The organism is Streptomyces cynarae, from assembly GCF_025642135.1.
Classification (GTDB): Bacteria; Actinomycetota; Actinomycetes; order Streptomycetales; family Streptomycetaceae; genus Streptomyces; species Streptomyces cynarae.
The window spans coordinates 3259901-3374995 of the sequence record NZ_CP106793.1 but is presented as its reverse complement, the minus strand read 5'-3'; the positions used below and the strand labels follow the sequence as shown (position 1 = coordinate 3374995).

Annotated in this window: 95 protein-coding genes, 4 tRNA genes and 6 pseudogenes (2 of these 105 only partly in view); 47 read left to right on the top strand and 58 right to left on the bottom strand. The window is 71.7% G+C overall.

The features are described from left to right. A pseudogene (locus N8I84_RS15695) lies at positions 1 to 1075 on the bottom strand (MFS transporter); it reaches 322 nt to the left of the window's first position. A 160-nt stretch (positions 1076 to 1235) separates the two neighbouring features. Here N8I84_RS15695 and N8I84_RS15690 point away from each other — a divergent pair. From N8I84_RS15690 to N8I84_RS15675, 4 genes are all read left to right on the top strand, one after another. Beyond that, the gene (locus tag N8I84_RS15690) at positions 1236 to 1769 is read left to right on the top strand and encodes a winged helix-turn-helix transcriptional regulator (RefSeq protein ID WP_263230119.1); all 534 of its coding nucleotides are present in this window, start codon (positions 1236 to 1238) and stop codon (positions 1767 to 1769) included. Between the two features lie 57 nt (positions 1770 to 1826). Further along, the gene (locus tag N8I84_RS15685) at positions 1827 to 2135 is read left to right on the top strand and encodes a DUF6412 domain-containing protein (protein ID WP_263230118.1); all 309 of its coding nucleotides are present in this window, start codon (positions 1827 to 1829) and stop codon (positions 2133 to 2135) included. 166 nt (positions 2136 to 2301) lie between these two features. Next, on the top strand, positions 2302 to 3012 hold the full coding sequence (locus N8I84_RS15680; RefSeq protein WP_263234774.1) for a YidC/Oxa1 family membrane protein insertase: 711 nt from the start codon (positions 2302 to 2304) through the stop codon (positions 3010 to 3012). A 154-nt stretch (positions 3013 to 3166) separates the two neighbouring features. Further along, positions 3167 to 4024: a fumarylacetoacetate hydrolase family protein gene (locus N8I84_RS15675; protein WP_263230117.1), complete on the top strand. Its 858-nt coding sequence runs from the start codon at positions 3167 to 3169 to the stop codon at positions 4022 to 4024. A gap of 168 nt (positions 4025 to 4192) precedes the next feature. Here N8I84_RS15675 and N8I84_RS15670 read toward each other — a convergent pair whose 3' ends face one another. Together N8I84_RS15670 and N8I84_RS15665 are read right to left on the bottom strand one after the other, a co-directional pair. Further along, entirely contained in the window at positions 4193 to 4660 is a 468-nt protein-coding gene (locus N8I84_RS15670; protein ID WP_263230116.1) for a heme-degrading domain-containing protein, read from the bottom strand. Further along, positions 4657 to 5742 carry a Gfo/Idh/MocA family oxidoreductase gene (locus N8I84_RS15665; RefSeq protein WP_263230115.1) on the bottom strand — a complete coding sequence of 362 codons (1086 nt, stop codon included), beginning with the start codon at positions 5740 to 5742 and terminating at the stop codon, positions 4657 to 4659. The genes N8I84_RS15670 and N8I84_RS15665 overlap by 4 nt, the downstream gene beginning before the upstream one ends. 56 nt (positions 5743 to 5798) lie before the next feature. Between N8I84_RS15665 and N8I84_RS15660 the strand changes: the two genes are divergently transcribed. The 6 genes from N8I84_RS15660 to N8I84_RS15635 all read left to right on the top strand — a co-directional run bounded on the left by N8I84_RS15660 (position 5799) and on the right by N8I84_RS15635 (position 11893). After that, positions 5799 to 6938 carry an ROK family transcriptional regulator gene (locus N8I84_RS15660; RefSeq protein WP_390898897.1) on the top strand — a complete coding sequence of 380 codons (1140 nt, stop codon included), beginning with the start codon at positions 5799 to 5801 and terminating at the stop codon, positions 6936 to 6938. A gap of 567 nt (positions 6939 to 7505) precedes the next feature. Beyond that, complete coding sequence (locus N8I84_RS15655; RefSeq protein ID WP_263230114.1) at positions 7506 to 8414, top strand: hypothetical protein; 909 nt, start codon at positions 7506 to 7508, stop codon at positions 8412 to 8414. 81 nt (positions 8415 to 8495) lie between these two features. After that, the gene (locus tag N8I84_RS15650) at positions 8496 to 9275 is read left to right on the top strand and encodes an HAD-IIA family hydrolase (RefSeq protein ID WP_263230113.1); all 780 of its coding nucleotides are present in this window, start codon (positions 8496 to 8498) and stop codon (positions 9273 to 9275) included. Positions 9276 to 9969: 694 nt separating this feature from the next. Next, positions 9970 to 10128, top strand: coding sequence for a hypothetical protein (locus tag N8I84_RS15645; RefSeq protein ID WP_263230112.1), 159 nt, complete (start codon positions 9970 to 9972; stop codon positions 10126 to 10128). 3 nt (positions 10129 to 10131) lie between these two features. After that, complete coding sequence (locus tag N8I84_RS15640) at positions 10132 to 10797, top strand: class F sortase (protein ID WP_263230111.1); 666 nt, start codon at positions 10132 to 10134, stop codon at positions 10795 to 10797. Positions 10798 to 10852: 55 nt separating this feature from the next. Beyond that, the gene (locus N8I84_RS15635) at positions 10853 to 11893 is read left to right on the top strand and encodes a glycoside hydrolase family 6 protein (protein WP_263230110.1); all 1041 of its coding nucleotides are present in this window, start codon (positions 10853 to 10855) and stop codon (positions 11891 to 11893) included. Positions 11894 to 11992: 99 nt separating this feature from the next. Here the strand turns inward: N8I84_RS15635 and N8I84_RS15630 are convergent, their stop codons facing one another. The 3 genes from N8I84_RS15630 to N8I84_RS15620 all read right to left on the bottom strand — a co-directional run bounded on the left by N8I84_RS15630 (position 11993) and on the right by N8I84_RS15620 (position 16635). Beyond that, the gene (locus N8I84_RS15630) at positions 11993 to 13930 is read right to left on the bottom strand and encodes a radical copper oxidase GlxA (protein ID WP_263230109.1); all 1938 of its coding nucleotides are present in this window, start codon (positions 13928 to 13930) and stop codon (positions 11993 to 11995) included. Beyond that, entirely contained in the window at positions 13927 to 15879 is a 1953-nt protein-coding gene (locus N8I84_RS15625; protein WP_263230108.1) for a glycosyltransferase family 2 protein, read from the bottom strand. The genes N8I84_RS15630 and N8I84_RS15625 overlap by 4 nt, the downstream gene beginning before the upstream one ends. A 682-nt stretch (positions 15880 to 16561) precedes the next feature. Then, positions 16562 to 16635 (bottom strand) — tRNA-Lys (locus tag N8I84_RS15620). A 244-nt stretch (positions 16636 to 16879) separates the two neighbouring features. Here N8I84_RS15620 and N8I84_RS15615 point away from each other — a divergent pair. From N8I84_RS15615 to N8I84_RS15600, 4 genes are all read left to right on the top strand, one after another. Next, positions 16880 to 18142, top strand: coding sequence for a peptidoglycan-binding protein (locus N8I84_RS15615; protein ID WP_263230107.1), 1263 nt, complete (start codon positions 16880 to 16882; stop codon positions 18140 to 18142). Between the two features lie 17 nt (positions 18143 to 18159). Beyond that, positions 18160 to 19305: an SPFH domain-containing protein gene (locus N8I84_RS15610; RefSeq protein ID WP_263230106.1), complete on the top strand. Its 1146-nt coding sequence runs from the start codon at positions 18160 to 18162 to the stop codon at positions 19303 to 19305. A gap of 207 nt (positions 19306 to 19512) precedes the next feature. Then, a complete protein-coding gene (locus tag N8I84_RS15605) occupies positions 19513 to 20124 on the top strand; it encodes a lytic polysaccharide monooxygenase auxiliary activity family 9 protein (RefSeq protein ID WP_200417586.1) in 612 nt (203 codons plus the stop codon). 129 nt (positions 20125 to 20253) lie between these two features. Further along, complete coding sequence (locus N8I84_RS15600; RefSeq protein WP_263230105.1) at positions 20254 to 20703, top strand: hypothetical protein; 450 nt, start codon at positions 20254 to 20256, stop codon at positions 20701 to 20703. A 114-nt stretch (positions 20704 to 20817) separates the two neighbouring features. Here N8I84_RS15600 and N8I84_RS15595 read toward each other — a convergent pair. The 7 genes from N8I84_RS15595 to N8I84_RS15565 form a co-directional block, all read right to left on the bottom strand. Further along, positions 20818 to 20891: transfer RNA gene (locus N8I84_RS15595), tRNA-Lys, on the bottom strand. Between the two features lie 99 nt (positions 20892 to 20990). Continuing rightward, complete coding sequence (locus N8I84_RS15590) at positions 20991 to 21749, bottom strand: IclR family transcriptional regulator (protein WP_263230104.1); 759 nt, start codon at positions 21747 to 21749, stop codon at positions 20991 to 20993. Positions 21750 to 21953: 204 nt separating this feature from the next. Continuing rightward, complete coding sequence (locus N8I84_RS15585) at positions 21954 to 22730, bottom strand: amino acid ABC transporter ATP-binding protein (protein WP_200417583.1); 777 nt, start codon at positions 22728 to 22730, stop codon at positions 21954 to 21956. Positions 22731 to 22740: 10 nt separating this feature from the next. After that, positions 22741 to 23391 (bottom strand): ectoine/hydroxyectoine ABC transporter permease subunit EhuD, encoded by a 651-nt coding sequence (gene ehuD, locus N8I84_RS15580; protein WP_200417582.1) that lies wholly within the window; start codon positions 23389 to 23391, stop codon positions 22741 to 22743. Continuing rightward, positions 23388 to 24092, bottom strand: coding sequence for an ectoine/hydroxyectoine ABC transporter permease subunit EhuC (ehuC, locus tag N8I84_RS15575; RefSeq protein ID WP_263230103.1), 705 nt, complete (start codon positions 24090 to 24092; stop codon positions 23388 to 23390). The genes ehuD and ehuC overlap by 4 nt, the downstream gene beginning before the upstream one ends. Continuing rightward, entirely contained in the window at positions 24089 to 25006 is a 918-nt protein-coding gene (ehuB, locus tag N8I84_RS15570; protein ID WP_263230102.1) for an ectoine/hydroxyectoine ABC transporter substrate-binding protein EhuB, read from the bottom strand. Before ehuB ends, ehuC begins: the two co-directional genes overlap by 4 nt. 136 nt (positions 25007 to 25142) lie before the next feature. Then, entirely contained in the window at positions 25143 to 26102 is a 960-nt protein-coding gene (locus N8I84_RS15565; protein WP_263230101.1) for a D-2-hydroxyacid dehydrogenase, read from the bottom strand. Positions 26103 to 26333: 231 nt separating this feature from the next. Here N8I84_RS15565 and N8I84_RS15560 point away from each other — a divergent pair, with 231 nt between their 5' ends. After that, positions 26334 to 27062, top strand: a complete 729-nt coding sequence (locus tag N8I84_RS15560; protein ID WP_263230100.1) for a maleate cis-trans isomerase family protein — start codon at positions 26334 to 26336, stop codon at positions 27060 to 27062. A gap of 161 nt (positions 27063 to 27223) precedes the next feature. Beyond that, positions 27224 to 28309, top strand: a complete 1086-nt coding sequence (locus N8I84_RS15555; protein WP_263230099.1) for an LLM class flavin-dependent oxidoreductase — start codon at positions 27224 to 27226, stop codon at positions 28307 to 28309. Between the two features lie 119 nt (positions 28310 to 28428). Here the strand turns inward: N8I84_RS15555 and N8I84_RS15550 are convergent, their stop codons facing one another. Next, positions 28429 to 30399 (bottom strand): putative bifunctional diguanylate cyclase/phosphodiesterase, encoded by a 1971-nt coding sequence (locus N8I84_RS15550; RefSeq protein WP_263230098.1) that lies wholly within the window; start codon positions 30397 to 30399, stop codon positions 28429 to 28431. A gap of 464 nt (positions 30400 to 30863) precedes the next feature. Here N8I84_RS15550 and N8I84_RS15545 point away from each other — a divergent pair, with 464 nt between their 5' ends. Then, the gene (locus tag N8I84_RS15545; protein WP_263234772.1) at positions 30864 to 32201 is read left to right on the top strand and encodes a M6 family metalloprotease domain-containing protein; all 1338 of its coding nucleotides are present in this window, start codon (positions 30864 to 30866) and stop codon (positions 32199 to 32201) included. A gap of 538 nt (positions 32202 to 32739) precedes the next feature. Here the strand turns inward: N8I84_RS15545 and N8I84_RS15540 are convergent. From N8I84_RS15540 to N8I84_RS15510, 7 genes and pseudogenes are all read right to left on the bottom strand, one after another. Then, positions 32740 to 32813 (bottom strand) — tRNA-Lys (locus N8I84_RS15540). After that, entirely contained in the window at positions 32804 to 33412 is a 609-nt protein-coding gene (locus tag N8I84_RS15535; protein WP_263230097.1) for a bifunctional DNA primase/polymerase, read from the bottom strand. Before N8I84_RS15535 ends, N8I84_RS15540 begins: the two co-directional genes overlap by 10 nt. A gap of 142 nt (positions 33413 to 33554) precedes the next feature. Next, positions 33555 to 33920 carry a hypothetical protein gene (locus N8I84_RS15530; RefSeq protein WP_263230096.1) on the bottom strand — a complete coding sequence of 122 codons (366 nt, stop codon included), beginning with the start codon at positions 33918 to 33920 and terminating at the stop codon, positions 33555 to 33557. A gap of 119 nt (positions 33921 to 34039) precedes the next feature. Then, positions 34040 to 35392: an AAA domain-containing protein gene (locus N8I84_RS15525; protein ID WP_263230095.1), complete on the bottom strand. Its 1353-nt coding sequence runs from the start codon at positions 35390 to 35392 to the stop codon at positions 34040 to 34042. Further along, positions 35389 to 36981, bottom strand: coding sequence for a hypothetical protein (locus tag N8I84_RS15520; RefSeq protein WP_263230094.1), 1593 nt, complete (start codon positions 36979 to 36981; stop codon positions 35389 to 35391). The genes N8I84_RS15525 and N8I84_RS15520 overlap by 4 nt, the downstream gene beginning before the upstream one ends. Continuing rightward, complete coding sequence (locus N8I84_RS15515; RefSeq protein ID WP_263234771.1) at positions 36972 to 38072, bottom strand: hypothetical protein; 1101 nt, start codon at positions 38070 to 38072, stop codon at positions 36972 to 36974. The genes N8I84_RS15520 and N8I84_RS15515 overlap by 10 nt, the downstream gene beginning before the upstream one ends. Beyond that, positions 38053 to 39005 (bottom strand): annotated as a pseudogene (locus tag N8I84_RS15510) (phosphatase PAP2 family protein). Before N8I84_RS15510 ends, N8I84_RS15515 begins: the two are co-directional and overlap by 20 nt. Positions 39006 to 39198: 193 nt before the next feature. On the opposite strand from N8I84_RS15510, the gene N8I84_RS15505 reads away from it, so the two are divergent. Beyond that, on the top strand, positions 39199 to 39792 hold the full coding sequence (locus tag N8I84_RS15505) for a histidine phosphatase family protein (RefSeq protein ID WP_263230093.1): 594 nt from the start codon (positions 39199 to 39201) through the stop codon (positions 39790 to 39792). 63 nt (positions 39793 to 39855) lie between these two features. On the opposite strand, the gene N8I84_RS15500 is transcribed toward N8I84_RS15505, so the two are convergent. After that, on the bottom strand, positions 39856 to 41319 hold the full coding sequence (locus N8I84_RS15500; protein ID WP_263230092.1) for an ATP-binding protein: 1464 nt from the start codon (positions 41317 to 41319) through the stop codon (positions 39856 to 39858). Positions 41320 to 41606: 287 nt separating this feature from the next. Here N8I84_RS15500 and N8I84_RS15495 point away from each other — a divergent pair, with 287 nt between their 5' ends. Next, positions 41607 to 42053 (top strand): hypothetical protein, encoded by a 447-nt coding sequence (locus N8I84_RS15495; protein ID WP_390898896.1) that lies wholly within the window; start codon positions 41607 to 41609, stop codon positions 42051 to 42053. Between the two features lie 167 nt (positions 42054 to 42220). Further along, a complete protein-coding gene (locus N8I84_RS15490; RefSeq protein ID WP_263230091.1) occupies positions 42221 to 43087 on the top strand; it encodes a spermidine synthase in 867 nt (288 codons plus the stop codon). A gap of 220 nt (positions 43088 to 43307) precedes the next feature. On the opposite strand, the gene N8I84_RS15485 is transcribed toward N8I84_RS15490, so the two are convergent. Beyond that, positions 43308 to 43820 (bottom strand): hypothetical protein, encoded by a 513-nt coding sequence (locus tag N8I84_RS15485; RefSeq protein WP_263230090.1) that lies wholly within the window; start codon positions 43818 to 43820, stop codon positions 43308 to 43310. Positions 43821 to 43951: 131 nt separating this feature from the next. On the opposite strand from N8I84_RS15485, the gene N8I84_RS15480 reads away from it, so the two are divergent. From N8I84_RS15480 to N8I84_RS15470, 3 genes and pseudogenes are all read left to right on the top strand, one after another. Next, complete coding sequence (locus N8I84_RS15480; protein ID WP_263230089.1) at positions 43952 to 44656, top strand: response regulator transcription factor; 705 nt, start codon at positions 43952 to 43954, stop codon at positions 44654 to 44656. Next, positions 44653 to 46049 (top strand): annotated as a pseudogene (locus N8I84_RS15475) (sensor histidine kinase). The gene N8I84_RS15480 and the pseudogene N8I84_RS15475 overlap by 4 nt, the downstream one beginning before the upstream one ends. Before the next feature lie 108 nt (positions 46050 to 46157). Continuing rightward, positions 46158 to 47639 (top strand): glycoside hydrolase family 18 protein, encoded by a 1482-nt coding sequence (locus N8I84_RS15470; RefSeq protein WP_263230088.1) that lies wholly within the window; start codon positions 46158 to 46160, stop codon positions 47637 to 47639. A gap of 18 nt (positions 47640 to 47657) precedes the next feature. Here the strand turns inward: N8I84_RS15470 and N8I84_RS15465 are convergent, their stop codons facing one another. The 5 genes and pseudogenes from N8I84_RS15465 to N8I84_RS15445 form a co-directional block, all read right to left on the bottom strand. Then, entirely contained in the window at positions 47658 to 48185 is a 528-nt protein-coding gene (locus tag N8I84_RS15465) for an STM3941 family protein (RefSeq protein ID WP_263230087.1), read from the bottom strand. A gap of 131 nt (positions 48186 to 48316) precedes the next feature. Beyond that, entirely contained in the window at positions 48317 to 49750 is a 1434-nt protein-coding gene (locus tag N8I84_RS15460; protein ID WP_263230086.1) for a GH1 family beta-glucosidase, read from the bottom strand. 184 nt (positions 49751 to 49934) lie between these two features. Beyond that, positions 49935 to 50837: a carbohydrate ABC transporter permease gene (locus tag N8I84_RS15455; protein WP_263230085.1), complete on the bottom strand. Its 903-nt coding sequence runs from the start codon at positions 50835 to 50837 to the stop codon at positions 49935 to 49937. An 11-nt stretch (positions 50838 to 50848) separates the two neighbouring features. Then, a pseudogene (locus tag N8I84_RS15450) lies at positions 50849 to 51858 on the bottom strand (carbohydrate ABC transporter permease). 5 nt (positions 51859 to 51863) lie between these two features. Continuing rightward, positions 51864 to 53189: an ABC transporter substrate-binding protein gene (locus tag N8I84_RS15445; protein WP_263230084.1), complete on the bottom strand. Its 1326-nt coding sequence runs from the start codon at positions 53187 to 53189 to the stop codon at positions 51864 to 51866. A 336-nt stretch (positions 53190 to 53525) separates the two neighbouring features. Between N8I84_RS15445 and N8I84_RS15440 the strand changes: the two genes are divergently transcribed. Continuing rightward, entirely contained in the window at positions 53526 to 54581 is a 1056-nt protein-coding gene (locus N8I84_RS15440) for a LacI family DNA-binding transcriptional regulator (protein ID WP_263230083.1), read from the top strand. Between the two features lie 49 nt (positions 54582 to 54630). Here the strand turns inward: N8I84_RS15440 and N8I84_RS15435 are convergent, their stop codons facing one another. After that, positions 54631 to 55131, bottom strand: coding sequence for a GNAT family N-acetyltransferase (locus N8I84_RS15435; protein WP_263230082.1), 501 nt, complete (start codon positions 55129 to 55131; stop codon positions 54631 to 54633). Positions 55132 to 55156: 25 nt separating this feature from the next. Next, complete coding sequence (locus N8I84_RS15430; RefSeq protein WP_263230081.1) at positions 55157 to 55597, bottom strand: winged helix-turn-helix transcriptional regulator; 441 nt, start codon at positions 55595 to 55597, stop codon at positions 55157 to 55159. Between the two features lie 78 nt (positions 55598 to 55675). On the opposite strand from N8I84_RS15430, the gene N8I84_RS15425 reads away from it, so the two are divergent. The 3 genes from N8I84_RS15425 (at position 55676) to N8I84_RS15415 (ending at position 58322) form a co-directional block, all read left to right on the top strand. Next, positions 55676 to 56317, top strand: coding sequence for an NADPH-dependent F420 reductase (locus N8I84_RS15425; protein ID WP_263230080.1), 642 nt, complete (start codon positions 55676 to 55678; stop codon positions 56315 to 56317). Between the two features lie 46 nt (positions 56318 to 56363). Continuing rightward, the gene (locus N8I84_RS15420; RefSeq protein ID WP_263230079.1) at positions 56364 to 57092 is read left to right on the top strand and encodes a L,D-transpeptidase family protein; all 729 of its coding nucleotides are present in this window, start codon (positions 56364 to 56366) and stop codon (positions 57090 to 57092) included. A 96-nt stretch (positions 57093 to 57188) separates the two neighbouring features. Next, positions 57189 to 58322: a DUF4037 domain-containing protein gene (locus tag N8I84_RS15415; RefSeq protein WP_263230078.1), complete on the top strand. Its 1134-nt coding sequence runs from the start codon at positions 57189 to 57191 to the stop codon at positions 58320 to 58322. Positions 58323 to 58374: 52 nt separating this feature from the next. Here the strand turns inward: N8I84_RS15415 and N8I84_RS15410 are convergent. From N8I84_RS15410 to N8I84_RS15395, 4 genes are all read right to left on the bottom strand, one after another. Beyond that, positions 58375 to 58447 (bottom strand) — tRNA-His (locus tag N8I84_RS15410). Positions 58448 to 58575: 128 nt separating this feature from the next. After that, positions 58576 to 59178, bottom strand: coding sequence for an oligoribonuclease (orn, locus tag N8I84_RS15405; RefSeq protein WP_263230077.1), 603 nt, complete (start codon positions 59176 to 59178; stop codon positions 58576 to 58578). A 163-nt stretch (positions 59179 to 59341) separates the two neighbouring features. Next, positions 59342 to 60574 carry a helix-turn-helix domain-containing protein gene (locus N8I84_RS15400; protein ID WP_263230076.1) on the bottom strand — a complete coding sequence of 411 codons (1233 nt, stop codon included), beginning with the start codon at positions 60572 to 60574 and terminating at the stop codon, positions 59342 to 59344. 377 nt (positions 60575 to 60951) lie between these two features. After that, positions 60952 to 61272 carry a hypothetical protein gene (locus N8I84_RS15395; RefSeq protein ID WP_390899031.1) on the bottom strand — a complete coding sequence of 107 codons (321 nt, stop codon included), beginning with the start codon at positions 61270 to 61272 and terminating at the stop codon, positions 60952 to 60954. Between the two features lie 352 nt (positions 61273 to 61624). Here N8I84_RS15395 and N8I84_RS15390 point away from each other — a divergent pair, with 352 nt between their 5' ends. Beyond that, the gene (locus N8I84_RS15390; protein ID WP_103838671.1) at positions 61625 to 62152 is read left to right on the top strand and encodes a universal stress protein; all 528 of its coding nucleotides are present in this window, start codon (positions 61625 to 61627) and stop codon (positions 62150 to 62152) included. A 324-nt stretch (positions 62153 to 62476) separates the two neighbouring features. Beyond that, entirely contained in the window at positions 62477 to 63043 is a 567-nt protein-coding gene (locus tag N8I84_RS15385; protein WP_263230075.1) for a GPR1/FUN34/YaaH family transporter, read from the top strand. Between the two features lie 125 nt (positions 63044 to 63168). On the opposite strand, the gene glmS is transcribed toward N8I84_RS15385, so the two are convergent. Continuing rightward, entirely contained in the window at positions 63169 to 64986 is a 1818-nt protein-coding gene (gene glmS / locus N8I84_RS15380; RefSeq protein WP_263230074.1) for a glutamine--fructose-6-phosphate transaminase (isomerizing), read from the bottom strand. A 74-nt stretch (positions 64987 to 65060) separates the two neighbouring features. Continuing rightward, positions 65061 to 65318, bottom strand: coding sequence for a hypothetical protein (locus tag N8I84_RS15375; protein ID WP_263230073.1), 258 nt, complete (start codon positions 65316 to 65318; stop codon positions 65061 to 65063). Positions 65319 to 65483: 165 nt separating this feature from the next. Here N8I84_RS15375 and N8I84_RS15370 point away from each other — a divergent pair, with 165 nt between their 5' ends. After that, complete coding sequence (locus N8I84_RS15370; RefSeq protein ID WP_263234768.1) at positions 65484 to 67049, top strand: purple acid phosphatase family protein; 1566 nt, start codon at positions 65484 to 65486, stop codon at positions 67047 to 67049. Between the two features lie 23 nt (positions 67050 to 67072). Here N8I84_RS15370 and N8I84_RS15365 read toward each other — a convergent pair whose 3' ends face one another. Continuing rightward, the gene (locus N8I84_RS15365) at positions 67073 to 67951 is read right to left on the bottom strand and encodes a DUF4429 domain-containing protein (protein ID WP_263230072.1); all 879 of its coding nucleotides are present in this window, start codon (positions 67949 to 67951) and stop codon (positions 67073 to 67075) included. A gap of 95 nt (positions 67952 to 68046) precedes the next feature. Here N8I84_RS15365 and N8I84_RS15360 point away from each other — a divergent pair. Next, a pseudogene (locus tag N8I84_RS15360) lies at positions 68047 to 69635 on the top strand (beta-N-acetylhexosaminidase). A gap of 64 nt (positions 69636 to 69699) precedes the next feature. Here the strand turns inward: N8I84_RS15360 and N8I84_RS15355 are convergent. The 10 genes from N8I84_RS15355 to N8I84_RS15310 all read right to left on the bottom strand — a co-directional run bounded on the left by N8I84_RS15355 (position 69700) and on the right by N8I84_RS15310 (position 82842). Further along, positions 69700 to 71472, bottom strand: a complete 1773-nt coding sequence (locus N8I84_RS15355; protein ID WP_263230071.1) for an IucA/IucC family protein — start codon at positions 71470 to 71472, stop codon at positions 69700 to 69702. Beyond that, a complete protein-coding gene (locus N8I84_RS15350) occupies positions 71469 to 72011 on the bottom strand; it encodes a GNAT family N-acetyltransferase (RefSeq protein ID WP_263230069.1) in 543 nt (180 codons plus the stop codon). Before N8I84_RS15350 ends, N8I84_RS15355 begins: the two co-directional genes overlap by 4 nt. Continuing rightward, positions 72008 to 73291 carry a lysine N(6)-hydroxylase/L-ornithine N(5)-oxygenase family protein gene (locus N8I84_RS15345; RefSeq protein WP_263230067.1) on the bottom strand — a complete coding sequence of 428 codons (1284 nt, stop codon included), beginning with the start codon at positions 73289 to 73291 and terminating at the stop codon, positions 72008 to 72010. Before N8I84_RS15345 ends, N8I84_RS15350 begins: the two co-directional genes overlap by 4 nt. Beyond that, positions 73275 to 74741, bottom strand: coding sequence for a lysine decarboxylase DesA (gene desA / locus N8I84_RS15340; RefSeq protein WP_263230066.1), 1467 nt, complete (start codon positions 74739 to 74741; stop codon positions 73275 to 73277). Before desA ends, N8I84_RS15345 begins: the two co-directional genes overlap by 17 nt. Positions 74742 to 74861: 120 nt before the next feature. Beyond that, positions 74862 to 75686 (bottom strand): siderophore-interacting protein, encoded by an 825-nt coding sequence (locus N8I84_RS15335; RefSeq protein WP_263230064.1) that lies wholly within the window; start codon positions 75684 to 75686, stop codon positions 74862 to 74864. 9 nt (positions 75687 to 75695) lie between these two features. Continuing rightward, positions 75696 to 76745: an ABC transporter substrate-binding protein gene (locus N8I84_RS15330; RefSeq protein ID WP_263230063.1), complete on the bottom strand. Its 1050-nt coding sequence runs from the start codon at positions 76743 to 76745 to the stop codon at positions 75696 to 75698. Positions 76746 to 77114: 369 nt separating this feature from the next. Then, positions 77115 to 78275, bottom strand: a complete 1161-nt coding sequence (locus N8I84_RS15325; RefSeq protein WP_263230062.1) for an acyl-CoA dehydrogenase family protein — start codon at positions 78273 to 78275, stop codon at positions 77115 to 77117. Positions 78276 to 78279: 4 nt separating this feature from the next. Further along, positions 78280 to 79218: a hydroxymethylglutaryl-CoA lyase gene (locus N8I84_RS15320; RefSeq protein ID WP_263230061.1), complete on the bottom strand. Its 939-nt coding sequence runs from the start codon at positions 79216 to 79218 to the stop codon at positions 78280 to 78282. Continuing rightward, positions 79215 to 81209 (bottom strand): ATP-binding protein, encoded by a 1995-nt coding sequence (locus tag N8I84_RS15315; RefSeq protein ID WP_263230059.1) that lies wholly within the window; start codon positions 81207 to 81209, stop codon positions 79215 to 79217. Before N8I84_RS15315 ends, N8I84_RS15320 begins: the two co-directional genes overlap by 4 nt. Before the next feature lie 16 nt (positions 81210 to 81225). Next, complete coding sequence (locus N8I84_RS15310) at positions 81226 to 82842, bottom strand: carboxyl transferase domain-containing protein (RefSeq protein WP_263230058.1); 1617 nt, start codon at positions 82840 to 82842, stop codon at positions 81226 to 81228. A gap of 86 nt (positions 82843 to 82928) precedes the next feature. On the opposite strand from N8I84_RS15310, the gene N8I84_RS15305 reads away from it, so the two are divergent. The 3 genes from N8I84_RS15305 (at position 82929) to tesB (ending at position 85732) form a co-directional block, all read left to right on the top strand. Next, positions 82929 to 83537: an SACE_7040 family transcriptional regulator gene (locus tag N8I84_RS15305; RefSeq protein WP_263230057.1), complete on the top strand. Its 609-nt coding sequence runs from the start codon at positions 82929 to 82931 to the stop codon at positions 83535 to 83537. Between the two features lie 135 nt (positions 83538 to 83672). Continuing rightward, entirely contained in the window at positions 83673 to 84830 is a 1158-nt protein-coding gene (locus N8I84_RS15300; protein ID WP_263234767.1) for an acyl-CoA dehydrogenase family protein, read from the top strand. A 35-nt stretch (positions 84831 to 84865) separates the two neighbouring features. Further along, positions 84866 to 85732: an acyl-CoA thioesterase II gene (gene tesB, locus N8I84_RS15295; RefSeq protein ID WP_263230056.1), complete on the top strand. Its 867-nt coding sequence runs from the start codon at positions 84866 to 84868 to the stop codon at positions 85730 to 85732. 5 nt (positions 85733 to 85737) lie between these two features. Here tesB and N8I84_RS15290 read toward each other — a convergent pair whose 3' ends face one another. Then, a complete protein-coding gene (locus tag N8I84_RS15290) occupies positions 85738 to 86532 on the bottom strand; it encodes a phosphatase (RefSeq protein ID WP_263230055.1) in 795 nt (264 codons plus the stop codon). Between the two features lie 450 nt (positions 86533 to 86982). Next, a complete protein-coding gene (locus N8I84_RS15285; RefSeq protein ID WP_263230053.1) occupies positions 86983 to 88503 on the bottom strand; it encodes a PucR family transcriptional regulator in 1521 nt (506 codons plus the stop codon). 220 nt (positions 88504 to 88723) lie between these two features. Here N8I84_RS15285 and N8I84_RS15280 point away from each other — a divergent pair, with 220 nt between their 5' ends. The 3 genes from N8I84_RS15280 (at position 88724) to N8I84_RS15270 (ending at position 92980) form a co-directional block, all read left to right on the top strand. Then, positions 88724 to 90184 carry a sodium:solute symporter gene (locus N8I84_RS15280; protein WP_263230052.1) on the top strand — a complete coding sequence of 487 codons (1461 nt, stop codon included), beginning with the start codon at positions 88724 to 88726 and terminating at the stop codon, positions 90182 to 90184. A gap of 106 nt (positions 90185 to 90290) precedes the next feature. Beyond that, positions 90291 to 91298, top strand: coding sequence for an agmatinase (speB, locus tag N8I84_RS15275; protein ID WP_200417533.1), 1008 nt, complete (start codon positions 90291 to 90293; stop codon positions 91296 to 91298). After that, positions 91295 to 92980: a thiamine pyrophosphate-binding protein gene (locus tag N8I84_RS15270; RefSeq protein ID WP_263230050.1), complete on the top strand. Its 1686-nt coding sequence runs from the start codon at positions 91295 to 91297 to the stop codon at positions 92978 to 92980. Before speB ends, N8I84_RS15270 begins: the two co-directional genes overlap by 4 nt. Here N8I84_RS15270 and N8I84_RS15265 read toward each other — a convergent pair. Continuing rightward, entirely contained in the window at positions 92973 to 95213 is a 2241-nt protein-coding gene (locus tag N8I84_RS15265) for an ArnT family glycosyltransferase (protein WP_263230049.1), read from the bottom strand. The two genes, N8I84_RS15270 and N8I84_RS15265, sit on opposite strands and share 8 nt — an antisense overlap. Positions 95214 to 95542: 329 nt before the next feature. Here N8I84_RS15265 and N8I84_RS15260 point away from each other — a divergent pair, with 329 nt between their 5' ends. The 3 genes from N8I84_RS15260 to N8I84_RS15250 all read left to right on the top strand — a co-directional run bounded on the left by N8I84_RS15260 (position 95543) and on the right by N8I84_RS15250 (position 100828). After that, positions 95543 to 96406 (top strand): class A beta-lactamase-related serine hydrolase, encoded by an 864-nt coding sequence (locus N8I84_RS15260; protein ID WP_263234766.1) that lies wholly within the window; start codon positions 95543 to 95545, stop codon positions 96404 to 96406. Between the two features lie 150 nt (positions 96407 to 96556). After that, positions 96557 to 100294 carry an ABC transporter ATP-binding protein gene (locus N8I84_RS15255; RefSeq protein WP_263230048.1) on the top strand — a complete coding sequence of 1246 codons (3738 nt, stop codon included), beginning with the start codon at positions 96557 to 96559 and terminating at the stop codon, positions 100292 to 100294. A gap of 147 nt (positions 100295 to 100441) precedes the next feature. Next, entirely contained in the window at positions 100442 to 100828 is a 387-nt protein-coding gene (locus N8I84_RS15250; protein WP_263230047.1) for a hypothetical protein, read from the top strand. Between the two features lie 13 nt (positions 100829 to 100841). Here N8I84_RS15250 and N8I84_RS15245 read toward each other — a convergent pair whose 3' ends face one another. From N8I84_RS15245 to N8I84_RS15235, 3 genes are all read right to left on the bottom strand, one after another. After that, complete coding sequence (locus tag N8I84_RS15245) at positions 100842 to 101438, bottom strand: hypothetical protein (RefSeq protein ID WP_263230046.1); 597 nt, start codon at positions 101436 to 101438, stop codon at positions 100842 to 100844. A gap of 113 nt (positions 101439 to 101551) precedes the next feature. Beyond that, positions 101552 to 103378, bottom strand: a complete 1827-nt coding sequence (locus N8I84_RS15240) for a glycoside hydrolase family 3 protein (protein WP_263230045.1) — start codon at positions 103376 to 103378, stop codon at positions 101552 to 101554. A 316-nt stretch (positions 103379 to 103694) separates the two neighbouring features. Then, positions 103695 to 104612, bottom strand: coding sequence for a LysR family transcriptional regulator (locus tag N8I84_RS15235; protein ID WP_263230044.1), 918 nt, complete (start codon positions 104610 to 104612; stop codon positions 103695 to 103697). Positions 104613 to 104700: 88 nt separating this feature from the next. Here N8I84_RS15235 and N8I84_RS15230 point away from each other — a divergent pair, with 88 nt between their 5' ends. The 4 genes and pseudogenes from N8I84_RS15230 to N8I84_RS15215 all read left to right on the top strand — a co-directional run bounded on the left by N8I84_RS15230 (position 104701) and on the right by N8I84_RS15215 (position 107971). Further along, positions 104701 to 105639, top strand: coding sequence for an EamA family transporter (locus tag N8I84_RS15230; RefSeq protein WP_263230043.1), 939 nt, complete (start codon positions 104701 to 104703; stop codon positions 105637 to 105639). Between the two features lie 4 nt (positions 105640 to 105643). Continuing rightward, positions 105644 to 106884: pseudogene (aroA, locus tag N8I84_RS15225) on the top strand (3-phosphoshikimate 1-carboxyvinyltransferase). A gap of 14 nt (positions 106885 to 106898) precedes the next feature. Then, positions 106899 to 107546 carry a GNAT family N-acetyltransferase gene (locus N8I84_RS15220; RefSeq protein WP_263230042.1) on the top strand — a complete coding sequence of 216 codons (648 nt, stop codon included), beginning with the start codon at positions 106899 to 106901 and terminating at the stop codon, positions 107544 to 107546. Positions 107547 to 107602: 56 nt separating this feature from the next. Continuing rightward, a complete protein-coding gene (locus N8I84_RS15215) occupies positions 107603 to 107971 on the top strand; it encodes an alpha/beta hydrolase (protein ID WP_313884259.1) in 369 nt (122 codons plus the stop codon). A gap of 116 nt (positions 107972 to 108087) precedes the next feature. On the opposite strand, the gene N8I84_RS15210 is transcribed toward N8I84_RS15215, so the two are convergent. Both N8I84_RS15210 and N8I84_RS15205 read right to left on the bottom strand, forming a co-directional pair. Next, on the bottom strand, positions 108088 to 108888 hold the full coding sequence (locus N8I84_RS15210) for a sugar phosphate isomerase/epimerase family protein (protein ID WP_263230041.1): 801 nt from the start codon (positions 108886 to 108888) through the stop codon (positions 108088 to 108090). A 197-nt stretch (positions 108889 to 109085) separates the two neighbouring features. Continuing rightward, positions 109086 to 110126 carry a LacI family DNA-binding transcriptional regulator gene (locus N8I84_RS15205; protein ID WP_263230040.1) on the bottom strand — a complete coding sequence of 347 codons (1041 nt, stop codon included), beginning with the start codon at positions 110124 to 110126 and terminating at the stop codon, positions 109086 to 109088. Between the two features lie 368 nt (positions 110127 to 110494). On the opposite strand from N8I84_RS15205, the gene N8I84_RS15200 reads away from it, so the two are divergent. From N8I84_RS15200 to N8I84_RS15190, 3 genes are read left to right on the top strand one after another with little or no spacing between them, the layout of a single operon-like run. After that, complete coding sequence (locus tag N8I84_RS15200) at positions 110495 to 111646, top strand: Gfo/Idh/MocA family protein (RefSeq protein ID WP_263230039.1); 1152 nt, start codon at positions 110495 to 110497, stop codon at positions 111644 to 111646. Continuing rightward, positions 111643 to 112794: a dihydrodipicolinate synthase family protein gene (locus N8I84_RS15195; RefSeq protein WP_263230038.1), complete on the top strand. Its 1152-nt coding sequence runs from the start codon at positions 111643 to 111645 to the stop codon at positions 112792 to 112794. The genes N8I84_RS15200 and N8I84_RS15195 overlap by 4 nt, the downstream gene beginning before the upstream one ends. A 32-nt stretch (positions 112795 to 112826) precedes the next feature. Then, positions 112827 to 113627 carry a sugar phosphate isomerase/epimerase family protein gene (locus N8I84_RS15190; RefSeq protein ID WP_263234765.1) on the top strand — a complete coding sequence of 267 codons (801 nt, stop codon included), beginning with the start codon at positions 112827 to 112829 and terminating at the stop codon, positions 113625 to 113627. A gap of 47 nt (positions 113628 to 113674) precedes the next feature. Here the strand turns inward: N8I84_RS15190 and N8I84_RS42715 are convergent, their stop codons facing one another. The 3 genes from N8I84_RS42715 to N8I84_RS15175 form a co-directional block, all read right to left on the bottom strand. Next, complete coding sequence (locus tag N8I84_RS42715; protein WP_313884258.1) at positions 113675 to 113914, bottom strand: gas vesicle protein K; 240 nt, start codon at positions 113912 to 113914, stop codon at positions 113675 to 113677. Positions 113915 to 114061: 147 nt separating this feature from the next. Beyond that, complete coding sequence (locus tag N8I84_RS15180) at positions 114062 to 114328, bottom strand: gas vesicle protein (protein ID WP_263230037.1); 267 nt, start codon at positions 114326 to 114328, stop codon at positions 114062 to 114064. Beyond that, positions 114325 to 115095, bottom strand: the 3' portion of a protein-coding gene (locus N8I84_RS15175; RefSeq protein WP_263230036.1) for a GvpL/GvpF family gas vesicle protein. It continues 42 nt past the right edge of the window; only the last 771 of its 813 coding nucleotides appear in the window; its start codon lies off the right edge, out of view; its stop codon occupies positions 114325 to 114327. Before N8I84_RS15175 ends, N8I84_RS15180 begins: the two co-directional genes overlap by 4 nt.

Sequence of the window (115095 nt, the reverse complement as noted above, 5' to 3'; positions counted from 1 at the left end):
AGCGTCAGGACGGCGCCGGCGTGCAGCGCGAAACCGAGGGCCAGCTGGTGGCGCGGCGCGAAGTGGCCCGGCAGCCGCTTCACCTGGAGTGCGACCGTGAAGGACAGCCCGGACCACAGGAGGACCAGCCAGGCCGTGGCCATCGGGCTCAGGTCCAGCGTCCACTGGAGCAGCGTCGGCAGGAAGGTGAACAGGCCGATCACCGCCAGGCCGGTGAACAGACCGCCCGCCGCGGAGCCGAGGAAGCGCGGGCGGCGCAGCAGGGACAGGTCGATCATCGGGGTGCGGGTGCGGTGTTCTATCAGGGCGAAGGCCGCGATGAGGACCACGGCCGCCGCCAGCAGCAGCGCCACCGGTGTGCGCAGCCAGCCGTCCCGGCCCAGCGTCAGCGCCGCCACCAGGGAGACGAGGCCCAGGCTGAAGACCAGGGCGCCCGCCAGGTCCGGCCGCCCGCCCCGGGGCGCGCGGGACTCCGTCAGCACCCGGGCGGACAGGGCCGCGACGATCAGTGCCGCGGCGCCCAGCACCCCGTACGCGAGCCGCCAGCCGGGCAGCGCCCCCGCGATCAGCGGTCCGACCGCGATGCCGCCGCTGACGAAGGCGCCCCACACGCCGGTCGCGTGCAGCCGCCGCGCGGGGTCGGGAAGGCGTGCACGATCAGGCCGAGGCTGCTGGCCAGGAGCGCCGCGCTCGCCGCGCCCTGTGCGATCCGGGCCAGCGTGAACAGCCATGTCGAGGTCGCGAAGGCGCCGAGCACGGTGGTGATGCCGAGGGCGACCGTGCCGGCCACGAAGATCCGCCGACGGCCGTAGTCGTCGGCGAGGCTGCCGGCCACCAGGAGCAGCGCGGCGAGGCCGAGCGGGGTGCCGTTGAGCAGCCAGGCCTGCGCGGACAGCGGGGTGTGCAGGGCGGCGACGGTGGCGGGGAGCGTGACCGCGGGCGCGGTGTACGTCATCAGTGCCACGGCCGTGGCCGCGCTGGTCAGGGCGAGGGTGGCGGTCGCTCGCGGGGTCTCGTGGGCGCCGGGGGAGGTGCGGGGTGCCGTGGTCGGTTCGGTGCGTTGCAGCTGTGGCATGGCCTGCCCTTCCGGGGCGGGGTCGGATCATAAGGTTCGGTCATCGAACCTTTGGTAGGGAAGCGACGCTAGCAGCATCGGTTCAGTCATTGAACCAAGTTTGGGGAAAGTCGGTTCGATGACTGAACCCAGCGCGTCGGAAACTCGCTACAGTGAGCTCATGGCTCTCGGCAAGGACTACGCGACGCAGGAGTGCTCCATCGCCCGCGCGCTGGAGATCATCGGCGAGCGCTGGACGCTGCTCGTCGTGCGCGACGCGCTCTACGGCGTACGGCGCTACAACGACTTCCTCGTCCACCTCGGCATCCCGCGCGCCGTCCTCGCGGCCCGCCTCCAGACGCTGACCGCCGAGGGCATCCTCGAGAAGCGCCGCTACCAGGACTCCCCGCCGCGCGACGAGTACGTGCCCACCGAGCGAGGCATCGCCCTGTGGCCCACCCTGCGCGCGCTCGGCCGGTGGGGGCGCGAGCACTACTCCGAGACGCAGCTGCGCATCTTCCGGCACGCGACCTGCGGCACGGACAAGGAACTCGGGTCGTACGGCGAATGTCCCGCCTGCGGAACCATCGTGCCCGCCGGGGACGTTGAGATGCTGCCGGGGCCGGGCCTCGATCCCGACCCGGCCGATCCGGTCAGCCGGGCGCTGCTGAAGCCGAAGAGGATGCTGCGGCCGCTCGAGACCGAGCCTGTATAAAGGCGGCGAGCCTGTTTGAAAGCAGGGAGGGGCAAGCGAGTCGGGGGAGGGAAGCGGATGATCAGGAACAGGGCGCAGCTGCGCCCCGCCGCCGTGCTGCTGCTCCTGCTGCTCGAGGTCGCGCTCCTCGACACCGGCAGCCTCTACGCCGCAGTCGCCTTCGCCGCGACCGCCGCCGGTTCCGCCCTCGCCGTCTGCGCGCTGATCGCCGCCCGCAGCGTGCCCGCCGTGCCGCCGACCCGGGTGCGTACGGCGATACGTGACCGGGAGCACCGTACGGCGTTCCTGTCGCAACGGGACCCCGACGCCCCGGGCCGTACGCGACCGCGGGCACCTGGGCGCGCCCTCCCGGCGACCGCCGCGTAGGGCACGTCTTCCTCGTACGTCTTCCGTACGGCCCTTCCGTACGTTCTCCCGTACGGCCTTCCCGTACGTCTGTCCCGTACGTCCGTGACCCTGCGCGGGTCGTCATGCCGACACCATCCCGCCCCGGCACGACGAGACCCCGGAGGACTCAGCCTTGTCCGCGTTCATGTCCGTTTTCGCCCGCCTGGTCGAGCATCTCGCCGACCTGCTCCAGCCGCTGTTCCACGCCTCCGCCGCGGCCGCCGCGATCGTCCTGTTCACCGCGCTGGTACGACTCCTCGTCCACCCCCTCTCCCGCGCCGCAGCGCGTGGACAGCAGGCGCGCGCCCGGCTGCAGCCGAGGATCGCCGAGCTGAAGAAGAAGCACGCGAAGGAACCCGAGAAGTTCCAGAAGGCGGTGCTCGCCCTGCACGCCGAGGAGAAGGTCTCCCCGCTGTCCGGTCTGCTGCCGAGCCTGCTCCAGCTGCCCGCCTTCTTCCTGCTCTACCACCTGTTCTCGACCACGACGATCGGCGGCGAGACGGGCGGCCTGCTCGCCCACGCGCTGTTCGCCGCCCCGCTCGGCGGCCGGTGGGCCGACGCCCTCGCCCACGGCGGGCTGCTCGGCCCGGCCGGGCTCGTCTACCTCGGGCTGTTCGCACTCGTCGCGGCCGTCGCCACCTTCAACTACCGGCGTGCGAGGCGGACGATGGCCGAGAGCCCGGTCCAGGCGAGCGGTGGGGAGCAGGTGCCCGGGCTCGGCGCGGTCACCAAGGCCATGCCGTTCCTGTCCTTCTTCACCCTCGTCACCGTGGCGGTGGTGCCGCTGGCCGCCGCGCTGTACGTGGTCACCAGTACGACGTGGAGCGCGGTGGAGCGGACGGTGCTCTACCGCTGAGCGCGCCGGACGGTCGGCGGCGGTCCAGTCCGTGAACGGGGTATTGCGGACTGACCGCCGACCTTGGAGGATCGACCAGTCCTCCGATGGCTGTGCCCGGCCGTACCCGGCCGTGCCCTTCGGCGGCTGCCCGCGATCTAGGGAGACTGTGACCATGAAGCTGCTGCGAGTCGGTACGGCGGGGGCGGAGCGGCCCGCGCTGCTCGACGCCGAGGGAACCCTGCGGGACCTGTCCGGGCTCGTCCCGGACATCGACGGACCGCTGCTCGCCGACGACGCGGCGCTCGGTCGGATCCGCGCCGCGGCCGGGAGCGGTGAGCTGCCCGCGCTGGACCCCGCCGGGCTGCGCATCGGGCCGCCGCTCGCCCGGATCGGCAAGATCGTCTGCATCGGGCTGAACTACCACGACCACGCCCGCGAGACCGGTGCCGAGCCGCCCGCCGAGCCGGTGATCTTCTTCAAGGCGGCGGACACGGTGGTCGGGCCCGACGACACCGTGCTCGTGCCGCGCAGGTCCACCAAGACCGACTGGGAGGTCGAGCTGGCGGTCGTCATCGGGCGGACGGCCCGCTATCTGGAGTCCGATGAGGAGGCGCTGGCGCATGTCGCCGGGTACGCCGTCGCGCACGACGTCTCCGAGCGCGAGTTCCAGATCGAGCGCGGGGGGACGTGGGACAAGGGGAAGAACTGCGAGACGTTCAATCCGCTCGGGCCCTGGCTCGTGACGGCGGACGAGGTGCCGGACCCGCAGGCCCTCTCCCTGAAGCTCTGGGTCAACGGGGAGCTGAAGCAGGACGGGACCACGGCCGAGCAGATCTTCCCGGTCGCCGAAGTCGTGCGGTACGTCAGCCAGTTCATGACCCTGTACCCCGGTGACGTCATCAACACCGGTACGCCGGCGGGGGTGGCGCTGGGGCGGCCTGAGCCGAAGCCGTTCCTTCGGGCCGGGGATGTGGTCGAGCTGGAGATCGAGGGGCTCGGGCGGCAGCGGCAGGAGTTCAAGGACGCGTAGACGCTCCGCTGGGGGCTGGGGGCTGGGGGCTGGGGGCTGGGGGCTGGGGGCTGGGGGCTGGGGAACTGCGGCGGTTCGTCGACTGCGGGCCGTCGTCGGCTGGTTGCGCCCACGCGGCGGAGCCGCACATGGATGCGGCCCCGCGCCCCTGGTCAGGTCCCCCGCCCCCTAGGCTTTGAGCCTCTCCAAGGCTTCGACCACCAACCGGTGGTCCTCGACCTGCGGCAAGCCCGACACCGTCACTGTGCCGATCACCCCGGCTCCTTCCACCCTGATCGGGAAGGAGCCGCCGTGGGCCGCGTACACGTCGGGGTCGAGGCGGGAGGAGTCCTCGAACGTCGTGCCCTTGGCGCGGAAGCGTGAGCCGACCAGCAGCGACGAGCAGCCATAGCGTTCGACCACGCGGCGCTTGCGGTCGATCCAGGCGTCGTTGTCCGGGGTCGAGCCGGGCAGTGCCGCGTGGAAGAGCTGCTGGCCGCCGCGGCGGATGTCGACGGCCACCGGGGCCTGGCGGGCCCGCGCCAGCTCCACCAGCAGCGTGCCCAGCCGCCAGGCGTCGTCGTACGTGAACCGAGAGAGCGTCAGGCGGCGCTCCTGGTCCTCGAGGTCCGGGATCTCGGGGGTAACGGCGGTCACAGCTTCACCTCCACGCCCTCGCGGGCCGAGCGTCGCGCGGCTTCCAGGACGTCCAGGGTCGCGGCCGCCTCCAGGGCCGTCACCGGGTTCGGGCCGCCCTCGCGCAGGGCCTTCGCGATCGCCGCGTAGTACGCCGGGTAGTCGCCGGGCAGGGTCGGCTCGGGGCTGCCGCCGCCGGTCAGCGGGGACTCTCCGGCACCGACGCGGCCCCACAGGGACTCGGGCTCCTGTCCCCACTCCGGGCCGGGGCGCAGGCCCTCGCGCAGGGCCGCCTCCTGCGGGTCCAGGCCGTACTTGACGTATCCCGCCCGCGAGCCGAGGACCCGGAAGCGGGGGCCGAGCTGGGCCGCCGTCGCGGAGACGTACAGGTGGGAGCGGACGCCGCTGGTGTGCGTGAGCGCGATGAACGTGTCGTCGTCCGCCTCCGCGCCCGGGCGGCGGACGTCCGACTCGGCGTACACTGCGGCGGCGGGGCCGAAGAGGACCAGCGCCTGGTCGACGACATGGCTGCCGAGGTCGTACAGCAGACCTCCGATCTCTGCGGGGTCGCCGGACTCGCGCCAGCCGCCCTTGGGCTTCGGGCGCCAGCGCTCGAAACGGGACTCGAAGCGCCAGACGTCGCCCAGTTCGCCGTCGGCCAGCAGCTTGCGGAGGGTCAGGAAGTCGTTGTCCCAGCGGCGGTTCTGGAAGACCGAGAGCAGCAGGCCCCGCTCCTCGGCCAGCGCCGCCAGCCCGCGCGCCTCGGCAGCCGTGCCCGCGACCGGCTTGTCGACCACGACCGGCAGGCCCGCCTCGAGGGCGGCGGTGGCGATCGGGACGTGCGTCTTGTTCGGTGAGGCGACGACGATCAGGTCCAGTTCGCCGGCGCGCGGCCACAGCTCGTCGGTGGTGGCGGCGACACGCACGTCCGGGAACTCGGCGCGGGCCTGCTGCTGCCGCTCCGGGTTCGAGGTGACGACCGTGTCGAGGACCAGGCCCTCGGTCGCGGCGATCAGCGGGGCGTGGAAGACGGAGCCCGCGAGGCCGTAGCCGACCAGGCCCACGCGGAGGGGGGTGTCAGTACCAGGGGCTGTGCCAGTCATGCGCACCACTTTCGCAACACTGTTGCCAAAGTGCAAGCGCCGGGGACAATGGGGGCGTGAACAGGACGTACGCGGGACCGGGCGAAGACGGCAGGCACGGCGGAGGGACTGTGGCGAGCGGGGTGAACCTGCTCGCCCTGCGCAGCCACAACACGGCCTTGGTGCTGGATCTGCTGAGGGCGGCCGGGGAGCCCGGGATCAGCCGGCTCGAGCTCGCGGAGCGGACCGGGCTGACCCCGCAGGCCGTCAGCAAGATCATTGCCCGGCTGCGGGCGGACGGGCTCGTGGCGGAGGCGGGGCGCCGAGCCTCGACGGGCGGCAAGCCGCGTACGGTGCTGCGGCTGGTGCCGGGCGCCGGGTACGCCGTGGGGCTGCATCTGGACCGGGACGAGCTGCGGGCCGTGCTGTGCGACCTCACCGGAGCGGTGGTCGCGGAGCGGCGGGTACCGCTGGACCTGGGCGCGGGGGCGGAGGCCGTGGTCGAGGAGGCGGCCCGCGAGGTCGAGGGACTGGTGGGTGACGTGGCCGTGCTCGGGCTCGGGGTCGCTCTGCCCGGTCCGCTCGACCACCGGCACGGTGTGCTGCACCGGGTCACCGGGTTCCCCGAGTGGGACGGGTTTCCGTTGCGGGAGGCGCTGGCCCGGCGGCTGGCGATGCCCGTGGTCGTCGACAAGGACACCAACGCCGCCGCGCTCGGGCTCGCCATCGGTGGGGCGGCCGAGACGACGGACGCGTCGTTCGCCTATCTGCACCTCGGGACCGGACTCGGCGCCGGGCTGGTGATCGGCGGCGGCGTGCACCGGGGCGCGCGGACCGGGGCGGGGGAGTTCGGGCACCAGGTGATCCAGCTCGACGGGCCGCCGTGCGGGTGCGGGAACCGGGGCTGCCTGGAGGCGCTCTGCCTCGACGCCGTCGCGCGCGGCGACGTGCCCGAGGCGGCGCGCGTCCTCGGTGTGGGCGCCGCGAACCTGGCCGGACTGCTCGACATCGACCTGGTCCTGCTCGGCGGCCGTACCGTCGCCGCGCACCCGGAGTCCTTCCTCCGGGGAGTGGGTGCCGTCCTCGACGCACGCGCCCTGCGCGAGGGCGCGACCGCGGGCGTACCGGTGGCCATCGCTCCCGGAGGAGCGCGCGGCGTGGCGGAGGGCGCGGCCCAGCTGCTCCTCGCACCGTTGTTCGGGCGCGCGGAGGGGTGAGCCCGGGGGTTCGGCGGGGCGGTGGGGCGGTGGGGCGGTCCCGGCGTTCGGGCCGGCCGAGAGGCGAGCCCGGGTGTTCGGCCGGTGGAGGGGTGGGCCCCGGTGTTCAGGCGGGCGGTGGGGCGATTGCGGCGTTCGGGCGGGCGCAAGGGTGACTTTGGGGCTTCGGGCGGGCGCAAGGGTGACTTTGGGGCTTCGGGCGGGCGGAGGGGTGGGCCCCGGTGTTCGGGCGGGCGGTGGGGCGATTGCGGCGTTCGGGCGGGCGGAGGGGTGAGCCCGAGTGTTCGGACGGGCGGGAGGGCGACTCCAGGGCTTCGGGCGAACGGAGGGGGTAGCCCGAGCGTTCGTGCGGTGAGCCCGAGCGTTCGTGCGGTGAGCCCGGGTGTTCGTGCGGTGAGCCCGGGTGTTCGTGCGGTGAGCCCGGGGCTTCGGGGCCCTGGAAGGTCGACCCCAGGCGCCCGCCCGCAGTCCCGGCGACTGCGCTGATCGGGGGGACTTGGGCCGTCGGCTCCGGCCCGGAGGGCGTGGCGCGCCCTGGGGTCAGCTCGCCTGTCCGGTCATATCTTCATGCGACACTCTCGACCGCTGCGGCGCTCCGGAGAGCACTCCCGCCCGCTCTCGCGCCCGCCCCACAGGCCCCGCTCGCCCTGGCGGGCCGGACTGGCCCGACGGGCCCTCCGCGCCCCCCTCGCCGTGCTCCTGCCCTGCGCCCTCGCCGCCGCCATGCTGCTCCTCCAGGCACCCGCCGCAGCGCTCCCCGTCGACCCGGGGCCCACCTGCTCCGGGCGGGACCAACACACGTTCCCCCTCACCGCCCGCATCCGCGGCGGGCCCCGGACCTACGCGGCCGGCGGTGCCGCCCACACCTGGTACATCGACCTGAAGAACACCTCCTCCCAGACCTGCGGCAACATCCACCCGGTGCTCGTCCTCGTCGACACCCGCCGCGCGCTGACGGCCGCGCAGGCCGAACTGGAGTTCTTTGAGGGCGACCGCCCACACCCCGTCACCTTCGAACGCACCGACCGGCAGGAACTGGTCGGCCCCTTCGACGACGGCTTCCCCGGCTTCACCGTGGCCCCGGGCCGGACCCTCAGTGTGAAGGTGCGGCTCGCGTTCGCCTCCGGAACCCCGCAGGACGAGGTCGTCGCGACCGCCGCGATCGTGCGGCGGCACGGCGACAACGGCGACTGGGTCGGCCAGTCGGACGACTACCGGTTCTCGATCGAGGCCGACGCCCGGACGAAACCGGAACCCACGTCCGCCTCGTCCGCCCCCCGCCGCAGTCCGGCCGCCGAGGCGCTCGCCGACACCGGCCCAAGGGCGCCGCGCGGCCTCGGCACGATGGCCGGCGGACTGCTCGTGACGGCGGGCGGCCTGCTTGCCGCGAGCCTGCCCCTGCTCCTGTACCGGTGGCGCCGCCGGGCCCGCGCGCGGTACGCCATGCCCGGCGAGAAGGAGGCCGACCGGCCCTGATTACGCTGGGGCCCCGGGCGCACCGTCTTCCGGCGTCCCCGGAGTCCCCGGTTCCCCTTGCGTACGGCAGGAGATCGCAACATGGCAGAGCGCAAGCCCATCGAGTCATGGCTCACCGACATGGACGGCGTGCTCATCCACGAAGGTGTTCCGATCCCCGGTGCCGACGCCTTCCTGAAGAAGCTGCGCGAGTCCGGCAAGCCCTTCCTCGTGCTCACCAACAACTCGATCTACACCCCGCGCGACCTGCACGCCCGGCTGCGACGCATGGGTCTGGACGTGCCGGTGGACAACATCTGGACCTCGGCCCTGGCCACCGCCAAGTTCCTGGACGACCAGCGGCCCGGCGGCACCGCGTACGTCATCGGCGAGGCCGGCCTGACCACGGCGCTGCACGACATCGGCTACATCCTGACCGACCACGAGCCCGACTACGTGGTCCTCGGCGAGACCCGCACCTACTCCTTCGAGGCGATGACCAGGGCGGTCCGGCTGATCAAGGGCGGCGCCCGGTTCATCTGCACCAACCCCGACGAGACCGGCCCGTCCGCCGAGGGCCCGCTGCCCGCCACCGGAGCGGTCGCCGCACTGATCACCAAGGCGAGCGGCAAGAAGCCGTACTTCGCGGGCAAGCCGAACCCGCTGATGATGCGGACGGGCCTGAACACGATCGGGGCGCACTCCGAGACCAGCGCGATGATCGGCGACCGGATGGACACCGACGTGCTGGCCGGCATCGAGGCCGGTATGCAGACGTTCCTGGTTCTCACCGGGCTGACCGCACCCGAGGACATCGACCGCTACCCGTTCCGCCCGTCCCACGTCGTGAACTCGATCGCGGACCTCGTCGACCGGGTCTGACGCGCCGGGCGGCCCATGCCCGGCTGCCCGTGCGGAGCAGGACCAGGCCCCTCGTACGGAGTAGTCGAGGGTCCCGTCCGGATGCGTCGGAGTGCCCGTCGGGGGAGTCTCCTGGTATCGGGAGGTTCACGATGGGTTCACTACGGCTCACCCTCTGTGCGGGTGCCGTCGCCGCGGGCGCCCTCATGCCCGCGGCGTACGCGGCGGACGCACAGGGCGTCGTCCCGACCCCCGCGTTCCCCGCGCCCGGCAGCGATGTCCGGCTGGCGGTACGGGGCTGCCCCGGCACGACCGGCACCGCGGAGTCGGACGCGTTCGTGGCTCAGGCACGGCTGGTCGGGGGCGACGGCACGCTGTCCGGCGACACCCGGGTCCGCTCGGCCCTGTCGCCGGGCCGGTACCAGGTGACGGTCGACTGCGACGGCCGGGAGATCAGGGACGCGCTCACCGTGGCCGCCCGACGGCGTCCGCGCCCGACAACGCGACGCCCTCCACCGCGGTCGCGCCGGACAGCATCGCGGCGTCCGCGCCCGCCACCCGGCCTTACACCCCCACGCCGTACACGGCCATCGGTACGGCCTCCCCCGCCCCCACGACCTCGCCGTCCGCCCCCTCCCCGCTCTCCCGCCCCTCACCGCCGTCCTCCCCTTCGTCCCCCTCCTCCCCGTCCTTCCCCTCATCGCCGGTCGCGCCGGTGCACGCGGGCGGCGGCGGTACGGCGGGCGCCTCCTCCGACGACCCCCGGGTCGCCGTGCCCGGTCTGCGGCACGCGGTGATCGGGCTGGTCCTCGCGGGTGTCGCCGGCGTCGTGGTCGTCGCGCGCGGTGCCCGCCGGGGCCGTGGCACGGAGTGAGCCATGTCCGGGCATGAACGTTCCTGCGGTACCGGGCGCCTGCTGATGGGCGTCGCCTGGGTGATCCTGCTGCTCGGGCTGTGGATGTGGGGCCGTGAGGTCACCGACGTACGCCCGGGGATCTCCGCGCCGACGACCGGTGACATGGCCGCCGTCGGGCGCCCCCCGACGGCACACCTTCCGCCTGCCGCGACGCCGTTGAAGCAGGCCCTGCCGTTGCGCGTCGACATCCCCGAGTTGGACGTGCAGGCACCGGTGGTGGCGCGCGGCCTGGACGCGCAGGGCGGCGTCGAACCGCCGCCGTTCGACGAGCCCGGGGTGGTCTCGTGGTACCAGGGCGGGGTGACCCCGGGTGCCGCCGGGACCGCGCTGTTCGTCGGCCACGTCGACACCCGGAGCAAGCCCGCCGTCTTCTACCGGATCGGCGCCCTTCGGCCGGGTGCCAAGGTTCGGGTGGTCCGCGACGACGGCAAAGTCGCCGAGTTCACCGTCGAGAGCGTCGAGGTTCTCTCCCGCGACCAGTTCGACGCCCGGCAGGCGTACGGGCCGCGCGTACCGGGCCGGGCCGAGCTGCGACTGATCACCTGCGGCGGCACCTACGACAAGGCGAGCGACACGTACTCGGCCAACGTGATCGTGTCGGCGTACCTCACGAGTGGCTCACCGTGACACGGCGGGTATGTCACGATTGGTGCGGAACGCGGTACAGCCAAGGGGGAGTTGGATGTACGGGACGAGGGGTGCGGGGGCACGCGGGAGTGCGGGGGCACGCGTCGCCACGGTGGCCGCGGTGGGAGCCGCGTTACTGCTGGCCGGGTGTTCCTCCGGGGGCGGGGGCGAGGACAAGAAGGGCGGCGCGGGGGGCAGGATCACCCAGCAGCCGAAGGCGTCGGACCCGTTCTGGGTCAACCCGGACGGGAACGCGGCGCGGCAGGTCACCGAGTACGAGAAGGCCGGGAGGTCGAGCGAGGCGGACCAGATCAGGAAGATCGCCGAGCAGCCGACGGGGGAGTGGATCGGCCCGGAGAACCCGGAGGCGGAGGCGCGGGGCTTCACCGAGGCCGCCGAGAAGGCGGACCGTACGGCGATCCTGGTCCTCTACAACATCCCGCACCGCGACTGCGGCCAGTTCTCGCAGGGCGGCGCGGCCGACGGAAACGCCTACCGGGCGTGGATCGACGGCGTGGCCCGGGGCATCGGGGACCGGCACACGACGGTGATCCTCGAGCCGGACGCCGTCCTGCACATGGTGGACGGCTGCACCCCGGACCAGTTCCACGAGGAGCGCTACGACCTGCTCAAAGGCGCGATCACCGAGCTGAAGGCGCTGAGGAACACGAAGGTCTACCTGGACGCCGGCAACGCGGGCTGGCAGCACCCCGACGAGATCTTCCAGCCGCTGAGGCAGGCGGGCGTCGACCAGGCGGACGGCTTCGCGGTGAACGTCTCCAACTTCTACTCGACCGAGGACTCGATCGCCTACGGCAAGCAGCTCTCGGCGAAAGTCGGCGGCAAGCACTTCGTGGTCGACACCAGCCGCAACGGCAACGGCCCCTACACGGACGGCGACCCGCAGCAGCGCTGGTGCAACCCGCCGGAGCGGGCCCTGGGCGAGCCCCCGACGACGAAGACGGCGGATCCACTGGTGGACGCCTATCTGTGGGTGAAACGCCCGGGAGAGTCGGACGGCACCTGCAAGGGCGGCCCGAAGGCCGGGCAATGGTGGGCCGACTACGCACTGAAGCTCGCCGCGGCCAGCAAGTAGTGCCGGCTGGTGGCGCCGGGCCAGCGGCGCCGGCCAGGAGTGTCCGCCACGACAGGGGGGCGCCCTCCATGGTGGAGGGCGCCCCCATCTGCGTACGAGCTACGGCACCTTCACCCACTGCGCCACCGACGGCGTCCCCTGGTCGTCGTCGACGAACAGCATGTACCAGCCAGGAAGGACAAGGTTCCGGTTCTTCGGGACGGTCACCGTGATCCTGTCCCCGGACGTCTTGAAGTCGAGGGCGATCGACCGCTGGTCCACGTCCGTGACGTGCGTCGACGCACTCGGCCGGATCAGCCGCACCTTCCGGATCGCCGACGCGTGCTGCGAGGTGAACGTCCCCGAGGCGCCCGGCGCGATGGTCTGCGGCCCGCCCGACAGCGACGGACGACCGTCCCGGTACAGGTACGGCGGCGTGTAGATCTCGACCCGCTGCTCGAACTTGCCGGGCTTGGTGTTCGCCTTGTCGCCGTACAGCGAGTCCGAACCGAAGAACATCACCCGCCCGTCGGGCAGCAGGATCGAACCCGAGTGGTAGTTGCGGCCCACCAGCGGGTCGGCGACCCGCTGGAAGGTGTTGCTGTCCGGATGGTAGATCCGCGCCTGGAGGATGTCGGAGTCGCTGCGGCCGCGGTAGTCCTCCGAGCCGCCCGAGACGAGCACCGTGTCGTCGGGCAGGACGGAGGACTGCGGGTAGCGCGTGCCCTTCTCCAGGGACGGGCCGTCGACGAATCTCGGGTCGTCGTCCTTCAGGTCGATCAGCCGTGTCCTCTTGCTGGACAGCTTGGACTCGCCGACCCCGCCGCCGCCGATCACCAGGTACTTCTGGTCCTGCGCGGGCGGCAGCAGCACCGTGCCGGACGTCTCCATCATGTTCGGGTCGCTGAGCCCGGGCAGCTTGGTGAACTTGTTGGTGTCGACGTCCCAGATGCCGGGGTCGCGGCCCACGTTGTCCGGTCCGTAGCCCGCGTTCGAACCCGAGTAGAAGATCTTGCCGTTCTGCATCAGGAACAGCGCGGGGTAGGTCGGGAACTGACGGATCTTCGGTGTGTACGCCCACTTCTTCGTCTTCGGGTCGAAGACCTCGTTCTTGCCGGGGACCAGCTGCCCGATGTCGTCGAGCCCGGAGACGCTGAGGATCTTCCCGTCGCTCAGCGTGGTGAGCGTCGGGTACCAGCGCGCCTCGTTCATCGGGTCGACCTTGATGTACTTCTCCGCGACCGGGTCGAACTCGTAGGCGTCCCGGATCCCTTGGAAGTCCTTCTTGTCGAGGGCCAGTTTCTGCGCGATGCCGTAGGTGTTGCGCGCGTCGGCGCCGGTCAGGCCCTGGATGCGGTAGTTGTCCTGGGTGCCGGTCTCGTACTTCGCCCCGCTCCGTTCCGCCTCGACGTAGATACGGCCGAGACCGGGGTCGTTGCGCAGGAACTTCCCGGTCCTCTTGTCGAACACCTTCGTCGCGCGCGGTACGAGCACCGGGTCCTTGGACACGAAGCTCTTGCCGTTCTCCCTGCCCTTGAATCTGGTGCCCGCGGGCAGGGTGATCGGCTTGTCCGGGTTCTCGTTGTGGACGATCATCAGGCCGCCGGCCTTGGTGACGTCGCCCTTCAGCTTCTCGTACCGCTTGGTGCCGCCCGCGATCAGGATCTTGCCGTCCGCGAGCTGGGTGTGGCCCGTGCAGAACAGGTCGTTCGGCGTGGGCACCTTCTTGATGGTGCCCTTGACCGGGTCCCAGATCCGGGTGTCGAACTGCTTCCTGTCGAAGTTCTCCTGGTTGTTGCCCGACCCGGCGATCATCAGCACCTTGCCGGTGTGCAGCAGCACCGCGTGAATGGTGTCCTGGCGGTACTCCTTGGGGAACTCGACGATCTGCCAGTGCCCGTTCTCCGCCTTGTACTCGGGCTTGTTGATGACGTAGTCGTGATACTGCGCCGTCCCGAAGCGGTACAGCCACGGGCCGTTCATTCCGCCCAGCGCGAGGACCACCACCGTGCCGATCGCCAGCCGTCGAGCGCGACGGCGGCCGGCCTGGTCATTCATTTCTTGCGTCCCCCAAGAGCGATCTGCATGGTCTGGTCGTCATGTCCGGCCAAGGCGGGCCGCTGCCCCGGTGTGTGCTGCCCCGGTGTGTGCGTCCCGGTGGGCTGGTGCGGTATCACCGCGGTGTCCTGCGGCTCGTCCGCTGCGGCCGGCTTGTTCTTCGCCTGCCGCAGGGTCCAGCGCCAGGCGACGATCGGTGAGGCCGTGATCAGCAGGGCCAGCGAGGCCCAGGTGATCATCGCGGGGTGGGAGTGGCCGAGGAGGAGACCGGCGGCGATCGAGCCGCCGAAGACCAGGATGAAGAACAGGTGGATCCGGAACGTCCCGAACAACGTGTCGGGGCTGGCCGAATCGCCCTTGGGGGTCACCACGAACCTGCTCTTGCGGCGCAGCACCGCGTCCATGAGCGAGCGGGCGTAGACCGGCGCGGACAGCGCCGACATCACCATGCCCGCCACACCGCCGGAGCCCTCCGGCTCGTGCGGGGAGACGTTGTGCCGGCGGTTCCAGATGTACAGGCCGATCTGGAGGGCCGACGCGTTGCCGTACAGCATCAGCCAGACCGTCGGGTCGATGTTCACACCCGAGGCGCCCAGGCCCAGGAACAGGGCGCAACTCAGCGCCGCCAGGATCCAGTTGAGGGCCGACATCGGGTAGAAGATGATCATCATCGTGTAGTTGAAGAGCTTGCCGGGCGGCAGCGAGAAGAAGCCCTTCCAGTACTGCTTGAGGATCGTCTCGTACGTGCCCCGCGACCAGCGCAGCTGCTGGGTGAAGAAGTCCGTCCAGGCGGCCGGGCCCTCACCGACCGCGAGCACGTCCGGCGTGTAGACCGACTTCCACTTCCTGCCGGTGGCCGGGTTCCGGTGGCGGTGCATCTCGAACCCGGTCGCCATGTCCTCGGTGATCGAGTCGTACAGGCCGCCGATCTGCTTCAGGGCGCTGATCCGCACGGCGTTGGACGTGCCGACGAACATGGGCGCGCCGTAGCGGTTGCCGGCGCGCTGGATCAGCGCGTGGAAGAGGAACTGCTGCGACTCGGCGGCCTTGGTGACGAAGGTGTCGTAGTTGCCGTAGACCTGCGGGCCGATGACGAAGCCGACGTCCGGGTCGCGGAAGTAACCGAGCATGCGCTCGAGGTAGTTGGGCAGCGGCACATGGTCGGTGTCGACGGAGGCGAAGTAGTCGTAGTCGTCGCCGTGCGCCTCCAGCCAGGCGTTGTAGTTGCCGTGCTTGGTCTTCGCGCGGTGCGGTCCCGAGGGCCGGTTCCACTTCTCGACACCCTTGCGGGTGAAGTGGTGCACGCCCAGGCGCTCGCAGACCCGCTTCACCTCGGGGTCGTCGCCCTCGTCGAGGAGCCAGACATGCAGAAGGCCCCGGTGGCGCAGCCGGACGGCGGCCTCCAGGGTCTTCGTCACCATCGACAGCGGTTCCTTGCCGGGCACGTAGGTGGTGATGAACGCGACTCTGCTGCCGGTCGCGGGCACCACCGGGACCGGGTCGCGGGCGACCAGGGTGGCGTGCGCGTTCGACAGTACGTTCATGCACCGGAAGAACTCGATCAGGCCGATCGAGACGAGCATGACGATGTCGAGGGCCGGCAGGAAGTCGTAGGCGGGATAGTCGCGTTCGGTCCAGTGTTCGGGCTGCAACAGCCAGGCGAGCAGGATGAGCGACAGCAGCGGCGCCGCGCCCAGCATGAGGGCGGCGCGGATGCGGTGCGGTTCCTGGGAGAGCAGTGAGCGGTACTGGACCTTGTACGGCTTGGTCGGGTCCGGTTCGGTGAGGGGACCCGCCAGCCGGCTGTAGTGCTCGTAGTCGTATCTGGGCAGTGTCCGTTTGATCCGGTGGATGGTGCCGGTGTGGCCCGTTCGGTGAGACACCACCCTGAGCCGGGTCGTCTCTGACGGGTCGAAGTCCTGCCGGGCGCCCGTCGGCGTCGACGTCATGAGTCATCCCCCCGCACGCACAGATGCGTGTGTGTTTTTGCTGGCTTTCGCCCGCTTTGGTCCCCCTCGACCTTGGCGGACGAATCAGTGACAGGTCGGTGTCATCGCGCCATCTACACCATATCGACACGAAGAGCGGCCTTCCGGTTGCATGACGCCCCCCTCGGCGTCCGTTTCTGCGGGGCCCCCACCCCTGTGCCGGGCAACCGGTCCCTACCCCCAACTGCCATGCAACGGCAGTCCCTCGGAGCCCAGGGTTCTACGGCGTCCGACTTGATCGCAAGATGCGAAACGCGGTGTTTACCGGTCATACCCACTCAATGGATCGTTTCTTGGTGTCTTATGGGGCGGTTGCGACCACTCGTGCACGGATGTTGAGGAAGTGGTCCCTTATGGCGCCATCGGCTCCGCCCCGGCCGGATGGTGCGGCGCGGTGAAACCGAGGCGGGGGTGCGCGTGCGCGACGGAGGGCGCGTCTGCGGCGGGTGGGGGTGCCGTACACGCCGGGCAGGCGGACGCGAACCGTCCTGCAGGGCGTGCTGTACATGCCAGGCGGTCCCTGCGGCGGACCTGAAGGGGGTGTGGGTGGCGAAGCCCCCGCGGCGCGCCGCGAAGTCGTGCAGAAAACGACGATGGCGAGACGGTTCGCGCTTTCCGCGAACACGCCTCGCCATCGCCATCGTGCGCCGCCAGGGACTCGAACCCCGGACCCGCTGATTAAGAGTCAGCTGCTCTAACCAACTGAGCTAGCGGCGCCTGCTGACCTGGAGAACTTTACCCGACGCGGGAGGGTGCTCCTGACCACCCCGGGGGAGGGGGTGAGGGGCCTCCGTCCGGAGGGATCGGTACCCATGCGAATGACTTCGCTTACATCATTCGGCCCGTCACCCTGCGCTTTCCCTGTGGGCATGGGTAACTGACGGATGTGCAGAAAAGAGGACTAAGACGACTAACGGCGCAAATTCCCCCGAATGCCGACAGGGAGTGTGAGGGACGTCGCATGGAGACACCGGTATTCGAGGAATTCGAACCCACGACTGACTGCGACTGCCCCGGGTGTGTGCGCCGGCGCCGCGTCATCCCCCCTTCCTCCGCCGTCGAGGGGATCCGCCGCCCGACGGCCCGCACGGCCCTCGCGCTGGCCGCCGCCGCGGGCACGGCGCTGGGCATGGTCCAGGCGACACCCACCGTAGCGGCCGCCCACACGCCGCTCGCCTCACCGGCACAGCCGGCACCGCCGGCACCGTCCGCGCCGTCCGTGCCCGCGAGTGACGAGCCTTCGGACAGCCCGCAGGGGAAGGCCGCGCCGCTGCACGGCCCGGTCGGCGGTTTGAACCTGACCGCTGCGGCCGCGACGACCCGCGCCGACATCATCAACCGGGCCAAGAAGTGGATCGACGCCCGGGTCCCCTACAGCATGGACGACTACTGGTCCGACGGTTACCGGCAGGACTGCTCCGGCTTCGTCTCGATGGCTTGGAACCTCGGCTCGAACGAATGGACGGGCAGCCTCGACAAGTTCGGTGTGCGTATCACCAAGGAGCAGCTGCAGCCGGGTGACATTCTCCTCTTCCACAATCCCGACAATCCGGAGAAGGGCTCGCACGTCGTCATCTTCGGCGGCTGGTCGGACTACAAGCACACGGCCTACATCGCCTACGAGGAGACTCCGCCGGGCGCTCGCCGGAAGGTCACCCCGTACGCGTACTGGTCGAATTCCAGCCGCTATGTGCCCTACCGCTACAAGAACATCACCGAGACCAAGGAGAGCACCCAGGGCAAGGAGGCGCCGGTTCCCGGGTCCGCTGTTCCTGGGGTGCCCGGTGTCCCTGGTGTCCCTGGCGTTCCCGGTGTCCCCGGTGTCCCTGGTGTCCCCGATGTCCCCGGGATGCCCGGGCCCGACGACCCGACGCACCCGGTGTCGGGGACGGGCGGCAAACGCCCGGTCGTGACGACTTCCGGCCGGTCCCTCGACGGAGTCGGCGCCGGCGCGCCCGAACTGCGGAGCGCCTTCGCGCCGACGGCCCCCGGCTACCCGGGACGGGACGTGTTCCGGCCGGGCGCGGACAACCCGTACGTCACCCTGCTGGGCCGGAAGCTGGTCGAAAAGGGGTTCGACGCGCATTACACCGGCGGTCCCGACGCGCGCTGGGGCGAGGCCGACCGGCGCAACGTGGAGGCCTTCCAGCGCGCCCAGGGCTGGAACGGCCGTGAGGCCGACGGCTTCCCGGGGCCGGAGACCTGGCGACGGCTCTTCTCCTGACGTGTGTGGAGGCACGAATGACTACGACGACATCACCGACCCCGGAGCAGGAGGAGGAGCCGGAAGGTGCCGACGCGCGGCCCGGCCGGGTCATCCACAGCGAGTCGACCACCGAGATCCCGGTGCATCTGCTGTTCCGGAAAGGACCCGACACCGAGCCGCTGCCGCTCGCCCCGACCGTCGTACGACGGCGGCTCGGCACCGGTGAGCAACCGCGGGTCCAGGTGCCCGCCGCCCCCAGGCGGCAGGTGCCGATGGTGGACCCCGAACTGATCGAACGGCCCGCGCGGGTGCTGCCCTGGGCGGCGGGCCTGCTGGCCGGGATCGCTGGTGCGGCCGGTTGCGTGGCCGCCTCGTGGTGGGCGGGCGTCCTGCCGCCGGCCATGGTGCGCGCGCTGGATCTTCCGCCGGTCTCGGGCACGAGGCTCGGGCTCGCGCAGTGGGCCGCGTACGCCGTCGCGGGCGTGCTCCTCCTCTTCGGCTTCGGCGGGCTCAGCCGGGGGGACACCGGGCGCGCCTGGGCCCTGTCGCTCTTCGGGCGCTACCGGGGCACGGTACGCCGCACCGGCCTGATGTGGGTCAATCCGCTGGTGCTGTGCCGCCGGGTCGACGTACGGCTGCGCCACTGGCGCAGCGAGCCGATCCCCGCCGTCGACGCCAACGGTGTCGCGCTGCGCGTGGTGGTGCTGGTGACCTGGCAGGTCCGGGACACCGCGCGCGCCGTGTTCGGCATCGACGACCACGAGACCTATCTGCGGGAGTGCGTCGAGTCGGCGCTCGCGCGGGTGCTGCCGCAGGTGCCGGCCGACCTCCCGGCGGTGGCGGACGTGGTGAGCCTGCGCAATGTCGAGGCGGTCGGCGACACGCTGACCCGGCTGGTCGCGGGAGACGTGGCGGCGGTCGGCCTGGAGGTGTTCTCGGCCCGGCCGACCCGGATCGAGTACGCCCCCGAGGTGGCCGCCCGCATGCAGCGGCGCCGTATCGACGCGTTCGACGCGGAGCACCGTGACGCGGTGATCGGCTCGGTCCTGGACTCGGTGGAGGAGACGGTGACCCGGCTGACCGCGCGCGGCCTGGTGGAACTCGACGGCTACGAACGCAAGGCGCTGGTGCGGGACCTGACGGTGGCCTTCTGCACGGGACGGGCGGGCGACGGGGGGTGAGGCGGGCGACGGGCTGAAGTGTGCGCCGCCCCCGGGGAGGCGGCGCCCGCCGACCACGCCGGGCGCCGATCGTGGGCGGCGCGAAACACAGCCCCGCGATCGGTGTGTGGATTGGTATGGACATGTTCAACAGGCGGCAATAATCTGAGGCTTGGTCTAGACCTGCATGGCTCACTGAACTCCCCCACGTTCACAAGGAGCGGCAGCATGCGCACCAGGACCAGGTTGTACGCCGCCGTGCTGGGCCTCGCGACCGCGGGAGCCTTCGTGCTCTCCACCGGCGGCGCCAGCGCCCACGGCTACACCGACCAGCCCCTCAGCAGGCAGAAGATGTGCGCCGCGAACGGCGGCATCGTCACCGGCTGCGGCGACATCCAGTGGGAACCGCAGAGCGTCGAGGGCCCCAAGGGCTTCCCGGCCGCCGGCCCCGGCGACGGCCGGATCTGCTCGGCGAACCACACCAACTTCGGCGCGCTCGACCAGCCGAGGACGCCTTCGGGCGCGCCCTGGCCCACGACGAAGGTGACCGGCGGGCAGAGCTACACCTTCCGCTGGCAGTTCACCGCCTCCCACGCCACGACCGACTTCCGGTACTACGTCACCAAACCGGGCTGGAACCAGAACCACGCCCTGACCCGCGCGGACCTCAACCTCACCCCCTTCCTGACGGTCCCGTACAACGGTCAGCGCCCGCCGTCCACGCTCACCCACACCGGCACCCTGCCGACCGGGCTGAGCGGCCACCACGTGATCCTCGGGGTGTGGACGATCGCGGACACGGGCAACGCGTTCTACTCCTGCGCCGACGTCACGTTCTGAGCCCGGATCCTCACCTCCCGAGCTCTGAGGCTTTCTTGAGCCAATCCGCCACCCCCCACGGGTAGGTTCCGCACACCGGCGGCGACGCGCCGGTGTGCGGAACCAGACCTGTGACCTCGGGGGGAACCCATGGACGCGATGCTCTACGTCGTACCTGTACTGATCATGGCCGCGGCCGGCTTCCTGGGGTACCGGGTGGTGTACCGCTGGCTGCAGATCAGAAGCGCGTGGAACAGCGGGCTGACGGCCGAGGGGCGCTGCCTCAAGGCGTACACGACCGTCCACGGCGGCCGGAACGACACCTCCGTGCGCACCGCGCTGCACCACGTCTACGAGTTCACCACGCGGGACGGCGTCGGAATCCGGTTCGAGGAGGAGGGCGGCCCGGGCACGACGGTCGAGGGCGACATCGTCACCGTCCACTACGCCGAGGGCCGCACGGGCGTCGTGGCGACCGCGCGCCCCCCGAGGCGGGGCAGGCAGGCGATGGCCACTGCCGGCACCCTGGGTTTCCTCTGCGGGATCGTCGTGTTCTGCGTCGGCTTCATGACCATGATCGCCGTGGACCTCCACAGCTGACGGTCCGGTCGGCGCGGTGACGCCGCCGCCTGGGGTCCTCCGGCCCTCCGTGGCCTCCACCAGACCGGACCAGTGCAAAAGGGGCCCCTCGCTTTCGCGAGGAGCCCCTCATCGTGCGCCGCCAGGGACTCGAACCCCGGACCCGCTGATTAAGAGTCAGCTGCTCTAACCAACTGAGCTAGCGGCGCAGACTCTGTCGCTTTCGGCTTTCGCTCCCGGCGACAAAAGAAATACTACCTGGTCCACGGGCGTGCTCGTGACCACCCCCGTGGACGATCCCGGATCGTTCAGATCGTGAGGGACAGGACCACCGGGGCGGCGCCCCTGTTCAGCCGTTCCGCCGCCTGCCGCAGCCGGTGGGCGTGCTGGACCGGCAGCGACAGGGCCAGGCAGCCGACCGAGGAGCCCGCGGTGATCGGGACGGCCGCGCAGACCGTGCCCACCGCGTATTCCTGCAGGTCGAGCACCGGAACCGTCGGCGGGTGGGCGTCCAGGCGGGAGAGCAGGACCTTCTCGCTGGTGATCGTCCGCGAGGTCAGTCGGGCCATCTTGTACCGGGCGAGGTGGTCCCGGCGGCCGTTCACGTCGAGCTGGCCGAGAAGGCTCTTGCCGACCGCACTGGCGTGCGCCGCGGAGCGGAAGTCCACCCACTCGTGCACCGCGGGCGCCAGCGCGCTCGCGGCGCACTGGGTGACCCGTACCTCGCCGTCGATATAGCGGCTGATGTAGACGGCGGCACCCACCGAGTCGCGCAACCGGTCCAGGGTGCGCTGGAGCTGCTCGCGCAGCGCCTGCTCATGGCTCTGGGCGGAGCCGAGCCGGCTGAGGGCGGCCCCGGTGACGTACGCGCCGTCGATCGTCTGCTCGACGTACCCCTCCCGGCGCAGCATCCGCAGGAGCGAGGTCAGCCGCTGGGCGCCGAGACCCGTGTGGCGGGCCAGCTCGACGTCGGTGACACCGGTGGAGTGCCGCGCCACGCCCTCGAGGACACGCAGGGCGTCCTGGGCCGAGTGGTACGGGGCGGTCGGCTCATGGGTCAGCGCCACGGTCTCCCCCTGCGCTTTTTGGGCCATCCTCGGGACAGCTGGGCTGCCTCCACGATACGGCTCAAACGCGCATCGCGGAGCGGGTGTTGCGGAACTTTGCGGCGGCTTCGGCCCGCTCAGCAGGAACGCGCCACTTTGGCATATGCCGAGGTCATGTCCCTTGCACCAGGACCTGGAGAGGGCCGCCGCCTTCACTTCCTGTAGTCACAGCACTGCGCTGAGGAATTCCCGCGTGCGTGTGTGCTCGGGCTCGCTGAAGATCTTGTCCGGTGGAGCGGCCTCGATGACGTGGCCGGAATCAAACATCAGCACCCGGTCGGAGATGTCCCGCGCGAAGCTCATCTCGTGGGTCACGCAGAGCATCGTGATGTCCGTGCTGCGAGCGATGTCACGGAGCACGTCGAGGACCCCGGCGACCAGCTCCGGGTCCAGCGCGGAGGTCACCTCGTCCAGCAGCAGCACCTGCGGGCGCATCGCGAGGGCGCGGGCGATCGCCACGCGCTGCTGCTGGCCGCCGGAGAGCTGGCTCGGGTACTTGTCGAGGTGTTCGCTCAGCCCGACCAGGTCGAGCAGCTCGCGCGCCCGCTCCTCCGCCTCGTCCTTCGACAGGCCGAGCACGGTCACCGGGGCCTCGGTGATGTTCCGCAGCACCTTCATGTTCGGGAACAGATTGAACTGCTGGAAGACCATCCCTATGTTCTTGCGGATCTCCCGGACCTGTTTCTCGGGCGCCGGGTACAGGCGCTGCCCGCCGACCGTGATCGTGCCCTCGTCGGGCTTGGTCAGGGTCATCAGCAGCCGCAGGATCGTGGTCTTCCCGGAGCCGGACGGGCCGATCAGCGTCACGTGCCGGCCCGCGTCGACGGAGAAGTCGAGCCGGTCGAGGACCGTGTGGTCACCGAACCGTTTGGTGACCTTCTCCAGGCGGATCAGCTCGCCGGAGGCCGCCTGCGGGTCGGCATGGGCGTCGGGTTGCTTCATCAGGGGGGTGTCAGCGGACAAGGCGTCGCTCCAGTGCTCGCAGGAGGAGGGAGGCGGGGTAGGAGATCAGGACGAAGGCCACACCGATCACGGTGAGCGGCTCGGTGAACTGGAAGTGCTGCTGGGAGAAGAGCCGCGCCTGGCCGAGCATGTCGAGGACGGTGATCGCCATCAGCATCGGCGTGTCCTTCAGCATCGCGATCACGTAGTTGCCGAGCGCCGGCACGACCCGGCGGATCGCCTGCGGCAGGATCACCGCCGTCCAGGTGCGCCGCGTCGGCAGGCTCAGCGCGGTGGCCGCCTCCCACTGGCCGGCGGGCACGGCGTCGATACCGGCCCGGTAGACCTGCATGGTGTACGTCGAGTAGTGCAGGCCGATCGCCACGACACCGGTGGTCAGCGCAGAGAAGGTCAGCCCCCACTCGGGCAGCACGTAGAAGAGGAAGAACAGCTGTACCAGCAGCGGGGTGTCGCGGATGAACTCCGTCACGACGCCCACCGGCCAGCGCACCCACCGGGTCGGTGTGCGCATCAGCAGCGCCCACACCAGGCCGACCGCGAACGAGATCAGCGAGCCGAGGGCCAGCGCTTCCAGGGTGACGAGCAGACCGTCGAAGAAGTGCGGCATGAAGGCGCGGACGGCGCCCCAGTCCCAGGTCATCGGACCCCACCTCCGACCGGCTGCCGCACGGCGACCCGGGGCCGGGGCCGCGGCGCCTTGCCGACGCCGGCCTTCAGACGGCGCTCGAGACCCCGCATCAGCCGGGTGAGCAGGAAGGCGATCACGAAGTAGATGAGCAGGACGTAGGTGTAGATCTGCGCGCTCTCCTGCAGTGCGAGCCGCACCAGGTTGCCGCTGAACGCCAGGTCGCCCATGCCCATGATCGACACCAGTGCGGTGCCCTTGAGCAGTTCGACCAGCAGGTTCGAGAACGGCGGGATCATCTCGGGCACCGCCTGCGGCAGAAGGATCTTCCGCATCCGCTGCCACGGGGTGAAGCTCAGCGCGATCCCGCCCTCACGCTGCGCCGGATCCACGGAGACCAGGGCGCCGCGCACGATCTCCGCACCGTACGCCCCGTACGTCAGACCCAGCGCGAGGGTGCCCGCCCACATCGGCACCAGCTGCCAGCCGAAGGCGAGCGGCAGCACGAAGAACACCCAGAAGATCATGATCAGGGCGGAGGTGCCGCGGAACACCTCGGTGTAGAGGCCGGCCAGGAAGCGGACGATCCATCTGCGATGGGTGCGCGCCATGCCGACGGCGAAGGAGACGGCCGTCGCGAGCAGGGTGCCGAGCACCAGCAACTGGATCGTGGTCCAGACGCCTTTCAGTACGAGTTCCCACAGTCCCGAGGTCATCCGCGGCAGAGCTCCTTCGCGGTCAAGTCGGTCATCTCGGCCTTGGTGAAGCCGAACGGGCGCAGGATCCGGAAGAGTTCGCCGCTCGCCTTCATCTTCCTCAGCTCGGCGTTGAAGGCGTCCCGCAGCCGGGTCTCGGTGGACCGGAATGCGAAGCCACCGCCGTCGACGTGCGGTTTTCCCTTCACCAGGGGTGCGAAGGGCTTGGTCGCCTCCGCCTTGCCCGACTTCTTGACGACCTCACGGACCGTCAGTGCGGTCCCGGCGAACACGTCGACGCGTCCGGCCTCCACGGCGTTCAGGCCGGCCACCTGGTCCGTCACGATCAGCATGTCGCTCTGCTTGTAACCGGCCTCGGCGGCGTACTGGATCTCCGCGTACCCGGTGCCGGTGGCCAGTTTCGCCTGCTTCGCGACGACGTCCCTGTAGTCGTGCAGCCCCTTCGGATTGCCCTTGCGCACGATGAACGCGTCGAGCATCTGGTAGTCGGGATCGGCGAAGACGACCTGCTGGCAGCGTTCCGGAGTGATGTACATCCCGGCGGAGACCACGTCGAACTGCTGGGAGTTCAGACCCGGGATCAGCGAGCCGAACTCGGTCGGCACGGGCTGCACCCGGTCGACGCCGAGCCGTTTGAAGACGACCCTCGCCAGCTCGGGGGCCTCGCCGGTGAGACGGCCGTTCTTGTCGATGTAGCCGAAGGGGATCTCGCCGGCGATGCCGAGGCGGACGACGCCCTGGGCCCTGAGCCGGCTGAGCAGGTCGCCGCCGGGCGTGCTCGACGCCGCCGCGACACGGCTGCAGCCGGCCGCGCCCAGTGCGCCGAACGCGGCGACACCGGCGAGCAGCGACCGGCGGGTGGTTCCGGGTTGCCCCGGGTCGTACGTCCGTGCATTCGTCCGTGGGGGAGCCATGGGCGCGCAGCTACCCGGGACCGTGCGATGTATTCAGGCCAGTTCCGGCCCCGATCGTCCTCGGCGGTCCGAACCGGAGGCCGCCGTTTCGCTTGGCCGGGGCGCTGACCAGGGGCGACGGCGAGCGTGCGGCGGCTCAGTGGCCGGGAACGTATCCCCGATTCTTGTCCACCACGTTCAGCAGCGGTTTACCCGCGGCCCAGCGTTCGTACAACGCCAGGAACTGCGCCCCGAGCTCGTCCTGACAGCCGACCGTGTCACCGCTCATGTGCGGGGACACCAGCAGGTCCGGCACCTGCCACAAGGGGCTGTCCGGGCCGAGCGGTTCCTGCCGGAAGACATCGAGGGCCGCCCCCGCGATCCACCGCTTCCTCAGCGCCTCGGCCAGCGCCTCCTCCACGACGAGCTGCCCGCGCCCCACGTTGATGAACCGGGCGGACGGCTGCATGACGCCGAAGCGGCGGGCGTCGAACATGCCGTACGTCTGCTCGGTCAGCGGCGCCGCCGCGACCACCCAGTCGGCCCGGGCCATCAGCCGGTCCAGGTCGGCCGGGCCGTGGATGCCGGTGCGCGGCACCCGGCCCACGATCGACGTGGTCACCTCGAGCGCCTTGAGCGTACGGGCGATCGTCCGCCCGATCGGTCCGGAACCGACCACGCACGCGCGCGTGCCCGCCACCCGCAGCGCCTCCCGGTGCCGCCACTCCCGCTCCCGTTGCAGGTCCCAGGTGCGCGGCAGGTCCTTGGCCAGGGCGAGGACGAGCGCGGCCACGTACTCGGCGACCGGCCGCTCGAAGACGCCGCGCGCGTTCGTCACCACCGCGCCGGACGCGGCGAGTTCCGGACACAGCACATGATCGACTCCCGCACTCGCGATGTGCACCCAGCGCGGGCGCGGCCCCTCGCCCGGCCAGGCGTCGCGCACCGCCCGTGAGGCGACGTCCCAGACCAGCAGCACATCCGCGTACGGCAGCCGCGCGGCGAGCGTCGAGGCGTCCACGTGCTCGATCCGCGCCCGGCCGGTGAGCCGGCCGAGCCGGAGGAGCGGGTCCCCGTCCAGGACCAGCACGGTCGGGCCGGGCGTGGAAGCCGTCATGCGGAACCGTTCCTCGAGTTCGGCGGCGGCCGACAGCGGCCGACGGGGCGTCCGACGTGCGCGGATCGACCACGGTCGCACCCCGGCACGGTGCCGTCAACACGACCGACCAGGTGATGAGGGGGACGGCTCCGCCTCACCTGGGTACCCGCGCCATGGGTCACCGGCAGGCTCTGCTCGACACGGCGGCACACCGGGGACCCGTACCGCCGACGAACAGGAAGGTTGGGCATGACCGCACTCGGATTCCTCTACCCGGGCCACTTCGCCGAGGACGACTATCCGCGCATCGAGCAGTTGCTGGCCGGCGACATCCGGGTGGATCTCGTGCACACCGACGTCGGCGAGGACGCGCACCGCGCCGACCTGCTCCGGGAGATGGGCTCGCCGCAGCGGCTCGCCTCGAGCGCTCAGGAGCTGCGGCTCGCGGGCGCCGAGGCGGTGGTGTGGGCGTGCACCAGCGGCAGCTTCCTGCGCGGCTGGGAGGGCGCCCACGAGCAGGTGCGCACCCTCGCACGCACCGCGGGGATGCCGGCGTCGTCCACGGCGTTCGGCTTCGTGCACGCCGCGCGGGAGATCGGGGCGCGGCGGCTGGCCGTCGCGGCGACGTATCCGGACGACGTGGCGCAGGAGTTCGCCTCCTTCCTGCGGGCGGCCGGTGCGGAGGTGGTCGCGGTCCACGGCGCCGACGCCGGAGCGGCGGCGCAGGTGGCCACCTGGGGCGATGAGGTCCTGGCGCTGGCCCGCGCGGGCGACCACGCCGACGCGGACGCGGTCCTGATCCCGGACACCGCCCTGCACACCGCCGCGCACCTGACGGCCCTGGAGAAGGACCTGGCCAAACCGGTCCTCACTGCGAACCAGGTCACGGTGTGGGAGGCGCTGCGCCTGGTGGACCGCCGGGTGAACGCGCCGAGCCTGGGGACGCTGTTCACCAGGGAGCCGGTGGTGCAGGTGTAGGGGGAGTGCCGGGAGCGGGGTCCACGGGGCCGGGGCCTCGGAGTCCGGTTGTCCGGGCGGTGGTCTCCGGCGCCGAGACCGCCAGGGGGTGGCGGGAATAACCGGGGACCGTCTCCTGTTAGGCGTGTGAGAGACGCGACGCTCACGCAGGAGGCACAGCAGTGGACGAGATCCGAGGCACGGCACAGGGCACCGCCCCCGTCCCCCTGTCCGTACTGGACCTGGTCACCGTCGGCGCGGGCACCACCGCCACCGACGCCCTGCGCACCAGTGTCGCCCTCTCCCGGCTCGCGGAGGCCCGCGGCTTCCACCGGTACTGGGTCGCCGAGCACCACTCCATGCCGGGCGTGGCCTCCTCCTCGCCCGCGGTGATCCTCGCCCACCTCGCCGCCCACACCGACCGCATCCGGCTCGGCTCGGGCGGCGTCATGCTGCCCAACCACGCCCCGCTGGTCATCGCCGAGCAGTTCGGCACGCTGGAGGCCATGGCCCCCGGCCGTATCGACCTGGGCCTCGGCCGCGCCCCCGGCACGGACGGTGCCACGGCCGCGGCGCTGCGCCGCACCGACCAGCTGAACGAGGGCGCCGACGACTTCCCGCAGCAGCTCGCCGAGCTGACCCGGTTCCTCGACGACGACTTCCCGGACGGCCACCCCTACGCCCGTATCCACGCCGTCCCGGGCCCCGTCCAGGCCACCTCGCCGGGCGGCGTGCAGTCCCCGCACCGGCCGCCGGTCTGGCTGCTCGGCTCCTCCGGGTTCAGCGCCCGCCTGGCCGGCATGCTCGGCCTGCCGTTCGCCTTCGCCCACCACTTCTCGGCGCAGAACACCATCCCGGCGCTCGACCTGTACCGCGACTCCTTCCGCCCGTCCGAGGTCCTCGACGCGCCGTACGCCCTCATCGGCGTCTCCGCGCTCGCCACCGACGACGAGAAGGAGGCCCGCCGCCAGGTCCGGGCCGCCGCCCTGAACATGCTCCGACTGCGCATGGGCCGCCCCGGCCTCGTCCCGACGCCGGAGGAGGCCGAGGCGCACGAGTTCAGCCCCATGGAGGAGGAGTTCATCGGGTCCTGGAACTCCAATGTCGTCCACGGGACACCGGACGAGGTCCGCTCCGGCCTCGACGACCTCCAGAAGCGCACAGGCGCCGACGAGTTGATGCTCACGTCCAACGCCCACAGCGGCGAGGTACGCCTGCGGTCGTACGAACTGATCGCGGACGCGTACGGGTTGCCTGCGGCGGCTTGAGGTTCCCGGTCCTGGGGCGCCGTCCCTGGGGGTGCCGTCCCTGGGGGCGCCGTCCTTGAGGGCTGCGCCCCCAGACGCCCTTCGACCTGAACGGCCCCGTCCTCAAATGCCGGACGGGCTCACTTGCGGCACCCTTCTCCTTCGACCAGCTCCGTAATCCGGTCCGGCGGCACCGGACGTGAGTACAGCCACCCCTGCCCGGTGTCGCAGCCGATGCGGCGCAGGCGGGTGGCCTGGGCCGAGGTTTCCACGCACTCCGCGGTGACCGTCAGGCCCAGCCGGTGGGCGAGCTGGATCATGGCCTCCACGATGACCTCGTCGGCCGGGTTCGGATGCGCGTCCGTGCCCTCGTACTGGAAACCCCGGACGAACGACCCGTCCAGTTTCAGCACGGACACCGGCAGCCGGCTGAGGTAGGCCAGGTTGGAGTACCCGGTGCCGAAGTCGTCGATCGCGATGCGCACCCCCATCTCGCTGAGCGCCTGGAGCGCCTGGAGCGGACGACCGGCCGAACCCATGACCGCGGACTCGGTCAGCTCCAACTGGAGCAGATGCGGGGCGAGTCCGGTCTCCGTCAGGGTCTCCGCCACGTCCGCCACCAGGTCCGAGTCCCAGACCTGGCGCACCGCCACGTTCACGCTGACGAAGAGCGGCGGCTCGTCCGGGCGTTCCAGCTGCCAGCGGCGCGCCTGTCGGCAGGCCGTCTTCAGCGCCCAGCGCCCGAGCTGGACGATCGAGCCGTCCTCCTCCGCCAGTCCGATGAACCGATTCGGCGTCAAGGTGCCGAACTGAGGGTGATGCCAGCGCACCAGCGCCTCCACCCCGCGCACCCGTCCGTCCTCCATACCGACCAACGGTTGGTACTCCAGGGCGAATTCACCCCGTTCGATGGCCGGCCGCAGCCCCGAGGACAGCGCCTGGCGGGTCATCCGGTGTGCGTTGCGCTCCGGATCGAACAGCGTCCAGCGGGCCTTGCCGTCTGCCTTCGCCCAGTACAGCGTCGTATCGGCCGCCTGCATCAGGCCGGTCGCGCTCGTGCCGGCCGCGTGCCGCTCCACGACGCCGATGGACGCCGACACCGACAGCCGCTGCCCGGACAGGTCGAACGGCTCCTGGATCGCCTTGAGCACCGACTCGGCCAGTTCGGCCAGTTGCTCGGTGCCCGTGGAGTCCTCGACGAGGAGCGCGAACTCGTCGCCGCCCAGTCGGGCCACCAGGGGAGTCGTGGGCCGCCCGTGGCCCGCCTCGTCCGCGCAGTGGGTCAGACGCTCCGCGACGGCCGCGAGCAGCCGGTCGCCGACGCGGTGGCCGAGGGTGTCGTTGACCGCCTTGAAGCCGTCGAGGTCCAGGTAGCACAGCCCGATCCGGCCGGTGCCGCTCTCCTCGTACGAATCCGCCTCCAGCGCGGCCGACAGGCGTTCGAAGAACAGCGTCCGGTTGGGCAGCCGGGTCACCGGGTCGTGCATCTGCAAGTGCCGTAGCCGCGCCTGGAGTTCACGGCGGACGCTGATGTCGGCGACGGAGAGCAGGACCGCCTTCTCGGCCTCGGGCAGCGGCGTCACGGTCACCTGGGCCCACAGGGAGTGCCCGTCGGGGTGTTTGACGCGGCGCGTGCAGCGAAGCTTGGCCTGGCGTCCGCGCAGTACCTCGCGGTAGGCGTGCCAGGTACGGGCGTCCGAGGACAGGTCCAGCAGGTCGGCGGCGACCTTGCCGACCAGCGCTTCCGCGCCGGTCCCGAGCAGTGAGCCCATCGTCCCGTTGGCGGTGACGACCAGGCCCTCCCGGTCGACGACCGCCATGGCGAGCGGCGCGGCGGTGAACGCGGCGCCGAACGAGACCGGTTGGGGCCCGGTGGCCGGGGAGAAGGGTGGCTGGTCGGCGGCCGGGGTCAGGGGTGGTGCGTCGACGGACGGCGTGGGAGAGGGCGCCTCGACGGGCGGGTTCAGGAGTCGGTCTTCGGAGGTGAGGGGTGGGTCGTCGGAAAGGGGTGATGGCTGGGACGTACCGGATGACGTGGTGTCGTAACTCTCTGTGATGGCCGGGCCGACGAGGTCTGCCGCGGGCGCCGGCCCATCGGACGTTCCGCTCACCGCTCGCTCCCGCAGTGCACTCGTTCTTCGTACGGATCTCTTGGGTCTCGTCGGGGTCGACGGCCGCAAGGTGGGCGGCCGTACAAGCCGTGTTCGTGCAGGAAAGTGTGCCGATCATAGAGGCTGACCCAAAGGCCTTCCAGCCGATGTCCAGTGTCCCGCGGCGAGCGCGTGTTCTGACAGATCGTTTCTGCCCGTGCCGGACCCCGGTCCATCAGGCCGCCCATGGCTGTGACGTTCCGTGAGTATTGGGGGCGTCGGCGCATGTCGGCCGCCCCCTTGGCGCTCGTGCGCCGTCGTGCGCTCCCGCCCCGCACTGCCCCTCCCGCGGCCGTCGCGGATCCCTCCTGGCTCATCCCCTGGCTGATGGCCTCTCACCCTTCCGGGGCAGACAAACAGGACGTAGTAATACAAGTAAGACCAGGCTGGGGGTGGAGTTCCGAGAACTGCACCCGGAGGTCGACGTGCCGCGTCCGCTCCCCCTCACGGGGCTCACCCGCGAGACCCTGAAGGGGTTCTCCCGGGGCGCGTCACCCGTCCTGCGCAGCAGCGCGGCCCTCGCCACGTCGATGACCGCGCTGGTCGCGACCTCGCTCGTGACGGGCCCGGCGCTGGTCGAACCCCTGGCCGCGGCCTGCCAGATCGCCCGCAGCCGGGCGCACCACTCCGAGGGCGTCGACACCTGGAACGCCGCCTACACGCGCCCCACCCGCGCGCTGGACGCGGTCCTGGTCTTCCTGTCCTTCCCGGACGCGACACCGGCGACCACGCCGGCCGAGCTGACCGGTGACTACTTCCCGGACACCAGCCGCTTCTTCGAACGCGCGTCCTATGGCCGGTTCACGCTGCGTCCCCATCCGGTGGACCACTGGATCCGGATGCCGCACCCGTCCACCTCCTACGCCATACGACGCGACTGGAGCATCGAGAGCCGGGCCACCTATCTGCGCGACGCGCTCGCCGCGGCCGACAAGGACGTCGACTTCTCCCGGTACGACATCGTGTACCTCGTGGCCGACCCGGACGCGCCCGGCGTCGACTCGGACGCCACGAAGGTGGTGAACCTCGACAGCCCGCTGCGGGCCGACGGCAGGGACATCCGCCGGGTGGTCACGGTCTTCGAGAAGCATCCGCCGGACCAGCTCGTCCTCGCCCATGAGACAGGCCATGTGTTCGACCTGCCCGACCTGTACCACCGTCCGACCGACGGCAAGGGGGACTGGGACACCTACGTCGGCGACTGGGACCTCATGGGCAGCCAGTTCGGACTGGCCCCGGATCTCTTCGCCTGGCACAAGTGGAAGCTGGGGTGGCTGGACGAGAGCCAGGTGGTGTGCGTACGGGCTCCGGGCAGCACGCGGCTGACGCTGGAGCCGGTGGCCGCGGGGCCGACCGGGGTGCCGCAGGTGCCGGTGAGCGCGGGTGCGGCGGGTGCGCCGGCGCGAGGGGTGGAGGCGTTCGGGTCGGGGCACGGAACCAAGCTGGCGGTGGTGCGGACGGGGCCCGACAGTGTGCTGGCCATCGAGGCGCGCGGGGCGGTGGGCAACGACAGCGCGGCCTGCACCCAGGGGGTCCTCGTCTACCGGGTGCGCGGCGAGACGGAGTCCGGGGGCGGGCCGGTGGAGGTCCTGGACGCGCACCCGCACAGCTCGGCCTGCGCCGGCACATCGGTGTACCCGCCTCTGGCGGACGCTCCGGTCCGGGAGGGCGAGACCTTCACGGTGCCGGGGGAGGGGGTGCGGGTGGAGGTGGAGGGGAGGACGGCTTCTGGGGGGTGGACTGTGCGGATCACGAAGGGGTGAGGGGTGATGGTGAGGGTGAAAGCTGACTGCGTGGGTGAAGTGGCTGTTGGGCCGCTCGCTTCTTTGTCAGGGTCGTGCGTCCGCGGGGGAGAAGCGAGCGAGCGGCCCGGAGGAACGGGTGGCCAGGTCGGGCGACCTGCGCGTGGGCTGCGTTGTGCCCGGGGGACGGGGCGCGGTCGCGCCTCGCCTGCACGCCGGGTGGGTTCAGCGGCGTGCGGTCGGTGGGTGGGTGCCGGCATGCGGTGGCTGTGGGGCCGGTGGGTGGGCAGTGGCGTGTGGTCGGTGGGGCGTGGAGGTCGTTCGCGGTCGGCGGGACGTGTCTCTCCTGGCGTGCAACAGAAAACGCAGATGTGCTGCACTTCGCCGCACAGGCGGGGCGTGTGCCGGTTGGGCGCCGTGCACGCCAGGCGGCGACGGCAGCCGACCTGAAGGGGGGTGTGGGTGGCGAAGCCCCCGCGGCGCGCGGCGAAGTCGTGCGGAAAACGACGATGGCGAGACGGTTCGCGCTTTCCGCGAACACGCCTCGCCATCGCCATCGTGCGCCGCCAGGGACTCGAACCCCGGACCCGCTGATTAAGAGTCAGCTGCTCTAACCAACTGAGCTAGCGGCGCCTGCTGACGTCGTAGACCTTAGCATCCTGGTCCGCGGGAGGAAAAATCGATATGCGTACGGGGGCGGAGGTCGCCGCGCGGGCGGCTCGGACGGCTGCCCAGAGGATGATCTCCGGCCCGGGCAGCCAGGGCCGACGGGTGTCGGGGGCGACCAGCCAGCGGGAATCGAGCCTGGTGGCGGCGGGGTCGGCCGGGTGGACGGCGGGCACCGTCACCGCGTCGCCGATCCCGTGGCACAACAGTGGAGGGATCTTGGGCGTACGGCCGCCCCACTCCTCCCAGTCGAGCAGCGCCGGCAGTCGCCGTGCCGTGCCGGGCGCCGTGAACAGCAGGGTGCGGCCCCTGTGGACGGCGACGGGCCCGGAGCCGGGACCCTCGTCCCAGAGCCGATCGAGCATCCGCCGTCCGAAGATCGCGGGGGTGTTGACGACGTCGAACGCGGTGCCGCACGGCAGGACCACCGGGGCGGTGGGGCGGTCCGCCCAGAGGGCGAGGGTGCTGCGCGGATTCGTTCCCGCCGAGGCGAGCCAGGCGGCGCCCTCGGAGGTGACACCGCAGACGTCGCGACAGGCTTCTATGGACGGCGTTCGACTGCTCATGGGAAACAGATCTACCCGGCGTGAGCGGTCGGTCTCCGAGGGTTGCGGAAAACGGGGACGGAAGGGTGCGAGAGGGGGTAAGGTGCGGCCCGGCATATGCCGCATGATCATTCGATGTCGTCGGCGCAGTGGGCCGACCCGGTCAGCCCAGGCTTTCCGGTCCGTTCGAGTCGACCCCGCGGAGCAGGTCCCGCCCGAACTCCACCATCTTCTTCGCGTAGTCCTCGGTCCACTCCGCCTGCTCGGCGATCGCCGCCGGCGTCAGCCGGTCGAAACGGCGCGGGTCGGCGAGCTGGGCCGCGGCGATCGCCTGGTACTCCACCGCCCGGTCCGTGGCCGCGCGAAACGCCTGCGTCAGCTCCGTGGCGCGCGCCAGCAGCGCCCGCGGGTCGTCGATCGACTCCAGGGCGAAGAAGTGTTCCGGGTCGGAGGCCGCCTCCGCGGGCTCGAAGAGCAAGGGCGCGGGGCGTAGCCGCGGCTCGTTCCGACGCGGCGTGGGCTCCGCCATGTCTTGTCCTCCTCGTACGGTTCGGGTGGCGCCCGGTTCGGGTGGGCCACCGTCCATTGTCGCGCGCCGACGCAAGGGCGCAGCGGTGTGAGCGGGGGCGCCGTCCCGGCCCGGGTCGGTCACGGGCGCCACGCCACCCGGTGTTCGGCCAGATGCGCCAGCACCGCGTGATTCGCCTCCCACCCGTCGGGAAACTTCACCGTCACCCCCAGCTGCACCGGCTCCGTCGACGGATGGTCGTCCAGGAGTTCCGTCACCCCCGCGCGGCACACCACGATGCACGCGTGCCGGTGCCGGGACGCCAGCACGCACAGGCGGCCGGTCTCCAGGTGGAACGCCGTCGCGTCCGGGCGGCCGGACAGGGGATGCAGCACCACCGTCACATCGAACTCCCGGCCCTGCAGTCGGTTGGCCGTGTCCACCGTGACGTCCGGCACCCCGAGGTCCGCCAGCGCGGAGCGCACCGCCGCCGCCTGGTCCCGGTGCGCGGTGCCGACCGCGATCCGGTCCGCGGTCAGCGGTGCCGGCTCCTCCGCCCGCTCCGAGACCGCCGCCCCGCCCCGGTCGAGGAGACGCCGTACGACCGTGGCGACCGCCCGCACCGCCTCCGGGTCCGTCCGCGGGGTGTGCCGGGCGGGCAGCTCCAGCAGCCCCCAGCCGGACTCGGCGGCCTCGTCGATCACCCGGTCGGGGCCCGAGCCGTCCGACGCGACCGCGAAGGTCAGCCGCCGGTCCCCGTGGTCCGTGCCGCTGCGGAACGGCGTGTACGGGTAGAAGGCCTCCGACACCAGGGGCGCCGCCGACGCCGGCAGCCGCCACGACACAGGCAGCCGGTGCTGCGGCAGCTCCGGATTGTGGGCCAGCAGGGTGGTCACGGCGGATGCCGACGGGTCGTACGACAGCCCCGCCCACTGCTCCGCGCCGACGATCGCGAACGGGTCAAGCTGCCCCGGGTCGCCGACGAACAGCGCGCGCTCGAACAGGCCCGCCACCGCCAGCAGCGCGTCCGAGCGCATCTGGTACGCCTCGTCCACGATGGCGTGCCGCCACGGCTCGACGTCCTTGACGTGGGCCCACTTGGCGGCGGTGGAGATCACCACGTCCAGGCCCGCCAGGTCGCCCGCCTTGGCCGACTTGCGTACGTTCGGCAGGTCGTCGAGCGCCTTGTCGTACGGGTCCGGGTCGCTGCTGTGCAGCCGCCCGACGGGGAGGCCCGGTTCCTTCTCGGCCAGCCGCAGCACCAGGTCGTCGACCTGTGCGTTCGTCTGGGCGATCACCATCAACGGCCGTCCGGCGGACGCGAGTTCCAGCGCGGCGCGGACGACCAGCGTCGACTTCCCGGCGCCCGGCGGCGAGTCGACCACGACCCCTCGGTGCGCACCGTGCAGCGTGTCGCTCAGGATCGCCTCGGTGGCCCGGGAGGCCGCGGCCCCCGGGTCGAAGTCCCTGCCCGGCGGGGCGAACACGGTCACAGCACGTCCTCCTCGGTCACCGGATCCGGCTGCGGTACGGCCTCGCCCTCACCCGGCGGCCCGCCGTGCGTCCACGGGGTGTCCTCCGGGTCGGGCAGCTTGGCCCCGCCGCGCTGCTCGTGCTCGAAGAGCGTGAAGCACACGTGGTCCCCCTTCTCGGGGACCGACCCGGCCTCCGGCTCCTTGCCGCGGCCCATCTTGTCGACGATGCGCAGGACCAGCAGGCCCTCCCCCTCGTGGGCCACGAACTCCGCCGCCTGCGGCTTCCCGCCCAGCGACCGGTACACCTTCGTGCGCTCCCCGAGGTGCGGCCGGTCCTCGGTCCGTACGGTCACCAGCGGGCGCGGGCTGGGGCGCTTGCCCTCGCTGTACGCCATCACGACCTCCGTGACCTCGCCCGCGAACGCCTCCCCGGCGAGCCGCCGCCCGGCCATGACGAGCGGGTCGTCGAGTGCCTCCTGGGCGTCCAGGCGGGCCTGTTCGCGCTCGCGCGTGGCGAGCTTGTTCGCCGCGGTGACCGCGTCGTCGTGGCGCGGCTGCGGCGGCTCCCCGGCGGCCACCCGGTCCCGGTGCCCGGTGAACGACCAGCGGTCGCGCGTCCAGCGGTCCTCGACATGCGCGCCCTCCGGCAGCGCGCGCAGCAGGTCCAGCCCCTGCCACACCGCGTCCCAGGTCGGCCGGGTACGACTCTCCACCAGGGCGCGGATCTCCCGCTCGGCGGCGGTGAGTTCACCGAAGCGGTCGTCGGCCTCCACGCCGTCCTCGGCGGCGGCGAGCCGGGTGCGGGCGCGGTCGTAGCGCTCGATCGCGGGGGCGAGCAGCCTGTTGTCGAACGCCGGGTCGGTGGCCGGTCCGGCCGGCGGGCACAGCAACTGGCCGTCCGCGTCCCGGGCCAGCTCGGCGCGGAGCGCAGCGTCCGCGCCCGAGGCGCCCCCGGGCGGGTCGATCCAGGCGAGCAGTGCGCCCAGGTGCTGGTCCTCCAGGTTCGACTGCCCGGTCGCCCAGTGCCGCCCGAGCAGATCGGTGAGCGCGAGCAGCAGGGAGGAGCCGGGGACGCGGGCACGCTCGCCGAAGTGCGTGAGCCAGCGGCCGAGGAGCGGCACGCGCGGGGGCGCCGGGTGCGGCGTCTCCGGGTCCTGCTCGGCGGTGCGGCGGAACCGCATGGAACGGCCCAGCAGCCGTACGAAGTCGATGCCCGCCCGGCTCGGCACGACCAGCTGGGGCGCGTCGGCGCACAGCTCGACCTCCACCTTGACGCGCTTGCCGGTCTCCGGGTCGGTCTCGGTGCGCTCGGCGGGCTCCACGGTGTCGGCGTGGGCGTCGATGTAGGGCAGGACGACGTCGGCGAGTTCGGCGAGGAACGCGAACCTCAGGTCGCGGTCGCGGGGCTGCGGTACCACGAGCAGCCGGGGGTCGTCCCGGTCGGTGCCGACGAGTGCGCCGAGCGGTGCCCCGGCCTCGCCCGCGGTGATGAGCGGGACGAAGACGAGGGGCCGCTCGGACAGGTGGCGGTGCCGGACGGTGGCGGCGGGCTGGGCGCGGCCGGTCCGCACGGCTTCCAGGCGGGCGAGGGTGGTGATCAGGGACATACGGCGCCCTCCCGTCCGGCGAGCGCCTCGGCCCGCAGCCGCGCCGCCCGGCGCAGGGCCGCCACCGCCGGGTCGTCCGGGTCCCCGGCCGTGCCGTGGGCGGCGGCCAGGATGTCGTCCACCGTGGTCAGCCCGCCCAGCTCGGCCCGCAGCGACCGGCCCAGGGCCGCCACGGCGCCCTGCTCCCGGGCGCGGTCACGGCAGTGGAATGCCAGCTCGCAGGCGGCCAGGCACTCCGGCGCGTACGTCGCCGGGACCGACTCCACCGCGGCCTGAAGCTCCTCCTGCGGAAGGTCCGGCGCGAAGCACGTGCCCTCGGGCAGGGCGTCGGCGATCTCCTCGATGCGGGTGAGACGGGCCAGCTGGCGCCGGGTGACCGCGCGCTGCTTGCGGACGTCCACGGGCGACGCGGTGGGCAGGTTCGAGAAGTCCTTGGGGCACACCAGCAGGATCCGGTGGCGTACGACGGGTGCGGGGGTGAGGCGCTCCGCGACCTCCTCCAGCGCCAGCACGTACACCGCGGACTGCCGCGCGGCCGCCCCCACCTTCGCCGGGTCCGCCGAACCGTCGAGCAGCGGGAAGGACTTGATCTCCACCACCGTCCAGCTGCCGTCCGGGTGCACCACCACCGCGTCCGGCTCCAGGAACGCGGGCGATCCCGCCACGTCGAGGGCGAGCATGGGGTGGTCGAGCAGCGCCCACCCGCGCGCCTCGGTGGCCTCGCGCAACGCCAGCGCCGTACGCGCCGCGCGCCCCTCCGGGCCGACCGCGGCCAGGTCCGGAACGAGCGCCCCCTCCGGGGCGTCGGCGGTCGGGTCCAGCTTCTCGCGCACCAGACGCAGCAGCTCCGCACCGCCGTCCGCCTTGACCCGGGCCTCGAACGCGTTGCCCCGCATGAAGGCGAACTGCGACTGGCCGAACGCCGACGGCGCACCCAGCGCGCCCGCCAGCGCCCCCTTGTCCACCCCGGCGCCGTCCAGCAGCGCGCGCGCGCCGCACCCGGGGTTCGCGGCGAGCGCGGCGAGGGCGCGCGCGTCCAGCGCCCTGGGCTGTACGGACGGCCCGCGCAGCTCAGCGAGCCGCTGCCGCAGCGCCGTCCCCGCGTCCGCGGGAGCGGCACCCGGCCCGGCTCCCGGCCCGGGGCGGGAGAGGGGCTGTCGGGGAATTCGCTCACCCGCCGAAGTCTGGCATCCGGCACTGACAATTGGGGAACCTGCGGCGGACGAGGGCTCCGCGACCGGTGCGAACCGTGCCCGCAGACGAGTCCTGACCGCGTCCGCGGCCCGCATCACCGGTCGGCTCAGCAGGAAGCCGACGCCCATGACGGCGACCCCGGCGACCGCGTCGAGGAAGTAGTGGTTCGCGGTGCCCATCACGACGAACGTGGTCCCGAGCGGGTACACGACCGCCACGACCCTGGCCCAGCGCGAGCGGCCGTGCCGCCACAGCAACACCCCGCACCACAGCGCCCAGCCGACGTGCAGGCTCGGCATCGCCGCGTACTGGTTCGTCATGCCGCCCAGGCCCCGCGGCGCGCTCGCCTCGGCGCCCCACCAGCCGTAAGAGCTGTACTGCGCCATCGTGTCGACGAACCCGTGGCCCGCGGAGAGCAGGCGCGGCGGGCAGGTGGGCATCAGGGAGAAGCCGATCAGACCGATGAACGTGGACGTCAGCAGCCAGGTGCGGGCCGCCCGGTAGTGCTCCGTGCGGCGTCTGAAGATCCACACCAGGATCGCGGGGGTGACCAGGTAGTGCAGCGACGCGTACCAGAAGTCGGCGGGTATGCCGAGCCATGCCTCGCGGGTGAGGAGACGGTTCAGCGGATGCTCGGCGTTGATGTGGAGCAGCTTCTCCAGGCGCAGTATCGCCAGACCGTGGTCGACGGCGCCGTCGACATCGCCCCGCGCGAGCAGCCGGCCCGCGGAGTAGGAGGCGTACACCACCAGGATCAGGGGCAGTTCGGTCCACCAGCGCAGCCGGGTCAGCGGGCCCACCCCGATGCCTGGTGTCTCGGCCTGCGGCATCCGATTCGCCCTCCCCCTTCTGCTCCTGGTCGCGGTTCCCGGCGTTCCGGTCGTGCCACCTTACGGTGCGGGCGTCCGCCTTCGTGGGGCGCCCCGGCCCTCAAAGACGCAGAGATCGCCCCCTGGGTTGCCCCGGGAAGGGGTGGGCGATGATGGAGTGGCGTCCTGCTCACTTCTCCCGGAAAGGTCTCTCATGGCACCGCGCATCCTGCTGGCCCGGCACGGACAGACGGAATGGTCACTGTCCGGCAAGCACACCGGCAGGACCGATGTGCCGCTGCTGGAGGAGGGACGGCGGGGCGCCAAGCTGCTCGGGGAGCGGCTGCACCGGGCGCCGTTCGACGGGCTGCCCGGGGTCGAGGTGCGCACCAGTCCGCTGGCACGCGCGCGTGAGACCTGCGAACTCGCCGGCTTCAGCGAGCGGGCGAGCGTCTGGGACACGCTCATGGAGTGGGATTACGGGGCGTACGAGGGGATGACGCCGGCCGAGATCCAGGAGATCCGGCCGGGCTGGTTCATCTGGCGCGACGGCGTGCCCGGCGGGGAGACCCTGGCGGAGGTCTCCGCGCGCGCGGACGAGGTCGTGGCCTGGGCGCGGTCGGAGGACCGGGATGTGCTGGTGTTCGCACACGGGCACATCCTGCGGTCCATCGGGGCGCGGTGGCTGGGGCTGCCGCTGGAGTTCGCGGCGCGGATCAGGCTCAACCCCACGTCGCTGTCCGTGCTCGGGTGGGCTTACGGCGAGCCGGCGATCGAGTCGTGGAACGACTTGGGGCACATGGCGTAGCTGCGGCCCTTCGTACCGCCGAGTCGCGGAACCGACGCCCGGGCGACCCCGACCCCGAGCGGCTCACGCACTGCGAGGCAGTGACGCATGCCGGTCCAGGAACGCCGACACCCCCGACGCCCGCCGGTGCGGCAGCAGTACCCTCGCAGTGCCCGCCAGCATCGTCAGGACGCGGGAGGACTGGACCTGGTCCAGGAGGTCCAGCACGCGGTGACCGGCCCGCGCCGCCTCGTCGGGACGACCCCCGCGGGCCAGGTCGTCGGCCAGTTCGGCCGTGTACAGGGCGATGTTCCGGGTGAAGTGCGGATCCTGGAGCTGCGCCGCGCGCCGTGCGTGCCGGGCGGCCCGCCCCCAGTCGCCCAGCGTCGACCAGCACTGCGCCTCCAGGCCCTCCAGTTCTGCCTCGCCGTAGAAGGTCATCCACTCGGGGTCCGAGTCCGACGGCCCCCGTTCGAAGAGCGCCTGCGCCCGTGCGAGCGCCTGTTCGCAGCCCGCCCGGTCCGCGAGTCCCGCCCAGCCGCCCGCCTCCCTGAGGGCGAGCAGCGACATCAACCGGTGCGAGCCGAGCGGGCGCCCGACACGCTGGGCCGCCTGCGCCGCCCGTACGGCCTCCCGCGGCCGGCCCGCGTCGCGGGCGAGGAACGCCGTGTTGCAGAACGCGTGTGCCTCGAGGCCCGGGTCCCCGGACATCCGCGCCGTCGCCAGCGCCTCCGCGTAGTGCGAGCGGGCGTCGTCGTAACGCCCGGAGTCGTGCGCCAGCCATCCCACCGAGATGGCCAGTTCACCCGCGCCCGAGTACAGCCGGTCGGCGACCGTCTGCCGGGTCGTGCCCGCGTCGAGCAGCGCGTACGCGGTGCGCAGCGGGGCCGCCGCGCGCCGGTACAGGCCGTCCGCGCCGTGCCGGTCGTCGAGCAGGCGGATCTTGCGTACGGCCTCCTCGAGCGCGCTCGCCTCGGACGAGCCCGCACGGTGGACGGGGCGTTCGGCGGCCGCTGCGGGGCCGCCGAGGGTGAGCCCGAAGGGGCCCAGGGAGGCGGCGGCCACCGTCACGGTGCCGCCGGTCATGAATGCGCGACGCTGCACGTCGCTCTCCTCGTGGTTCTGTGCGTCGTACGCGTGCGTGCCGTACGACTGGTGCGACTCGTAGGTGTCTGATGGGTGATACGTCTCGTATGCCTTCCGGTGCTCATCGGAGGCATATGGACGGCGGTTGGTGTGTGCGGGGGGCGCCTCGTCGGCGGTGCGCGCCCCTCGGCCGCGCACCGCCGAGCGGGGCGCGAACCCCAGGTCCGAGAGTGTGCGCCCGGGGAACATGTGCAGGAACACCCGTTCGTAGGCGTAGTTGGGACAACGGATCTCGCCCGCCTCGACCCGTCCGATGTACCGCGCGTCACAGCTGACCCGCTCGCCGATCTCGCGTGCGGCACGCCGCACCGCCGCGGCGAACTCGCCCGGCGAGCGTGATCCGCGCAGCTGCCGGAAGGCGAGATTCGGCCGTGGTGGCCGGGGGGTCTGGGACGAGGTCATGGCCGGGCCCTCTCGTGCGAACCGTCGAACCATGCCGGATTGGGGTGGCTTGTCCGCGTGGTGCCATTTGGTTCCCTGCGTCCGGCGGTGCAAGAACGTACCTTCCTCGCAGGTGTGGTCATGCGAGGTTTGGCTACAAACCGGATATCTCATGCGAGATCTGCCATGAACTGCCATCCTTTGCGGCAGTGTTGCGCCGTTGCCGTTGACGCCCCCGAGCGTTGAACCCTGTGGACCGGGAGCCGCCCGAACTCCCGACCCAACTCACCGTCGAGGAGGGTTCCGTTGTGGATGCCGGGACGCAGACCCCGCACAGCACCGAGTTCCGTACACGGCCGCAGGCCGCCCAGGCCGTGCCGGCCCCCGAGTGCGCCGCACCGCCGCACAAGGCCCCCGACCTCGTGACCGTGCCCGCCCGTCAGGGTCTCGAGGCGGTGGACATCCTCCGCCGCGGCGCGGGCGACTGCGTCGGGCCCGTCCTGCACGACGACGACTGCGACACCCTCGGCTTCCTGGTACCGCCCGGCACGGCGGACGCGTGGGACGTGCCCGGCAGCACGTGCACGAAGACCGACGGGCGCGGCATGAGCCTGGTCGCTCCGCTGCCCCCGGTCGAGGGCACGGGCTGGCTCCTGCCGCCCGGCGAGGTGGAACCGGCCACGGATCCGGCGGTCCTGCGCGCGGCCCTCGGGGAGGCGGCCCGCATGATCGAGGCCGCCGACAACTGTCGATGAGCGCCTTACCGGGCCGGGACCGCCCCGGCAACCGTCGGCGATCCTCCGTCACCACCTCGGATCGAACGCCGCCCGGGCCGGCGAGGGCCGGTGAGCCGACCGGGTCGCCGAGCAGGGCCCCCCGTCCTCGGTGAGCCGCCCTCCGCGCCGCCCCCGATAATGGCCGGGTGGGCAGGTCACGGAACGCGCGGCGCGGGCAGGGAGCCGAGGCCGTCGTCGAGGCGGTCGACGGCGGACTCGCCCAGCTGATACCCGACCGGGACCGGGCGCGCGCCTGGACCCTCCTCATCGACGGCGCCCCGCAGTCGCATGTCGACCTCGACGACCCGCGGTACCTGTCCTTCGAGTACCAGCGCCGGCTCGGCCACGTCATCGACCTGGCCGCCCCGCCCGGCCGTCCCGTGCACGCCGTCCACCTCGGCGGCGGCGCGTTCACCCTCGCCCGCTACACCGCCGCGACCCGCCCCCGCTCCACCCAGCAGATCGTGGAACGCGACGCGGCGCTCGTCCAACTCGTCCGCCGGGCCCTGCCGTTGGACCCGAACGCACGGATCCGGGTGCGCTCCACGGACGCCCGGGAAGGGCTCGCCAAGGTGCCGGACGGCTGGGCGGACCTGGTCATCGTGGACGTGTTCAGCGGGGCGCGCACCCCGGCGCACCTGACGTCGGTCGAGTTCCTCACCGAGGTCCGCCGGGCGCTGAAGGACGGCGGTGTGTACGCGGCCAACCTCGCCGACGGCCCTCCGCTCGCCCACCTGCGCGGCCAGATCTCGACGGCGGCGGCCGTCTTCCCCGAGCTCGCACTGATCGCCGATCCGGCCGTCCTGCGCGGCAAGCGCTTCGGCAACGCGGTCCTGGCCGCCTCCGCCCACCCGCTCCCGGTCGCCGAACTGACCCGCCGGGCCGCCTCGGACCCGCACCCGGCGAGGGTGGAGCACGGCAAGGCGCTGACCGACTTCACGGGCGGCGCGGCCGCCGTCACGGACGCGGCGGCGGTGGCATCCCCGGCGCCCCCGCCGTCGGTCTTCCGCTGAACAGACCGACCCCGCCGACCTCCAGGGGCGGTTAGGGCCTCTCGTTCGGATCATGCCGGGTTCGCGGGGCCTGGCACGCACTCCCCCACTGCCTTGACGGCGTGGGGGCACCCCCAGCGGCGTTGTCGTCGGTCGCCAACTCCCCCACGCTCGAACGAGCTCGCGCGGGGGCACCCCCATGGCCCCGCTCCCTGATCCGGCCTGATCCAAACGAAAGACCCTAGTAGTTCCCGATCTCCACATGGGGTGGGCCGTCGTGCCAGGTGCAGAACACCGACACCCGGTCGGCACCCGACGCGAACTCCACCCGGATCCAGGTCTCCGTCTTCCAGACCTGCATCGACCAGCCGGTGCCGGGGGTGGCCGACACGAGCGTCGCCGAGGTGCTGCCGAGGTCGAAGACCACGCGACCGCCGGCGGTGTCGTAGCTCTTGACCTGGCCGGAGGCGATGGTGGGCGGGTCGGGCTTCGTGGCCCGGGACTTCGAGGGCGTCGGCCGCGGGCTCGTCGTGCTCGGCGTCGGCGACGGGCTCTTCGACGGGACCGGTCGCTGAGTCGAGGGAGCCGACGGCTTCGACGCCTGCGTCGTCGCGCCGCCCGCGGTGACGGGCAGGGCGCGCGGCGGGTCGTACGCGGTGCCCGCCAGCACCGTGTGGACGCCCCACCACGACAGCGTGGCCGCCGCTCCGGTGGCCAGCGTCCACGCCAGTACGTGCAGGAGACCTCTCAACATCCCGGCCATACTGCCTCACCAGCCCCACGGGTGTCTCACGGGTCGCACACAGTTCCGTTTCTCCGGTTGCGGCGTGGGGAGTTGTCCACAGCCCCCGAACCGCCCGGCCCGCATGGCGTACGGTGCCGCCCATGGCAAGTGTGCTCGTGGTCGAGGACGACCAGTTCGTACGCTCGGCGCTCATCAGGCATCTGACGGAGGCCGGACACACCGTGCGCAGCGTCGGCACCGCGCTGGAGGCGCTGCGCGAGGTCGCGCACGTCCCCTTCGACGTCGTCATCCTCGACCTCGGACTGCCCGACCTGGACGGCTCCGAGGCGCTGAAGATGCTGCGCGGCATCACGGACGTCCCGGTCATCATCGCCACGGCACGCGACGACGAGACGGAGATCGTCCGCCTGCTCAACGCGGGCGCGGACGACTATCTGACCAAGCCGTTCTCGGTCGAGCACCTCTCGGCTCGGATCGCGGCGGTGCTGCGCCGCGTCCGCACGGCCACCGCCGACGCCGGGTCCACGACCGTCATCAGGGTCGGCGGCCTCGCCATCGACCCCTTGCGTCGCCACGCCGAACTGGACGGCGCGCCCCTGGACCTGACACGTCGTGAGTTCGACCTGCTCGCCTTCCTCGCCGGACGGCCCGGCGTCGTCGTACCGCGCAGGGAGCTGCTCGCGGAGGTCTGGCGACAGTCGTACGGCGACGACCAGACCATCGACGTCCATCTCTCCTGGCTCAGGAGGAAGTTGGGCGAGACGGCCGCCAGGCCGCGCTATCTGCACACCCTGCGGGGGGTCGGCGTGAAGCTGGAGCCGCCGGGGACGGAGCCACTGCCATGAGGTGGGCCCTGGTCAAGGTGTGTCTGGCGGTGACCGCGATGGTGGTGGTCGCCTTCGCGGTCCCGCTCGGACTGGTCGTCAAGGAGATGGCACGCGACCGGGCCTTCGCCGGCGCCGAGCGGCAGGCCGCCGCGATCGCGCCCGCGCTGTCCATCACCACCGACCGGGACCAGTTGGAGCGGGTCGTCGCCTCGGCGGGCTCCGCCGACGGGATAGCGGTGCACATCCCCGCGGGGGACGGCACGAAAGCGGTCGACATCGGCCGCCGTCGCGCCACCGCCGAGGACATCGCGGCCACCCGCCGACTCGGACGTGCCTCCACCACCGAGGTACCGGGCGGCTCCACGCTGCTCCAACCCACCGCGCTCAGCTCCGGGGCGATCGCCGTGATCGAGGTCTACGTGCCCGAGTCCGAGGTGACGCACGGCGTCGGCACGGCCTGGGCGGTGCTCGCCGCGGTCGGCTTCGCACTGATCGTCGGCTCGGTGGCGGTCGCCGACCGGCTCGGCGTACGGATGGTGCGGCCCGCGCGGCGCCTGGCCGAGGGCGCGCACGACCTGGGGAGGGGCAGCTCGGGGCGCGCGTCCCCGAGGACGGGCCGGCCGAACTGCGCGCGGCGGCGGTCGCGTTCAACTCGATGGCCGACCAGGTGGTACAACTCCTCGCGAACGAGCGGGAACTGGCGGCCGACCTGTCCCACCGCCTGCGGACGCCGCTGACCGTCCTGCGGCTGAACGCGGCCTCGCTCGGCGACGGGCCGGCCGCCGAGCAGACCCGTCAGGCGGTGGCGCAGCTGGAGCGCGAGGTGGACACGATCATCCGTACGGCCCGCGAGGCCAAGCCGCAGACCGCGGCGGCCGGACCGGGCGCCGGATGCGACGCGGCGGAGGTGGTGCGCGAGCGGATGGAGTTCTGGTCGGCGCTCGCCGAGGACGAGGGCCGCAAGTGGCGGGTGGCCGGGGCCGACCGTCCGGTCCGCATACCCGTCGCCCGGTCCGACCTCGCCGCCGCGCTGGACGCCCTGCTCGGGAACGTCTTCCGGCACACCCCGGAGGGCACGGCGTTCGCGGTCGACGTGCACAACGCCGAGGACGCGGTGATCGTGCTGGTGTCCGACGCCGGGCCCGGCATACCCGACCCGCAGGCGGCGATGGCCCGCGGCCGCGGCTCGGGCAGCGACGGCTCGACGGGCCTCGGCCTGGACATCGTGAGCAGGCTCGCCGAGTCGACCGGCGGCGACGTACGGATCGGCTCGTCGGTGCTGGGCGGCACGGAGGTGCGGATCTGGTTCCAGCTGGACGGACGGGCCCCGACACGGCGAGGGCACCGCGTACGCCGCAGACGCCGCCGCATATTGGTCTCTACCTTTAACCGCCCCCGATCCCTTCCTTAAGCCGACCCTAAGATCCTCAACGCCCGCCCGGATCAGGCGGTTTGCCCCCTATCGGCTCGCTAGCGTGCTGCCGCATCCACCCCTCGTACCAGCGAAGGCAGGCACGCGATGAGCAAGGCGCACCGGCGCGGAATAAGCGGCAGAAACAAGGCGATCGGCGGTACGGTCGCCGCCGTCGTGGTCGGCGGTGGCGCCCTGGTGGTCACCGGCACCGCGCACGCCGCCGGCGTCGGCGCGGCGTACACGAAGACCAGCACCTGGTCGACGGGCTACACCGCGCAGTACGTGATCACGAACGACAGCGGCCAGGCCAAGGCCGACTGGACGCTCCAGTTCGACCTTCCCTCGGGTGCGAAGCTCAGCTCGCTGTGGGACGGCACGCCCACGGTGAGCGGACAGCACGTCACCGTGAAGCCGCCGTCCTGGGACAAGGACGGCCTCGCGGCGGGCGAGTCGGTGACCGTCGGCTTCGTCGTGAGCGGCTCCGGGGACCCGACGGGCTGCGTCATCGACGGCGCGAAGTGTTCCGCCGACGACGGCACGCCCCCGCAGCCGAGCGGCCGCCCGACCCAGTCCCCGACTCGGTCCCCGTCCCCGACTCAGTCCCCGTCCCCGGCGCCGACCCCGCCTTCGACCGCGACTCCGTCGCCCACCGCCACGCAGACCACCGGAGGCGGCACCGGCACCGGATCCACCACGAACGCCGGCTTCTCCCCGTACGTCGACACGTCCCTCTACCCGGCCTTCGACCTGGCCGCCGCGGCCGACGCGACCGGTGTGAAGAACTACAACCTGGCGTTCGTGACCGACGGCGGCGGCTGCACCCCCAAGTGGGGCGGCGTCTCCGACCTCGGCAACGACGCGGTGGCCGCGCAGATCGGCGCCCTGCGCGCCAAGGGTGGCGACGTCCGGGTGTCCTTCGGCGGCGCCTCCGGCTCCGAACTGGCCACGACCTGCTCCTCGGCGGACACGCTGGCGGCGGCGTACGGGAAGGTCGTGGACGCGTACAAACTCACCAAGGTCGACTTCGACGTCGAGGGCGGCGCGCTGCCGAACACGGCCGCGAACACCCGCCGCGCCCAGGCCATCGCCAAGCTGCAGCAGCAACACCCCGGACTGGACGTGTCGTTCACGCTCCCGGTCATGCCGGAGGGCCTGACCCAGGACGGAGTGAACCTCCTCGCCGACGCCAAGTCCAACGGCGTGAAGGTCTCCACCGTCAACATCATGGCGATGGACTACGGCCCCGCGTACAGCGGCGACATGGGCACCTACGCCGAGCAGGCGGCGACCGCCACGCAGGCGCAGATCAAGAGCGTGCTGGGCCTGACCGACAGCGCGGCCTGGAAGACGGTCGCGGTCACCCCGATGATCGGCGTCAACGACGTCTCCTCGGAGGTCTTCAAGGTCGACGACGCCACCCAGTTGGTGAACTTCGCCAAGTCCAAGGGCCTCGGCTGGCTGTCGATGTGGTCGGCCGCGCGGGACAAGCAGTGCGACGGCGGCCCCAAGCCGACGGCGGACCCGACGTGCAGCTCGATCACCCAGGACAGGTTCGCCTTCTCGAAGGCGTTCGGCACCTACAAGTAGTGCCTGTTCTCCGGGGTGCTACCGCCTGATCCTCAACTCGGGGTGGTGGCGGCGCATCGCCGCCACCACCCCGTCGAGGTCCACGGGGAGCGTGGTCGCGGAGATGGTCGCCGGGCTGTAACCGAAGCGCAGGTTGGCCTTGCCTGCGATCCGGGCCGAACGCGGTGCCCGCGCCAGGTAGGCGTCCGGGTCATTGAGCACCAGTTCGATCACGCGCTGAGAGGTGGAGCGGACCTTGATCTCGCGGACGGTGACCTCCGCGATCTCCGTCCAGCGGATCGAGCCCAGCATCACATGTGTCAGGCCCTCGCCGGTCAGCACCAGTTCGGGCCGACGTCGCAGAAGGCGGCCGATCGCCACGCAGGCGCACAGGCCGAAGAACGGCACGGCGGCCGCGCCCGCGAGGACGCCTTTGAGCGTGGCATGGTCGATCAGCAGCCAGACGCCCAGCGCCACGAACGCCAGCGAGCCGAAGGCCATGAGTGAGGTCCGACGCAGCGAGGACGGGTAGGTGGTGGCCGCTCTGTCCGCGGCTTCGGTGGTCACGCGACCAAACCCTAGGGGAGTGGGCCACGCGACGGAGCCCCCTTGCGACGGGCTTCGGGCGGCACGGCGAACCACCGGGGCGCGGCACTCCCCTCCCGTGCCGCGCCCCGAACCCCTGGCCCCCCGGCCGGTCAGCCCTCCAGCGGCGGCAGCTCCCCGGTCCGCGCCGCCCGGCCGTACCAGTGCGCGCTGGACTTCGGGGTCCGCTCCAGGGTCGTGTAGTCCACGTACACCGCCCCGAAGCGCTTCTCGTAGCCGTACGCCCACTCGAAGTTGTCCATCAGGGACCACAGGAAGTAGCCCCGCACGTCCGCGCCGTCCGTGATGGCCCGGCGCACCGCCGACAGGTGCCCGTGCAGGTAGGCGATCCGCTCCGGGTCGTGGACGCGGCCGTCAGGGTCCGGCTTGTCGTCGTAGGCCGCGCCGTTCTCCGTCACGTACAGCGGCAGGCCGGGCGCTTCCCGCGTGTAGCGCATGATCAGCTCGTGCAGCCCGGTCGGGTCGATCGTCCAGCCCATCTCGGTGCGCTCGCCCGGGGTCTGGTGGAAGGCCACGTCGTCCGCGCCCGGCCAGGGCGAGTGGGCGCTGGCGCCGTGACCGTCCGGACGGGGGCCGCTCACCTGCTCCTCGGCCGCCGAGACCAGCGTCGGCGTGTAGTAGTTCAGACCCAGCGCGTCCAGCGGCTGGTGGATCGTCTCCAGGTCGCCGTCGCGCACGTACGACCAGTCGGTGACCGACGACGTGGCCGCCAGCAGGGTCTCCGGGTACGCGCCGTGCAGCATCGGGCCGTGGAAGACCCCGTTGGCCAGGTCGTCGATCTTCTGACCCGCCGCCAGGTCCGCGGGGTCCTGGGACACCGTGCGCACGACGGAGGAGTTGAGGCTGACCGCCACCGCGTTGCGGGTCGGCATCACGGACCGTAGGGCCGAGGCGCCGAGGCCGTGGGCCAGGTTCAGGTGGTGTGCCGCGCGCAGCGACGCCGCCGCGTCCGTCCGACCCGGGGCGTGCACCCCGGAGCCGTAGCCCAGGAACGCGCTGCACCATGGCTCGTTCAGGGTGATCCACTGCTCCACGCGGTCGCCGAGGGCCTCGCCCACGATCCGCGCGTACTCGGCGAACCGGTACGCCGTGTCCCGCTCCGGCCAGCCGCCCGCGTCCTCCAGCTCCTGCGGGAGGTCCCAGTGGTAGAGGGTGATCGCCGGCCGGATGCCGTGCGCGAGGAGTTCGTCCACCAGACGGCGGTAGAAGTCCAGGCCCCGCTGGACCGCAGGACCCCGGCCGGTGGGCTGCACGCGCGACCAGGAGATCGAGAAGCGGTACGCGTTCAGGCCCAGCTCGGCCATCAGCGCCACGTCGTCGCGGTAGCGGTGGTAGTGGTCGACAGCGATGTCACCGGTCTCGCCGTCGGCCGTCCTGCCCGGCGTATGGCTGAAGGTGTCCCAGATGGAGGGGGTGCGGCCGTCCTCCCGGACCGCCCCCTCGATCTGGTACGCGGAGGTCGCGGCGCCCCAGAGGAAGGCGGGAGGAAAGGTCACCGGGGGTGCCGACTGTGCGGACTCAGACATGGAAGCGCTCCCATACGAGGTCGGGAAGACCGATGAGTTGGGGGATGGGAAGGAGAGAGGAGGGGGAAGGGAAGGGGCCGGAGCGGCGGTGATCCGGCCCCCGTACGGCGGGTGGGCGACCACGGCGGCGGGCGACCGCGGCGGGCGGCCGCCACGGCGGATGGGCGGCCACTGCGGATGGGCGTCAGCCCTTGACCGCGCCCTGCATGATGCCGCCCACGATCTGCTTGCCGAAGATCGCGAAGACCAGCAGCAGCGGCAGCGTACCGAGCAGCGCGCCCGCCATGATCAGCGACTGGTCGGGGGTGTAGCCGCGGCCCAGACCCGCGACCGCGACCTGCACGGTCGGGTTGCCGTTCTGGGTCAGGACCAGGAACGGCCACAGGAAGTCGTTCCACGTCTGCACGAACATCAGCATGCCCAGGACGGCCATCGCGGGGCGGGCCGCCGGGAACACGACGTGCCAGACCACGCGCCAGCTGCTCGCGCCATCCATGCGGGCGGCCTCGATGATCTCGTCCGGCAGCGCCTGGATCAGGTATTGCCGCATGAAGAACACCCCGAACGCGCTCACCAGCGACGGCAGGATCACTGCCTGAAGCTGGTCGGTCCAGTCCAGCTTGGCGACCATCATGTACAGCGGGATCACGCTCAGCTGCGGCGGGACCATCATCGTGCCGATGACGATCAGCATCAGGGCGCCCTTGCCCTTGAAGCGCAGTTTGGCGAAGGCGAACCCGGCGATCGTCGACAGGAAGACGATCGTCGCCGCCGAGACGCCCGCCACGAACGTGGTGTTGAAGAACGCCTTGCCCAGATTGGCGTCGTTCCAGGCGATCTCCAGGTTGTTGAACAGGTTCGAGCCGAACCAGAACGGCGGGGGCGTCTGCGCGAGCCGGTTGTTGTTGCGCGAGGCGGCGATCGCCGTCCACACCAGCGGGAGCAGCGAGCCGATGCTGAAGAGGATCAGGATGGCGTACGCCACGGGACCGGCGTGGAGCTGCCCGCCGGCGCGCGCGGCCTTGGGCCGGCGTACGCGTTTGGGCTCCCGGGTCTTCTCCTCGGGCTTCGTCAGGGTCGTCGTCACGGCCGGTTCTCCTAACTGCTGGCGCGCAACCGGCGCGAGATGACGTAGTTGACGATCCCGATCACGATGAGGATCAGGAACATCGTCCAGGCGATGGCGGAGGCCCGGCCCAGGTGCTGGTTCACCCAACCCTGCTCGTACAGGTACAGACCCAGCGTCTGGAACTGGTGCTCGGCGCCGCCCGACGCGCCCTTGTTCGCGTCGAACAGCAGCGGCTCGCCGAAGACCTGGCTGGCGCCGATCGTCGACACGACGACCGTGAACAGGATCGTCGGCCGCAACTGGGGCAGCGTGACATGGAAGAACTGCTGCCAGCGGTTGGCCCCGTCCAAGGCCGCCGACTCGTACAGGTCCTGGGGGATGGCCTGCATGGCCGCGAGGTAGATCAGCGCGTTGTAGCCCGTCCAGCGCCAGATGACGATGGACGAGACGGCTATCTGCGAGGGCCACTTCTCGTTCTGCCAGTCGATGGCGTCGATCCCGACGAAGTGCAGCGCCCAGTTGATCATGCCGTAGTCGCGCCCGAAGAGCAGCACGAACACCAGCGAGGCGGCCGCGATCGAGGTCGCGTACGGCGCGAGCATCACGACCCGGTAGAAGGTCGAGGCGCGCAGCTTGTAGTTGAGGATGTGGGCCAGGCCCATCGCCATCAGAAGCTGCGGGACGGTCGAGATGATCCCGATGGTCAGGGTGTTCTTCGCCGCGTTCCAGAAGAAGTCGTCGTCGAAGATCCGGGTGTAGTTGCGCAGCCCCGCCCACTCCATGTCGGTGGGCGCCGTCAGCTCCACCGTGTGCAGCGAGGCCCAGGCCGTGTAGACCAGCGGGAACAGGCCGAAGGCGATGAAGAGCAGGAAGAAGGGCGAGACGAACGCGTACGGGCTCCAGCGGAGGTCCCGCTGCCAGCGCCGGGAGAGCCGTGCGCGGCGCCGCTGCTCCGCCTCCGTGGGTACGGCGGGCGGGCGGCCCGGGGCCGCGCCCCCTCCTTGGCGGGGGGCGCGGCGGTGTCGTGCCGGGTGGCCATGCCGGTCACTTCTCCAGGTTGTTGTCGATGGTCTTCGTGGCCGTGTTCCAGGCCTCCTCGGCCGACTTGCCCTTCGTCACGAGGATGACGCCGTTGTCGGTCAGACCCTGCTGGATGATCTGGTCCTTCGGGCCGATGACCTGGACCGGGCTGGACTTGGCGGCCTCGGCGAAGATCGTGCCGATCGGGGCGTCACCGGTCATCTCGTTCTTGGCGCCGGTGACCTCGGGGGAGCTGTACGCCGCCTGCGCGCTCGGGAAGCTGCCCTGGACGCTGAACAGCTTGGCCTGCTGCGCGGGCGCGGTCAGCCAGGCGGCCAGCTCCTGGGCCTCCTTCACGTGCTTGCCGCTCTTCGGCACGGTCAGGAAGGAACCGCCCCAGTTGCCGGACTTGGGCGCGACGGCCACGTCCCACTTGCCCTTGGCGTCCGGCTTCGACTTGCCCTTGATGTAGCCGAGCATCCACGGCGGGCAGGCCATCGCGGCGAACTTCACGTTGGCGATCGTCTGGTCCCAGGTCGGCTGGAACTGCGTCTGCGCGCCGATCAGGCCCTTCTTCGCGGCGTCCGCGGTCAGGTCGAAGGCGGCCTTGACGGCGGGGTTCGTCTTGTAGATGACCTTGCCGGAGGAGTCGTAGAACTTCTCCTTCTCACTGCTGAGGACAGCGTTCAGCAGACCGCCGGGGGAGTCCCAGAAGGTGGTGCCCTGCGGCGCCTTCTTCTGGTAGCGCTCGCCGACGCTGACGAGCTTGCTCCAGTCGCCGGACCACAGCTTGCCGACCTCGGTGCGGTCGGTGGGCAGACCGGCCGCCTGGAAGAGGTCCTTGCGGTAGCAGACCGCCATCGGGCCGACGTCGGTGCCGAGGCCGATCGTCTGACCGTCCTTGGTGGTGGCCTGCGCCCACTTCCAGTCGAGGAAGTCGGCCTTGTTCACGCCCGAAACCTTGGAGAGGTCCGTGAGCTTGGCCGCCTGGGTGCTGACGACCTCGGCTATGTTGCCGACTTCGACGCCCTGGATGTCCTGCAGACCGCTGCCGGTGGTGAGGTGGTTGACGAGCGCCGGGTAGTAGTTCTCGTTCCGCTCGGTGACGTTCTCGGTGATCTTGATGTTGGGGTGGAGCTTCTCGTACTCGGCGTAGAGGCCGGCCTCCTTGAAGCCGAAGGTGCCGAAGAGCCCGAGGCTGATCGTGGTCTTGCCGCTGCCACCGCCGTCCGGCGAAGAGCCGGACTTGTCTCCGCCGTCGTCGGCACAGCCGGCCAGCAGCCCGGCGCCCAGCACTGCGACGGCCGTGAGGGCTATCGCCTTGTGGCCGGATCGGGTACGTGCTCGCATGTCGTCCTCCAGTTGCCCTGACGTGCCGACCCCCCGGCCAACTTCTTTGCTGGGCCCGTGTCTTGTCGCTGCGGCTCGGGCGGGGAACGTGCGGGATGTGTATGGGGCAGGTGCTGTGGGAGCGCTCCCACAAGTGATGTGTTGAAGGGTCGTGGGTCCGGGCGGGGGTGTCAAGGGAGCTGACGCTGTCAGACGCGTTCAGTTATCGGGACGTTAACTGGCCGCGGTGAAGGACCGCCCCCGGGCGCGATCGTCCCCAAGCGGCGGTCGCGAAGCCGCACGGGACTGTTACATTCCAGGCCAGGCGCGCGACGCGCGGTGCGACGGGAGGCGACCATGACAGGCCACGGAACGCGGGGCCGGAGTGGCCGGCGGCCGACTCTTGAGGAGGTCGCCGCACGGGCCGGCGTGGGCCGCGGCACGGTCTCCCGGGTGATCAACGGCTCGCCCCGGGTGAGCGACGCGACGCGCGCGGCCGTCGAGGCGGCGGTCGCGGAGCTGGGATACGTGCCGAACACCGCGGCCCGGGCGCTGGCCGCGAACCGTACGGACGCGATCGCGCTCGTCGTCCCCGAGCCGGAGACGCGGTTCTTCGCGGAGCCGTACTTCTCGGACATGGTGACGGGAGTCGGGGCGGCGCTGTCGGACACCGAGATGCAGCTGCTGCTGATCTTCGCGGGCAGCGACCGGGAGCGGCGCAGGCTGGCGCAGTACCTGGCGGCGCACCGGGTGGACGGCGTCCTGCTGGTCTCCGTCCACGCGGACGACCCGCTGCCCGACCTGCTCGCCCAGCTGGAGATCCCGGCGGTGATCAGCGGCCCCCGCTCGGCCTCGGAGACCCTGCCGTCGGTGGACTCGGACAACTACGGCGGCGGCCGCTCGGCGGTGGAGCACCTGATCGCCCGCGGCCGCGCCCGCATCGCCACGATCACCGGCCGCCTCGACGTCTACGGCGCCCAGCGGCGCATCGAGGGCTACCGGGACGTGCTCAGGGAGGCGGGCCGTGCGGTGGACGAGGCCCTGATCCTGCCCGGTGACTTCACCGAGGAGGGCGGCCGGCGCGCCATGACGGAGCTGCTGGCCCGCCGCCCGGACCTGGACGCGGTGTTCGCGGAGTCGGACGTGATGGCGGCGGGCGCGCGCCAGGTGCTGCGGGAGGCGGGGCGCCGTATCCCGGACGACGTGGCGCTCGTGGGGTACGACGACTCGGCGATCGCCCGCCACATGGACCCGCCGCTGACGAGCGTGCGCCAGCCGATCGAGGAGATGGGCCGGGCGATGATCGACCTGCTCCTGGACGAGATAGCGGACCGCCGCCCGGTGGCCTCCCGGACACTGGACCGGCGGCAGGTGGTGCTGCCGACGGAACTGGTGGCGCGGGACTCGTCCTGACGCGCCCGTAGCGGGCGAGCCACGCGCGAGCCCCTGCCCGGCGCGCGTGTCAGCCCGGCAGCGACAGCTCCCACCTGATCTCTCCGTCCTGGCGCTGGTCCGTCGGTGCCAGGCCGGACGCAGCCGCCACGGACTGCGACGCCCGGTGGGCCGGGTGGATGTGCGCGACGACCGTGGTGACGTGCTGCTGCCCGAGCCAGTCGACCAGTCCCCGGGCCGCCTCCGTGGCCAGCCCCTGGCCCTGCCACGCCGTTCCGACGACCCACGCGATCTCCGTGGCGCGGTCGGTGACCGTCGCCTGCACCGTGCCCACGAGACGGGACTCCCCACGCTGGAACAGCACCCAGTTGCACCAGAAGACGGCCGGGTCGGGCGAGCCGGAGACCAGCCGTTCGTAGCGTGCGCGCAGGGCGGCCGGGGAGTGCGGCACGCCGCCGGTGTACGTGTGCAGCCGCGGGTCGGCCAGGGTCTCGGCCATCTCCTCGGCGTGCTCGACGCGCAGGGGCAGCAGGTCCAGGCGGGCGGTGCGGATCGGTTCGGGGCTGAGCACTCGGTGGGGCCCTCTCTGCGTCTTTTCACTCGGCGGGGCGGCCGGGCGTGAGGGCCGGCCCGTACGTGCGGGCCGCGGCCGGCTGAACGCGGCGAACGTCGTGGGGAGCCGTCGCCGGTTCCCCACGCTCCTGCGCCGCCATCACCTCGTCGCCGTGCTCGAACGCCCAGGCGCCGAACGCCTCGATCGGCGGCAGCAGGCTCCGCCCCAGTTCCGTGAGTCCGTAGTCGACGCGGGGTGGGGCGCCCGGGCGGGCGCGGCGCTCGACCAGCCCGTTGAACTCCAGTCGGCGCAGGGTCTCGGTGAGCACCTTGGGGCTTACGCCGCCGATCCGCTCGCGCAGCCGGCCGGGGCGCTCGGGGCCCTCGCGCAGCGCCCAGATCACCACTGGGTTCCAGGTGTTGGCCAGCAGGTCGAAGGCGAGCCGGGCACGGCAGTCGGCGATGAAGCCCTGGTCGACGGTCACTTACCGAATGGTGCCCGAACAGCTTCCTACTGTCGTTCCGAATACGGGAACAGGACCACCACACGGGGAGTGGGGACGATGAGGATCGGGATCGTCGGCACCGGCGCCATGGCGGACGCCCTGGGCGGCCAGTGGGCACGGGTCGGCCACGACGTACTGGTGGGCGGGCGGGACACGGGCCGCTCGGCAGCCCTGGCCGGAAGGATCGGCGGACGGGCGGGAAGCCTGCGCCGCGTCGTCGAGCACGGTAGGGACGCGGTGCTGCTGGCGGTGCCGTACGCGGTGGCCGCCGACATGGTGTCCGGTCTGTCCGACACCCTGGCGGGCCGGACGCTGATCGACTGCACCAACCCGGTCGGCCCGGGCTTCCTCCTGGAGACCGGGGGCGGTCCCTCGGCCGCCGAGCGCATCGCCGCGGCCGCCCCCGGCGCACGCGTGGTCAAGGCGTTCAACCTCTGCCATGAGAGCGTGTGGCGGCTGACCCCGCCCGTCTTCGACGGCCGTCCCCTAGCGGTTCCGCTGTGCGGCGACGACGCCTCGGCCCTGGAGACGGTACGCCGCCTGGTGCACGACCTCGGCTGCCTGCCGCTGGACGGCGGAGGGCTGGAGCGGGCGGCTCTGCTGGAGGCGACAGCGGCCTTCCTCATCGGACTGTGGGTGGGCCAGGGGGCGGACGCCCAAGCGATCGCACCGCCGTTGGAGTACTCGGGGGCTGTGTGAGGGGCCGTGCCCACCGGCCCCGGACCGGACTGCGACCATGGGACGCATGCGAAAAGGCGGTGCGATACGGGCAGTCGTGGTGGGGGTGTGCGGTGTGCTGACGATGTCCCTGGCGGCGTGCGGGAGTTCGGATCACCGGCGCGCCTCCGCGGCCCGCGGCCGGGCGGACCGCGCGTCGTGGAAGAAGACGGACATGACGCGTATACCCGGCATCGGTGACCGGCTCTGGCAGCGCGTGCCGGCCGACTCCCGCCAGGTGGTCGCCGTCTACGGCGCGGACCGCAACTCGCCCGACTCGACCGTCGCGCTCTTCACCAAGCACGGCTCCACCTGGAAGCAGGAACGTTCCTGGGCGGCCCACAACGGGAGAAAGGGCTGGACGACCGACCATCACGAGGGCGACCAGCGCAGCCCGGTCGGCGTGTTCACGCTGAGCGACGCGGGCGGAGTGCTCGACGACCCGGGAGCCGAGCTGCCGTACACCGAGTCCGCGTCGTTCCAGGCGCCCCGCACCTGGAGCAAGTCCTACTGGCACGACTTCGACTACGTCATCGCCATCGACTACAACCGGGTCAGGGGCACTCCACCCGATGACCCGACCCGGCCGCTGGGCCAGTCGAAGGGCGGCGACATCTGGCTGCACATGGACCACGGCAGCGGCACATCGGCGTGCGTGAGCGTGTCCGAGTCGGCGATGCGGTACCTGCTGCGCACCCTCGATCCGAAGCAGCACCCGGTCGTGGTGATGGGCGACAGGGCGGAGCTGAACGCCTGACGGTGCGTCCGACCGGGCCGGTGACGGGGCCGCCGGTGGAGCTCCCGCGCGGATAACCGGTGGCCCCGGCGGTGACGCGCCCAGCACAGTGAGGCCATGGCGACCTACGAAGCCCGGTTCATGCCCGGCCTGAAGCTGTCCGCGATCCTGTACGAGGAGGCCGTGGGGCCGCTGCTGCGCGAGGCCTTCCCGGGACTGCGGTACGCGGCGGCGCGGATCGGCAGCGGTTCCGAGGTGCTGGGTTTTGACACACCCCGCTCGGCGGATCACGAGTGGGGACCCCGGTTGGAGCTCTTCCTCTCGGCCGAGGACCGCGCCCGGCACGGCGACGACATCCGCCGCCTGCTGGCCGAACGGCTGCCGAAGCAGCTGCGCGGCTGGCCCACCCACTTCCAGGAGAGCGACGACCCGCTGGACCCGGTCGGACGCATGCGGCTGACCGGCGGCCCGGTCAACCACCGTGTCGACGTGCACGACGTCGAAGGCTGGCTCGCAGAGCGGCTCGGGCTGCGCTCGGCCGGCCGGGAGCCGAGCGTGCGCACTTGGCTGGCGATGCCCCAGCAACGGCTCGCCGAGACCACCGGCGGCGCGGTGTTCCACGACGTGCTCGGCACCCTCACCGCCGCGCGGCGCCGGCTGGCCTGGTACCCGGAGCAGGTGTGGCGGTACCTGCTGGCGTGCCAGTGGCAGCGCATCTCGCAGGAAGAGGCGTTCGTGGGACGCTGCGCGGAGGTCGGCGACGACATCGGCTCCGCCGTCACGGCCGCCCGTCTCGTACGGGACCTGATGCGGCTGTGCCTGCTGCTGGAGCGCCGGTACGCCCCCTACGGCAAATGGCTGGGCAGCGCGTTCGGCCGGCTGCCGGTGGCCGCGTCGCTCACTCCGTCACTGCGCGGTGCGCTGGCGGCGACGGACCATCCGGCCCGGGAAGGGCACCTGTGCGACGCGTACGAAGCGGTCGCTTCCCTGCAGAACGCCTCCGGACTGACCACCCCGGTGGACCCGAGGCCCCGCCCCTACCACGCACGCCCGTTCCTCGTCCTGCGCGCCGAGCGCTTCGCACAGGCCCTGGCCCACACGGTCACGGACCCCGATCTTCGCGGTCTGCCCCTGGTCGGAGGCGTGGACCAGTGGGCCGACAGCACCGACCTGCTCGGCCGGCACCGTGTCCTTCAGGCGGCGATGGGCGCCCTCGAAGAAGAGCCGTGTGCAAAAGAAGAGCCGTGCTGAAAAGCAGTTCAGCCGGCGACCTGCTCCCACAGGCCACCGGCTGACTACGAAGGGTGAGTGACGGGACTCGAACCCGCGACATCCTGGACCACAACCAGGTGCTCTACCAGCTGAGCTACACCCACCATGACCGGTGTTTTCGCAGTGGTTTCCCCCACCGGCCGAGAAAAAGTGTACAGGGTCCGAAGGGGTGCTCGCGCCAGCGTTTCCCCGTGCGTCGGGCGTGGCGCCCCGTCGGGCCCCGCCGAGACCGCTACCGAGCGGGCAGCACGTGCTTGGCCGCGATCGTCCGCGCCGTGTCGGAGTCGGGGCCCGGCTGCGATACGAAGATCGCCTCCCGGTAGTAGCGCAGCTCCGCGATCGACTCGCGGATGTCGGCCAGCGCCCGGTGGTTGCCGTTCTTCTCCGGACTGTTGAAGTAGGCCCGCGGGTACCAGCGCCGGGCCAGCTCCTTGATCGAGCTGACGTCCACGATCCGGTAGTGCAGGTAGTCCTCCAGCGTCGGCATGTCGCGGGAGAGGAAGCCGCGGTCCGTGCCGACGGAGTTGCCGCACAGGGGCGCCTTGCCCGGTTCCTTGACCCACTCCCGTACGTAGGTCAGGACCTGCTCCTCGGCGTCGGCGAGCGTCGTGCCGGCCGCCAGCTCGTCGAGCAGTCCCGAGGCGGTGTGCATCTGACGCACCACCTCCGGCATCGTCTCCAGTGCCGCGTCCGGCGGCCGGATCACGATGTCCACCCCCTCGCCGAGTACGTTCAGCTCGGAGTCGGTGACCAGCGCTGCCACCTCGATGAGCGCGTCGTCGGACAGCGAGAGGCCGGTCATCTCGCAGTCGATCCACACCATGCGATCGTTCATGTGTCCCACCTTATGGCCCGGGCGTGGCATGCGGACCGCCCGTGCATGTGACCTGTGCACGGGCGGATACGGCGACGGGCGGGACCGGGGTCCTACGACCCCCGGTCCCGCCCGTCCTCGCCGGTGGGCCGGCGCACGCCGGTGCGCCGGCACGGCGGTGGTGCTACTGCGCGCTGCGCTGCCCCGGCACGCTCGGGCGGCCCGCCGCGTACAGCTCGGGCACGTGTTTGCCCGGGTGGTCCGTGGACAGGGGCGCCGAGGGACCGATCCCGTTCGTCGCAGCCGTCCGGCGGGTCTGCATCGGGAGCTGGGCGGACTCGGGCGCGGCCTGCGGCGCGGGCGGGCCGGAGCTCTCGGCGTCCGCCTGCCGGTCGCTCTGCGGGCGGCGCGCCCGGTACGCGGCCCGGTAGGCAGCGGGCGACGAGCCGAGCTGGCGCCGGAAGTGGCCGCGCAGCGCGACCGGCGAGCGGAAGCCGCAGCGCCCGGCGACCTCGTCGACCGAGTAGTCGGAGGTCTCGAGCAGCCGCTGCGCCTGCAGCACCCGCTGGGTGATCAGCCACTGCAGCGGCGCGCTGCCGGTGAGCGAGCGGAACCGCCGGTCGAACGTCCGCCGGCTCATGTACGCGCGCGCCGCCAGCGTCTCCACGTCGAACTGTTCGTGGAGGTGTTCCAGCGCCCAGGCGACGACCTCCGCGAGCGGGTCGGCGCCGATCTCCTCGGGTAAAGACCGGTCGAGGTAGCGCTCCTGGCCTCCGCTGCGGCGCGGCGGGACCACCAGGCGCCGGGCGAGCGCGCCCGCCGCCTCGTTGCCGTGGTCCGTGCGCACGATGTGGAGGCACAGGTCGATGCCGGCCGCCGTACCGGCCGACGTCAGGACGTCCCCGTCGTCCACGAACAGCTCGCGTGGGTCGACGTGCACCGACGGATAGCGCTTGGCCAGCGTCGGTGCGTACATCCAGTGCGTGGTGGCCGGCCGCCCGTCCAGCAGCCCTGCGGCGGCCAGCACGAAGGCGCCGGTGCACAGCCCCACGATGCGGGCGCCCTCCTCGTGCGCCCGGCGCAGCGCCTCGAGCGCCTCCTCCGGTGGCGGAGAGGTGATCGACCGCCAGGCCGGCACCACGACGGTGCCCGCCCGCGAGATCGCCTCCAGCCCGTACGGTGCGGTCAGTTCCAGGCCCCCTGTGGTCCGCAGCGGGCCTTCCTCGCCGGCCGCCACCAGCAGGCGGTAGCGCGGCACTCCGGCGTCCTGGCGGTCAATCCCGAACACCGAAAGCGGAATGGAACTCTCGAAGATGGGGCCGCCGCTGAACAGCAGCACCGCGACGATCTCCTTGCGGCGTCGCCCGGACAGCTTCCGGGCCGCGGCGTCCGGCGCGGCAGTTGAGTCATGGCTCATCCTGCTAAGCCCCCCTCGGTGGTCGCGGCTCCTCGGTTGTGTCGCTCCTGCACGTTTCCCCTCGGTCCTGCACGAGTCCCCCGCCGTAGACAGTCATGATCGAATCTACTGTGTCGCGCGGTGCCGGCGTGACCAGTTCACCATCCGGCACATTGTCGACATGGCAACTTGGCGTGAAGCATTCGATCACGAAGGGTTGCACTCGTGGAGCGTGCAGGGAAGTGCGCCTCGTCCCGGTGGCCAATCCCCGTAGGGTGCGGGCGCCGTCCGGGACCCTTTCAGCGCAGGTGGAACGGGGGGTGGGGGGCCGTTCCACGGCGTGATGCATGAGATTGAGAAGTTGGCTGAAAAGATACGGGCGCGTGCGCGGAAACCGGTCAGTCGACCGGAGTGTTTCCACCACTGTGACGTCCGCCTCTGTGCGCCCCCGCTCCGGTCCGGCTGTGGCGTCCTCGGTGCGGGGCGATCTCCTCGGCCCGCAGGCGTGCGGCACCCCGCTGCGACTGCCGGAGCAGCGCGCCGCACGCGATGGTGACGGCCGCCAGACCGAGGGCGGTGCTGATGGCGCCGGCGAGCGAGGTGCCGCACCAGACGAGGACGACGGGGACCAGGACGCAGCAGAAGCCCGCCCAGCGGGTCACATCGCTCACGGTGTCAGGCGCGGTGCGCTTCTGCGCGGCGATGCGGGGTCCGGGCACGGCGCGCTTCTGCGCGGCGGTGCGGGGTCCGGGCACGGCGTGCTCCCTCCGGCGGTGGGTCACCGGATTCAACGCGGACCCGACCGGTCGGTCACTGCCGCGTCCCGTGGTGCGCCGTCCGCTCCGGTGTGTGCGTGAACGCCGTGCAAAGCGCCTGTACGGGGCAGCAACCATTGCGTTACGGGCGTTCCCTCGTGCATGCTCCCTGGAACCCCGTGCAGCCTGTGCGGGATCTGGGCTAAGGAGGCGTGCCGCCGTACCCTTGGGGGTATGGGGACGGGAAGACGATTCCCGGACACAGCTCCGCCGCACACCGTCGTCCCCGACAAAGGATCACATCGCCGAGACAGCCATGGCCGGTCACGAATTCTCCGAACCCGCGGACCGCAAGCGGCCGGTCGCCGACCCCACGGCGACCGATCCCCTGGCGGCGGAAGAGCCACGCCCTTCGTGCGATCCCGCGTTCAAGCACGGCGTTGTCGTCGGCTTCGACGGCTCCACCTCCAGTGAGCGCGCCCTCGCGTACGCGATCGGCATGGCGTACCGCTCGGGGTCGGGCCTGATCATCGTCCACGTCGCCAACCGGCTGCCCACCACGGTGTGGGCGGGCTGCGAGCCGCCGGTCTTCGTGGACGTGCCGGACCACCGTACGGAGGTTCTGGGTCTGGAGCTGGCCTGCGCGGATCATCTCGCCGACGTGCCCTGGATCCTGGTCGAGCGCGGCGGTGACATCTGCCACGAACTCGAAGAGGTGGGCCGCGAGTACGAGGCGGACGCGATCGTCGTCGGCTCCACGCACGGCATCGTCGGCCGCATCTTCGGCTCGGTCGCCGGCCGCCTCGCCAAGCGCGCCCAGCGCCCGGTGATCGTCATTCCCTGAGTTGTCGCTCCGCGCAGGCCCCTGATTCGACCACCGGGGTGCCCGGGCGGGCCGTACGCCGACTGCCGGGCGTGCGTGGTTGCGCGCGCCGTTCCCCGCGCTCCTTGGGGGGCGCGATTTACAGCCACCGCGCGCCCCCGGCTCGCACCTCCGCCGTTGTGATTCCGCAACTCCCCGTTGGCCCAGGTGAGATGCGCCGTGGGTAGCGCGAACTCCCTTTTGGTTTCCCCTGGAAATCTTCGTGCGCGGAGGTGTTTGTGCCCTTGTGAAGGGCATATATCGGTCACCGCGTACCGTACACGCAGGACAAGAAGGGAGCCCGCCGTGGACAACGACGTCTCTGCGGGAGGCACCACCACCATCGTCGGCCGGCTGGCGCTCGGCGTCACGCTGCTGGCCTTCGGGCTCGGATCCACCAAGGTCATCGACGGCGTGACGACGGCCGACGCCGTGTCACTGGCCCACTATGTCGGCGGCGTGGCCCTGTTCGTCGTCGGCCTGCTCGCCTTCCGCGACCGTGACACCGCCGCGGGCACCGCCTTCTCGGCGCTCGGCGCCCTGTGGTTCACCTGGGCCGTCACGGCCGGCAACCAGATGTCCGACCACGCCGCCGGACTCTTCCTCCTGCTGTTCGCCCTGGTCACCCTGAGCCTGACGCTCGGAGCGTCCGGCGGCCTGCTCGACCAGGGCACCTACGGGCTGTTCTTCGTCTCGCTGCTGCTGCTCGCCATCGGCCGCCTCGCAGGCAACGACGCGCTCGGCAAGGTCGGCGGCTGGTTCGCCGTGGCGGCGGGAGCGGTGGCCTGGTACGCGGCGACCGCGGCCCTCGCCCACTGGCCCACCACCCTTCCGCGACGCGCTGCCGGCCGGGGGGTGACGGCCGCCGGCTGAGGCAGCGACCGGGCCGGGGTTTGGGCGGCCCCGGCCCCTGAAAGAGCAACCCCCTGTGGTGGTGGCACACAGGGGGTTGCTGACGCTCGAACTCGCGAGATCGCGGCGCGGTCGGCCGGCGCGGACTACTCCACCGTCACGGACTTCGCCAGGTTCCGCGGCTTGTCGATGTCCCGGCCCAGCGCCAACGCCGTGTGGTAGGCGAGGAGTTGCAGCGGAATGCCCATCAGGATCGGGTCCAGCTCGTTCTCGTTCTTCGGCACCACGATCGTGTGGTCGGCCTTCTCCTGCTCCTGGTGCGCCACCGCGAGGATCTTGCCGCTGCGGGCCTTGATCTCCTCCATGGCCGCGCGGTTCTTCTCCAGCAGGTCGTCGTCCGGCACGATCGCGACCGTCGGCAGGGCCGGCTCGATCAGCGCCAGCGGACCGTGCTTCAGCTCGGAGGCCGGGTAGGCCTCAGCGTGGATGTAGGAGACCTCCTTCAGCTTCAGCGAGGCCTCACGGGCCACCGGGTATCCGCGCACGCGCCCGATGAACAGCATCGAACGGGCGTCCGCGAACTGCTCCGCCAGCTTCTTGATCTCCTCCTCCTGCTTCAGGACCTCGGAGATCTGCTCGGGCAGCTTCCGCAGGCCCTCGATGATCCGCTTGCCGTCACGGACGGACAGGTCGCGGGTGCGGCCCAGGTGCAGTGCCAGCAGCGCGAACGCCACCGTCGTGTTGGTGAAGCACTTGGTGGACACCACGCACACCTCGGGCCCCGCGTGGACGTAGATCCCGGCGTCCGACTCCCGTGCGATCGCCGAGCCGACCACGTTGACGACGCCGAAGACCCGCGCGCCCTTGCGCCTGAGCTCCTGCACGGCCGCCAGCACGTCGTAGGTCTCACCGGACTGCGACACCGCCACGTACAGCGTGTCGGGGTCCACGACGGCGTTGCGGTAGCGGAACTCCGACGCCGGCTCGGCGTCGGCCGGGATACGGGCCAGCTCCTCGATCATCTGGGCGCCGATCATGCCCGCGTGGTACGAGGTGCCGCAGCCGAGGATCTTCACGCGGCGGATCTGCCGCGCCTCGCGGGCGTCCAGGTTCAGGCCGCCCAGGTGCACGGTGGAGAACCGGTCGTCGATGCGGCCGCGCAGCACCCGGTCCACGGCGTCGGCCTGCTCGTGGATCTCCTTGTGCATGTAGGTGTCGTGGCCGCCCATGTCGTACGACTCGGCCTCCCACTCCACGGTGGTCGGCTCGGCCGTCGTACGGGTGCCCTCGGTGGTGTAGGTGCGGAAGTCGTCGGCCTTCAGCGTCGCCATCTCACCGTCGTCCAGCGTCACTATCTGGCGGGTGTGGGCGACGAGGGCGGCGACGTCGGAGGCGACGAACATCTCCTTCTCGCCGATGCCGAGCACGACGGGGGAGCCGTTGCGGGCCACCACGATCCGGTCCTGGAAGTCGGCGTGCATCACGGCGATGCCGTACGTGCCCTCCACCAGCCGCAGCGCCTGGCGGACCTTCTCCTCCAGCGTCTCGGCCTGGGAGCGGGCGATGAGGTGGGTGAGGACCTCGGTGTCGGTCTCGGAGAGGAACTCGACGCCGTCCGCCTCCAGCTTCTTCCTCAGCTCGGCGGCGTTGTCGATGATGCCGTTGTGGACGACGGCGACCTTGTTGTCGGCCGACAGGTGCGGGTGCGCGTTGACGTCGGAGGGGGCGCCGTGGGTGGCCCAGCGGGTGTGGGCGATGCCGGTGGTGCCCTTGAAGCGCGCGGGGACCTTGGCCTCCAGGTCGCGGACCCGGCCCTTGGCCTTGACCATCCTCAGGCCCGCCGACTTCGGCGAGGTGATGACGATGCCCGCCGAGTCGTAGCCGCGGTACTCCAGCCGCTGCAGACCCTCCAGCAGGAGCGGGGCCACATCGCGCTTACCGATGTATCCGACGATTCCGCACATATGTTTCCTTAAGTCCCTTTTGGCCCCGTCTGGATGGGGCGGTCATCCGGTGGCTCAGTCCTGGAAGTGTGGACTCAGCCGTAGACGATGCGCCGCAGTTGCCGGAGCGTGAGCTCGGGCGGTGCCACCGCGCGATACTTCAGGTCCGCATCGATCCGCTCGAAGATCGACGCGTTCACCAGTCCGTGGGCCTGGAGTTCGCGGTGGCGGCGACGGACGAACTCCTCGGTCGTCTCGTCGAAGTAGGCGAGCACGTCCTGGACCACACGCAGCGCCTCGCCCCGGTTCAGGGGCGTGGTCCGCGTCAGGTGATCAACAAGTTCGTCGTGCACCCGGTAGATCCTGAGGTATGAGCGTCGGAATCGCAAGAATCATGCCCGATTTCGGGCAGATGCCTGTTGAAGTTCTTATGGGATCCCGTTCGACGGCTGTCCATCCTGTGTCCTGCGCCACGTTGATTATGTGGAGGAAGTTCTGGCCACATGGACATACCTCGTATGGGAGTACCGGAGAAGCTCGCGGCCCGCATGAGCATGGCGGAGCAGCACGAGTACCTGCGCGCGAGATTCTCCCGGCGCACGATGATCAGAGGTGGAGCAGTCACCCTGGGCGCTGTCGCGGGTGGCGCATTCGTACCGGGTGCCACCGCCCAGGCCGCCGTTCCGACCCAGAGCACCGCCCCCGCCGTCGAGAGCGTCGACGGCGCCCTCGTCGCCCCGTTCGGCCGCCACCTCGCCTTCGGCAACGACCCGCGCACCGAGATCACCGTCTCCTGGCAGGTCCCGGTCGCCGTGAAGAACCCGTTCATCCGGATCGGCGCCCATCCCTGGGACCTGTCCCGCAGGATCCCCGCCGAGGTCCGCACCCTGTACACCCCGGCGGGCGTCGGCGCGAGCGGCGACCACACCCAGTACTACCTGCACGCCAAGCTCACCCACCTGCGCCCCGGCAGGACGTACTACTACGGCGTCGGCCACGAGGGCTTCGACCCGGCCGAGCGCCACCTGCTGGGCACCCTCGGCACCTTCACCACCGCGCCCGCGCACAAGGAGCCGTTCACCTTCACGGCCTTCGGCGACCAGGGCGTCAGCTACCACGGCCTGGCCAACGACAGCCTGATCCTGGGCCAGGACCCGGTCTTCCACCTGCACGCCGGCGACATCGCCTACGCCGACCCGTCCGGCGCCGGCAAGACCGCCGACACCGGCTTCGACTCGCGGGTGTGGGACCAGTTCCTCGCCCAGACCGAGTCGGTCGCCAAGTCCGTGCCGTGGATGGTCTCCTACGGCAACCACGACATGGAGGCCTGGTACTCGCCCAACGGCTACGGCGGCGAGGAGGCCCGCTTCACGCTGCCCGACAACGGGCCGGACAAGAAGAACCTGCCGGGCGTCTACTCCTTCGTCTACGGCAACACGGCGATCATCTCGCTGGACCCGAACGACGTCTCCTTCGAGATCCCGGCCAACCTCGGCATCTCCGGCGGCACCCAGACCACGTGGTTCGAGGCGCAGCTGAAGAAGTACCGCGCGTCGAAGGACGTCGACTTCATCATCGTGTTCTTCCACCACTGCGCGTACTGCACCTCCACGGCGCACGCCTCGGAGGGGGGCGTGCGACAGGAGTGGGTGCCGCTGTTCGAGAAGTACACGGTGGACCTGGTCATCAACGGCCACAACCACCAGTACGAGCGCACCGACGTCATCAAGGGCGACAAGGTCGCCAAGAAGCTGCCGATCGGCGAGACGGCCTACCCCGAGACCGAGGGCGTCGTCTACGTGACGGCGGGCGCGGCCGGCCGCAGCCTGTACGCGTTCACCGCACCGGACTCCTACGAGGGGCACCTGAACGAGGTCGACTCCGTCGCCTCCTTCATCAACACCAAGGACGGCAAGGTCAACGAGACCGTCGCCTGGTCCCGGGTGCGCTACCTCAACTACTCGTTCCTGCGCGTGGACGTCGAGCCCGCGCCGCGCGGCCACTACGCCAAGCTGAAGGTCTCGGGCATCGCCGAGACCGGTGACCGCATCGACCACTTCACGGTGGCACGCCGGGCCAAGTAGCGAAACCTCACGGCAGGCGGTCCTCACATGCTTTTGAGGACCGCCTGTTTGGCCATCGCGAACTCCTCGTCGGTGAGCACCCCTTCGCGGTGCAGCTCGCCCAGCTCCCGCAGCCGTCGCAGCAGGGCGTCGTGCTCGTTCTCCGCGGCACCCCGCGCGGGCGCGGACAGCTCCTTCGGCAGAGGTACGGCGTCCACGGGCGCCGCCGGGTGCGGCAGCCGGGCCTGGACGGCCGCCGCGACGAGCGCCATCAGCGCGTCCTTCCTGAAGCCCCACAGCTCCACCGAGTCGGGGTCGTACTTCGGCGGCGCCTTGGTCCCGGCCCCGCGCACGGTGAAGCGGAGGCAGCCGTTCTCCAGACCCGCGGCCGGCTGCCACTCCACGGCGGTGATGTCGGCGACCGGCAGGGTGCGCGCGCCCGCGGCCTGCTTCGCGTCCTCCGTCTTCCAGTTCCACTCCAGGCGTACCAGCTCGCCGTCGAAGCTCGCCGTGCCGTCCCCGGCCGACACGGACAGCGGGACGGAAGGGCCGGGCAGCAGATAGCGGTCGACCGGCTCGGTGGGCACCTGCGCCAACATCAGCGCGTCCCGCACCTCGTCCGCCACGTACTCGGCGACCCCGTAGCGGTCGGACTCGACGGTCAGCCGGTACGGGTCGTCGGAGTCCTTCAGCCTGCGGCCGGTCGCCTGCAGCAGGGGACAGGCGCCGTCGCGCAGCCGCAGCCTGAGCCGTCCGGCCTTCTTCCCCTGCTCGAACGAGATCCCCGCCAATGCCTCGAGCGGAACAGTCAGTTCACCCAACGTGCGACGGAACAGCCCGACGCTCTTGTCACGACCCGGGGTCAGCCGTAAGGCGTCACCGTCGAAACTCCACGTGCCGTCCTTCTGGATGATTTCCGCCATGCCGGGGATTGTTCCACCCCGTTCGCGAGAGAGTGGTCTATACCCATCGCGGCCGGAGTGGACCGGCCCGTGGCACATCGTGGAAGGGAGCGCATGTGACACAGCACCACAGAACGCCCCGCCTCCTCGGCACCCTGCTGCTCGTCGCGGCGGCGGGGCTGTCCGTCACCGCCGCGGCACCCGACCGGGCCGCCCGCACCGCCACCCCCTCGACCGCGTGGTCCCGGCGCCCGCCTCGGTCCACCCGGGCGGATCCCCGTACGAGATCACCCCCGCTACCCGCATCCGCGTGGACGGCTCCGACGAGGTGCGCCGCATCGGCGGCTACCTCGCCGACGTCCTGCGGCCCTCGACCGGCTACCGGCTGCCGGTCACCACGCACGGCACCGGCGGCATCCGGCTCCGCCTGCAGGACGGCCCGTACGGCGCCGAGGGCTACCGCCTCGACAGCGGCCCCCGAGGCGTCACCCTCACCGCCCGCGAGCCCGCCGGCCTCTTCCACGGCGTTCAGACGCTGCGTCAGCTCCTGCCCGCAGCCGTGGAGAAGAAGACCGTGCAGCACGGCCCCTGGCCGGTCGCGGGGGGCACCATCACGGACAGCCCGCGCTACGCCTACCGCGGCGCGATGCTCGACGTCGCCCGGCACTTCTTCACCGTGGCCCAGGTCAAGCGTTTCCTCGACGCCCTGGCCCTCTACAAGGGCGACGCTCTGCATCTGCACCTGAGCGACGACCAGGGCTGGCGCATCGCCGTCGACTCCTGGCCGCGCCTGGCGAGCCACGGGGGCTCGACGCAGGTCGGCGGCGGCAAGGGCGGTTACTACACCAAGGCCGACTACCAGGAGATCGTGCGCTACGCCGCGTCACGCTACGTCGAGGTCGTCCCCGAGATCGACATGCCCGGCCACACCAACGCCGCCCTGGCCTCGTACGCCGACCTGAACTGCGACGGCGTGGCGCCGCCGCTGTACACCGGCACCGACGTCGGCTTCAGCTCGCTGTGCGCTCCCAAGCAGGTGACGTACGACTTCGTGGACGACGTCATCCGTGAACTCGCCGCGCTCACACCGGGCCGCTACCTCCACATCGGCGGCGACGAGGCGCACTCCACCAGCCACGACGACTATGTGAAGTTCATGGACCGCGTGCAGCCGATCGTCGAGCGGTACGGCAAGACGGTGATCGGCTGGCACCAGCTGACCGGGGCGCACCCGGTCAAGGGGGCGCTCGCACAGTACTGGGGGCTCGACAGCACCGGCGCGGCCGAGAGGGCCCAGGTCGCCGAGGCCGCGCGCAACGGCACCCGGTTGATCCTGTCCCCGGCCGACCGGGTCTACCTCGACATGAAGTACACCGCGGACACACGGCTCGGACAGGACTGGGCGGGGCTGGTCGAGGTGCGCCGCTCCTACGACTGGGACCCGGGCGCCTACCTCCCCGGCGCGCCCGCCTCCGCGATCGCCGGAGTCGAGGCACCGCTGTGGTCCGAGACGATCGTCACGGACCACGACATCGACTGGATGACCTTCCCGCGGCTGCCGGGCGCCGCCGAACTGGGCTGGTCACCGGCGGCCACGCACGACTGGAACACCTACAGGGTGCGGCTCGCCGCCCAGGCACCACGCTGGGACGCCCTCGGCATCGCCTACTACCGCTCGCCGCAGGTCCCCTGGCCTGCACAGTAGCCGAAGCGTGACGGGCACCCCGGTGGACCGTACACCGGGGTGCCCGCCCGTCTGCGACCGCGGACTACAGGCCCGCGATCGGGTTCCTCAGGGTCCCGGCCAGTTGCAGCGCCCCCGACGGGTCCGCCAGGTCCACCATCTGCTCGTTGTTCCGCAGTTGCAGCCGGTTGAGACAGGACAGGGCGAACTCCGGGGCGAACAGGTCGTACTGGCGGAACCTCTCGGCGAGCTGCGGGTTCGCGTCCTGGTACTCGTGGGCGACCTCCGCGACCGTCCGCCAGAAGTCCTCCTCCTCGAGGATCCCCTCGGTGGCGAGGTTCGCCGCGACGAAGCGGAGGAAGCAGTCGAAGACGTCCGTGAAGATGGACAGGAGCTTCTTGTCCTCCGGGACCTCCACGCGGATGCGCGCCACCTCCGGCGGCAGCACCGCCTCCGGGTCCATGACCGCGATCTCCTCCGCTATGTCCTTGAAGATCGCGCGCTGTACGACGCCGTCCTTCAGGACGAGGATGACGTTCTCGCCGTGCGGCATGAACACCAGGTCGTAGGCGTAGAAACCGTGCAGCAGCGGGGTGAGGTAGGCCCGGAGATAGTGCCGCAGCCACTCCCTCGGCGGGAGCCCCGAGCGCTCGATCAGCGCCCCCGCGAAGGACGCGCCCTCGTGGTCGACATGGGCGAGGGACGCCATGGTGGCCAGTGCCTCGCCGTCCTGGAGCGAGGGCACCGGGCTCTCCCGCCACAGGGCCGCGAGCATCTTCCGGTACGGGGAGTAGCGGTCGGTGGCGGCCTCGTACTCCAGGTGGTGGTAGCCGACGGCCGCGCGCTCCCGGATGATCGTCAGGCCCGTCGACTTCAGCACCGGGTCGTTCTCGATCAGCCGTGCCAGCCAGTCGTTGATCGCCGGGGTGGCCTCCATGTACGCGGCCGACAGCCCCCGCATGAAGCCCATGTTGAGCACGGACAGGGCCGTCTTGACGTAGTGCTTCTCCGGGTGCGAGGTGTTGAAGAAGGTCCGTATGGACTGCTGCGCCAGGTACTCGTCGTCGCCCTCGCCGAGGCACACCAGGTTCCGGCGGGCGACCTCGGCGGCGAAGGTGACGGTGAGCTTGTTCCACCACTGCCAGGGGTGGACGGGTATGAGGAGGTAGTCGGCCGGGTCCAGGCCCTGGTCGCGCAGGACGCCGTGGAACCGCTCGACGGTCCCGGTGCCCAGCTCCTGCCGGATGAACGACTCGTACTCGAGACCGACCCCCGCCGTGAACGCCGCCCGCGAGCGGTGCGCCGCAAGCCACACCAGCCGCACCGGGCTCGCGGTCTCGGGCGCGTACGACAGGTACTCGTGGATGCCGAAGCCCAGCCGCCCGTTGTTGGCGACGAAGCAGGGGTGGCCCTCCGTCATCCCGGACTCGATCGCCTGGAAACCGGAGCGGGCCAGCTCCGCCGACGGGATCTGCGGCTTGGCGAGCTTGTAGCAGATGCCGGCGACGGTGGAGGAGATCTCTTCCAGATAGACGGGCAGGATGTCGTCGCTCAGGCCCAGCGACCGCCTGAGCTCGATGAAGAAGTCGAGTGCGGCGAGCGGCAGTTCGCTTCCGTCGCGGTGACGGGTGATCGAGTCCCCGTCGACCCGCCAGTGGTCGAGGGCGTGCAGGGTGGCCGTGAAGCGGTAGCGGGTGAGCCCGTCGTCGCTGCGGACGAGGTACCGGCCGTCCTCCTCCCGCTCGGGGGTGATCAGCCGTTCATGGGCGAACTCGGCCAGCGCCTTGCGGATCAGGAGGCGGCCCGCCTTCTCCCAGCGCTCGGGGGACAGATGGGCCACGGCGTCGGCGAGGGTCATGCCGCCACCGCCTTCTCGAACCGCTCACGGGTGCAGAAACTCAACAGGGCCTTCTTCTCGGGCTTTTCGATCTCGCGTTCGGGCACGAACCCGACCGCCTCGTTCAGGGCGTGCACCGCCGTGTTGCGCACATCGGGCTCGACGACGACCCGCCGGGTGGCGGAGTCCTCGAACAGGTGCCGCATCACGGCGGTGATGACGGCCCGGGTGAACCCGTGCACGGGCGTGTCGGTCGGCGCCACCAGGAAGTGCATGCCGATGTCGCCCGGCTCCGGCTCGTACAGCCCGACCAGCTCCCGGTGGGCCGGGTCGTACCTCTCCATCAGGAAGGCGGGCTCGCCGTCGTGCAGCCCGAGGAGCGCGTGGTGGTGCTCGTCGGCCGCGATCTCCCGGTAGGCGAGCTCCACGTCGCCGACCGTGGCGTCCTGCATCATCCAGAAGGCCGCCTTGGGGTGCGTGACCCAGGCGTGCAGCAGCCCGGCGTCCCGGCCCGGGTCGACGGGGCGAAGGGTGAAGGTGCCGATGTCGACGGTGCTCATACCGCGAACTCCTGGAAGGCGATGGTCTTCTCGACGGGGTAGTACTCGGTGCCGAGCAGCTCCCGGATGATGTACGCGTTCCGGTAGGCGCCCATGCCCAGGTCGGGTGAGGTGATCGAGTGGGTGTGGACGCCGGCGTTCTGCAGGAACACGCCCCGGCCGGTGACGTCGATCGCGTAGTTGCGGGCCACGTCGAAGTTGCCGTGCCGGTCGTAGCGCAGGCGGTCGCGGACGGGCCTCAGGAACTCGGGTTCGACGTACTTGTATCCGGTGGCGAGGATCAGGCCCTGGGAGCGCAGCTCGTAGTCCTTCTCCTGCTCCTCCTGGCGGAAGGTGAGGGTGTAGGTGCCGTCCTCGTAGGCGGCCCTCGTCAGGGTCGAGTTGGTGAGCAGGCGGGTCGGGACCGGGCCGTCGAGGTTCTTCTGGTACAGCAGGTCGAAGATCTCGTCGATCAGATCGCTGTCGATGCCCTTGAACAGGCCCTTCTGCTGCTCCGTGAGGCGGTAGCGGGTCCGCTCGGGCAGCGCGTGGAAGTAGTCGATGTACTCCGGGGAGGTCATCTCCAGCGTGAGCTTGGTGTACTCGAGGGGGAAGAAGCGCGGGGAGCGGGTCACCCAGTTCAGCCGGTAGCCGTGGACGTCGATCTCCCCGAGCAGGTCGCGGTAGATCTCCGCGGCGGACTGGCCGCTGCCGACCAGGGTGATCGACTCCTTGGCCTGGAGCCGGTGCTTGTGGTCCAGATAGCGGGAGTTGTGGATGGCGTCACCGCCCAGACCGCGGCAGGGCTCCGGGATGTGGGGAGGGGTGCCGGTGCCGAGGACCAGATGACGGGCGCGGTAGGTGTCCCCGTCCTGCGTCCGTACGACATACACCTCGTCCTGGTCCGCGTACGTCACCTCGGTGACCGTCGTGTTGAAGCGGACGCCGGCGAGTTTTCCGGCGGCCCAGCGGCAGTAGTCGTCGTACTCGACGCGCAGGGGGTAGAAGTTCTCGCGGATGTAGAACGAGTACAGCCTGCCCCGCTCCTTCAGGTAGTTGAGGAAGGAGTACGGGGAGGTGGGGTCGGCCAGGGTGACCAGGTCCGACAGGAACGGGGTCTGGAGGTGGGCGCCCTCCAGGAACATCCCCGAGTGCCACTCGAAGGTGGGCTTCGCCTCCAGGAAGACGCCGTCGAGGCCGTCGATCGACTCGGTGAGGCAGGCGAGGCCGAGGTTGAAGGGGCCGAGCCCGATCCCGACGAAGTCGTACGTCTTCCCGGTGGCTTCAGGACGCGCGGTCAAGGGACTCTCCCAGGTACTGCTCGGCGTGGCCGGCGATCAGATCGAGGACGGCTGTGATGTCGTCCACCGTGGTCTCGGGGTTGAGCAGGGTGAACTTCAGGTAGTGGCGGCCCGCGACCTTGGTGCCCGCGACGACCGCGTCACCGGAGGCGAACAGGGCCTTGCGGGCGTGCAGGTTGGCGCGGTCGATGTCGGCCGGGTCGGTGACGGCGGAGGGGATGTAGCGGAAGACGAGCGTGGACAGCTGCGGTTCGACGACGACGTCGTAGCGCGGGTCGGCGGCGAGCAGCTCCCAGCCCTCGGCCGCCAGGTCGCAGACCTCGTCGAAGAGCTGTCCGATGCCGTGGGCGCCCATCACGCGCAGCGTCATCCACAGCTTGAGGGCGTCGAAGCGGCGGGTGGTCTGCAGGGACTTGTCGACCTGGTTGGGGATGCGCTCCCGCACCGCGCTGCGCGGGTTGAGGTACTCCGCGTGGTAGGTGGCGTGCCGCAGCGTGGCGGCGTCGCGGACCAGGACGGCCGACGAACTCACCGGCTGGAAGAAGGACTTGTGGTAGTCGACGGTGACCGAGTCGGCGCGTTCGATGCCGTCGAGGAGGCCGCGGCGGCGGGGCGAGACCAGCAGTCCGCAGCCGTAGGCCGCGTCCACGTGCATCCAGGTGCCGTACTGGGCGCACAGCTCGGCGATCTCGGGCAGCGGGTCGATGGAGCCGAAGTCGGTGGTGCCGGCGGTGGCGACGACGGCCATCGGGATCAGACCGTCCCGGGTGCACCGCTCCAGCTCGTGGGCGAGGGCGACGGTCTGCATGCGCCGGTCGTGGCCGACGGGGACGGCGACGACGGACTCGGGGCTGAGGCCGAGGAGTTTCGCGGACTTCCTGACGCTGAAGTGGCTCACCTCGGAGGTGAGGATGCGCAGCCTGGCGAGAGTGTCCGATGCTTCCCACCCTGCCCCCTCCGGCTTGGCCTCCTCGCGGGCCAGCAACAGCGCCTGGAGGTTGGACTGGGTGCCGCCGGAGGTGAACACGCCGTCGGCGGCCGGGCCGAGGCCGATCCGCTCGGCGGTCCAGTCGATGAGCCTGCGCTCGATCAGGGTGCCGCCCGCCGACTGGTCCCAGGTGTCGAGGGAGGAGTTGACGGCGGACAGGACGGCCTCGCCGAGCACGGCCGGGATGACGACCGGGCAGTTGAGGTGGGCGAGGTAGCGGGGGTGGTGGAAGTAGACCGCGTCGCGGAGGTAGAGCTCCTCCAGCTCGTCCAGGGCCGCGGTGGTGTCGTGCAGCGGGCGGTCCAGGTCGATCCCGTCGATGCGGGGGGCGAGGGCGTCGACCGTGACGCCGGTGAACGGACGGTCGGTGGTGGCGAGTCGGTCGGCCACCCGCTCTACTCCTTCGGTCACGGAGCGGCGGTAGTGCTCCGCGGTGAGGTCATTGAGCAGGTGCGAGCGCATGTGGGTCCTCCGGTGGGGGAGTCCGGGCGGGACAGCAGAGGGCGAAGTCGTCTCTGTTGGGACTTAGGTTAGCCTAACCTAAGTTCGATCTAGGGAAACTCCGCCCCGTGGTGACCGCCGTCACTGCTGCTCGCGCACCTGCTCCTCGCTCAGCCCGTGCCGCCAGTAGCCGACGAAGGTGACACGCCGCCGGTCGACGCCGCGCTCGCCGACGAAGTGTCGGCGCAGCTCCTTCACCCGGCCGGCCTCGCCCGCGATCCACACGTACGGGGCCTTCGCGGGCGGGAGTTCGGCGTCCCGCAGCGCGACGAGAGTCATGGGGGACCTCTCGCCGTCGCGTACGAGCCAGGTGATCCCGGCGTCCGCCCGAGTCACCAGGTCCTGGATGTCACCCGCCTGCCCGACCTCCAGCCAGACCTGGGCGCGCGTGCCCGGGGGCAGCGACTCGAGGATCGCGGAGGCGGCGGGTACGGCGGTCTCGTCGCCCCACATCACGACCAGGTCGGTGTCCTCGGGCGGGCGGAAGCGGATCGCGCGGTTGTCCTCGATCGCCGGGCCGAGCACGAGGACGCGGTCGCCGGGGGTGGCGAGGGAGGCCCAGCGAGAGGCGGGCCCGGCCGGGGTGTGCAGGGCGAAGTCGATGTCGATCTCGTCGGGGTTCCGGCGCAGTGCCCGGAGGGTGTACGAACGCATCACCGCCCGTACGTCGTCCGGGAGTTCACGCCAGGCTTGCCACCATCCGTCGTCCAGCTCCAGCGGCACCACTGGTTCCGGCTGTCCGGGGTGCGGCAGGAACAGGGAGAGGCTCTGGTCGCGTCCGTCGGAGCGGAAGGCGGGCAGGTCGTCCCCGGTGAAGGTGACCCGGACGAGCGACGGGCCGAGCCGCCTCGTCCGTGCGACCTGGAGGGAAAAGAAGCGGAACGGGGCGGCTACGGCAGTCGTCACGATGACTCCTCAGCTGACCTTCTCGGCCGTCTCGATCGCCTTGGCGAGGTCCTCGAGCAGCGGGGCGCACTTGTCGTACGACAGGATGGGCTCGGGGTTGCGGGCGATGACCTGGCCCGCCTTGACCGCGGGGAGCTTCTTCCAGGTCGCCTCGGTGATGTCGGCGGGCTGGATGGCCGAGGTGCGGTTGTCCATCATGATGACGTCGGCCTTGTACTTGTCGACGTTCTCCCAGCTGAGGTTCTCGAACCAGCCTCCGCTCGCCTTCAGCGCGGAGGCGGGCGGCTCGACGAAGTTCACGCCGAGGGCCTTGAAGTACTCCAGGTCGATCGAGAGGTTGGTTCCGGAGACGTAGAAGACGTCCTGGCTCGCGGAGCCCGCCAGCACCTTGATGTCGGGCTTGGCCTTGGCGGCGGCGCGCAGCCGGGCGGCGGCGTCCTCGAACCGCTTCTTCGCCTGGGCGGTCTTCGCGGAGGCGGTGTCCGCGCCGAGCGACTTGGCGAGTTCCAGCATGCGCTGCAGGGGCTCGGGCATCCGGCGGTCGTAGACGGAGATCCCGACGCTCGGGGCGCCCACGGCGAGGATCTTCTTCTTGGACTCCTCGGGCACGTACCAGAGCGTCCCGGCGCCGTCGAACATGGTGGTGACGAGGAGGTCGGGGGTGAGGGCCGCGTACTTCTCGATGTTGAACTGGCCCCATTCGTTGCCGAGGACCGTGACCTTGTCGACGTCGAGGTCGCCGGCCTGGACGTCGGCCTTGCCGTCCTTGGTCTTGGTCGGGCCGAAGACGCCCTTCACATCGACGCCGTAGTCGTGCAGCGCGGCGGCGACACCGACGAAGGCGACGATGTTCGACGGCACCTTGTCGGCCTTGGCGGTCTGCCCGCGGTCGTCCTTGAACGACCAGGGACCGGACTTGCCGGCCGGGGCGCCGCTGCCCGAGCCGCCGCTTTTCGCCTTCTCGTCCCCGCAGGCCGCGAGCACGGCACCGAGGCCGAGGGCGCCTCCGGCGGTGAGGATGCCGCGGCGGGTGAGACGGGTGGCGGGAGCTTTGGGCATGGGTGTGGTCTGCTTTCGTGCGTACGGGGCGACTGATCGGGGTCGTGGTTAGGTTAGCCTAACCTCACGTCATGTCCAGAGGGTCGGGCGGGTCCCCGGCGGCGGTCAGGGAGAGGGGCCGTGCCCGCACGGCACGAAAAGAACCCCGACGGTCCGGTGATCGCGGTGTCCGTCGGGGTGTGGGTTCGTCCGAGAGGTCGTCAGGTGGTCGGCGACCCGCCGTCAGCCGTGCTCGGGCCGTTCCCCGCCTGGCCGTAGCGGCGGGAGGCGGAAGGGCCTACCGTCCAGGGTCCGAACGGCACCGAGTCTCCGAAGATGTGGGGCTCCTTGCGGGTGTGGCGGTTCACGGAGGCTTCCCCTCCGAGGGGCTCAGCCCACGAGCCCCAGCTCCCGGGCGATCAGCATCCGCTGTACCTCGCTCGTGCCCTCCCCGATCTCCAGGATCTTGGAGTCGCGCCACATACGGGCCACCGGGTACTCGTTCATGAAGCCGTAGCCGCCGTGGATCTGGGTGGCGTCGCGGGCGTTGTCCACCGCGACCGTGGAGGAGTGGAGCTTCGCCAGGGCCGCCTCCTTCTTGAAGGGTTCGCCGGAAACCAGGCGTGACGCGGCGTCACGCCAGGCCAGACGCGCCGTGTGGGCCTTCATCTCCATGTCGGCGATCTTGAATTGGACCGCCTGGTTGGCGCCGATCGGGCGGCCGAAGGCGTGACGTTCCTTCGCGTACTTCACCGACTCGTCCACACAACCCTGTGCCAGGCCCGTCGCCAGGGCCGCGATCGCGATACGGCCCTCGTCCAGGATGCGCAGGAACTGGGCGTAGCCCCGGCCTTCCTCGCCCAGGAGGTTCTCCGCGGGTACACGGACGTCCGCGAAGGACAGCTCCCGGGTGTCGGAGGCGTTCCAACCGACCTTCGAGTAGGGGGCCGCGACCGTGAACCCGGGCGTGCCGGACGGGACGATGATCGAGGAGATCTTCGGGCGGCCGTCCTCCGTGCGGGCGGTGACCGCCGTGACGGTGACCAGGCCCGTGATGTCCGTACCCGAGTTGGTGATGAAGCACTTGGTGCCGTTGATCACCCACTCGTTCGTCGACGCGTCCAGGCGGGCCGTCGTACGGGTTCCGCCCGCGTCCGAGCCGGCCTCCGGCTCCGTCAGGCCGAACGCGCCCAGGATCTCGCCCGAGCACAGACGCGGCAGCCACTCCTGCTTCTGGGCCTCCGTGCCGAAGCGGTAGATCGGCATCGCGCCGAGGGAGACCCCCGCTTCCAGCGTGATGGCCACCGAGGAGTCCACTCGGGCCAGTTCCTCCAGCGCGATGCCCAGCGCCAGGTAGTCGCCGCCCATGCCGCCGTACTCCTCCGGGAACGGCAGCCCGAACAGGCCCATGCGGCCCATCTCGCGGACGATCTCGTACGGGAACTCGTGCCGCTCGTAGAAGTCGCCGATCTTGGGCGCCACGACGTCGTGCGCGAACTCCTCGACCGTGCGCCGGAGTTCCTCCAGCTCGGGGGAGAGGTGGTGATCCATGGGGTCACTCCTTGTGGGAGAGGGCTCGGACGGTGCGGGAGGGGCTCGGCCGGTCCAGGTGTGCGGCCATCCACACGCTTGTGGCGGTGAGCCGGCCGAGGTCGACCCCGGTGTCGACGCCGAGGCCCTGGAGCATCCAGACGAGGTCTTCGGTGGCGAGGTTGCCGGTGGCGGACTTGGCGTAGGGGCAGCCGCCGAGGCCGCCCGCGGAGGCGTCGACGGTCGTCACGCCGTGCTGGAGCGCCGCCAGGGTGTTGGCGAGCGCCTGGCCGTAGGTGTCGTGGAAGTGCACGCCGATCGCGCCGGTCGGCACGCCCTCCTCGTTCAGCTGGGAGAGGAGGGCCTGGACGTGGCCCGGGGTCGCCACCCCGATCGTGTCGCCCAGGCTCAGCTCGTCGCAGCCCATGTCCATGAGGGCCTTGCAGACGCGGACGACCTGCTGGACGGGGACCGGGCCCTCCCAGGGATCCCCGAAGCACATCGACAGATAGCCGCGGACGTGCACCTTCTGTGCTTTCGCGCGCGCGACCACCGGTTCGAACATCGCCAGCGCCTCGTCCACCGTGCGGTTGAGGTTGGCCTTCGCGAAGGACTCGGTGGCGCTGGCGAAGACGGCGATCCGGCGGGCGCCCAGCGCGAGAGCGCGGTCCAGACCGCGTTCGTTCGGGACGAGGACCGGGAGCTCGACGGGCAGTTCGCCGACCAGCGGGAACAGTTGCTCCGCGTCGGCGAGCTGCGGCACCCACTTCGGGTGCACGAAGCTCGTCGCCTCGATCGTCGTCAGGCCCGCGTCCGCGAGACGGCGGATGAAGTCCGCCTTCACCTCCGTCGGCACCGTGCGCTTCTCGTTCTGCAGGCCGTCGCGCGGGCCGACCTCGTGGATCCTCACCCGGGCGGGGAGGCCCTGCACCGGTTGCACCATGGGCAGTTCACGAACGGTCATCGCTCCGCCTCCGTGTCGTCCTCGGGGCCTTCCTCGTGCGCCGCGATCACGGCCAGCACCTGGTCCATGGCGACCGTGGTGCCGGGGGAGACGTCCAGTTCGGTGACGGTCCCGGCGTGCGGGGCGGAGATGACGTGCTCCATCTTCATCGCCTCCACCACCAGCAGGCTCTGCCCGGCCGTCACCTCGTCGCCGACGGCCACCTTGACCACCGTCACCGTGCCGGGCATGGGCGCGGTCAGCGAGTCGGTGCCGGAGCGGGCGGCGCCGGTGAGGGACGCGGCGACCGGGTCGTGGTCGCGCACATGCCAGGCGTCGCCGTCGCGGCCCAGCCAGTCGTGGGCGCGGTGGAAGGTGTGGCGTACGCCGTCCAGAACGACGAAGACGTGGTCCTCGGTGACCGTGTGGGAGCCCCGGGGCGCGTACTCCACCGGCTCGTGCACCCGCAGCGGGAAGGCGACCGGCTTGGGTTCGCCCCCGAGCCGCCAGCCGCTCGGCACGGAGAACGGGTCGATCCAGCCCTCCCCGCGCGGCGTCAGGGCGTCCAGACGTACGGCGGCGGCGGCCTCGTAGACCTCGTCCGGCACCTCCGTCGGGATCAGCGAGTCGACCTCGCGCTCCACCAGCCCCGTGTCCAGCTCACCCGCCACGACCGCGGGATGGGCCAGCAGGCGGCGCAGGAAACCGGCGTTGGTCTGCACGCCCAGTGTGACCGTCTGCGCGAGCGCCCCGCGGAGCTTGCGCAGCGCGGTCGCGCGGTCCGGGCCGTAGGCGATGACCTTCGACAGCATCGGGTCGTAGAGGCTGCCGACCTCCGTGCCCTCGGACAGGCCGGAGTCGGTGCGGATGCCGTCGCCCTGCGGTTCGTGCAGCCTCAGCACCGTGCCGCCGGACGGGAGGAAGCCCCGTGCGCCCTCTTTGATGGACACGGTCTCGGCGCAGATACGGGCCTCGATCGCGTGCCCCGTGAGGGTGATGTCGTCCTGCTTGAAGGACAGGGGCTCGCCCGCCGCCACCCGTAGCTGGCACTCGACCAGGTCCAGGCCGCCCGCGACGTCAGCCGCACCAACGGATACAACCAGCTCGGTGACCGGGTGCTCCACCTGGAGGCGGGTGTTCATCTCCATGAAGAAGTACGAGGAGGGGTCGTCGCCGGGCACGATGAACTCCACCGTGCCCGCGCCCTCGTAGCCGCAGGAGCGGGCCGCCTGGACCGCCGCCTCGCCCATCGACGCGCGCGTGGCCTCGTCGAGGAGCACGCTCGGCGCCTCCTCGATGATCTTCTGGTGGCGACGCTGGAGGGAGCACTCGCGCTCGCCCAGGTGCACCACGTTCCCGTGGGCGTCCGCCAGGACCTGGATCTCGATGTGGCGGGGGCGGTCGATCCACCGTTCGACCAGGAGGGTGTCGTCGCCGAAGGCGGCGCGGGCCTCTCGGCGGGCGGCGGCGATCTCGTCGGCCAGCGCGGACGCGTCCCGCACCAGTCGCATGCCCTTGCCGCCGCCGCCCGCGCTGGGCTTGAGCAGCACCGGCATGCCGATCTCGCGGGCGGCCTCGGCCAGCTCGGCGTCCGTCAGCCCGCTGCCGTTCGACCCCGGTACGACCGGCACTCCGGCCGCCCGCACCGTCTCCTTGGCCCGGATCTTGTCGCCCATGAGCGCGATCGCCTCGGCGGGCGGCCCGATGAACACCAGCCCCGCCTCGGCGCACGCGCGCGCGAACGCCGCGTTCTCCGCGAGGAAGCCGTACCCGGGGTGCACCGCCTGGGCTCCGGTCCGGGCGGCGGCCTCCAGCAGGCGCTCCACGGACAGATAGCTCTCGGCCGCCGGCGCCGGTCCGATCCGTACCGCCGTGTCGGCCTCCCGGACGTGCCGGGCGTCGGCGTCGGCGTCGGAGAAGACGGCCACCGAGCGCACGCCCATCGACCGCAGCGTGCGGATGACGCGGACGGCGATCTCGCCCCGGTTGGCCACAAGCACTGTCTCGAACATGGTCGTCAAGCCCCCCTCACATCCGGAAGACGCCGAACTGGGGTTCACCCAGAGGCGCGTTGGCGCACGCGGTCAGGGCCAGGCCCAGGACCTGGCGGGTCTCCAGCGGGTCGATCACGCCGTCGTCCCACAGGCGGGCCGTGGCGTAGTAGGCGTTGCCCTGGCGCTCGTACTGGTCGCGGATCGGGGCCTTGAAGGCCTCCTCTTCCTCCGCCGCCCAGGACTCCCCCCGGGCCTCCAGCTGGTCGCGCTTGACTGTGGCGAGGACCGAGGCGGCCTGCTCGCCGCCCATGACCGAGATCTTGGCGTTCGGCCACATCCACAGGAACCGCGGTGAATAGGCCCGTCCGCACATCGAGTAGTTGCCCGCGCCGAACGAGCCGCCGACCACCACCGTGAGCTTCGGTACGCGTGTGCAGGCGACCGCCGTGACCATCTTGGCGCCGTGCTTGGCGATGCCGCCGGCCTCGTAGTCGCGGCCCACCATGAAGCCGGAGATGTTCTGCAGGAACACCAGCGGGATGCCGCGCTGGTCGCACAGCTCGATGAAGTGGGCGCCCTTCTGGGCGGACTCGGAGAACAGGATGCCGTTGTTGGCGACGATCCCCACCGGGTGGCCGTGGATCCGGGCGAAGCCGGTGACGAGGGTCTGCCCGAACTCCGCCTTGAACTCGGCGAAGCGGGAGCCGTCCACCACGCGCGCGATGACCTCGCGGACGTCGTAGGGGGTGCGGGAGTCGACCGGCACCGCCCCGTACAGCCCGTACGGATCCACCTTCGGCTCGACCGACGGGACGACCTCCCAGGGCAGCGTCCCGCGCGCGGGAAGCGTGGCGACGATGTTCCGCACGATCCGCAGTGCGTGCGCGTCGTCCTCCGCCAGGTGGTCCGTCACGCCGGACACACGTGCGTGGACCTCGCCGCCGCCGAGCTCCTCGGCGGTGACGACCTCGCCCGTGGCCGCCTTCACCAGGGGCGGTCCGCCCAGGAAGATCGTGCCCTGGTTGCGCACGATCACGGCTTCGTCGCTCATCGCCGGGACGTACGCCCCGCCCGCCGTGCAGGAGCCGAGGACGGCGGCGATCTGCGGGATGCCGGCGCCGGACATCCGCGCCTGGTTGTAGAAGATCCGCCCGAAGTGCTCCCGGTCGGGGAAGACCTCGTCCTGCATGGGGAGGAAGGCGCCGCCGGAGTCGACGAGGTAGACGCACGGCAGGCGGTTGTCGAGCGCCACCTCCTGGGCCCGCAGGTGCTTCTTCACCGTCATCGGGTAGTACGTGCCGCCCTTGACGGTGGCGTCGTTGGCGACGATCACGCACTCGCGGCCGCTGACCCGCCCGATCCCGGCGATCACCCCGGCGGCCGGCGCCTGCCCGTCGTACATCCCCTCGGCGGCCAGCGGGGCCAGCTCCAGGAAGGGCGAGCCGGGGTCCAGCAGGGTGTCCACGCGGTCTCGCGGCAGCAGCTTGCCGCGCGCGGTGTGGCGCGCGCGGGCCTTCTCGCCGCCGCCCAAGCGGGCCGCGGCCAGCTTGGCGTGCAACTCCTCCACCAGCGCGCGGTGCGCCGCCTCGTTGGCCCGCCAGGCCTCCGACGCGGGGTCTGCCGCGCTCGTCAGCTCCGGTGCCTCGTGCATCCTGCGGTCCCCTCACCTTGTTAATGAGCGTTAACGCATTTCCTTCAGGTTAACGACCGCTAACCTCCGTGTCTAGAATTGTTTTCATGGCCACGAGAACCGACGCCCCCACCCGTCGCGAGCAGATCCTCAAGGAGGCCGCGCGCCTGTTCGCCGAACGCGGCTTCCATGGCGTCGGAGTCGACGAGATAGGGGCCGCGGTCGGCATCAGCGGACCCGGTCTGTACCGGCACTTCGCGGGCAAGGACGCGATGCTCGCCGAGCTGCTCGTGGGGATCAGCGGGCAGCTGCTGACCGGGGCCAGGCGGCGGGTCGCCGAGGCCGACGGAGGTCCCGACGGGCGGAACCCGGAGGCGGTCCTCGACTCGCTGATCGAGGGGCACATCGACTTCGCGCTCGACGACCGCCCCCTGATCACCCTGCACGACCGCGAGCTGGACCGCCTCCGGGACAGCGACCGCAAGCTCGTGCGCCAGCTCCAGCGGCAGTACGTGGAGCTGTGGGTGGAGGTGCTGCGGGAGGTGTACCCGGGTCTGGCGGAGCCGGCCGCCCGCTCGGCGGTGCACTCGGTCTTCGGCCTGCTCAACTCGACCCCGCACCTGGGGCGGCCGGGCTCGTTGCCGGGGCGGGGGACGACGGCGCAGCTGCTGCACCGGATGGCGCGGGGGGCGTTCGCGGCGGCGGGCGGGGAATGAGTCGGGGTCCTGCTCCGCAAGCGTGACGAGCGTTACGGCTGGGGGCCTCTGGACTGCCGTCCGTACTCGCCGGTACGGTGATGTCTGAGCAAGCGCTTAGACATGGCCGGAAGTATCCAGCTGGAGGTGGCGGCGGTGCGCCGTACTGTGTTCAACGAGGACCACGAGGCGTTCCGGGAGACCCTGCGCGCCTTCATCGAGGCCGAGGTCGTACCGGTGTACGACGAGTGGTTCGCCGCGGGCCAGGCGCCGCGCGACTTCTACTACAAGCTCGGCGATCTGGGCATCTTCGGCATCAGCGTGCCCGAGGAGTTCGGCGGCGCCGGCCTGGACACCCACAAGTTCGAGGCCGTCCTCTACGAGGAGACCGCGCGGGCCGGCGTGCAGTTCGGCGGCTCCGGGGTGCACGTCCTGCTCGCCCTGCCGTACATCAAGATGCTCGCCACCGACGAGCAGAAGAAGCGCTACCTGCCGAAGTTCGTCACCGGCGAGGAGATGTGGGCCATCGCGATGACCGAGCCGGGCACCGGCTCCGACCTCGCGGGCATGAAGACCACCGCCAAGCTCTCCGAGGACGGCACGCACTACGTCCTCAACGGCGCCAAGACGTTCATCACCGGCGGCGTCCACGCCAACCGCGTCATCGTCTGCGCCCGCACCGCCGCCCCGCGCGAGGACGACCGCCGCTTCGGCATATCCCTGTTCGCCGTGGACACCAAGTCCGAGGGCTACTCCATCGGCCGCAAGCTGGACAAGCTGGGCCTGAAGACCTCCGACACGGCCGAGCTGGCCTTCGTCGACGTCAAGGTGCCGGTCGAGGACCTGCTCGGCGAGGAGAACAAGGGCTTCTACTACCTCGGGCACAACCTGGCCTCCGAGCGCTGGGGCATCGCCTTCGGCGCCTACGCGCAGGCCAAGGCCGCCGTCCGGTTCGCCAAGCAGTACGTGCAGGAGCGCACCGTCTTCGGCAAGCCGGTCGCCCACTTCCAGAACACCAAGTTCGAGCTGGCCGCCTGCCAGGCCGAGGTGGACGCGGCGGAGGCCGTCGCCGACCGCGCGCTGGAAGCCCTGGACGCCGGCGAGCTGACCCCCGCCGAGGCCGCCTCCGCCAAGCTGTTCTGCACCGAGGTCGCCCACCGCGTCATCGACCGCTGCCTCCAGCTGCACGGCGGCTACGGCTACATGAACGAGTACCCGATCGCCCGTCTGTACGCCGACAACCGCGTCAACCGCATCTACGGCGGCACCAGCGAGATCATGAAGACGATCATCGCCAAGGACATGGGTCTGTAAGGTCACGGAAAAAAGTGCCGGATACAACTGACGCCATGAGTCAGGCACTTCAGTCCCTGCTCGATCTGCTCGACCTGGAGCGGATCGAGCGGGACATCTTCCGCGGCAAGTCCCGGTCCGCCGTGGTTCCGCGCGTCTTCGGCGGGCAGGTCGCGGCCCAGGCACTGGTCGCCGCGGGGCGCACGGTCCCCGAGGAACGGCACGCGCACTCTCTGCACGCGTACTTCCTGCGCCCCGGCGACCCCGGCGCGCCCATCGTCTACAGCGTCGACCGCATCCGCGACGGCCGCTCCTTCACCACCCGTCGGGTGGTCGCGGTCCAGCACGGGCAGCCGATCTTCCACCTCTCCGCGTCGTTCCAGACGTACGAGGAGGGCCTGGAGCACCAGGCGCCGATGCCCTCCGCGCCCGACCCGGCCACGCTGCCCACCTCCCACGAGCGGCTGCGCGGCTACGACCACCTCGCCCCCGAGGTCGTGGAACGGTTCCTGGAGGCCCGCGAGGCCGTCGACCTGCGGTACGTCGACGAGCCGCCGTACGGCAGGTTCGGGGAGCCGCGCGAGCCGCACTCCCAGGTGTGGTTCCGCACCAACGGAAAGCTCGACGACGACCCCCTGCTGCATGTCGTCCTCGCCACCTACGTCTCCGACATGACGCTCCTCGACTCGGTGCTGCTCGCGCACGGGCGCGGCGGCTGGGCCGTCGGTGACGTCGTCGGGGCCTCGCTGGACCACGCCATGTGGTTCCACCGGCCGTTCCGGGCCGACGAATGGCTGCTGTACGACCAGGAGTCGCCGTCCGCGTCCGGCGGGCGCGGGCTCGGCCAGGCCCGGATCTACACGCAGGACGGGCGGCTGGCGATCACGGTGATCCAGGAGGGCGTGGTCCGCGTCCCCCGCTGACCCGCTCAGTCCTCCGTCAGGCCCGCCGCGTGCAGCAGGTACGCCGTCAGCGGGTCGTAGTGGCGGGGGCTCGCGACGTGGTCGTCGAGGGGGACCGTCACCTGGACGGTGCCCTCGGCCTCGGCGATGAAGAGCGCCGGGTCGTTGCAGTCGGCGTACCCGACGGAGTCGATGCCGAGCTGTCCCGCGCAGCCCGCCCAGCCGTGGTCGGCGACGACCAGGTCCGGCAGGGGGCGTCCCTCGCCCTCCAGGCCCTCCAGGATCGCCTTCATCGGCTCGCCCGAGTGCGTGTGCCACAGGGTGGCGCCGTGCTCCAGGACGGCCACGTCCGCGAACTGCATGACGTACCCCTCGTCCGTCCGCAGCCCGTCCGGGATCACGACGATCTCGCAGCCGGCGGCGCGCAGGGCGGCGGCGGTGGCGCGGTGCACGTCGAGAAGACCGCCGGGGTGGCCGGTGGCGAACAGCACGCGCTGCCCGCCGTCGGCGGCCTTGCGCAGACGGGCCGCGAGCCGTTCCAGTGCGTCGACCGTCAGTTCCGGGTCGATCGTGTCCTGGCCGTAGCGGTACTCGGGGTCGTCGCTGACGCCGCAGCGCTCCGCCATGACCGCGAGGACGTCCTGTTCGTCCCTCCAGCGGTCGCCGAGCTCCAGGCCGAGCCAGAAGTTCCGGTCGCCGTTCGCGAGCTTGCGGTAGTGGGAGAGGTTGTTCTCGCGGGGCGTGGCGACCTCGCCCGCGATGCGGGTCCGGACGAGGTGGACGAGGAGATCGGCACGGCTGGGGATCCCGGGTATCGGCATGCCCTCCATTCTGCCGGGGCGCCCCGCTCGGGCCGCCGGTGTTTCGTTCCGTGGGATGTGCGTCACTCCCTGCCGGGTGGCCCACGGGTGTCGGCCCGCCCACCCACCCATCCGTCTCGGCGGGTGAGCATTGCCCCACGGGGCGGCGTGGTCGGTCGGGTGCGGTGCGCAGGGGGCGGCGTGGTCGGGCGGATGCGGACGCAGGGGCCGGCGTCCGGTTCCTGTCGGCGCGCGTGCGTGGGTGGGGACGGGGCGTGGCGCCCGGGGCTGCGCCCACGCGTGCGGCGGCAGGGGCGTGCCGGGGGCGTGTCGGGACGACGGCCGACCGTCCTGCGCCGGGCGGTGGCGGCGTTGAGCGGGGGCGTGCCGGCGAAGGGGCTCGTGCCGCGTCAGTCGTGGCGCCGGGCGTGGCGCCACCGGGACGTGGCCGTCGGGCGGGGCCGTGCCGTGTCAGCCACGGTCGAGGTTTGTCCCCGGTCGGTCCGCCGGCCCCTGCTTCAGCGCGAACCACAGCTCCATCCGTACGTCCGCGTCGTCCAGGTCCACCCCCAGCAGTGCCGCGCACCGCGCGATCCGTTGCCGGACCGTGTTGCGGTGGACCGACAGGGCGACCGCCGTGCGGTCCCAACTGCCGTGCAGGGAGAGCCAGGTGCGCAGTGTCTCGGTGAGGGCGGTGCCCTGGCCCAGCGGTGCCAGCAGCGTGCGGGCGTGCAGCTCGGCCTCCGCGGGCGGGACCAGGTCCGCCAGGCCCGTGCGCTCTCCGTGCCGGACCAGCGGGGTGCGGGTCGCGCGGGCGCGGGCCAGGGCGCGGGAGGCCTGGGTGTCGGCGGCGGCCCAGTCGCGCGGGGCGGCAGGGGCGCTGCGGCCCAGGGTCCAGCCGGGTTGCGGGGCCGGTTCGCGGTCGGCCGGGACCAGGACCCGTACGAACCCGTCCTCGAGATCGACCAGCGTGGATCCGAGCGCGGCCCCGAGCGCGGACGCGGCCACGGCGTCCGGCGCCGGTCCGTCCCGGGTGGGCCGGGCGTGCACCACCACCCACCGGTCCCCGCCGAGCAGGGGCGCGACCGCCTCGGGCGGGACGCCCAGCAGCAGCCGTACGAGCGCCGAGGAGCGGGCCGCACCCGCCCCGCTCTGCTGCTCCCCGGTGAGGAGCGTGAGGAGCACCGCCGCGACCGAGGCGATGGTGTGGTCGCCGGGGTCCCGCCGCGGTGCCGCCACCCCGAGGACGAAGCCCTGCCCGGTGCCGAGGGCGTAGGCGGCGAGATGGGTCTCGGCGACCGTGTCGGTGGCGGAGGCGGGGGTCGGACCCGCGGCGCCGGCCGGGCGGACCACTCCCGCCAGCTCGCCCAGCGCCCGGGCAGCCTCCTCGGGCGCACCTCCCGCCCCCGCCAGTTCCGCGCCGTCCGGTCCGTACAGCACCGCCCGGCCGCCCACCCGCTGCGCCAGCTGCCGCAGCACCGACGGCACCGGGTCCGGGCGGGACGCCGCCGCGGCCAGGCTCTGCTGGGCCTCCGTGACGCGGCGCAGTTCCGCCAGCCGCGCCTGGGCCATCAGCTGCCAGACCGCGCGGGCCACGCCCGAGAACGTCGTCTGCGGCGGGACCTCCAGCAGCGGCAGCCCGTAGTGGTCGCAGGCCGCCACCAGCGCCCGCGGCACCGTGTCGTGCACCGGCGCGAGGCCGAAACCGAGCGCCGCGCCGCCCGCCGCCACGATCCGGGAGACGTAGTCGTCGAAGTAAGTCCCCGATCCCGCCGCCTCCGGGATGTGCACGCCCGCCGTCAGCAGCAGCTCGCCGCCCAGCAGGTACGGGTAGGGGTCCGCCATCTCCGAGGTGTGCGCCCAGTGGATCGCCGTGTCGGCGTCCCCGGGTCCGGCGATCTGCCGAAGGGCCAGGTCCTCCCGGGCCAGCAGGGCGGAGAGCGGTACCGGTGGGGTCGGCGGTACCGCCGGCGCCGAGGGTGTGTCCGGCATGGTGGACGGTTCCTCCATCCCGTGCGGTTCAGATGGATGAAACGTACACTTCGCAGTCGCTTTCCGGCCACCTAATGTCAGTCCAGACCGGCAGCCGCGGGTACGGGCGGATGTCCCCGCGAGCGCTGTCTCCACCACCGGTCGGGCCGAGCGGCCGACCGCGTCCCCGAGATCCATCTGCACGACACGCCACCGGGAAGTGCGCGAAGGAGGGCCCTACATGGCCGTCGACTACACAGTGATCGTCGTCTATCTGGCCGGCATGCTGGCCATGGGCTGGTGGGGCATGCGCCGCGCCCGCTCCAAGAGCGAGTTCCTGGTGGCCGGACGCCGCCTCGGGCCCGCCATGTACTCCGGCACCATGGCCGCGATCGTGCTCGGCGGCGCGTCCACCATCGGCGGTGTCGGCCTCGGCTACCAGTACGGGCTCTCCGGCGCCTGGATGGTGTTCACCATCGGCCTCGGCCTGCTGGCCCTCTCGGTCTTCTTCTCCGCCCGCATCGCCCGCCTGAAGGTCTACACCGTCTCCGAGATGCTCGACCTCAGATACGGCGGCCGGGCCGGCGTGATCTCGGGCGTGGTCATGTGGGCGTACACCCTGATGCTCGCGGTCACCTCGACCATCGCCTACGCCACCATCTTCGACGTCCTCTTCGACATGAACCGGACGCTCGCGATCATCCTCGGCGGCTCCATCGTCGTCGCGTACTCCACGCTCGGCGGCATGTGGTCCATCACGCTGACGGACATGGTGCAGTTCGTCGTCAAGACGATCGGCGTGCTGCTCCTCCTGCTGCCCATCGCGGTCGTCAAGGCCGGCGGCTTCAGCGAGATGAAGGCCGAGCTGCCGACCTCGTACTTCGATCCGCTGGGCATCGGCGGCGAGACGATCTTCACCTACGTCCTGATCTACACGTTCGGCATGCTGATCGGGCAGGACATCTGGCAGCGCGTGTTCACCGCGCGCAGCGACACGACCGCCAAGTGGGGCGGCACGGTCGCCGGCACCTACTGTCTGGCCTACGCGCTCGCCGGCGCCGTCATCGGGACCGCCGCCAAGGTGCTGTACCCGAAGCTGGGCAGCCCCGACGACGCGTTCGCGACCATCGTGAAGCAGGAACTCCCCGTCGGAATAAGGGGGTTGGTGCTCGCCGCCGCCCTCGCCGCGGTGATGTCGACCTCTTCCGGTGCCCTCATCGCGTGTGCGACCGTCGCCAACAACGACATCTGGTCGCGGCTGCGCGGTGTCGTGCGCCGCGACGAGGGGGCGCACGACGAGGTGAAGGGCAACCGCGCCTTCATCCTGATCATGGGGGTGGCGGTGATCGGCACGGCCATCGCGCTGAACAACGTGGTCGAGGCGCTGACCGTCGCGTACAACCTGCTCGTCGGCGGTCTGCTGGTCCCGATCCTGGGCGGCCTGCTGTGGAAGCGCGGCACCGTCCAGGGCGCGCTCGCCTCGGTCGTGGTCGGCGGTCTCGTCGTCATCGGCCTCATGGCGTCCTACGGCATCCTCGCCAACGAGCCCGTCTACTACGGTCTGGCGGCCTCGCTCGCCGCCTACGTCGTCGTGTCGCTGGTGACCAGGCCGACCGACGAGGCCGTCCTGGCCGCGTGGCGGGAGCGGCTCGCCGGGCGCGGCGCGGCGAGCGCGGAGGAGCCCGCGGCGGTGGGCGCCTGACCCTGATGCTTCGGCCCGGCCGCCAGGGGGCGGCCGGGCCGTGCGGGGCCCGTCGGAGGGCTCCGCGACACTGGAAGAAACACGCATTTCCTGGAGGAGTCCGACGATGAGCAGCACCGAGAACCCCGCAGCAGGCGGCAGCCGGCCCCGCGGCCCCGTCGACTCGTCCCGCATCCCGCGGTACGCGGGCCCCGCGACCTTCGCCCGGTTGCCCCGCCTCGACGAGGTCGGCACCGCGGACGTCGCCGTGGTCGGCGTACCGTTCGACTCGGGCGTCTCCTACCGCCCGGGCGCCCGCTTCGGCGGCAACGCGATCCGTGAGGCGTCCCGCCTGCTGCGCCCGTACAACCCGGCGCAGGACGCCTCCCCCTTCGCGCTCGCCCAGGTCGCGGACGGCGGCGACATCGCCGTGAACCCGTTCAACATCCACGAGGCGGTGGAGACCGTCGAGGCCGCCGCCGACGAACTGCTCGGCACCGGCGCCCGCCTGATGACCCTCGGCGGCGACCACACCATCGCACTGCCGCTGCTCCGCTCGGTGGCGAAGAAGCACGGCCCGGTCGCGCTGCTCCACTTCGACGCCCACCTCGACACCTGGGACACCTACTTCGGCGCGGAGTACACGCATGGCACCCCGTTCCGCCGCGCCGTCGAGGAGGGCATCCTCGACACCTCCGCGCTCTCCCACGTCGGCACCCGCGGCCCGCTCTACGGCAAGCAGGACCTGACCGACGACGAGAAGATGGGCTTCGGCATCGTCACCTCCGCCGACATCTACCGGCGCGGCGCCGACGAGGTCGCCGACCAGCTGCGCCAGCGCATCGGCGACCGCCCGCTGTACATCTCCATCGACATCGACTGCCTCGACCCGGCGCACGCCCCCGGCACCGGCACCCCGGAGGCGGGCGGCATGACCTCCCGCGAACTCCTCGAGATCCTGCGGGGCCTCGCGTCCTGCAACCTGGTCTCGGCGGACGTCGTCGAGGTGGCGCCCGCCTACGACCACGCGGAGATCACGTCGGTGGCCGCGTCCCACACGGCGTACGAACTGACGACGATCATGACCCGCCAGATCGCGGCGGCCCGCACCGGTGAGGAGACCGAGAGCAAGTGACGCACGACCACGACCTGGTGCTCCGTCCCACCACCGCCCAGACGGAGGCCGCGCTCGACCCTCCCCCCGGCCGTAACGGCGGAGACCTGGTCGTGGAGACCCTGGCCGGGCTGGGCGCGACGACGGTCTTCGGCCTGCCCGGCCAGCACGCGCTCGGCATGTTCGACGCGCTGCGCCGCTCCGACCTCCGGTACGTCGGACTGCGGGTGGAGAACAACGCCGGGTTCGCGGCGGACGCGTACGGCCGGATCACGGGTGAGGCGGCACCGCTGCTGCTCTCCACCGGCCCCGGTGCGCTGACGTCCCTGGCGGCGCTCCAGGAGGCCGCGGCGGCGTCGGCGCCCGTGCTGGCCGTCAGCAGCCAGGTCCCGTCCGCGGGCCTGGGCGGCGGCCGCCACGGCTACCTGCACGAACTCCCCGACCAGGCGGCCTCGTTCCGGGGCGTGGTCAAGTCGGTCCACACGGTCCGTACGCAGTCGCAGATCCCGTCGGCGATCGCGCAGGCATGGAAGTCGGCGCTGACGGTGCCGCACGGCCCGGTGTGGGTGGAGATCCCGCAGGACGTGCTGCTCGCCGAGACACGGCTGCCGGTGGTGACGGCGGTGGACGCGACCCCGGACGACCTGCCGCCACGCCCCGAACTGACCGCGGTGGCCGCGCATCTGCTGTCGGGCGCCGACCGCCCGGCGATCATCGCGGGCGGGGGAGTGGTCAGGTCGGACGCGTCCGGAAAGCTGGTGGCGCTCGCCGAGAAGCTGAACGCCCCCGTCGTCACCACCTTCGGCGGCAAGGGCGCCTTCCCCTGGGGGCACCCGCTGTCCCTCCAGTCCTGGCTGGAGGACCGCCACACCACGGACCTCCTCGAGGACGCGGACGTCCTGCTCGTGGTCGGCTCCGGCCTCGGCGAACTCTCCTCGAACTACCACACGTTCAAGCCGCGCGGCCGGGTGATCCAGATCGAGGCGGACCTCGGCAAGCTGGAGTCCAACCACCCGGCCCTCGGTATCCACGCGGACGCCCGCCTGGCGTTGCAGGCGCTGCTGGAGACGGTGGAGGCCCGAGAGGACGAGGGGGCTCCGGAGCGTGCACGGGCGCTGCTCGCGAAGGTGGCCGAGCGGATCGCCTCCCAGGAGCTGACCCTGGAACAGGAGGTGCTGGCGTCGGTGCGCCGCGCCCTGCCCGCAGACTCCCCGTCCTTCTGGGACATGACGATCCTGGCCTACTGGGCCTGGTCGGCCTTCGACGCGAAGGCTCCCAACACCATGCACTCCGCGCAGGGAGCGGGCGGTCTCGGCTACGGCTTCCCGGCGGCCCTCGGCGCGGCGGCGGCGGACCCCACGCGCCCCGTCCTGGCGGTGTCGGGCGACGGCGGCGCCCTGTACTCCATAGCGGAACTGGCGACGGCCCGGCAGTACGGCCTCGACGTCACCTGGCTGATCGTCGACGACGGCGGCTACGGCATCCTGCGCGAGTACATGACGGACGCCTTCGGCCAGGCCACGGCGACGGAACTGACCCGCCCCGACTACGTGGCCCTCGCGGAGTCCTTCGGCGTCCCGGGCGTGCGCACGACCCCCGAGACCCTGGAGGCCGACCTGGCGAAGGCCCTGGCGGAACCAGGGCCTTCGGTGGTCGTCCTGCCGGCGCTCCTGCGGATGTTCGCGCCGACACACCTCAGCTGACGTCGGACGGGTCCAGGCGGTACAGCGTCGACTGGCTCGTCCCCGACGAGGAGTTCGTCGTCGTGGTCCTGCTGTAGGCGCTCTCCTTGACCGCCGTGCCGTGCTTCTGGACCCACGACGTCACCTCGGAGCTGAGGCTGTTGTTGCCGCCGCCCGGGCCGCCCCCCATGCCACCGCCGAGCTGGATGTAGTGGAGTTCGCCCTTCTTCACCAGTTCCTTCAGCTTGGCGACGGTCATCGCCTGGTCGGTGCCGGTGAAGCCCCACATGGAGATGACGGGCACGTTGCTGCTCAACTCGATCTGCGCCGCGCCCTGCGAGTTGGAGACCGCGAGCAGCCACTCGGCCCCGTCCCGGTGCTTCTTCAGGTAGGCGATGAGCTCGCTGCTCGCCCCGCCCATGCCACCGGGGCCGCCGCCGAAGCCTGCGCGCGTGCGGTCGTTGCCGGTCGTACCGTCCTGGGTGCCGGGCTCGCGGCCGGCGCCGTTCGGGGGCGTGCCGCCCATCTCGGCGTTGCCGCCGCCCTGTTGGCCACCGGGGAAGCCGCCGCCGGACGCGCTGCCGGGTGCGCCGCCGCCCGGGGCGCCGCCGGCCTCGGCGTTCCGGCCCGAGCCCTGCTGGGTGCCGCCCGGCATCCCGCCGGTGCCGGGGCCGCCGCTGTCGCCGAAGCCGCCGCGATTGCCGCCCGGCCCGCCGCCGAAGCCGCCGCCCGTGGAGGGACCGGCGGTCGGGTTCGTACCGCCCATGCCGCCGTCGCCCGAACGGGGCGGCACCGACCAGGCGTACGCAGCCGGGCCCGCGAGCGCCGCGACGACCGCCGCGGCGACGGAGGCCGCGAGGAGCCGGACGCGGTTGCCCGAGCGGAAGACGAACAGGCCGACGACCGCCGCCGCCATGACCGCACCGATGGCCGGCCACAGCCAGGTGTTCCAGCCGGAGGCCCGGCGCAGCAGCACGATCGCCCAGACGGCCGTCACGGCCAGTCCCGCCGGAAGCACCCACGCCCAGCGCTTGTCGGCGCGGAACGCGCGCAGCAGCATCGTGCCGCCGCCCCCGCACAGGGCCGCGATACCGGGGGCCAGTGCGGTCGTGTAGTACGGGTGCATGGTGCCCTCGGCCATGGCGAAGGTCAGGTAGTGCAGCGCCGTCCAGCCGCCCCACAGCAGCAGCGTGGCCCTCGTCAGGTCGGTGCGCGGGGCGCGGCCGCACAGGATCAGGCCGCCGACGCAGGCGATGGCCGCGAAGGGGATCAGCCACGAGATCTGGCCGCCCAGGATGTCGTTGAACATGCGGCCGATGCCCGCGCTGCCGGAGAAGCCTCCGCCTCCGCCACCGCCGCCCCCGCCGTTGCCCTCGCCGCCGAAGACGCGGCCGAGGCCGTTGTAGCCCGTGATCAGGTTCCAGGCGGTGCCGTCCGTGGAGCCGCCGATGTACGGCCGCTCGGAGGCGGGAACCAGCGACACGGCCACGGCCCACCAGAAGCTGGAGGCCGCCAGGGCCACGCCCGCCACGAGCAGGTTCACGAACCTCTTCACCAGGCCGACGTGGGCCGCGAACAGGTAGACCGCGAACACGGCGGGCAGGGCGATGTAGCCCTGGAGCATCTTCGTGTTGAAGGCGAGTCCGAAGCACAGCGCCGAGCCGAGCAGCGGCAGCAGCCGGCCGTTCGTCACCGCGCGCAGCGCGAGCGCCGCCGCGCCGACCATCAGCAGGACCAGCAGCGTGTCCGGGTTGTTGTCGCGGTTGATGGCGACCGTGATGGGCGTCAGCGCGAGCACCAGCGCCGCGACGGCCGCCGCCCCGTGGCCCCACACCCGCTTCACTGAGGAGTGCAGGATCCAGATGGTCGCCAGCGCGGCGACGATCATCGGCGCCATCATCTGCCAGGTGCCGAAGCCGAACACGCGGCACGACAGTCCCATGACCATCAGCGCGAGGGGCGGTTTGTCGACGGTGAGGAAGTTGCCCGCGTCCAACGAGCCGAAGAACCACGCCTTCCAGCTCTGGGTGCCGCTCAGCACGGCCGCGCTGTAGAAGCTGTTCAGGCTCGATCCGGACAGGTTCCAGGAGTACAGCACCGCGGCCAGCGCCAGGATGCCGAGCAACGCCGGCAACGACCAGCGCGGCGCGGTGCCGCTGTCGAGGGACGGACCGTGGGGCGGCCCGGCGGCCGGTGAACCGGGGACCGAGGGGCGGCCGGGGACTTCGGAGCGAGGATGCGTGGCAGAGGTCACCAGTGCACCATGCGGGGACGCCATGGGTACGGACTGTGGTCAGCCTGGGCGTGAGCTGTGGATGGTGAGATCCCGGTAAGCGGACGGCAAGTGAGAGGTTCCTCACAAGGGTGCCGTGATTGCGGGCGTGAATCGGCCCGCGAACGATTATGTGAGCGAACTCGCTTACAACTTTCGGACATTCCCGTGAGTCAATGGGGCACGAGCGTGCCCGGGGGCGCGCTCTTGTCCATGTAAGAGGATGGTCAACCTCTATGACTCACCGGATATCCGGCAATTTCCGGACATTCAGCAGAGCTCGGGTCCTCGCGGCCGGGCTCGGCGTCGGCATGCTCGTACCGTTCGTGGCGGCCGCCACGCCCGCTGCGGCCGCCACGCCCACCGTCAGCTGCACCTCGGGCAAGGCGGGTCTGGCCGCCAAGCTGCAGAAGGACGTCACCGCCGCCCTCGCCGGGCGCAACGGCGCCGTCGCGGTCGGCCTGTACGACCGCTCCACCAACACCACCTGCTCGCTGCGCGGCACGTCCGCCTACGACTCGGCCAGCGTGGTGAAGGTCACCGTGCTCGCCACGCTGCTGTGGGACGCGAAGAAGCACAACCGCTATCTGACGAGCCGCGAGAACAGCCTCGCCACGGCCATGATCACCAAGTCGGACAACAACGCCACCAGCACGCTGTGGAAGCAGCTGGGCCTGACGAAGATCAAGGGCTTCCTCACCGCCGCCGGCATGACCCAGACCAAGCCGGGCGCGAACGGCTACTGGGGCCTGACCCAGATCACCGTGCAGGACGAGCAGAAGCTGCTCAAGCTCCTCACCGCGAAGAACTCCGTGCTGAGCGACAACTCCCGCGCGTACGAGCTGAAGCTGATGGCGAACGTCATCTCCTCACAGCGCTGGGGCACTCCGGCGGGCGCGTCCTCCGGCGTGGCCGTGCACGTCAAGAACGGCTGGCTGCAGCGCTCCACGCACGGCTGGCGGGTGCACAGCGTCGGCACGTTCAACGGCCGCGGCCACGACTACATGATCACCGTGCTGACCTGGGACAACAGCACGATGAACTACGGCGTCACCACCATCCAGAAGGTGGCGAGGGCCATCCACGAGGACCTGGTGCCGACGACGTCCACCACCAGCACGTTCGTGCCCACGAGCACGCCGCAGGAGGCGTACCCGGCGGCCCCCGCGAGCTGACACGGCCGAACTCCCGGTGATCAGGAATCCGGTCCGGACGACGCGGCCCTCCTACCCGCCGGTACGAGTCCGAACATTGCGGAGGGATGAAATCCGCTGCTGACGGCGTTGGTGCCTTCCGGGAGACCAGGTCTGAAGGAGGGCACCGGCGTGGCAGAGCACGAGGGGGAGCATCGCGGCTGGGCGCGGCGACTGGCGGGGTACGCCTGGCGGTACCCCAAGGACGTCGTCCTCGCCCTGGGCTCCTCCCTCGCCGGCATGGCGCTCACGGCCCTGGTGCCCCTGATCACCAAGGTGATCATCGACGACGTCATCGGCAACCACAGCAGGCCCATGGCCCCCTGGGCCGGCGCCCTGATCGGCACGGCCGTCCTCGTCTACGTCCTCACCTACATCCGCCGCTACTACGGCGGCCGACTCGCCCTGGACGTCCAGCACGACCTGCGGACGGACATGTACGGGACGATCACCCGGCTGGACGGGCGCCGTCAGGACGAACTGTCCACCGGCCAGGTGGTCGGCCGCGCCACCAGCGACCTCCAGCTGATCCAGGGCCTGCTGTTCATGCTTCCGATGACCATCGGGAACGTCCTGCTCTTCCTGGTCTCCCTGATGGTCATGGCCTGGCTGTCGCTGCCTCTGACCCTGGTCGCCCTGGCCGTCGCACCCGCCCTGGGGTTCATCGCCAAGCGCAGCCGGTCCCGGCTGCACCCGGCGACCTGGTACGCCCAGGCCCAGGCGGCCGCCGTGGCGACCGTGGTCGACGGCGCCGTCAGCGGCGTTCGCGTGGTGAAGGGCTTCGGGCAGGAGGAGCAGGAGACCGGCAAGCTCCGCGAGGTCGGGCGCCGGCTCTTCGCGGGACGCCTGCGGACCATCCGGCTGAACGCCAGGTACACCCCCGCCCTCCAGGCCGTGCCCGCCCTCGGCCAGGTCGCCATGCTGGCGCTCGGCGGCTGGCTCGCGGTGCGCGGGCACATCACGCTCGGCACGTTCGTCGCGTTCTCCTCCTACCTGGCGCAGCTCGTCGGCCCGGTCCGCATGCTCGCCGTTGTCCTCACCGTCGGCCAGCAGGCCCGCGCGGGCGCCGAGCGGGTCCTGGAGCTGATCGACACCGAGCCGTCGCTGAAGGACGGCACCAAGGAACTGCCCGGCGACGCACCCGCGACCGTCGAGTTCGACGACGTCTCCTTCGCGTACGAGGACGGGCGCCCGGTCCTCGACGGGCTCTCCTTCGAGATCCGCCCCGGCGAGACCCTCGCCGTCGTCGGCTCCTCCGGTTCCGGGAAGTCCACGGTCTCGCTGCTGCTGCCGCGCTTCTACGACGTCACGCACGGCGCCGTCCTCGTCGGCGGCCACGACGTGCGGGAGCTGACCCTGACGTCCCTGCGCGCCGCGATCGGGCTGGTCCCCGAGGACTCCTTCCTCTTCTCGGACACCGTCCGCAACAACATCGCCTACGGCCGCCCCGACGCCACCGACGAGGAGATCGAGCGGGCCGCGCGCGCCGCCCAGGCGGACCGTTTCATCGCCGAGCTGCCCGACGGCTACGGCACCAAGGTCGGCGAGCACGGCCTGACCCTCTCCGGCGGCCAGCGCCAGCGCATCGCGCTCGCCCGCGCCATCCTCACCGACCCCCGGCTGCTGGTCCTCGACGACGCGACCTCGGCGGTGGACGCCCGCGTCGAGCACGAGATCCACGAGGCCCTGAAGCAGGTCATGGAGGGCCGCACCACCCTTTTGATCGCGCACCGCCGCTCCACCCTCAACCTCGCCGACCGCATCGCGGTCCTCGACGGCGGCCGTCTCGCCGACATCGGCACCCACGAGGAGCTGCAGGAGCGCTCCGCCCTCTACCGTCGCCTCCTCACCGACCCCGACGAGCTGGGCGGTGTCTCCCCGGGCCACGCCCAGCCGGCCGCGCCGTCGGAGGACACCAGCGTCCGGGACGAGCTGGACGCCGAGTTCGACGCCGAGCGCGGGGTCACCCCGCGGCTGTGGACCGGCGACCGGGAGCCCAAGGACCACGCCCTCGCCGGGACCCCGGCGACCCCGGAGCTGCTCGCCCAGGTGGAGAAGCTGCCCCCGGCCACCGACACCCCGGGCGTGGACGAGGCACACGCCGTCCGGCCGGAGGAGTCGTACGGGCTCACCCGGCTGCTGCGCGGCTTCGGGCTCCCCCTGCTCGTCAGCCTCGCCCTCGTCGCCGTGGACGCGGGCATGGGGCTGCTGCTGCCGATCCTGATCCGGCACGGCATCGACCAGGGCGTGTCCCGGATGGCCGTCGGCGCGGTCTGGTCCGCGTCCCTGCTGGCGCTGGTCACCGTCCTGATCCAGTGGGCGGCGCAGGTCGGCGAGACCCGGATGACCGGACGCACCGGCGAACGCGTGCTGTACTCCCTGCGGCTGAAGATCTTCGCCCAGCTCCAGCGGCTCGGGCTCGACTACTACGAGCGGGAGCTGACCGGGCGGATCATGACGCGGATGACGACGGACGTCGACGCGCTGTCGACGTTCCTGCAGACGGGGCTGGTGACGGCCTTCGTCTCCGTCGTCACCTTCTTCGGCATCATGGCCGCGCTGCTGGTGATCGACGTACAGCTCGCCCTCGTCGTGTTCACCACGCTGCCGCCGCTGATCGTGGCGACCGTCTTCTTCCGCCGGGCCAGCGTGAAGGCGTACGAACTCGCCCGCGAGCGGGTCTCGGCGGTCAACGCGGACCTCCAGGAGTCGGTGTCCGGGCTGCGGATCCTCCAGGCGTTCCGGCGCGAGCGGGACGGCGGGCGGCGGTTCGCCGAGGGCAGTGACTCCTACCGCCGCGCGCGCATCCGCGGCCAGTGGCTGATCTCCGTCTACTTCCCCTTCGTGCAGCTGCTGTCCTCGGTGGCCGCGGCGTCCGTGATGATCTCCGGCGCCCACCGGGTGGAGGCCGGGACGCTGACGACGGGTGCCCTGGTCGCGTACCTGCTGTACATCGACCTGTTCTTCGCGCCGGTGCAGCAGCTCTCCCAGGTCTTCGACGGCTACCAGCAGGCCACGGTGTCGCTGGGCCGCATCCAGGAACTCCTCCAGGAGCCCACCACCACGAAGGCCGCCGAGGAGCCGCTGGAGGTGCTGTCGCTGCGCGGCGACATCGCCTTCGAGGGCGTCCACTTCGCCTACGGCGACGACGAGGAGGCGCTGACCGGCGTGGACCTGACGATCCCGGCCGGACAGACCGTCGCGTTCGTCGGCGAGACCGGTGCGGGCAAGTCGACCCTGGTCAAGCTCGTCGCCCGGTTCTACGACCCCACGCGCGGCCGGGTGCTGGTCGACGGCACCGATCTGCGCTCGCTGGACCTGACCTCGTACCGGCACCGGCTCGGCGTGGTCCCGCAGGAGGCGTACCTGTTCCAGGGGACCGTCCGGGACGCCATCGCGTACGGGCGTCCGGACGCGACCGACGCCGAGGTGGAGGCCGCGGCCCGGGCGGTCGGCGCGCACGACATGATCGCCCGTCTCGAGGGCGGCTATCTGCACGAGGTGGCCGAGCGCGGCCGCAACCTGTCCGCCGGACAGCGGCAGTTGATCGCACTGGCCCGCGCTGAGCTGGTGGACCCCGACGTCCTGCTGCTCGACGAGGCGACCGCCGCACTCGACCTGGCCACCGAGGCCCAGGTCAACCAGGCCACGGACCGCCTGGCCGGCCGCCGCACGACCCTGGTCGTGGCGCACCGCCTGACCACGGCGGCCCGCGCCGACCGGGTGGTGGTGATGGACCACGGCCGCATCGCGGAGGACGGCACCCACGAGGAGCTGCTGCGCCGCGGCGGCCGGTACGCCGAGTTGTGGCGGACGTTCGTGGGGGCGCCGGAACCGGGGCAGGAGGAGCCGGTCGGCTCCACGGCCTGACGCCCCGTCGAATTCAGGAAATTCTGCGGAGGTTGCCCCAAACGTTCGAAAATGAGTGCCTGCGTGCACCACCGCGATGCAACCATCTGCCGTACGCCATGCGTCCGTACAACAGTACGCTTATCGTCGCGGGGAGGGACCACAAAGGTGGACAAGAGTGCGATACGCCGGCGCCTGGCGCTCGGCATGACCGTACTGACGGCGTCCGGGCTGCTCGCACTGGCGAGTCCGGGACACGCGGAGGCGGCCGGCTACTGCTCGGGACGCAAGGTTCGTACGCTCTCGTTCTCCACCGGCTCCGTGCAGGTCTACAAGCGCGACGGCTATGTGTGCGCGGTGACCTTCGCCAAGCGGGTCTCCGGCAGGAAGACCATGTCGGTGAGCGTGCAGGCGCGCGGCAGCCGTCCCGCGGTCGACATCGGGCAGTACACGCACCACGCCGGGCCCGTCACCGTGCACGCCGGCCACCGGTGCGTGTGGATCCGCGGCTCCGTCGGGTCGGGATCGGTCAGCTCCGGATGGACCCTCTGCTGACGCGCCCCCGCGCTCACAGCCGCCGGGCGCACCCCACCGGACTGCTGCCGCCCAGCTGGACGTAGAGCGCCGTCGACGGCGGGCACTGCGAGCGGCGCGCGACCGCCGACGTCACCCTGTACTCGGGCGTGCGCCTGCCCCTGCCGTCGCAGGCCGTCTCCCGGACCTCGCCCTTGCCCGCGCCGTACACGCAGTCCCCGACGATCGTGCGCGGGCCGCCCCCGCCGCCGGGGTCGCCCGGATGCGGCGGCTCCAGGTTCCGCATGCACGCATAGCCGCGCCGCACCACCCCCGAGGGGCTGATGTGCAGCACGAAGTCCGTGGTCGCGGGGCATGCGGGGCCCTGCACCGGATCGCCGTCGTAGCGGGCGACCACCCGGGCGGCGGCCCGTTCGCTCGTGCACGGCACTTCCGAGAAGCTCGTCGTGCCGAAGGAACTGCACTCGTCCACGGCGAGGAACTCGGCGCCGAACCCGGACGGCGCCGGCGACGTGGCACGCCCGCTCGGCCGGTCCCTCGCCGCCCCCGACACCGTCTGGCACCCGGAGAGCCCGCCCACCGCCAGCGCAGCGGCCAGCAGCGCACCCAGCAACGCTCGTGTCCCTCGCATCGCCAACTCCCCCGTCCACCCCCGTCCAGCGTGACCCGTGGCCACGGCCCACGCCAGACGTCTCGGGTGCTTTGCGACATTCAGGGGCGGGGTGCCCGGTTCCCGGCGTACGGCTAGTACGACAGTCCGTACCCGATCGGGTACAGCACCTGCGCCGGATCGTCCGCCCGTTGCACCGGCACCGGCAGCTTCCCGCGCGGCCTCACCCGGCCCGCGATCACCCGTGCCGCGGCGCGCAGTTCGACGTCCGTCCAGGAGTACGACGCCAGGAAGGCGTCTGCGTCCGGGAGTTGGGCGACGTCGTAGGGATTCCGGACGGCGAGGGCGATCACCGGTTTCCCGGTGGCGGCCAACCGGTTCACCAGCGTCCGCTGGGGACTGGCCGCGTTCACGTTGTACGTGGCCACGACCACCGCGTCCGCGTCCCCCGCCACCGTCACCGCCTTCGCGATCGTCGCCGGCGAGGGGGCGGTGCCGGTGGACAGTGCGGTCGCCGTGAAGCCCAGCTCGGTCAGGGCGTTCGCCAGGACGGTGGTGGGCGGGCCGTCGGTGCCGGTCGGGGAGGCCGGGTCCGCGCCGGCCACCAGCAGCCGGGGGCGGGTTCGGTGCGAGAGCGGCAGCAGACGCTCCTTGTTGACCAGCAGCGTGGTCGTGCGGTCCGCGATGCGGTCGGCGGTGCGCAGATGCTCCGGCGTGCCGACGGTCCGCTCGACGCCGGCCGCGGTCACGTACGGCTGGTCCAGCAGCCCCAGCTTCGCCTTCAGGCGCAGGATGCGCAGCAGCGACTCGTCCAGCCGGGCCTCGGTCAGCTCGCCGCCCCGCACCGCGTCCAGTACCGCGTTCCAGGCGAGGTCCAGGTTCGGGGGGTTGAGCAGTTGGTCGACCCCTGCCTTGAGGGCGAGCACGGGCACACGGTCGTCGCCGTACTTCTGCCGTACGCCCTCCATACCGAGCGAGTCGGTCACCACGACCCCGTCGTAGCCGAGTTCCTCGCGCAGGATGCCGGTGACGACGGGACGGGAGAGCGTCGCGGGGTCGCCCGAGTCGTCGAGCGCGGGCACCATGATGTGCGCGGTCATGACAGCGTCGATACCGGCCCGGACCGCCGCCCGGAACGGCACCGCGTCCAGCCCCTCCCACAGCTCGCGGCTGTGCGTGATGACCGGGAAGCCGTAGTGGCTGTCGACGGCGGTGTCGCCGTGGCCCGGGAAGTGCTTGGCGGTCGCCGCGACGCGGGAGGACTGATAGCCCCTCACCTCCGCCGCGACCAGGTCCGCCACCGCCTCCGGGTCGGCACCGAAGGACCGTACGCCGATGACCGGGTTGGCCGGGTTGACGTTCACGTCCGCGTCGGGGGAGTAGTCCTGGCGGATGCCGAGGGCGCGCAGCTCGGCTCCGGCGATCCGGCCCAGGGTCTGCGCGTCGGCCCGGGAGCCACCGGCTCCGATCGCCATCGCGCCCGGGAACAGGGTCGCGGGCCTGCCCACGCGGGCGACGATCCCGTGCTCCTGGTCGGTGGCGATGAGCACGGGCAGTCCGCGGGGCTGGTCGAGTGACGCCTTCTGGATGCCGTTGGACAGTTCGGCGATCTGCCGGGGATCACGGGTGTTGTGCGCCCAGGTGAAGTAGATGATGCCGCCGACGCGGTACCTGGCGATCAGCTCGGCGGCCGTGCGGACGCCGATCTCCTTGAGGTTGGCGTCGATGTCGGCCTGGTCGGGGGCGGTCGCCGAGTGGCCGTAGACCCGCATCACGAAGAGCTGGCCGGCCTTCTCCTCGAGCGACATGCGGGAGATCAGGCCCCTGAGCCGTTCGTCGTCGTACCCGGCGGCGCGAGCGGCGCCCGGGGTGAGGGCGAGGGCCGCCGTCAGGCCCGCGGTGGCGGCGAGGACCGTGCGTCTGGAGGGCTGTGCGGTGCTTCCCGTGCCGGAGTCGTGCACGTGCGCTCCTTCCGGAGGAGAACGCTGAAGGAAACTTCCGAGGAGTCACCAATATCCGGGAAGTTTCTGCCGGTCAAGGCGCCGCACATGAAGTACCGCACGGGAGGGGCCGCCATCGGCGCTGTTGGAGGGGGGCGCGCCGACGGCGGCGTGCTGCCGGCCGCGTGCGGCGGAGAGGGTGGTCAGCGATCGCAGCCAGCAGCGAGGGCCGACACCGCAGCGCGGAGACTCATCCGGCAACCTGCCCATGGGACGAAGGCGCACCGGGTCGGGTTCCCCGGAAACGGCCGGACGCCGGAAGTCGGTACGGGGGTGGTCAACGGGGCCTGTGCGCCGACACGGTGGGCCAGTGGTGCTGGAGGGTGCGCACGGTCTCGGCGATCGCCGGCCGCCGGGCCGCACCCCTGCGCCACAGCGCGTACAGATGCCGTACGGGCATGGGGTCCAGGGGCACCTCGACGACCCCCTCGGGCAGCGGGCCCCGGCCCAGCCGCGGGATCAGGGCGATACCGAGTCCGGCGGCGACCAGGGCGACCAGGGTCGGGTTCTCGTCGGCCTGGTGGACCACCTCGGGCTCGTGCCCGGCCGCGCGCAGCGTCCGCACCAGCCACTCGTGGCAGACCCGGCCCGGCGGCTGGCAGATCCACCGCTCACCGCCCAGCTCCTCGCGGCGCACCGCCGTCCGTCCGGCGAAACGGTGGCCGGCGGGCACGAGCAGATCGCACAGGTCGTCCCCGATGACCGCCTGTTCCACTCCCTCCGGGGCGGGCAGCGGCGCGATGTCCCAGTCGTGCGCCACGGCGACGTCCACCACGCCCTTGGCCACCAGGTCGACGGACAGATGCGGGTCCACCTCGGTCAGCCGGGTGTCCAGGGCGGGATGCCGGCGCGCCAGATCCGCGAGAACCCCCGGCATCAGCCCCCGCGCGGCCGACGCGAACGCCGCCACCGTCAGCCGGCCGGCGGGCAGCCCCCGCCGTTCCTCCAGCTCGGTCTCGGCGCGCTCCACGATTGCCATCAACTCCTGGGCGGTGGAGACCAGTTGCAGCGCCTCATCGGTGAGCCGTACGCCGCGCCCCTCCCGTTCGAGGAGGACGGTCCTGGTCTCCCGCTCCAGCTTGGCGATCTGCTGGGAGACGGCGGACGGGGTGTAGCCGAGCGCGGTGGCCGCGGCGCCGACCGTCCCGTGGACGGAGACGGCGTGCAGGGCGCGCAGGCGCTGAAGATCGAGCAAGACGGCCCCCTGGTGTTAGAGATGCTTCATCCAACCATGCAGCAATCATCGCTGGTGCTTCACGGTTGCTGGACGTGATGCTCGACGCATGCGACCCGCACACCTGTCTCTCGCCGTTCTCGTCGCCGCCGTCTGGGGCGTCAACTTCACCGTCATCGAACTCGGCCTCGGCCACTTCCCGCCGCTGCTGTTCTCGGCCCTCCGCTTCCTGGCCGCGGCCGTCCCCGCCGTCTTCCTCGTGGGCCGCCCCAAGGTGGCGTGGAAGTGGATCGTGGCGGTGGGCCTGGTACTGGGCGTGGCCAAGTTCGGACTGCTGTTCCTCGGCATGGCCGCCGGAATGCCCGCCGGCCTGTCCTCCCTGGTCCTCCAGATCCAGGCCGTGTTCACGGCGCTCATGGCCTTCGCGCTCCTCGGCGAACGCCCCACGCGCCTGAGGGCGCTGGGCATGGCGGTGGCCCTCGGCGGCGTCGCCCTCGCCGCCGTCGACGAGGGAACGGCCGGTCCGCTCGGCGCTTTCGCCCTGGTCATCGTGGCGGCGGCCTGCTGGGGCCTGTCCAACGTCCTCACCCGCAAGGCGTCCCCGCCGGACCCCTTGAACTTCATGGTGTGGGTGAGCACGGTGCCGGTGCTGCCCCTGCTCTGCCTGTCCCTCCTCACGGAGGGCCCGTCCCGTGACCTCGCCGCGCTCCGCGCCCTCGACTGGCAGGGCGCCGGCATCGTCCTCTACGTCGCCTGGATCACCACCGTCTTCGGCTTCGGCGCCTGGGGCTGGCTGCTGCGCCGTCACCCGGCGTCCACGGTCGCCCCGTTCTCCCTCCTGGTCCCGGTCTTCGGCATGTCGTCCGCGGCCCTGTTCCTGGGGGAGCCGATCAGCCCGCTGCGCTGGGGCGCGGCGGCACTGCTGGTGGGCGGGGTGGCGCTGACCTCCCTGGCCCCGGCGAAGAGGGGCCGTTCGGAGGGTGGCCGTTCGAAGGAGGTCCAGTCGGCGGACGTTCCAGCACGCGAGCCGATCACCGAGCCAGCATGAGCCCATGCCCGTAGTCGAGATCCCCGGTTCCAAGTCCATCACCGCCCGCGCGCTCTTCCTGGCCGCCGCGGCCGACGGAGTCACCACGCTCGTACGGCCGCTGCGATCGGACGACACCGAGGGCTTCGCCGAGGGCCTGCGCGCCCTCGGCTACCGCGTCGGACAGACCCCCGGGGCCTGGCACGTGGACGGCCGCCCGCAGGGTCCCGCCGTCACGGAGGCGGACGTGTACTGCCGGGACGGCGCGACCACGGCCCGCTTCCTGCCGCCCTGGCCGCCACGGGCCACGGCACCTACCGCTTCGACGCCTCGCCGCAGATGCGGCGCCGCCCCCTCGGCCCCCTGACCCGGGCCCTGCGCGACCTGGGCGTACGGCTGCGGCACGAGGAGGCGGAGGGCCACCATCCGCTGACGGTCGAGGCGGCCGGGGTGGCGGGCGGCGAGGTGGTGCTGGACGCCGGCCAGTCCTCCCAGTACCTGACGGCCCTGCTCCTCCTCGGCCCGCTCACACGTCAGGGCCTGCGCATCACGGTGACGGACCTGGTGTCGGCGCCGTACGTCGACATCACGGTCGCGATGATGCGAGCGTTCGGGGCGGAGGTGCGGCGCGAGGGGGACGTGTTCGTCGTCCCTCCCGGGGGTTACCGCGCCACGACGTACGCGATCGAGCCGGACGCCTCCACCGCGAGCTACTTCTTCGCGGCTGCCGCCGTGACGGGCGGCGAGGTGACGGTGCCGGGGCTGGGGTCGGGCGCGCTCCAGGGAGACCTGGGGTTCGTGGACGTGCTGCGGCGGATGGGAGCGGAGGTGGAGGTGGAGGTGGCCGCGGACCGTACGACGGTGCGTGGGACGGGCGAGTCCAGGGGCCTGACGGTCACCATGCGGGACATCTCCGACACGATGCCGACCCTCGCGGCGATCGCCCCGTTCGCCTCCGGTCCGGTCCGTATCGAGGACGTCGCGAACACCCGGGTGAAGGAGTGCGACCGCCTGGAGGCCTGCGCGGAGAACCTGCGGCGGCTGGGAGTGGGGGTGGCCACGGGCCCGGACTGGATCGAGATCGCGCCGGGGGCGCCGGTGGGCACGGACATCAAGACGTACGGGGACCACCGCATCGCGATGTCCTTCGCGGTGACGGGCCTTCGGGTGCCGGGTATTTCGTTCGACGACCCCGGGTGCGTGCGGAAGACTTTCCCGGACTTCCACGAGGTGTTCGCGGAACTGCGGGCGGGGTTGCCGGACTGAGGGGCGGGAGTGCGTTGACGTTCAAGCTGGAGGGGCCGGTCCTGGAGGGCGCGCTCGTGCGCCTGGAGCCGCTGGAGCACCGGCACGCCGTCGACCTCGCGGTGGCGGCGGAGGAGGACCGGGACACATACGCGTTCACGTGGGTGCCGAGGGCGGACGAGGTCGCCGCGTACGTCGACACCCAGCTCGGCCGTGCGGCGGCGGGCCGGCTCGCCCCGTACGCGCAGATCTCCCTGGCCACGGGGCGAGCGGTCGGTGCCACGGCGTACTGGGACCCGCGTTCCTGGCACACGGACGACCGGCTCGACGCCATCGAGGTCGGCTTCACCTGGCTCGCCCGCTCCGCCCAGGGCACGGGCGTCAACGCCGAGTCCAAGCTCCTGCTGTTCCGCCACGCGTTCGAGGAGTGGGGCGTGGCCCGCGTCGACCTGAAGACCGACGCCCGCAACAGCCGCTCCCGCGCGGCGATCCAGAGCGTGGGCGCCCGCTTCGAGGGCGTCCTGCGCAACTGGTCCCGCTCCTGGGCGCCGGGCGAGGAGGGCCGGCTCCGGGACTCCGCGATCTACTCCATCACGGCGGAGGAGTGGCCGGAGTGCCGCTCGCTGCTGGAGGCGAGGGTGGCGAGGAAGTCGGCCCAGGCGGCGGGGGAGACGGTGAGGTAGGGGCGGTCCGGGCAAACAGCGGCTTCCACTGTGCGTGGGGGCCGGCCGGGGGTGGGGTGGGTGCGGGCTGTCAGTGCAACACATCCGGCGGATCTGTCGCACTCCGGGAGGCGGCAGGACCCGGGTGGGCCGACGGTGTCGCTGACGCAGCCTTCGCCCCTCCGCCCCTGGACGGTCTGACGCCACCCGGCCCCACCCGTCTCGTCGCGGGCGACGACGACCCGTACTGCCCGGAGGTCGCGCGCACCGGCTTCGGCGACCCCCTGGGCATCCCGCCGGAGCTCATCCCCGGCGCCGCCCACTTCGACCTGTACGCCGGCTACGGCCCCTGGCCCGTCGCACTGGAGTGGTGCCTGGACGGCTCGGCGCGCCTCACGGCACACCCGGCGCAGTTCAATCGCGCAGCGTACGGGCCGCGCTCGTGAGCCGGCGGCGGGTCGCATGTCGCGGGGCGCGGCGCGGGAGGCCGACGGGCGCCCTGTCCGGTGGCCACCGAACAACGGCGGCCACCGGACAGGGGCGGCCGCCGCACAGGGGCGCCCTACGCCGACTCGTTCAGCAACCGCCCCAGGTGCTCCCGTCCCGCCCCCAGCAGCTCCGGCAGGGGTGTCGCCGACTCGTACCAGCGCTTCTCGTACTCCCAGCACAGCCAGCCGTCCCAGCCGTGGCGGGAGAGGACCTCCACGCACTCGGCGAGCGGGAGGACGCCGGAGCCGAGCGGCAGCGGCGTCTTGTCGTCGGCGGACGCGATGTCCTTGACCTGGACGTAGCCGAGGTAGGGGGACAGCGCCGCGTACGTCTCCTGTGGCTGCTCGCCGCCCAGCCAGGTGTGCATCACGTCCCACAGCGCGCCCGCGTTCCGGTGGCCGACCGCGCCGAGGACACGCAGGGCGTCCGCACCGGTGCGGTGCGAGTCGTGCGTCTCCAGCAGGATCCGTACACCGGCGTCGGCGGCGTACTCGGCGGCGGTGCCCAGGCGCCGGGCGGCCGTCGCGTCGGCCTCCTCCTGGCTCTGCTCGGTGCCGCCACCGGGGAAGACGCGGAGGAAGGGGGCGCCCACGTCGCGAGCCAGGTCGAGGAGGTCGCGGATCTCCGCCAGGACCGGCGCGTCGTCACCCGGCGCGGCCACGCGCGCGTACCCCGCGAGCCCCAGGATCTCGACACCGGCCGCCTTGAACGCGGCGGCCGCGTCGGCCCGTTCGGCGGGGCCGATGCCCGGGTGCACGGGTTCGTCGGGATGCGCGCGCAGCTCGACACCGTGGTAGCCGTGGGTGGCCGCGAGGTGGACCACGTCGGGTATGGGCAGGCCTGGGACACCGAGGGTGGAGAACGCGAGCTTCATGCAAACGGACCCTACTCGGCACGTGCGGGCAGCGCCCGTCGGCGACACTCGGGCGCGCCGGGCCGGATCGCCACCGTCGCGGGCACGCCCGGACGGCCCTTCGTCCTCGCCGGCCCTTACGGGCATTCCTCCGCCACGCCGACGGAAGCACGCGCAAGCCTCGATCCCCAGCGCCGACCACGGGACCGGCCGCGGCCCTACGCCCGCGGCGCCCCCGTCGACCCCCGCACCATCAACTCGCCCCGGACCGTCGCGATCCCGCCCGGCGGCGGCTCCTCGCGTCCCATCGCGATACGGCCCGCGCGGGCCCCCGCCTCCGAGAGCGGGAGGCGGACCGTCGTCAGGGCCGGCACCGCGTCGATCGCGAACGGGAGGTCGTCGAAGCCCGCCACCGACACGTCGTCGGGGATGCGCAGCCCGGAGTCGCGCAGCGCCGCGCACGCGCCCAGCGCCACCGTGTCGTTCGCAGCCACGATCGCCGTGAGCGAGGGGTCCCGGCGCAGCAGTTCCAGCGTCGCCTCGTAACCGGCCCGGCGGTCGTAGCGGCCGTGCACGGTCAGGCGCGGGTCGTCCTCGATCCCGGCGGCGTCCAGTGCCGCGCGGTGACCCTCCAGACGGTGCCGCGTCGTCGTGCGCTCCTCCGGACCGGCGATATAGCCGAGCCGCCGGTGTCCGAGCCCGATCAGGTGCTCGGTGAGCTGCCGGCCGCCGCCGCGGTTGTCGAAGGTGAGGGCGATCGCCTCGGGCGCCGGCGGCCGGCCGCACAGCACCACCCGGGTCCCCGCCGCCGCGAGCTTGCGCAGCTTCGCGGCCACGGCCTCCACATGCGCGCTGACCTCCACCGCGCCACCGGTGAGCACCACGGCCGCCGCCCGCTGCCGCTGGAGCAGCGTGAGATAGGTCAGCTCCCGCTCCGGCGAGCCGCCCGTGTTGCACACCACGGCGAGCCTTTCGCCGCCGGCCCGTCCACCCGGGCCCCCGATCTCCGACTGGATCGCGCTCGCCATGATCCCGAAGAAGGGGTCGGCGATGTCGTTGACCAGGATCCCGACCAGGTCGGAGGTGGCCGCCGCCAGCGAGCTCGCCGGGCCGTTGAGGACGTAGTCCAGCTCGTCCACCGCGCGCAGCACCCGCTCCCGGGTCGACGCCGCCACGGGATAGTTCCCGTTCAGCACGCGCGACACGGTGGCAGGCGACACCTGCGCGCGCGCCGCCACGTCCGCCAGGGTCACCGTCATCGTCGTCGTCCTCCGGTCGCGTTCTCGTCGTACCCGTCGTGCTCGGCGGTGTCCGTCGTGTCCGTCCACCGACGTCCACCGACATCCGCCGAGATCCATCTACAGCTCTACAGACACCCGTGTACAGGCCCGCGGTTCACCGTGTTCGACGGACCGACCAACTTCACGCTCCCGAACCGCCCGACTTCACGGCCCCGTGTCCGTCGTGTCACATCCTGTGACGCTGTATGCGGACACGTGCATCTCGTCGGCCCCGCGGTCTTGTCCGAGCCGCCGCACAGAGGCTAGCGTCTCCGTATATAGAAAGCGCTTGCTGTCACGCTCGCCCCAGAGCGTACGGGGCGCCGGACGCGTACGAAGGGATCGACGTGACACGCAAGACGGTGCGTATCGCCATGAACGGCGTGACGGGGCGCATGGGCTACCGCCAGCACCTCGTCCGTTCCATCCTGGCCCTCCGCGAGCAGGGCGGCCTCGACCTGGGCGACGGCGCCGTGCTGTGGCCCGAGCCGGTCCTCGTCGGCCGCCGCGAGCACGCCCTGAAGGCGCTCGCCGAGCGACACGGCCTGGAGCACTGGTCGACGGACGTGGACGCGGTCCTCGCCGACCCGACCGTCGACATCTACTTCGACGCGCAGGTCACCTCCGCCCGCGAGGAGTCGATCAAGAAGGCGATCGCAGCGGGCAAGCACATCTACACCGAGAAGCCGACGGCCACGGGCCTGGAGGGCGCCCTGGAACTGGCCCGCCTCGCCCACGAGAAGGGCGTCAGGCACGGCGTCGTCCAGGACAAGCTCTTCCTGCCCGGCCTGCTGAAGCTGAAGCGGCTCATCGACGGCGGCTTCTTCGGCCGGATCCTTTCCGTGCGCGGCGAGTTCGGCTACTGGGTGTTCGAGGGCGACTGGCAGCCCGCCCAGCGCCCCTCCTGGAACTACCGTGCCGAGGACGGCGGTGGCATCGTTGTCGACATGTTCCCGCACTGGGAGTACGTCCTGCACGAGCTGTTCGGCCGCGTGAAGTCCGTACAGGCCCTGGCGACCACCCACATCCCGCAGCGCTGGGACGAGAACGGCAAGCCCTACGACGCCACCGCCGACGACGCCGCCTACGGCGTCTTCGAGCTGGAGGGCGGCGCGATCGCCCAGATCAACTCCTCCTGGGCGGTGCGCGTCAACCGTGACGAGCTGGTGGAGTTCCAGGTGGACGGCACCGAGGGCTCGGCGGTCGCCGGACTGCGCAAGTGCCGCGTGCAGCACCGCTCGGCGACCCCGAAGCCCGTGTGGAACCCGGACATCCCCGCCACCGAGGTCTTCCGCGACCAGTGGCAGGAAGTGCCCGACAACGGCGAGTTCGACAACGGCTTCAAGGCCCAGTGGGAGCTGTTCCTCAAGCACGTCTACGCCGACGCCCCCTACCACTGGGACCTGCTGGCCGGCGCCCGCGGCGTCCAGCTCGCCGAACTGGGGCTGAAGTCCTCGGCCGAGGGCCGCCGTATCGACGTACCGGAGATCTCCCTGTGACCATCCACCTCCCCGACGCGAGCGGGCGGCTCAGGGCGTACGAGCCGCGCCGCGAGCCCCTCGCCCTCACCTCCGGCACGCCGTTCGCCTCCCGTACGGTCTTCTCGGCGGCGCACGTCGTCGCCGACCCGTACGCGGACGTCTCCCCCGACTCGCCCGCCGCGGTCGACTGGGACGCCACACTCGCCTTCCGCCGCCGTCTGTGGTCGCACGGGCTCGGCGTCGCGGAAGCCATGGACACCGCGCAGCGCGGGATGGGCCTGGACTGGGCGGGCGCGGCCGAGCTGATCCGCCGGTCCGCCGCGGAGGCGAAGGCGGTCGGCGGGCGGATCGCCTGCGGGGTCGGCACCGACCAGCTCGCCGCCGGCTCCCCGGAGGAGATCCGCAAGGCGTACGAGGAGCAGCTCGCCGTGGTGGAGGAGGCGGGCGCGCAGGCGATCCTCATGGCGTCCCGCGCCCTGGCCGCCACGGCGAAGAGTCCCGAGGACTACCTGGAGATCTACGGCCACCTGCTGCGCCAGGCCGCCGAACCCGTCGTCCTGCACTGGCTCGGCCCGATGTTCGACCCGGCCCTGGAGGGCTACTGGGGCTCCAGCGACCTGGACGCCGCCACGGACGTGTTCCTGGAGGTCATCACCGCCCACCCGGACAAGGTGGACGGCGTCAAGATCTCCCTGCTCGACGCCCAGCGAGAGATCGACCTGCGCCGCCGCCTCCCGCAGGGCGTGCGCTGCTACACCGGCGACGACTTCAACTACCCGGAGCTGATCGCCGGCGACGAGCAGGGCTTCAGCCACGCCCTGCTCGGCATCTTCGACCCGCTCGGCCCACTGGCCGCCGAGGCGGTACGGGTCCTGGACACCGGTGACGTGAAGGGTTTCCGGGAACTCCTCGACCCGACCGTGGAGCTGTCCCGCCACCTGTTCCAGGCGCCCACCCGCTTCTACAAGACGGGCGTGGTCTTCCTGGCCTGGCTCGCGGGCCACCAGGAGCACTTCACGATGGTCGGCGGCCTGCAATCGGCACGCTCGCTGCCGCACTTCGCGAAGGCGTACGAACTGGCCGACGGCCTGGGGCTGTTCCCCGACCCTGAGCTGGCCGAGACGCGGATGAAGACGCTGCTGTCCCTGTACGGAGTGACCCAGTGAGCACGGCACCGGAGCGGTTCTCCATCAACCAGATGACGGTGAAGCAGCTGTCCATGCCCGAACTGGTCGATGTCTGCCAGGAGTTGGGCGTGCGGGGCGTGGGCCTGTGGCGGGAGCCCGTGCAGTCCCACGGCCTGGAGGCGACGGCGAAGCTGGTCCGCGACGCCGGGCTGACGGTGACGACCCTGTGCCGGGGCGGCTTCTTCACCGCGATCGACCCCGACGAGCGGGCGCGCGCCCTCGACGACAACCGCCGGGCGGTCGACGAGGCGGCCACGCTGGGCACGGACACGCTGGTCCTGGTCTCGGGCGGGCTGCCGGCCGGCTCCAAGGACCTGCGCGGGGCGCGCGAGCGGATCGCGGACGCGCTCGCGGAACTGGGCCCGTACGCGGCCGAGCGCGGTGTGCGGCTGGCCATCGAGCCGCTCCACCCGATGTACGCCTCGGACCGCTGTGTGGTCTCGACCCTGGCCCAGGCGCTCGACCTGGCCGAACGCTTCCCGGCGGAGCAGGTCGGCGTCACGGTGGACACGTACCACATCTGGTGGGACGACACAGCCCCCGAGCAGATCGCCCGGGCGGGCGCCGGTGGCCGGATCCACACCTTCCAGCTCGCCGACTGGACCACCCCGCTGCCGGAGGGCGTCCTCAACGGCCGCGGGCAGATCGGCGACGGCGCGGTCGACATGCGCGAGTGGAAGGGATACGTGGAGGCCGCGGGCTACACCGGTCCCATCGAGGTCGAGCTGTTCAACGACGGGCTGTGGGCGCGGGACGGCCGGGAGGTCCTCGCGGAGACGGTCGAGCGGTTCGTGGAGCACGTGATCCGGTGACGCCCCGGGCGGATTGGGCCCGCGCGGCCCGGTCCGCTCGCAGACCCTCAGGGCGGAAGCAGCGAACCCAGCGGGCCCAGGTCGATGTTGAGGTCGGCCATGGTGAGGCCGTACTGGTCGCACAGGTCCGCCATCCGGTCGTGCAGGAGCATCAGGGTCAGTCCGAGCCGTTCCTCCTGCTCCTCGCTGAGGTCGCCCTCGTCGACGCGGTGCAGGGCCTGCCGCTCCATCAGCTGGCGCAGCAACTCGACGATGGTGAGGACCAGTTTGACGAGATCCCGCTCCACCGTCTCCGGGTCGGCGTGCAGACGGCGCGCGACGCCCTCGCCCCGGCCGGCGGACGGCGGGGGACCTCGTCCGGGCGGGCGGGCAGCAGCGAGAACGCCCGGGTCGCGGCCTCGGCCACCTGCCGCAGCCGGTCCGCGCGCGGGTCGTCAGCCGGGCCCGTCACCGTGGCTCCCGTGGACCGGAAGCGCGGAGTGTCCCGGGGGCAGGAACGTCGCCCACTCCGCGTCCAGCTCCTCGCGGATCGCGACGATCACCGCGCGCAGCGAGATCCGCACCAGGTCGACGTCGGCGATGGACAGCACGAGATCGCCGGTGAGCACCACACCGCCGCTCAACAGCCGGTCCAGCAGGTCGATCAACGCCACCTGCGGCTGAGCGACCGGACGGTCGTCGAACGGGCCGTAGTCGCTCACCGCTGCCCGGCCCCTTCCCGCGCGTCGGGCGCGAGCGGCGCGGTGAAGGAGTACGGCGCCCACGGCCCGGTGACGTCCACGCGGACCCCGGGCAGGCCGTCGGCCGCGTGCAGCATCCGGTCGCGGAACTCCTCGGACAGCCGGCGCGGGACCAGATAGGCGTCGTTGGCGATGTTCTCGCCCGGTACCTGCGCGAGGCCTCCCTGCTGCGGCCGGTGCCGGGTGCGCTCCACCGCCAGGCCCCTGGCCTCCTCCTCGGTCCGTCGCACGGCCTCCTCGGCGAGCCGCCAGGCGTCCTCGCGCGCCTGCCGCTGGTGCCGACGGCCGCGCAGATACGCCCGCCCCGGGTTCTCCTCGCCCGCCGGGGCGCCGGTGGGCGCCTGGGCGGGCGGGGGCTCCGGCGGCGCCTCGACGTAGACCTTCACGCCCCACTCCACGTGCGAGGCGAGCCGGTCGAGGAGTGCGGCGAACTCCGCCTCCCGCCCGGCCAGCATCTCCCGTACCCGGCTCGCGTCCAGGTAGACGGTGGCCAGCCGCAGCGGAAGGACCGTGGTGTGCCCGGCCAGTGTCTCGATCACGAAGTGGTGCGCACGGGCCGTCGCCTCCAGCCACCGCAGGTCCTCGAGACCGGCCCTCAGGGCCGACTCCGAGAACTCGGCCGCGGGCACCGCGCTGACCGCGGCCGCCACCTGGCCGTGGCGGACCAGGGCGACGGGGGCGTCCGCCACGCCCCGGACAGACGCGAGCGACTTGTCGTCCAGGGCCGA

Coding starts and splice junctions, on each gene's coding strand:
- N8I84_RS15480 (WP_263230089.1), top strand. CDS start 43,952: ATGGCAAGTGTGCTCGTGGTCGAGGACGACCAGTTCGTACGCTCGGCG.
- ehuB (WP_263230102.1), bottom strand. CDS start 25,006: ATGGCTCCCCCACGGACGAATGCACGGACGTACGACCCGGGGCAACCC.
- N8I84_RS15190 (WP_263234765.1), top strand. CDS start 112,827: ATGACGGTGAAGCAGCTGTCCATGCCCGAACTGGTCGATGTCTGCCAG.
- N8I84_RS15485 (WP_263230090.1), bottom strand. CDS start 43,820: ATGTTGAGAGGTCTCCTGCACGTACTGGCGTGGACGCTGGCCACCGGA.
- N8I84_RS15320 (WP_263230061.1), bottom strand. CDS start 79,218: ATGACCGTTCGTGAACTGCCCATGGTGCAACCGGTGCAGGGCCTCCCC.
- N8I84_RS15665 (WP_263230115.1), bottom strand. CDS start 5,742: ATGACTGGCACAGCCCCTGGTACTGACACCCCCCTCCGCGTGGGCCTG.
- N8I84_RS15655 (WP_263230114.1), top strand. CDS start 7,506: ATGCGACACTCTCGACCGCTGCGGCGCTCCGGAGAGCACTCCCGCCCG.
- N8I84_RS15420 (WP_263230079.1), top strand. CDS start 56,364: ATGCGAAAAGGCGGTGCGATACGGGCAGTCGTGGTGGGGGTGTGCGGT.
- N8I84_RS15500 (WP_263230092.1), bottom strand. CDS start 41,319: ATGACCTCGTCCCAGACCCCCCGGCCACCACGGCCGAATCTCGCCTTC.
- N8I84_RS15440 (WP_263230083.1), top strand. CDS start 53,526: ATGACAGGCCACGGAACGCGGGGCCGGAGTGGCCGGCGGCCGACTCTT.
- N8I84_RS15585 (WP_200417583.1), bottom strand. CDS start 22,730: ATGAAGCAACCCGACGCCCATGCCGACCCGCAGGCGGCCTCCGGCGAG.
- N8I84_RS15625 (WP_263230108.1), bottom strand. CDS start 15,879: ATGACGTCGACGCCGACGGGCGCCCGGCAGGACTTCGACCCGTCAGAG.
- N8I84_RS15415 (WP_263230078.1), top strand. CDS start 57,189: ATGGCGACCTACGAAGCCCGGTTCATGCCCGGCCTGAAGCTGTCCGCG.
- N8I84_RS15355 (WP_263230071.1), bottom strand. CDS start 71,472: ATGACCCTCGCCGACGCCGTGGCCCATCTGTCCCCCGAGCGCTGGGAG.
- N8I84_RS15315 (WP_263230059.1), bottom strand. CDS start 81,209: ATGTTCGAGACAGTGCTTGTGGCCAACCGGGGCGAGATCGCCGTCCGC.
- N8I84_RS15535 (WP_263230097.1), bottom strand. CDS start 33,412: ATGAGCAGTCGAACGCCGTCCATAGAAGCCTGTCGCGACGTCTGCGGT.
- N8I84_RS15400 (WP_263230076.1), bottom strand. CDS start 60,574: ATGAGCCATGACTCAACTGCCGCGCCGGACGCCGCGGCCCGGAAGCTG.
- N8I84_RS15210 (WP_263230041.1), bottom strand. CDS start 108,888: ATGAAGCTCGCGTTCTCCACCCTCGGTGTCCCAGGCCTGCCCATACCC.
- N8I84_RS15605 (WP_200417586.1), top strand. CDS start 19,513: ATGCGCACCAGGACCAGGTTGTACGCCGCCGTGCTGGGCCTCGCGACC.
- N8I84_RS15685 (WP_263230118.1), top strand. CDS start 1,827: ATGATCAGGAACAGGGCGCAGCTGCGCCCCGCCGCCGTGCTGCTGCTC.
- N8I84_RS15460 (WP_263230086.1), bottom strand. CDS start 49,750: ATGTCTGAGTCCGCACAGTCGGCACCCCCGGTGACCTTTCCTCCCGCC.
- N8I84_RS15310 (WP_263230058.1), bottom strand. CDS start 82,842: ATGCACGAGGCACCGGAGCTGACGAGCGCGGCAGACCCCGCGTCGGAG.
- N8I84_RS15615 (WP_263230107.1), top strand. CDS start 16,880: ATGGAGACACCGGTATTCGAGGAATTCGAACCCACGACTGACTGCGAC.
- N8I84_RS15530 (WP_263230096.1), bottom strand. CDS start 33,920: ATGGCGGAGCCCACGCCGCGTCGGAACGAGCCGCGGCTACGCCCCGCG.
- N8I84_RS15630 (WP_263230109.1), bottom strand. CDS start 13,930: ATGAATGACCAGGCCGGCCGCCGTCGCGCTCGACGGCTGGCGATCGGC.
- N8I84_RS15260 (WP_263234766.1), top strand. CDS start 95,543: ATGCTCGTACCGTTCGTGGCGGCCGCCACGCCCGCTGCGGCCGCCACG.
- N8I84_RS15610 (WP_263230106.1), top strand. CDS start 18,160: ATGACTACGACGACATCACCGACCCCGGAGCAGGAGGAGGAGCCGGAA.
- N8I84_RS15230 (WP_263230043.1), top strand. CDS start 104,701: ATGCGACCCGCACACCTGTCTCTCGCCGTTCTCGTCGCCGCCGTCTGG.
- N8I84_RS15245 (WP_263230046.1), bottom strand. CDS start 101,438: ATGCGAGGGACACGAGCGTTGCTGGGTGCGCTGCTGGCCGCTGCGCTG.
- N8I84_RS15390 (WP_103838671.1), top strand. CDS start 61,625: ATGGCCGGTCACGAATTCTCCGAACCCGCGGACCGCAAGCGGCCGGTC.
- ehuC (WP_263230103.1), bottom strand. CDS start 24,092: ATGACCTCGGGACTGTGGGAACTCGTACTGAAAGGCGTCTGGACCACG.
- N8I84_RS15690 (WP_263230119.1), top strand. CDS start 1,236: ATGGCTCTCGGCAAGGACTACGCGACGCAGGAGTGCTCCATCGCCCGC.
- N8I84_RS15280 (WP_263230052.1), top strand. CDS start 88,724: ATGGCCGTCGACTACACAGTGATCGTCGTCTATCTGGCCGGCATGCTG.
- N8I84_RS15365 (WP_263230072.1), bottom strand. CDS start 67,951: ATGGCGGAAATCATCCAGAAGGACGGCACGTGGAGTTTCGACGGTGAC.
- ehuD (WP_200417582.1), bottom strand. CDS start 23,391: ATGACCTGGGACTGGGGCGCCGTCCGCGCCTTCATGCCGCACTTCTTC.
- N8I84_RS15290 (WP_263230055.1), bottom strand. CDS start 86,532: ATGCCGATACCCGGGATCCCCAGCCGTGCCGATCTCCTCGTCCACCTC.
- N8I84_RS15560 (WP_263230100.1), top strand. CDS start 26,334: ATGACCGCACTCGGATTCCTCTACCCGGGCCACTTCGCCGAGGACGAC.
- N8I84_RS15445 (WP_263230084.1), bottom strand. CDS start 53,189: ATGCGAGCACGTACCCGATCCGGCCACAAGGCGATAGCCCTCACGGCC.
- N8I84_RS15285 (WP_263230053.1), bottom strand. CDS start 88,503: ATGCCGGACACACCCTCGGCGCCGGCGGTACCGCCGACCCCACCGGTA.
- N8I84_RS15675 (WP_263230117.1), top strand. CDS start 3,167: ATGAAGCTGCTGCGAGTCGGTACGGCGGGGGCGGAGCGGCCCGCGCTG.
- N8I84_RS15565 (WP_263230101.1), bottom strand. CDS start 26,102: ATGACGGCTTCCACGCCCGGCCCGACCGTGCTGGTCCTGGACGGGGAC.
- N8I84_RS15425 (WP_263230080.1), top strand. CDS start 55,676: ATGAGGATCGGGATCGTCGGCACCGGCGCCATGGCGGACGCCCTGGGC.
- N8I84_RS15470 (WP_263230088.1), top strand. CDS start 46,158: ATGAGCAAGGCGCACCGGCGCGGAATAAGCGGCAGAAACAAGGCGATC.
- N8I84_RS15680 (WP_263234774.1), top strand. CDS start 2,302: ATGTCCGTTTTCGCCCGCCTGGTCGAGCATCTCGCCGACCTGCTCCAG.
- N8I84_RS15505 (WP_263230093.1), top strand. CDS start 39,199: ATGGCACCGCGCATCCTGCTGGCCCGGCACGGACAGACGGAATGGTCA.
- N8I84_RS15520 (WP_263230094.1), bottom strand. CDS start 36,981: ATGTCCCTGATCACCACCCTCGCCCGCCTGGAAGCCGTGCGGACCGGC.
- N8I84_RS15205 (WP_263230040.1), bottom strand. CDS start 110,126: ATGACGGTGACCCTGGCGGACGTGGCGGCGCGCGCGCAGGTGTCGCCT.
- N8I84_RS15325 (WP_263230062.1), bottom strand. CDS start 78,275: ATGGATCACCACCTCTCCCCCGAGCTGGAGGAACTCCGGCGCACGGTC.
- N8I84_RS15600 (WP_263230105.1), top strand. CDS start 20,254: ATGGACGCGATGCTCTACGTCGTACCTGTACTGATCATGGCCGCGGCC.
- N8I84_RS15370 (WP_263234768.1), top strand. CDS start 65,484: ATGGGAGTACCGGAGAAGCTCGCGGCCCGCATGAGCATGGCGGAGCAG.
- N8I84_RS15635 (WP_263230110.1), top strand. CDS start 10,853: ATGTACGGGACGAGGGGTGCGGGGGCACGCGGGAGTGCGGGGGCACGC.
- N8I84_RS15305 (WP_263230057.1), top strand. CDS start 82,929: ATGGCCACGAGAACCGACGCCCCCACCCGTCGCGAGCAGATCCTCAAG.
- N8I84_RS15350 (WP_263230069.1), bottom strand. CDS start 72,011: ATGAGCACCGTCGACATCGGCACCTTCACCCTTCGCCCCGTCGACCCG.
- N8I84_RS15650 (WP_263230113.1), top strand. CDS start 8,496: ATGGCAGAGCGCAAGCCCATCGAGTCATGGCTCACCGACATGGACGGC.
- tesB (WP_263230056.1), top strand. CDS start 84,866: ATGAGTCAGGCACTTCAGTCCCTGCTCGATCTGCTCGACCTGGAGCGG.
- N8I84_RS15640 (WP_263230111.1), top strand. CDS start 10,132: ATGTCCGGGCATGAACGTTCCTGCGGTACCGGGCGCCTGCTGATGGGC.
- desA (WP_263230066.1), bottom strand. CDS start 74,741: ATGCGCTCGCACCTGCTCAATGACCTCACCGCGGAGCACTACCGCCGC.
- speB (WP_200417533.1), top strand. CDS start 90,291: ATGAGCAGCACCGAGAACCCCGCAGCAGGCGGCAGCCGGCCCCGCGGC.
- N8I84_RS15330 (WP_263230063.1), bottom strand. CDS start 76,745: ATGCCCAAAGCTCCCGCCACCCGTCTCACCCGCCGCGGCATCCTCACC.
- orn (WP_263230077.1), bottom strand. CDS start 59,178: ATGAACGATCGCATGGTGTGGATCGACTGCGAGATGACCGGCCTCTCG.
- glmS (WP_263230074.1), bottom strand. CDS start 64,986: ATGTGCGGAATCGTCGGATACATCGGTAAGCGCGATGTGGCCCCGCTC.